This is a genomic window from Bacillus salitolerans, from assembly GCF_042680805.1.
Classification (GTDB): Bacteria; Bacillota; Bacilli; order Bacillales; family SA4; genus Bacillus_CJ; species Bacillus_CJ salitolerans.
Map to the genome: position 1 here is coordinate 56,287 of NZ_JBHUEM010000005.1, position 115,343 is coordinate 171,629.

136 protein-coding genes and 1 riboswitch (1 of these 137 running past the window's edge) are annotated in these 115,343 nt (G+C 35.5%); of the genes, 47 read left to right on the forward strand and 89 right to left on the reverse strand.

The window, feature by feature from the left end; translation table 11 throughout:
• Positions 1–11 precede the first annotated feature (11 nt).
• The 6 genes from ACFSCX_RS06170 to ACFSCX_RS06195 form a co-directional block, all read right to left on the reverse strand.
• Positions 12–215: a hypothetical protein gene (locus tag ACFSCX_RS06170; protein ID WP_377927294.1), complete on the reverse strand. Its 204-nt coding sequence runs from the start codon at positions 213–215 to the stop codon at positions 12–14.
• Positions 216–230: 15 nt separating this feature from the next.
• Positions 231–530, reverse strand: coding sequence for a hypothetical protein (locus ACFSCX_RS06175; RefSeq protein WP_377927295.1), 300 nt, complete (start codon positions 528–530; stop codon positions 231–233).
• A gap of 67 nt (positions 531–597) precedes the next feature.
• Entirely contained in the window at positions 598–1,092 is a 495-nt protein-coding gene (locus tag ACFSCX_RS06180) for a hypothetical protein (protein ID WP_377927296.1), read from the reverse strand.
• Positions 1,093–1,107: 15 nt separating this feature from the next.
• The gene (locus ACFSCX_RS06185) at positions 1,108–1,344 is read right to left on the reverse strand and encodes a hypothetical protein (RefSeq protein ID WP_377927297.1); all 237 of its coding nucleotides are present in this window, start codon (positions 1,342–1,344) and stop codon (positions 1,108–1,110) included.
• A gap of 82 nt (positions 1,345–1,426) precedes the next feature.
• Positions 1,427–1,618 (reverse strand): hypothetical protein, encoded by a 192-nt coding sequence (locus ACFSCX_RS06190; RefSeq protein ID WP_377927298.1) that lies wholly within the window; start codon positions 1,616–1,618, stop codon positions 1,427–1,429.
• 106 nt (positions 1,619–1,724) lie between these two features.
• Positions 1,725–2,330 (reverse strand): hypothetical protein, encoded by a 606-nt coding sequence (locus tag ACFSCX_RS06195; protein ID WP_377927299.1) that lies wholly within the window; start codon positions 2,328–2,330, stop codon positions 1,725–1,727.
• Between the two features lie 297 nt (positions 2,331–2,627).
• Between ACFSCX_RS06195 and ACFSCX_RS06200 the strand changes: the two genes are divergently transcribed.
• From ACFSCX_RS06200 to ACFSCX_RS06210, 3 genes are read left to right on the forward strand one after another with little or no spacing between them, the layout of a single operon-like run.
• Positions 2,628–3,782, forward strand: a complete 1,155-nt coding sequence (locus ACFSCX_RS06200) for a tyrosine-type recombinase/integrase (RefSeq protein WP_377927300.1) — start codon at positions 2,628–2,630, stop codon at positions 3,780–3,782.
• A gap of 26 nt (positions 3,783–3,808) precedes the next feature.
• Entirely contained in the window at positions 3,809–4,123 is a 315-nt protein-coding gene (locus ACFSCX_RS06205) for a hypothetical protein (protein ID WP_377927301.1), read from the forward strand.
• Positions 4,124–4,132: 9 nt separating this feature from the next.
• Positions 4,133–4,663, forward strand: coding sequence for a TraX family protein (locus tag ACFSCX_RS06210; protein ID WP_377927302.1), 531 nt, complete (start codon positions 4,133–4,135; stop codon positions 4,661–4,663).
• 144 nt (positions 4,664–4,807) lie between these two features.
• Here the strand turns inward: ACFSCX_RS06210 and ACFSCX_RS06215 are convergent, their stop codons facing one another.
• Entirely contained in the window at positions 4,808–5,023 is a 216-nt protein-coding gene (locus ACFSCX_RS06215; RefSeq protein ID WP_377927303.1) for a hypothetical protein, read from the reverse strand.
• Between the two features lie 54 nt (positions 5,024–5,077).
• Positions 5,078–5,863 carry an abortive infection family protein gene (locus ACFSCX_RS06220; protein WP_377927304.1) on the reverse strand — a complete coding sequence of 262 codons (786 nt, stop codon included), beginning with the start codon at positions 5,861–5,863 and terminating at the stop codon, positions 5,078–5,080.
• Between the two features lie 123 nt (positions 5,864–5,986).
• Between ACFSCX_RS06220 and ACFSCX_RS06225 the strand changes: the two genes are divergently transcribed.
• Positions 5,987–6,211, forward strand: coding sequence for a small, acid-soluble spore protein, alpha/beta type (locus ACFSCX_RS06225; RefSeq protein ID WP_377927305.1), 225 nt, complete (start codon positions 5,987–5,989; stop codon positions 6,209–6,211).
• Between the two features lie 47 nt (positions 6,212–6,258).
• On the opposite strand, the gene ACFSCX_RS06230 is transcribed toward ACFSCX_RS06225, so the two are convergent.
• The 13 genes from ACFSCX_RS06230 to ACFSCX_RS06290 all read right to left on the reverse strand — a co-directional run bounded on the left by ACFSCX_RS06230 (position 6,259) and on the right by ACFSCX_RS06290 (position 17,032).
• Positions 6,259–7,098, reverse strand: coding sequence for a hypothetical protein (locus ACFSCX_RS06230; protein ID WP_377927306.1), 840 nt, complete (start codon positions 7,096–7,098; stop codon positions 6,259–6,261).
• A gap of 89 nt (positions 7,099–7,187) precedes the next feature.
• A complete protein-coding gene (locus tag ACFSCX_RS06235; RefSeq protein WP_377927307.1) occupies positions 7,188–7,928 on the reverse strand; it encodes a hypothetical protein in 741 nt (246 codons plus the stop codon).
• 5 nt (positions 7,929–7,933) lie between these two features.
• Complete coding sequence (locus ACFSCX_RS06240; RefSeq protein ID WP_377927308.1) at positions 7,934–10,135, reverse strand: type IA DNA topoisomerase; 2,202 nt, start codon at positions 10,133–10,135, stop codon at positions 7,934–7,936.
• Positions 10,136–10,149: 14 nt separating this feature from the next.
• Complete coding sequence (locus ACFSCX_RS06245; protein ID WP_377927309.1) at positions 10,150–10,761, reverse strand: metal-dependent hydrolase; 612 nt, start codon at positions 10,759–10,761, stop codon at positions 10,150–10,152.
• A 337-nt stretch (positions 10,762–11,098) separates the two neighbouring features.
• Positions 11,099–11,677, reverse strand: a complete 579-nt coding sequence (locus tag ACFSCX_RS06250; RefSeq protein ID WP_377927310.1) for a hypothetical protein — start codon at positions 11,675–11,677, stop codon at positions 11,099–11,101.
• A gap of 294 nt (positions 11,678–11,971) precedes the next feature.
• Positions 11,972–12,286, reverse strand: coding sequence for a hypothetical protein (locus ACFSCX_RS06255; protein WP_377927311.1), 315 nt, complete (start codon positions 12,284–12,286; stop codon positions 11,972–11,974).
• A 6-nt stretch (positions 12,287–12,292) separates the two neighbouring features.
• Positions 12,293–12,499 (reverse strand): hypothetical protein, encoded by a 207-nt coding sequence (locus ACFSCX_RS06260; protein WP_377927312.1) that lies wholly within the window; start codon positions 12,497–12,499, stop codon positions 12,293–12,295.
• Between the two features lie 265 nt (positions 12,500–12,764).
• Positions 12,765–13,742, reverse strand: a complete 978-nt coding sequence (locus ACFSCX_RS06265) for a DNA adenine methylase (protein ID WP_377927313.1) — start codon at positions 13,740–13,742, stop codon at positions 12,765–12,767.
• A 37-nt stretch (positions 13,743–13,779) separates the two neighbouring features.
• Positions 13,780–14,094, reverse strand: coding sequence for a DUF2325 domain-containing protein (locus tag ACFSCX_RS06270; RefSeq protein ID WP_377927314.1), 315 nt, complete (start codon positions 14,092–14,094; stop codon positions 13,780–13,782).
• Positions 14,095–14,196: 102 nt separating this feature from the next.
• Positions 14,197–14,895: a response regulator transcription factor gene (locus ACFSCX_RS06275; protein ID WP_377927315.1), complete on the reverse strand. Its 699-nt coding sequence runs from the start codon at positions 14,893–14,895 to the stop codon at positions 14,197–14,199.
• Positions 14,896–15,063: 168 nt separating this feature from the next.
• Positions 15,064–15,681, reverse strand: coding sequence for a hypothetical protein (locus ACFSCX_RS06280; RefSeq protein ID WP_377927316.1), 618 nt, complete (start codon positions 15,679–15,681; stop codon positions 15,064–15,066).
• A gap of 26 nt (positions 15,682–15,707) precedes the next feature.
• Positions 15,708–16,301 carry a hypothetical protein gene (locus ACFSCX_RS06285; protein ID WP_377927317.1) on the reverse strand — a complete coding sequence of 198 codons (594 nt, stop codon included), beginning with the start codon at positions 16,299–16,301 and terminating at the stop codon, positions 15,708–15,710.
• Positions 16,298–17,032, reverse strand: coding sequence for a hypothetical protein (locus ACFSCX_RS06290; RefSeq protein ID WP_377927318.1), 735 nt, complete (start codon positions 17,030–17,032; stop codon positions 16,298–16,300). Before ACFSCX_RS06290 ends, ACFSCX_RS06285 begins: the two co-directional genes overlap by 4 nt.
• Before the next feature lie 187 nt (positions 17,033–17,219).
• Here ACFSCX_RS06290 and ACFSCX_RS06295 point away from each other — a divergent pair, with 187 nt between their 5' ends.
• Complete coding sequence (locus ACFSCX_RS06295; RefSeq protein ID WP_377927319.1) at positions 17,220–17,408, forward strand: hypothetical protein; 189 nt, start codon at positions 17,220–17,222, stop codon at positions 17,406–17,408.
• 178 nt (positions 17,409–17,586) lie between these two features.
• Here ACFSCX_RS06295 and ACFSCX_RS06300 read toward each other — a convergent pair whose 3' ends face one another.
• The 6 genes from ACFSCX_RS06300 to ACFSCX_RS06325 all read right to left on the reverse strand — a co-directional run bounded on the left by ACFSCX_RS06300 (position 17,587) and on the right by ACFSCX_RS06325 (position 24,667).
• Positions 17,587–17,778 carry a hypothetical protein gene (locus tag ACFSCX_RS06300; RefSeq protein WP_377927320.1) on the reverse strand — a complete coding sequence of 64 codons (192 nt, stop codon included), beginning with the start codon at positions 17,776–17,778 and terminating at the stop codon, positions 17,587–17,589.
• A 79-nt stretch (positions 17,779–17,857) separates the two neighbouring features.
• On the reverse strand, positions 17,858–18,985 hold the full coding sequence (locus ACFSCX_RS06305; RefSeq protein ID WP_377927321.1) for an AimR family lysis-lysogeny pheromone receptor: 1,128 nt from the start codon (positions 18,983–18,985) through the stop codon (positions 17,858–17,860).
• A 142-nt stretch (positions 18,986–19,127) separates the two neighbouring features.
• A riboswitch (cyclic di-GMP riboswitch) is annotated at positions 19,128–19,211 on the reverse strand.
• 263 nt (positions 19,212–19,474) lie between these two features.
• Complete coding sequence (locus ACFSCX_RS06310) at positions 19,475–20,059, reverse strand: hypothetical protein (RefSeq protein WP_377927322.1); 585 nt, start codon at positions 20,057–20,059, stop codon at positions 19,475–19,477.
• A gap of 86 nt (positions 20,060–20,145) precedes the next feature.
• Entirely contained in the window at positions 20,146–20,916 is a 771-nt protein-coding gene (locus ACFSCX_RS06315; RefSeq protein ID WP_377927323.1) for a hypothetical protein, read from the reverse strand.
• Positions 20,917–20,972: 56 nt separating this feature from the next.
• Complete coding sequence (locus ACFSCX_RS06320) at positions 20,973–24,308, reverse strand: helicase-related protein (RefSeq protein ID WP_377927324.1); 3,336 nt, start codon at positions 24,306–24,308, stop codon at positions 20,973–20,975.
• 110 nt (positions 24,309–24,418) lie between these two features.
• On the reverse strand, positions 24,419–24,667 hold the full coding sequence (locus tag ACFSCX_RS06325) for a hypothetical protein (protein ID WP_377927325.1): 249 nt from the start codon (positions 24,665–24,667) through the stop codon (positions 24,419–24,421).
• A 386-nt stretch (positions 24,668–25,053) separates the two neighbouring features.
• Between ACFSCX_RS06325 and ACFSCX_RS06330 the strand changes: the two genes are divergently transcribed.
• On the forward strand, positions 25,054–25,932 hold the full coding sequence (locus ACFSCX_RS06330; protein ID WP_377927326.1) for an ATP-dependent DNA ligase: 879 nt from the start codon (positions 25,054–25,056) through the stop codon (positions 25,930–25,932).
• A gap of 57 nt (positions 25,933–25,989) precedes the next feature.
• Here the strand turns inward: ACFSCX_RS06330 and ACFSCX_RS06335 are convergent, their stop codons facing one another.
• The 18 genes from ACFSCX_RS06335 to ssb form a co-directional block, all read right to left on the reverse strand.
• A complete protein-coding gene (locus ACFSCX_RS06335) occupies positions 25,990–26,139 on the reverse strand; it encodes a hypothetical protein (protein WP_377927327.1) in 150 nt (49 codons plus the stop codon).
• Positions 26,140–26,809: 670 nt separating this feature from the next.
• Positions 26,810–26,950, reverse strand: coding sequence for a hypothetical protein (locus ACFSCX_RS06340; RefSeq protein WP_377927328.1), 141 nt, complete (start codon positions 26,948–26,950; stop codon positions 26,810–26,812).
• Positions 26,951–26,975: 25 nt separating this feature from the next.
• Complete coding sequence (locus ACFSCX_RS06345; protein WP_377927329.1) at positions 26,976–27,125, reverse strand: hypothetical protein; 150 nt, start codon at positions 27,123–27,125, stop codon at positions 26,976–26,978.
• Positions 27,126–27,242: 117 nt separating this feature from the next.
• A complete protein-coding gene (locus ACFSCX_RS06350) occupies positions 27,243–27,473 on the reverse strand; it encodes a hypothetical protein (protein ID WP_377927330.1) in 231 nt (76 codons plus the stop codon).
• 71 nt (positions 27,474–27,544) lie between these two features.
• Positions 27,545–28,414 carry a type II toxin-antitoxin system SpoIISA family toxin gene (locus ACFSCX_RS06355; RefSeq protein WP_377927331.1) on the reverse strand — a complete coding sequence of 290 codons (870 nt, stop codon included), beginning with the start codon at positions 28,412–28,414 and terminating at the stop codon, positions 27,545–27,547.
• A 125-nt stretch (positions 28,415–28,539) separates the two neighbouring features.
• Entirely contained in the window at positions 28,540–28,713 is a 174-nt protein-coding gene (locus tag ACFSCX_RS06360; RefSeq protein ID WP_377927332.1) for a hypothetical protein, read from the reverse strand.
• A 60-nt stretch (positions 28,714–28,773) separates the two neighbouring features.
• A complete protein-coding gene (locus ACFSCX_RS06365; protein ID WP_377927333.1) occupies positions 28,774–29,169 on the reverse strand; it encodes a hypothetical protein in 396 nt (131 codons plus the stop codon).
• A 57-nt stretch (positions 29,170–29,226) separates the two neighbouring features.
• Positions 29,227–30,633, reverse strand: coding sequence for a DNA cytosine methyltransferase (locus ACFSCX_RS06370; protein ID WP_377927334.1), 1,407 nt, complete (start codon positions 30,631–30,633; stop codon positions 29,227–29,229).
• A 116-nt stretch (positions 30,634–30,749) separates the two neighbouring features.
• Complete coding sequence (locus tag ACFSCX_RS06375) at positions 30,750–31,025, reverse strand: hypothetical protein (RefSeq protein WP_377927335.1); 276 nt, start codon at positions 31,023–31,025, stop codon at positions 30,750–30,752.
• A 39-nt stretch (positions 31,026–31,064) separates the two neighbouring features.
• Positions 31,065–31,229, reverse strand: a complete 165-nt coding sequence (locus tag ACFSCX_RS06380; protein ID WP_377927336.1) for a hypothetical protein — start codon at positions 31,227–31,229, stop codon at positions 31,065–31,067.
• Between the two features lie 82 nt (positions 31,230–31,311).
• Positions 31,312–31,896 (reverse strand): hypothetical protein, encoded by a 585-nt coding sequence (locus ACFSCX_RS06385; RefSeq protein WP_377927337.1) that lies wholly within the window; start codon positions 31,894–31,896, stop codon positions 31,312–31,314.
• Positions 31,897–32,004: 108 nt separating this feature from the next.
• Positions 32,005–33,870 (reverse strand): LPD1 domain-containing protein, encoded by a 1,866-nt coding sequence (locus ACFSCX_RS06390; RefSeq protein ID WP_377927338.1) that lies wholly within the window; start codon positions 33,868–33,870, stop codon positions 32,005–32,007.
• A 36-nt stretch (positions 33,871–33,906) separates the two neighbouring features.
• On the reverse strand, positions 33,907–34,101 hold the full coding sequence (locus tag ACFSCX_RS06395; RefSeq protein WP_377927339.1) for a hypothetical protein: 195 nt from the start codon (positions 34,099–34,101) through the stop codon (positions 33,907–33,909).
• Between the two features lie 82 nt (positions 34,102–34,183).
• Positions 34,184–35,251: a DUF6094 domain-containing protein gene (locus ACFSCX_RS06400; protein ID WP_377927340.1), complete on the reverse strand. Its 1,068-nt coding sequence runs from the start codon at positions 35,249–35,251 to the stop codon at positions 34,184–34,186.
• Between the two features lie 59 nt (positions 35,252–35,310).
• Positions 35,311–35,694, reverse strand: a complete 384-nt coding sequence (locus ACFSCX_RS06405; RefSeq protein ID WP_377927341.1) for a hypothetical protein — start codon at positions 35,692–35,694, stop codon at positions 35,311–35,313.
• Positions 35,695–35,726: 32 nt separating this feature from the next.
• Entirely contained in the window at positions 35,727–35,897 is a 171-nt protein-coding gene (locus ACFSCX_RS06410) for a hypothetical protein (protein ID WP_377927342.1), read from the reverse strand.
• The gene (locus tag ACFSCX_RS06415) at positions 35,866–36,120 is read right to left on the reverse strand and encodes a hypothetical protein (protein ID WP_377927343.1); all 255 of its coding nucleotides are present in this window, start codon (positions 36,118–36,120) and stop codon (positions 35,866–35,868) included. Before ACFSCX_RS06415 ends, ACFSCX_RS06410 begins: the two co-directional genes overlap by 32 nt.
• Positions 36,121–36,209: 89 nt before the next feature.
• Positions 36,210–36,665, reverse strand: a complete 456-nt coding sequence (gene ssb / locus ACFSCX_RS06420) for a single-stranded DNA-binding protein (RefSeq protein WP_377927344.1) — start codon at positions 36,663–36,665, stop codon at positions 36,210–36,212.
• A 407-nt stretch (positions 36,666–37,072) separates the two neighbouring features.
• Here ssb and ACFSCX_RS06425 point away from each other — a divergent pair, with 407 nt between their 5' ends.
• Positions 37,073–38,404, forward strand: coding sequence for a hypothetical protein (locus ACFSCX_RS06425; protein ID WP_377927345.1), 1,332 nt, complete (start codon positions 37,073–37,075; stop codon positions 38,402–38,404).
• A 610-nt stretch (positions 38,405–39,014) separates the two neighbouring features.
• Here the strand turns inward: ACFSCX_RS06425 and ACFSCX_RS06430 are convergent.
• The 29 genes from ACFSCX_RS06430 to ACFSCX_RS06570 all read right to left on the reverse strand — a co-directional run bounded on the left by ACFSCX_RS06430 (position 39,015) and on the right by ACFSCX_RS06570 (position 64,614).
• The gene (locus ACFSCX_RS06430) at positions 39,015–39,329 is read right to left on the reverse strand and encodes a hypothetical protein (RefSeq protein WP_377927346.1); all 315 of its coding nucleotides are present in this window, start codon (positions 39,327–39,329) and stop codon (positions 39,015–39,017) included.
• A gap of 148 nt (positions 39,330–39,477) precedes the next feature.
• Positions 39,478–39,738 (reverse strand): hypothetical protein, encoded by a 261-nt coding sequence (locus tag ACFSCX_RS06435; RefSeq protein WP_377927347.1) that lies wholly within the window; start codon positions 39,736–39,738, stop codon positions 39,478–39,480.
• Positions 39,739–39,770: 32 nt separating this feature from the next.
• Positions 39,771–41,504, reverse strand: a complete 1,734-nt coding sequence (locus ACFSCX_RS06440) for an adenine nucleotide alpha hydrolase family protein (RefSeq protein ID WP_377927348.1) — start codon at positions 41,502–41,504, stop codon at positions 39,771–39,773.
• A gap of 116 nt (positions 41,505–41,620) precedes the next feature.
• Positions 41,621–42,274, reverse strand: a complete 654-nt coding sequence (locus ACFSCX_RS06445; protein ID WP_377927349.1) for a hypothetical protein — start codon at positions 42,272–42,274, stop codon at positions 41,621–41,623.
• A 67-nt stretch (positions 42,275–42,341) separates the two neighbouring features.
• Positions 42,342–42,524, reverse strand: a complete 183-nt coding sequence (locus ACFSCX_RS06450) for a flagellar FlbD family protein (protein ID WP_377927350.1) — start codon at positions 42,522–42,524, stop codon at positions 42,342–42,344.
• Positions 42,525–42,544: 20 nt separating this feature from the next.
• Complete coding sequence (locus ACFSCX_RS06455) at positions 42,545–43,402, reverse strand: hypothetical protein (protein WP_377927351.1); 858 nt, start codon at positions 43,400–43,402, stop codon at positions 42,545–42,547.
• A gap of 39 nt (positions 43,403–43,441) precedes the next feature.
• Positions 43,442–43,753, reverse strand: a complete 312-nt coding sequence (locus tag ACFSCX_RS06460) for a hypothetical protein (RefSeq protein ID WP_377927352.1) — start codon at positions 43,751–43,753, stop codon at positions 43,442–43,444.
• Positions 43,728–43,904 (reverse strand): hypothetical protein, encoded by a 177-nt coding sequence (locus tag ACFSCX_RS06465; RefSeq protein ID WP_377927353.1) that lies wholly within the window; start codon positions 43,902–43,904, stop codon positions 43,728–43,730. Before ACFSCX_RS06465 ends, ACFSCX_RS06460 begins: the two co-directional genes overlap by 26 nt.
• An 11-nt stretch (positions 43,905–43,915) precedes the next feature.
• A complete protein-coding gene (locus tag ACFSCX_RS06470; protein ID WP_377927354.1) occupies positions 43,916–44,068 on the reverse strand; it encodes a hypothetical protein in 153 nt (50 codons plus the stop codon).
• A gap of 101 nt (positions 44,069–44,169) precedes the next feature.
• On the reverse strand, positions 44,170–44,451 hold the full coding sequence (locus ACFSCX_RS06475; RefSeq protein ID WP_377927355.1) for a DUF5983 family protein: 282 nt from the start codon (positions 44,449–44,451) through the stop codon (positions 44,170–44,172).
• Positions 44,452–44,463: 12 nt separating this feature from the next.
• On the reverse strand, positions 44,464–44,679 hold the full coding sequence (locus tag ACFSCX_RS06480; protein WP_377927356.1) for a hypothetical protein: 216 nt from the start codon (positions 44,677–44,679) through the stop codon (positions 44,464–44,466).
• Positions 44,680–44,707: 28 nt separating this feature from the next.
• Positions 44,708–45,271: a hypothetical protein gene (locus ACFSCX_RS06485; protein WP_377927357.1), complete on the reverse strand. Its 564-nt coding sequence runs from the start codon at positions 45,269–45,271 to the stop codon at positions 44,708–44,710.
• Positions 45,272–45,574: 303 nt separating this feature from the next.
• On the reverse strand, positions 45,575–45,925 hold the full coding sequence (locus tag ACFSCX_RS06490; RefSeq protein ID WP_377927358.1) for a hypothetical protein: 351 nt from the start codon (positions 45,923–45,925) through the stop codon (positions 45,575–45,577).
• A gap of 469 nt (positions 45,926–46,394) precedes the next feature.
• Complete coding sequence (locus tag ACFSCX_RS06495) at positions 46,395–47,210, reverse strand: endonuclease domain-containing protein (RefSeq protein WP_377927359.1); 816 nt, start codon at positions 47,208–47,210, stop codon at positions 46,395–46,397.
• Between the two features lie 366 nt (positions 47,211–47,576).
• Positions 47,577–48,629 carry a GGDEF domain-containing protein gene (locus ACFSCX_RS06500; RefSeq protein ID WP_377927360.1) on the reverse strand — a complete coding sequence of 351 codons (1,053 nt, stop codon included), beginning with the start codon at positions 48,627–48,629 and terminating at the stop codon, positions 47,577–47,579.
• A 52-nt stretch (positions 48,630–48,681) separates the two neighbouring features.
• The gene (locus tag ACFSCX_RS06505; RefSeq protein ID WP_377927361.1) at positions 48,682–48,960 is read right to left on the reverse strand and encodes a hypothetical protein; all 279 of its coding nucleotides are present in this window, start codon (positions 48,958–48,960) and stop codon (positions 48,682–48,684) included.
• Positions 48,961–49,108: 148 nt separating this feature from the next.
• Positions 49,109–49,393 (reverse strand): hypothetical protein, encoded by a 285-nt coding sequence (locus tag ACFSCX_RS06510; protein ID WP_377927362.1) that lies wholly within the window; start codon positions 49,391–49,393, stop codon positions 49,109–49,111.
• Positions 49,394–49,494: 101 nt separating this feature from the next.
• Positions 49,495–52,896, reverse strand: a complete 3,402-nt coding sequence (locus tag ACFSCX_RS06515) for a DUF5704 domain-containing protein (protein WP_377927363.1) — start codon at positions 52,894–52,896, stop codon at positions 49,495–49,497.
• A 6-nt stretch (positions 52,897–52,902) separates the two neighbouring features.
• Entirely contained in the window at positions 52,903–54,372 is a 1,470-nt protein-coding gene (locus ACFSCX_RS06520; RefSeq protein WP_377927364.1) for an S-layer homology domain-containing protein, read from the reverse strand.
• 107 nt (positions 54,373–54,479) lie between these two features.
• The gene (locus tag ACFSCX_RS06525; protein WP_377927365.1) at positions 54,480–55,457 is read right to left on the reverse strand and encodes a hypothetical protein; all 978 of its coding nucleotides are present in this window, start codon (positions 55,455–55,457) and stop codon (positions 54,480–54,482) included.
• A complete protein-coding gene (locus tag ACFSCX_RS06530; protein ID WP_377927366.1) occupies positions 55,444–55,995 on the reverse strand; it encodes a hypothetical protein in 552 nt (183 codons plus the stop codon). Before ACFSCX_RS06530 ends, ACFSCX_RS06525 begins: the two co-directional genes overlap by 14 nt.
• A gap of 14 nt (positions 55,996–56,009) precedes the next feature.
• The gene (locus tag ACFSCX_RS06535; RefSeq protein ID WP_377927367.1) at positions 56,010–56,384 is read right to left on the reverse strand and encodes a hypothetical protein; all 375 of its coding nucleotides are present in this window, start codon (positions 56,382–56,384) and stop codon (positions 56,010–56,012) included.
• Positions 56,385–56,394: 10 nt separating this feature from the next.
• The gene (locus tag ACFSCX_RS06540; protein ID WP_377927368.1) at positions 56,395–56,841 is read right to left on the reverse strand and encodes an ABC transporter permease; all 447 of its coding nucleotides are present in this window, start codon (positions 56,839–56,841) and stop codon (positions 56,395–56,397) included.
• 40 nt (positions 56,842–56,881) lie between these two features.
• Entirely contained in the window at positions 56,882–58,930 is a 2,049-nt protein-coding gene (locus ACFSCX_RS06545; RefSeq protein WP_377927369.1) for a hypothetical protein, read from the reverse strand.
• Positions 58,931–58,932: 2 nt separating this feature from the next.
• Complete coding sequence (locus ACFSCX_RS06550; RefSeq protein WP_377927370.1) at positions 58,933–60,813, reverse strand: ATPase, T2SS/T4P/T4SS family; 1,881 nt, start codon at positions 60,811–60,813, stop codon at positions 58,933–58,935.
• 1 nt (position 60,814) lies between these two features.
• Entirely contained in the window at positions 60,815–61,627 is an 813-nt protein-coding gene (locus ACFSCX_RS06555; protein ID WP_377927371.1) for a hypothetical protein, read from the reverse strand.
• Positions 61,628–62,323, reverse strand: coding sequence for a hypothetical protein (locus ACFSCX_RS06560; protein ID WP_377927372.1), 696 nt, complete (start codon positions 62,321–62,323; stop codon positions 61,628–61,630). It lies immediately after the preceding gene.
• Between the two features lie 27 nt (positions 62,324–62,350).
• A complete protein-coding gene (locus tag ACFSCX_RS06565; protein WP_377927373.1) occupies positions 62,351–63,274 on the reverse strand; it encodes a CpaB family protein in 924 nt (307 codons plus the stop codon).
• An 11-nt stretch (positions 63,275–63,285) separates the two neighbouring features.
• The gene (locus ACFSCX_RS06570; RefSeq protein ID WP_377927374.1) at positions 63,286–64,614 is read right to left on the reverse strand and encodes a hypothetical protein; all 1,329 of its coding nucleotides are present in this window, start codon (positions 64,612–64,614) and stop codon (positions 63,286–63,288) included.
• Positions 64,615–65,016: 402 nt separating this feature from the next.
• On the opposite strand from ACFSCX_RS06570, the gene ACFSCX_RS06575 reads away from it, so the two are divergent.
• Positions 65,017–65,295, forward strand: coding sequence for an HU family DNA-binding protein (locus ACFSCX_RS06575; RefSeq protein WP_377927375.1), 279 nt, complete (start codon positions 65,017–65,019; stop codon positions 65,293–65,295).
• A 58-nt stretch (positions 65,296–65,353) separates the two neighbouring features.
• Here ACFSCX_RS06575 and ACFSCX_RS06580 read toward each other — a convergent pair whose 3' ends face one another.
• The 6 genes from ACFSCX_RS06580 to ACFSCX_RS06605 form a co-directional block, all read right to left on the reverse strand.
• Positions 65,354–65,845 (reverse strand): helicase HerA domain-containing protein, encoded by a 492-nt coding sequence (locus ACFSCX_RS06580; protein WP_377927376.1) that lies wholly within the window; start codon positions 65,843–65,845, stop codon positions 65,354–65,356.
• A gap of 66 nt (positions 65,846–65,911) precedes the next feature.
• Entirely contained in the window at positions 65,912–66,181 is a 270-nt protein-coding gene (locus ACFSCX_RS06585; RefSeq protein WP_377927377.1) for a hypothetical protein, read from the reverse strand.
• On the reverse strand, positions 66,174–67,163 hold the full coding sequence (locus ACFSCX_RS06590) for a hypothetical protein (RefSeq protein ID WP_377927378.1): 990 nt from the start codon (positions 67,161–67,163) through the stop codon (positions 66,174–66,176). Before ACFSCX_RS06590 ends, ACFSCX_RS06585 begins: the two co-directional genes overlap by 8 nt.
• Complete coding sequence (locus ACFSCX_RS06595) at positions 67,156–68,049, reverse strand: S1 RNA-binding domain-containing protein (protein WP_377927379.1); 894 nt, start codon at positions 68,047–68,049, stop codon at positions 67,156–67,158. Before ACFSCX_RS06595 ends, ACFSCX_RS06590 begins: the two co-directional genes overlap by 8 nt.
• Positions 68,050–68,301: 252 nt before the next feature.
• A complete protein-coding gene (locus ACFSCX_RS06600; protein WP_377927380.1) occupies positions 68,302–71,022 on the reverse strand; it encodes a type IV secretory system conjugative DNA transfer family protein in 2,721 nt (906 codons plus the stop codon).
• On the reverse strand, positions 71,006–72,355 hold the full coding sequence (locus tag ACFSCX_RS06605) for a replication-relaxation family protein (RefSeq protein ID WP_377927381.1): 1,350 nt from the start codon (positions 72,353–72,355) through the stop codon (positions 71,006–71,008). The genes ACFSCX_RS06600 and ACFSCX_RS06605 overlap by 17 nt, the downstream gene beginning before the upstream one ends.
• Positions 72,356–73,452: 1,097 nt before the next feature.
• Here ACFSCX_RS06605 and ACFSCX_RS06610 point away from each other — a divergent pair.
• Together ACFSCX_RS06610 and ACFSCX_RS06615 are read left to right on the forward strand one after the other, a co-directional pair.
• On the forward strand, positions 73,453–73,773 hold the full coding sequence (locus ACFSCX_RS06610; protein ID WP_377927382.1) for a hypothetical protein: 321 nt from the start codon (positions 73,453–73,455) through the stop codon (positions 73,771–73,773).
• Position 73,774: 1 nt separating this feature from the next.
• Positions 73,775–75,298, forward strand: a complete 1,524-nt coding sequence (locus ACFSCX_RS06615; protein WP_377927383.1) for an FtsZ/tubulin family protein — start codon at positions 73,775–73,777, stop codon at positions 75,296–75,298.
• Between the two features lie 40 nt (positions 75,299–75,338).
• On the opposite strand, the gene ACFSCX_RS06620 is transcribed toward ACFSCX_RS06615, so the two are convergent.
• Positions 75,339–76,085: a GIY-YIG nuclease family protein gene (locus ACFSCX_RS06620; RefSeq protein WP_377927384.1), complete on the reverse strand. Its 747-nt coding sequence runs from the start codon at positions 76,083–76,085 to the stop codon at positions 75,339–75,341.
• Between the two features lie 29 nt (positions 76,086–76,114).
• Positions 76,115–76,624 carry a hypothetical protein gene (locus tag ACFSCX_RS06625; protein WP_377927385.1) on the reverse strand — a complete coding sequence of 170 codons (510 nt, stop codon included), beginning with the start codon at positions 76,622–76,624 and terminating at the stop codon, positions 76,115–76,117.
• A gap of 440 nt (positions 76,625–77,064) precedes the next feature.
• Between ACFSCX_RS06625 and ACFSCX_RS06630 the strand changes: the two genes are divergently transcribed.
• The 21 genes from ACFSCX_RS06630 to ACFSCX_RS06730 all read left to right on the forward strand — a co-directional run bounded on the left by ACFSCX_RS06630 (position 77,065) and on the right by ACFSCX_RS06730 (position 93,572).
• Positions 77,065–78,225, forward strand: a complete 1,161-nt coding sequence (locus tag ACFSCX_RS06630; protein WP_377927386.1) for a hypothetical protein — start codon at positions 77,065–77,067, stop codon at positions 78,223–78,225.
• A 63-nt stretch (positions 78,226–78,288) separates the two neighbouring features.
• Positions 78,289–78,417 (forward strand): hypothetical protein, encoded by a 129-nt coding sequence (locus tag ACFSCX_RS06635; RefSeq protein WP_377927387.1) that lies wholly within the window; start codon positions 78,289–78,291, stop codon positions 78,415–78,417.
• Between the two features lie 1,361 nt (positions 78,418–79,778).
• On the forward strand, positions 79,779–81,230 hold the full coding sequence (locus tag ACFSCX_RS06640; RefSeq protein WP_377927388.1) for a hypothetical protein: 1,452 nt from the start codon (positions 79,779–79,781) through the stop codon (positions 81,228–81,230).
• Positions 81,231–81,857: 627 nt separating this feature from the next.
• Positions 81,858–82,748: a tyrosine-type recombinase/integrase gene (locus ACFSCX_RS06645; protein WP_377927389.1), complete on the forward strand. Its 891-nt coding sequence runs from the start codon at positions 81,858–81,860 to the stop codon at positions 82,746–82,748.
• Positions 82,749–82,900: 152 nt separating this feature from the next.
• Positions 82,901–83,482, forward strand: coding sequence for a hypothetical protein (locus ACFSCX_RS06650; protein WP_377927390.1), 582 nt, complete (start codon positions 82,901–82,903; stop codon positions 83,480–83,482).
• The gene (locus ACFSCX_RS06655; RefSeq protein ID WP_377927391.1) at positions 83,479–84,156 is read left to right on the forward strand and encodes a hypothetical protein; all 678 of its coding nucleotides are present in this window, start codon (positions 83,479–83,481) and stop codon (positions 84,154–84,156) included. The genes ACFSCX_RS06650 and ACFSCX_RS06655 overlap by 4 nt, the downstream gene beginning before the upstream one ends.
• Positions 84,137–85,033 carry a hypothetical protein gene (locus ACFSCX_RS06660; RefSeq protein WP_377927392.1) on the forward strand — a complete coding sequence of 299 codons (897 nt, stop codon included), beginning with the start codon at positions 84,137–84,139 and terminating at the stop codon, positions 85,031–85,033. The genes ACFSCX_RS06655 and ACFSCX_RS06660 overlap by 20 nt, the downstream gene beginning before the upstream one ends.
• Entirely contained in the window at positions 85,020–85,412 is a 393-nt protein-coding gene (locus ACFSCX_RS06665) for a hypothetical protein (protein WP_377927393.1), read from the forward strand. Before ACFSCX_RS06660 ends, ACFSCX_RS06665 begins: the two co-directional genes overlap by 14 nt.
• A 16-nt stretch (positions 85,413–85,428) precedes the next feature.
• The gene (locus ACFSCX_RS06670) at positions 85,429–85,569 is read left to right on the forward strand and encodes a hypothetical protein (RefSeq protein ID WP_377927394.1); all 141 of its coding nucleotides are present in this window, start codon (positions 85,429–85,431) and stop codon (positions 85,567–85,569) included.
• Between the two features lie 216 nt (positions 85,570–85,785).
• On the forward strand, positions 85,786–86,415 hold the full coding sequence (locus tag ACFSCX_RS06675; protein ID WP_377927395.1) for a hypothetical protein: 630 nt from the start codon (positions 85,786–85,788) through the stop codon (positions 86,413–86,415).
• A gap of 206 nt (positions 86,416–86,621) precedes the next feature.
• Positions 86,622–87,176, forward strand: coding sequence for a hypothetical protein (locus ACFSCX_RS06680; RefSeq protein ID WP_377927396.1), 555 nt, complete (start codon positions 86,622–86,624; stop codon positions 87,174–87,176).
• 16 nt (positions 87,177–87,192) lie between these two features.
• Positions 87,193–87,465 (forward strand): hypothetical protein, encoded by a 273-nt coding sequence (locus ACFSCX_RS06685; RefSeq protein ID WP_377927397.1) that lies wholly within the window; start codon positions 87,193–87,195, stop codon positions 87,463–87,465.
• Between the two features lie 57 nt (positions 87,466–87,522).
• Positions 87,523–87,732, forward strand: a complete 210-nt coding sequence (locus ACFSCX_RS06690; RefSeq protein ID WP_377927398.1) for a hypothetical protein — start codon at positions 87,523–87,525, stop codon at positions 87,730–87,732.
• 13 nt (positions 87,733–87,745) lie between these two features.
• A complete protein-coding gene (locus ACFSCX_RS06695; RefSeq protein ID WP_377927399.1) occupies positions 87,746–88,300 on the forward strand; it encodes a hypothetical protein in 555 nt (184 codons plus the stop codon).
• A gap of 20 nt (positions 88,301–88,320) precedes the next feature.
• Positions 88,321–89,100 carry a hypothetical protein gene (locus tag ACFSCX_RS06700; protein ID WP_377927401.1) on the forward strand — a complete coding sequence of 260 codons (780 nt, stop codon included), beginning with the start codon at positions 88,321–88,323 and terminating at the stop codon, positions 89,098–89,100.
• A 667-nt stretch (positions 89,101–89,767) separates the two neighbouring features.
• Complete coding sequence (locus tag ACFSCX_RS06705) at positions 89,768–90,535, forward strand: hypothetical protein (RefSeq protein ID WP_377927402.1); 768 nt, start codon at positions 89,768–89,770, stop codon at positions 90,533–90,535.
• Positions 90,536–90,545: 10 nt separating this feature from the next.
• Positions 90,546–91,412: a hypothetical protein gene (locus ACFSCX_RS06710; protein WP_377927403.1), complete on the forward strand. Its 867-nt coding sequence runs from the start codon at positions 90,546–90,548 to the stop codon at positions 91,410–91,412.
• A gap of 16 nt (positions 91,413–91,428) precedes the next feature.
• On the forward strand, positions 91,429–91,896 hold the full coding sequence (locus tag ACFSCX_RS06715; protein WP_377927404.1) for a CBM96 family carbohydrate-binding protein: 468 nt from the start codon (positions 91,429–91,431) through the stop codon (positions 91,894–91,896).
• Positions 91,878–92,219: a DNRLRE domain-containing protein gene (locus ACFSCX_RS06720; RefSeq protein WP_377927405.1), complete on the forward strand. Its 342-nt coding sequence runs from the start codon at positions 91,878–91,880 to the stop codon at positions 92,217–92,219. Before ACFSCX_RS06715 ends, ACFSCX_RS06720 begins: the two co-directional genes overlap by 19 nt.
• A gap of 13 nt (positions 92,220–92,232) precedes the next feature.
• The gene (locus tag ACFSCX_RS06725; RefSeq protein WP_377927406.1) at positions 92,233–92,814 is read left to right on the forward strand and encodes a hypothetical protein; all 582 of its coding nucleotides are present in this window, start codon (positions 92,233–92,235) and stop codon (positions 92,812–92,814) included.
• A gap of 26 nt (positions 92,815–92,840) precedes the next feature.
• Positions 92,841–93,572 carry a hypothetical protein gene (locus tag ACFSCX_RS06730; RefSeq protein WP_377927407.1) on the forward strand — a complete coding sequence of 244 codons (732 nt, stop codon included), beginning with the start codon at positions 92,841–92,843 and terminating at the stop codon, positions 93,570–93,572.
• Positions 93,573–93,706: 134 nt separating this feature from the next.
• Here the strand turns inward: ACFSCX_RS06730 and ACFSCX_RS06735 are convergent, their stop codons facing one another.
• The 7 genes from ACFSCX_RS06735 to ACFSCX_RS06765 all read right to left on the reverse strand — a co-directional run bounded on the left by ACFSCX_RS06735 (position 93,707) and on the right by ACFSCX_RS06765 (position 99,504).
• Positions 93,707–94,597: a ThiF family adenylyltransferase gene (locus tag ACFSCX_RS06735; protein ID WP_377927408.1), complete on the reverse strand. Its 891-nt coding sequence runs from the start codon at positions 94,595–94,597 to the stop codon at positions 93,707–93,709.
• A complete protein-coding gene (locus tag ACFSCX_RS06740; protein ID WP_377927409.1) occupies positions 94,590–95,579 on the reverse strand; it encodes a hypothetical protein in 990 nt (329 codons plus the stop codon). The genes ACFSCX_RS06735 and ACFSCX_RS06740 overlap by 8 nt, the downstream gene beginning before the upstream one ends.
• 48 nt (positions 95,580–95,627) lie before the next feature.
• A complete protein-coding gene (locus ACFSCX_RS06745) occupies positions 95,628–96,320 on the reverse strand; it encodes a hypothetical protein (protein ID WP_377927410.1) in 693 nt (230 codons plus the stop codon).
• Positions 96,283–96,840, reverse strand: a complete 558-nt coding sequence (locus ACFSCX_RS06750) for a hypothetical protein (protein ID WP_377927411.1) — start codon at positions 96,838–96,840, stop codon at positions 96,283–96,285. Before ACFSCX_RS06750 ends, ACFSCX_RS06745 begins: the two co-directional genes overlap by 38 nt.
• A gap of 17 nt (positions 96,841–96,857) precedes the next feature.
• Positions 96,858–97,202, reverse strand: a complete 345-nt coding sequence (locus tag ACFSCX_RS06755; protein ID WP_377927412.1) for a hypothetical protein — start codon at positions 97,200–97,202, stop codon at positions 96,858–96,860.
• 55 nt (positions 97,203–97,257) lie between these two features.
• A complete protein-coding gene (gene dnaN, locus ACFSCX_RS06760; RefSeq protein WP_377927413.1) occupies positions 97,258–98,385 on the reverse strand; it encodes a DNA polymerase III subunit beta in 1,128 nt (375 codons plus the stop codon).
• Positions 98,386–98,472: 87 nt separating this feature from the next.
• The gene (locus ACFSCX_RS06765) at positions 98,473–99,504 is read right to left on the reverse strand and encodes a Rad52/Rad22 family DNA repair protein (RefSeq protein ID WP_377927414.1); all 1,032 of its coding nucleotides are present in this window, start codon (positions 99,502–99,504) and stop codon (positions 98,473–98,475) included.
• 444 nt (positions 99,505–99,948) lie between these two features.
• On the opposite strand from ACFSCX_RS06765, the gene ACFSCX_RS06770 reads away from it, so the two are divergent.
• The 16 genes from ACFSCX_RS06770 to ACFSCX_RS06845 all read left to right on the forward strand — a co-directional run.
• Positions 99,949–100,593 (forward strand): hypothetical protein, encoded by a 645-nt coding sequence (locus tag ACFSCX_RS06770; protein ID WP_377927415.1) that lies wholly within the window; start codon positions 99,949–99,951, stop codon positions 100,591–100,593.
• Between the two features lie 281 nt (positions 100,594–100,874).
• Positions 100,875–101,123 carry a helix-turn-helix domain-containing protein gene (locus ACFSCX_RS06775; protein WP_377927416.1) on the forward strand — a complete coding sequence of 83 codons (249 nt, stop codon included), beginning with the start codon at positions 100,875–100,877 and terminating at the stop codon, positions 101,121–101,123.
• Positions 101,098–102,702, forward strand: a complete 1,605-nt coding sequence (locus ACFSCX_RS06780) for a hypothetical protein (protein WP_377927417.1) — start codon at positions 101,098–101,100, stop codon at positions 102,700–102,702. The genes ACFSCX_RS06775 and ACFSCX_RS06780 overlap by 26 nt, the downstream gene beginning before the upstream one ends.
• A gap of 222 nt (positions 102,703–102,924) precedes the next feature.
• Positions 102,925–103,272: a DUF4258 domain-containing protein gene (locus ACFSCX_RS06785; protein ID WP_377927418.1), complete on the forward strand. Its 348-nt coding sequence runs from the start codon at positions 102,925–102,927 to the stop codon at positions 103,270–103,272.
• Positions 103,273–103,302: 30 nt separating this feature from the next.
• Positions 103,303–104,574 (forward strand): hypothetical protein, encoded by a 1,272-nt coding sequence (locus ACFSCX_RS06790; protein WP_377927419.1) that lies wholly within the window; start codon positions 103,303–103,305, stop codon positions 104,572–104,574.
• A gap of 58 nt (positions 104,575–104,632) precedes the next feature.
• Entirely contained in the window at positions 104,633–104,812 is a 180-nt protein-coding gene (locus tag ACFSCX_RS06795; RefSeq protein ID WP_377927420.1) for a hypothetical protein, read from the forward strand.
• Between the two features lie 22 nt (positions 104,813–104,834).
• Positions 104,835–104,960, forward strand: a complete 126-nt coding sequence (locus ACFSCX_RS06800) for a hypothetical protein (protein WP_377927421.1) — start codon at positions 104,835–104,837, stop codon at positions 104,958–104,960.
• Positions 104,961–105,232: 272 nt separating this feature from the next.
• The gene (locus ACFSCX_RS06805; RefSeq protein ID WP_377927422.1) at positions 105,233–105,394 is read left to right on the forward strand and encodes a hypothetical protein; all 162 of its coding nucleotides are present in this window, start codon (positions 105,233–105,235) and stop codon (positions 105,392–105,394) included.
• 84 nt (positions 105,395–105,478) lie between these two features.
• Positions 105,479–105,688, forward strand: coding sequence for a hypothetical protein (locus ACFSCX_RS06810; RefSeq protein ID WP_377927423.1), 210 nt, complete (start codon positions 105,479–105,481; stop codon positions 105,686–105,688).
• 19 nt (positions 105,689–105,707) lie between these two features.
• Positions 105,708–106,133, forward strand: coding sequence for a hypothetical protein (locus ACFSCX_RS06815; protein WP_377927424.1), 426 nt, complete (start codon positions 105,708–105,710; stop codon positions 106,131–106,133).
• Between the two features lie 371 nt (positions 106,134–106,504).
• Complete coding sequence (locus tag ACFSCX_RS06820) at positions 106,505–106,882, forward strand: hypothetical protein (RefSeq protein ID WP_377927425.1); 378 nt, start codon at positions 106,505–106,507, stop codon at positions 106,880–106,882.
• An 87-nt stretch (positions 106,883–106,969) separates the two neighbouring features.
• Positions 106,970–107,305, forward strand: a complete 336-nt coding sequence (locus tag ACFSCX_RS06825) for a PrgI family mobile element protein (RefSeq protein WP_377927426.1) — start codon at positions 106,970–106,972, stop codon at positions 107,303–107,305.
• Positions 107,302–108,222 (forward strand): hypothetical protein, encoded by a 921-nt coding sequence (locus tag ACFSCX_RS06830; protein WP_377927427.1) that lies wholly within the window; start codon positions 107,302–107,304, stop codon positions 108,220–108,222. The genes ACFSCX_RS06825 and ACFSCX_RS06830 overlap by 4 nt, the downstream gene beginning before the upstream one ends.
• On the forward strand, positions 108,152–110,248 hold the full coding sequence (locus ACFSCX_RS06835) for a VirB4 family type IV secretion system protein (protein ID WP_377927428.1): 2,097 nt from the start codon (positions 108,152–108,154) through the stop codon (positions 110,246–110,248). Before ACFSCX_RS06830 ends, ACFSCX_RS06835 begins: the two co-directional genes overlap by 71 nt.
• Positions 110,249–110,264: 16 nt before the next feature.
• On the forward strand, positions 110,265–113,621 hold the full coding sequence (locus tag ACFSCX_RS06840; protein ID WP_377927429.1) for a type IV secretion system protein: 3,357 nt from the start codon (positions 110,265–110,267) through the stop codon (positions 113,619–113,621).
• 19 nt (positions 113,622–113,640) lie between these two features.
• On the forward strand, positions 113,641–115,343 hold the 5' portion of the coding sequence (locus ACFSCX_RS06845; RefSeq protein WP_377927430.1) for a peptidoglycan DD-metalloendopeptidase family protein. Its footprint extends 226 nt past the window's final position; the window shows 1,703 of its 1,929 coding nt (coding positions 1–1,703); it begins with the start codon at positions 113,641–113,643; the stop codon falls past the right edge of the window.

Sequence of the window (115,343 nt, forward strand, 5' to 3'; positions counted from 1 at the left end):
ATATATCTTTTTTATTTGTTTTCTATAATATTGGTTCTCATATTGAGTTCATTTATTTTTGTGTGGATTATCTGTTTTTGCTTCAACAATAATTTAGTAATATCTTGGTTTAATGGCCAGTATTTTTGAATATCATCATCAATTAAATACAAACATTCTTCCAGCTCATCGATATCAGTTGAGTCAAAACAGTATTTATAATAAACACCTGTCAACATGCTCACCTACATTCAATTTTGATCTCTTAGCATCGTTGTATAGCAGTCGTCGCAATACCAAGCGGTAGATAAGAAATGCTTCATTTCCCATCTAGTCTTTCGCTTTTGACAGTATTCACATGTTTCAAGCTGCTTTAGGTCCTCGCTTACTAAATGCTCGATCCTTTGTTCCACCTTAGCTTTAAGTTCCCACCATATAAATGCATTGTGTTTGTCTTTTTGGACAAGATATATTTTATCAATCATGGCTGTTGCATTTCTCCATGACTGTTTCAGAACCTCAATATCTGTTTCATGGAGATATTGCTCCATTTTGATCACCACCCTATATATAATAGGAAGAAACTCGGATTTTTTTGAAGAAAGTAATCGTTTATAATTACAAACTTTCCTCATTTAGACGTTGTAACATATATTCATCGAGTGTAATTATTTCTTCTCCATTGAATACAATATTTTTCGTAAAGTTTATTACACACAAAAGTTCTCTTTTATCATTATTTGTGTCATTGTTATATTCTCTAACAATCTCTGAAGCTTTTGAGTATGCATCCTTTATTTTTGTATTATTTGAAATTTGGACAAAATATATATCATCTCGGAACTGTCCTACTTTACGAGTTCCTACTAATTCACCTATTTTTTCAATCCAGCTATCGAACCCATCAGAATTTTTAACTTCCATGTAGTAGCCTTGATATAGGGAATCGTTCAAATCATTAATAGTTTGTTGCATTTCTTTAATTTGTTGATAATATGGTGCTAACTCATCCTCTATTGGTTTCAAGGCATTTTCTATCTCCCTGATCTGACTTTTATAATTTTCAATCTTTGCATTTATATCTCTCTTATCCTCGAAATATCGATTTAACATAGTTGTTACTCCCCTTTATGACATGCCGTATCCACTTTCAACAAACTCTATCTTATCTCCCGAGTAAAAGCATGTAACGTTATGATGTTCTTCTTCATTCCGATAGGTATATCCCGTTAAGTCCGATAAATTGGAACGGCTCAGACCTTCATTCACTCTTAGTAGCTGATATCTTCGGTTCTTTAATAAGAACTCATCCCCTAATTCACCTGTGAAATCAGCAATCTCTTGTGTATCTGAAAAATTTAGCATAATTTTATCTCCTTTTTCCTATTTGATGGTGGATAAGGGATAAGGTACCGAAAATCGGTACCTTATACATATATCCCTCTGTTCACTGATTCATTTCTTCATAGGTAATAGATTCAGCAATAAATTTCCCATATTGGATTTTCGGTTCTTCAAAAACTTTAACTATTTTAATGAAACCGAATTCTCCTCTAACCTTTTGTCCTTCTTTTACTTCTCCATAAGGGACAAATTCATCTTTTCTAATAAAACATTCTTCTTCATGTGTTGTTCCCATAAGATTCGTTTTTGTGTATATGTGTATTTTTCATCCAATTTATGTTCCTCCCTTTTTTGATTGTGAGGGATGGTTTCAAACCAGAACCTATACTCACTTTATGTAACTAATTCTTTAGAAATTTTAGAGCATCTTCTTTATTTGGAAATACTCGTGCCATATGTGGAGTCTTTAACTTATAATGGGAGTTTTTCCCTTCAAGTCCTACTGTATGAACGTAATAGTATGCTGTTGTCACTTTTCCGATTACTACAGGAATGAGTTCTTTCCCATTTACAAACCACCCTGTGCAACCTTCCGCCCATGAGTCACCATAATAAGAAGGGCGACCGATATTCATTACACTTTCGAAATCCTTCTCATTATTTGACTTCTCTAGCGTACTTGGTATGTATTTCATTTGCTTTCCATCAACATGAGTAACTTCAATAGGAAACTTACTTCTTGGCTTAACTTCTGTAATAACACCTACCTTTTGGGCATCTTTTTCCCGAATCACTTGACCAGGGTACGCATCCTGTAAGGTTAAAGACTCCCCTTTTGTAATGATGTAAGTTATTGAAGGGAATTTTTCACTTAATACCTGTAATGCTTTTTGCTTTGCTAATGTCACAATTTCTTGATCACTCGTTCCCTCTTCCGCTTGGACCAAAACTTGTATTGGCTTTAAAGTTAGTTGAACCGTAAAATCTTGTAATTTTGATTTTGTCATAAGAACATCTTCCTTTCTCTAATTGTTAATATTTTTATTTGATTAAAAATATAAAGTTATCTAAGTTGTTTAAATAAATAATACTTATATTTTAATTAGGTGTCAATATATAAATTAATTAAATATAAATATTAATACAAAGTAAGTAACTAAATATGATTATTAATAAGGTCAACAAATGTAATATTTTTTGACTATGCTTATATTTACATTGGTAAATTAGTAGATTAGTATAGAAGTAATCTTATAAAAATGGCAGCATGAGGGAAAAATGAAATAAATCGTGAGGTGATTATTTTGGAACATCATTTACAAATTTCTCCATCTTCCTTTGAACTGGATTCAAAAATTAGTAGCCAATTTCTTTCCGTATTTATGAAGAATGATAAATTTGCAGATTTGGATAAGTTAGTGGATCAATCCGAAAAAGATAATAAATCAGATTTCTACTACTTTTCCGATATGGAAGTTTTGTATTACTACATTCATGACAGTAAAAGTAGAAATGAAAAAACGAAAACGGAATATATTCGGGAGCTGTTTCAATTCATTCAAAATGTCCATGCCCATGCAGATGATATTGGGATTGATATTGAGCATGTGAAAGAAGGATCTCTTTTCAAAAGCCTTGCTCCTCGTCACTTGAAAAATTATCAACGTTGGTTGGAGAAAACACCATTTAAGTCAGATAGAAACGGCAAGGAACGATATTACTCAAAATCTTCCTTAGCTAGAAAAGTAAATATCCTTATTAGCTTCTTCAACTACCTCACCAAGAAAGGATATTTAGACCAGCTCATTACAGCTAAAATGGAATACGTCAAAATTGATAAGAAAAAAGACCTTCCCAACCGTGATATTACCGTTGAACAAGCTGAAGCTCTTTTGGAATTTGTAGAAAATCTAGAGCATCCAATTTTAAATGGATTAATCTCTACCTTTCTATTGTGTGGAATCCGGAATAATGAATTATGTACAGCAAGAGTTTGTGATCTCAGTTATGAGAGCGGAGATTATTACTTAAGTGTATTGGGGAAAGGTGATGAACGTAGAGAAGTATGGTTAAGCCCTAAGACATTTAAGAAAATTAAACAATTTCGTGAGGTTAGAGGGCAATCGACTCAGATTGATAAGAACGATGAGTCTCCTTTGTTTACTACCTTTACAGGCAAGGCTTATACTCCTTCTTATTTATCAAAGTATATAAAAAATGCCGTCGAACGTTTTAATTTAGAAGCATTCGAAGGCAGAAAAAAACCTATTAGTCCCCATCATTTCCGACATGGTTTTGCTCAGATATCAGCTGATCAAGGTGTACCATTATATTTCATTCAGGAAACACTTGGCCATAAACACCAATCTACGACGGAAGGTTATTTAGAGAAGAATATGAAGCGGGAGCATAATGCAGCAAGGCATTGGAACGGTGGTAATATTAAAAAGTTTCTATAAACGATATTGTTAAAGGAGATTTACAGATGAAAGCCAAGTCAGATACGGAAGAATTCTTATCCCATAAGAAAAAGCTATTATCAAAAGCAAAAGTGATTTCAAAAGATATTGGAATTGTAACAAAATTTAATACCTTCATTAAGGAAGAAATAAGTTATCCATACTGGATTATCATCGATGATGAAATACACGAGATAACAAAATTCTATTCAACAGTTGTAAAAAAGGCAATCATCAATATAAATAAACCCGTTCACATCCCCCGATCCAAAGCTAAAAAGAAGGTTAGAGAATTGGGTGCAGCTCACCTTGGTAAGCTGTGTAGAATAGCCCATCTTTGAAAAAATAATGTGCTACGCATTATCGGAAGGCTGGCCTTCCCTATTTACTGCTTCGCATTAACGCAAGGCTATCGATATACAGGAAACATGAAGAACTATTTTGGAAGACTTGCTTTTTTAATGGTCATATCCCAAATACCCTATGTACTTGCCTTTAATACCTGGACTTTGAATGTAATATACACGTTATTTTTTGCGGTGTTGGTATTATGGTTAATAGATAATACAAATTGGTATGTATTTTTACCTGTTGGTATGGTCTTATCATGTGCCTCTGAAATAGGTGATTATGGAATTTATGGTATTGTTCTAGTTCTACTTTATAAATACACTAAAGGATACCAGTTGTTAATCGGACACATGGCATTAAACATTATCTCATGGAGTGTGTTTGATTGGTCCTATATTCAATTATTTAGTGTACTGGGAACAATAGTTATCATGAATGTCGATAAGATTAGAACAATTAAAGTCAACAGAGTGATTTATAGAGGATTTTATCCGATACATCTATTTGTTTTGTTTCTATTTAAAATATAAAGCGATGTTTTGATTTTACCGTAGAAGAATAATAATGAGGTTTTCCGTGTAAGATGGGTATAAGAGCATGATGATGGTAAGCCAATATCCTCTCCAACAAAGTTGCCTACTCAATGATATGAAGGACATCATGCTCTCTTATGTTCAAAATGCTTCCATAGAATCAATGCTACTAAGCTGGACTGAACTAACATTCTTAGAATCATCATCATACACTAAAAAGGATTCCTCTACTTCATTTATGAGGATAACTCTCCCGCATATAGTCAAAGGCTTCTTTTTTTGCTCTACGATCACAATCCGTACTAATGAATTATCTTCTTGCCACTTCTTTAATTGGTTGTTCCAAAATGCAAACAAATAGTTCCACTCCTACTTAGAACATTGATTATGACTGGTACAATCATTCGTTTATTAGTTTGTTTTGCTGTCAATATAATACAAAATTACTCTTGCTAAATTAATTATAAACTTTGCCTCATTTTCTTCAATAATATCCTCGTTTGGATGTGAGAAACCGTGATTGTTCCTAATTTCATTCATATTTTCGAGAAACTTTCCAATGGCATTTACGGTTTGGTTAATAGGTCTGTGGTGTGCTCTTACATCAATGTTAAAACTCGGATGCTCAGTCTTCAGCTTTCCCCACATATCCTGTATCTTTACATTCTGTTCATTGAATGTAAAGTTTTGTTCATCACATAGTGCTTTTAAGTAACCATGAATAGCTGTGTGTACACGGTCAACAGCGCTGCTGTATGAGTGATTTTCAATCAAAGTAGTTGCCTGAAGGAGTACATTTTTGACAAACTCTATATCATGTTTTAAATCACTCTCTTCAATTACCTCACCTCTCAACTGATTAATCCATAAAGTTATCTTTTCATGTAATCTTTCTTTGTGCTTAAACTCTTGTTCTGTAATAATTTTGTTGTGAAGTTGTTCCTCGAAATAGTGTAAAGGATATTTTTCTAAAACACCAAGGAGTATTTTCGTTTGGTCATCTGGTTCAGACTCAGTTAAAATTTTCATAAAACGCTCTCTTGTAGTTCCGGCATATTCAACGGGGTTAATTTCTAAACCGCAAAAGCTAGGATAAAAATCAGCGTGAGTTGAATAAGAAAAATCGCCCAAATAACCACCATGTACTCCTATGTATGAAACAACACTGTTAATTTCTGTTCTTTCTAATTTTTCCATCATAGCACTCCATTCTACGAAATATATAAATGCCACTATTACAAGTTTTGTAATAAAAATAATGTATATAAAACATACTAATAATAGTACCAAAAATTACAATTATTTAGGAGGTATTTTCAAATGGCAACAAGACAAAATCAAACAAGAAACAATTCTTCTAATCAACTAGTAGCTCCTGGTGCAGCATCTGCAATTGAACAAATGAAGTATGAAATTGCAAATGAATTCGGAGTTAATTTAGGACCAGATACTTCATCTCGTGCGAATGGTTCGGTGGGTGGAGAAATTACCAAAAGACTTGTGCAAATGGCTGAACAACAACTTGGTGGAAGTTACATTCAATAATAAGAAGATGGGGCAATCCCATCTTCTTATATTTCTACTACCTCTTTCTATGCTAAAAACTCAATATATTTATTTGATTTAATAGACATCTCGGTCGTGTTCTTTTCTTTATACGTATTCTTTTGGAGAAATCCATAAGCAAGTATCCTCTTCCCCATTAGTTCTTGATCTTTATAGGTAAAATGAGAGAAATATTTCTCGAACACGACTAGAGAAAAACGTATTTGATTCAAAGGTTTAAATACAACATAAATAACCTTTTCTCTTCTAATCACAGATTCGATCTCTCCATATACAAAATAGCCCATTTTATCAATCTGCTCTGAACCCCATAACAAACGATGTGCTTGTTCTTGGTTTAACACAATGGAAGATAGCGGGATTTTCTTACCCTTGACCTGAACCAATATTGTAGATAATACATCAAGTTCATAGCTGCTCAAGAGATTAACCACACTTTTCAAACTACTTAAGGATTGTGGCGTATCACTTTCCTGTTTCACCTTAACTTTCGAATCATCTACTTCTTTAGGCTTTGTGTTCGTTTCATCTCTTTCTATGACCTTTGGTACATAATCGGGATCTAGTTTGCTTAAATTTAATTTCAATACTTGTTCTTTAATGCCCTTATCCAACAATTCATCCTGGTATTCACGTATCTTTTGAATCGATTCTTCAAATGATAGTGGCTTGAAAAATCCGCACGTAGTAGAGTGCTTACTTTCGTGTTTTCCTGTTGTTTTAAAATGTCCTTTCACTAGATCAGTTGCGGACACAAAAACAACGGGTACTTTACAGTCAATACATGATAAACGGTGACCGTGGGTATCGGGGTTATATTCAGAAGATGTTATTACCTTACCATTTGATAATAATGCTGATATCATAAATTTCCCCTCCTTTATTAAAGGAACTACCTTACATCTGTTTCCATTAACTCCTATCTTTTAACATCAATTAAAGTGGCTCGTACTAGTTATCGTATAACTTTGTTAGAATGTTCTACGAGCCCTTCAATTGAATACTTCACTAGCACCAGGTCTCCTGCATCATTGTCCTTAATGAATCCATCAATATCAAGAGTGTTATTCCCGCTAACCTCAGATAAGATTTGTTCGTCCGAGGTTGATAGAGTTAATTCAGGAATCTGATTTGCGGGTACTAAGAGTTGTTCAAGTGATTGTGAATGACTTTGATCAGCATAAGCTGACGTTGAGAAAGATACACGTATTGCATAAGGGGTTTTTCCGCTTGTTGCAGCTGAGAATGTTCCACCTGAAGACATCGTTGACGTTGCACTATACCCATCAGGTCCACTGTTCCTACCGACACTTCGAAGGGTTTTTGTTGTTCCGTCTGTAAACACAACATAGACGGTAAGGTTAACACCATAATCAACAATGCCACTTCTACTTGCTCCAGAACCAGAAAATCCATACATACTAGTAACAAACGTCACATAGAAAGAAAGGCCATTGTCCCTAATATTTCCTAAAGTCCCCCCTGAAAAGGTAGGAACAATTCCAGAGGGATTTGTGTAACCGTTATAACTATAATTGGAAAAAACTACATCATTGTAAATTTCATTTGTGGATGCATTGACTAAGTGAATATGGCTAGTTAGAGATGATGCTGCAACAATGCTCCCTCCTAAAAGTAATACAATAAGTGCTGTCTTATATCGGATAAAACTGTTATAAATAATGTTCTTATCCATATGCATTACCTCCCCCAAGATCTAAATTTAACTTTTGAACTAGCGTCATTCCACACTAGAAATGCATCAAAGGGGTTACCAGAACTACTCGAGATAAAACCTTTAATCAAACTTGTAGAATCTTCATTAAGTAGCTTCTTAATCTCATCTAGTGGGATTTCTTTTTTAGCCACTACTTTATTTACAGTAAAGTTACAGGAGGTTTTAGAATAAGCACTACATCCATAAAATTTCCCTTTATCTACAACGGGTTCACCACAGAGTTTACATGCTCCAATGGAGGATTCTTGATTGTGGTTCATTTGATTATTAGATGAGAGAGACTGTTTCATCTCAACCGGAATGGACCATTCTTTCGATTGTTCCATAAGTTCATGAATAAGCTCTTTGACACGGACGTTAATTCTATTCAAAAATGGCTCATGCGGTTGTGTTCCTGCTCCAATCTCAGCAAGTACCTGTTCAATGGCACCTGTTGTGAGAGGACTCGCAAGCCAGTTTTTCTCACCTAACAATTCGATAAGTAATTGACCTTTCGGCTCGCAATAGACTAAATTCTTTCGCACACTGATAAATTTACGTTTCATGAGCTGTGTGATGACATTAGATCGTGTTGCTACCGTACCCAAACGAAGCTCCTCCGTTTTGAAGCCTTGTTTCTCGTCAGCCGTCAAATAGGCGTAAGCATTTTTCATAATCGTAGGCAACTGACCATGTGGAAAACGTTTAGGCGGGCTTGTCTTCCCTTCTTTTATCTCTAATGACTGAATGGCTACCAGTTCTGATTCCTTTAAAGATGGGATGACAGCCTCTCCCTCATCTGTCTCGTTTTCCTCACTATTCGAATCGCTTTCCATACCGAAGACCTTTCTCCATCCATCTGCCACCAACTTTCTACCTTTGGTTTTAAAGGTGAAATGGTTATCTACGGTTGTTATGACCTCTGATACATCTTCTTCTGCTGGTGGATAATGAGCAGCAATCAGAGACTTTGCAATTAATTCATATATCCGTTTTTCATCTGCCGATAGCTCATCTAAATTTGGTACCAACTCTGTTGGAATAATCGCATAGTGGTCGTCGACTTTTGTGTCGTCCACGAACCGTTTATTGCTACTAATATCTTGAATAGGTACAGGTAACAGATGTTTAAACGCTTCTACCTCTCCAAGATTCTTTAAGATCGATGGAAACTCTTTTGCTTCCTCTTTTGAAACATGTCTTGGTTCACTTCGAGGATAACTGATTATTTTTTTCTCATACAATTCTTGCGCGACACTTAACACACGGTCTGGTGCCATTTTATATAAGCTGTTGGCTACTGCTGTCAAATGAGTGAGGTTGAATAGCTGAGGTGCAGGAATGAACTTACGGTCCTCTACCACACTTGTTACCACCGCTTCTTTCTCCTTACAATACTCTCCAAGGGCTTTCGCTTTCGCTTCATTAAAAACATGTTCTTCGCCTTGTTTAAACCATTTACCACGGTAAGTGTCACCCTTTGGAGTAGAAAAATCTAAAAAGACATCCCAAAAAGGTTCTGATTGAAAGCTTTTTATTTCCATTTCACGTCTATATATAATGGATAAGGTTCCGGTCTGAACACGTCCAATACTGAATAGGTCTGAAAGTCCCTTTTCGCCTAATAAGCAGGTCATCGCTCTTGAAGCGTTAATTCCAATAACCCAATCCGCACGCTGTCTTGAGACAGCTTCATAATAGATAGATTGATAGTGTTTATTGTCCTTTAATTGTTTCATTGCCTTGTGTACAGCTGAAGGAGTAAGTGAGGTCGTCCATAAACGTTCTACCGGTTTTCGATTGTTGCTAAAGAGCAATACCTCATCTACTAATAAGCACCCCTCTCGTCCTGGATCACCGCAATGAATAATGATAGATACAGTTGCGTCATTCACCCACTTACGAATGATTGTATAGGCAGCCTTTTTATCGGGGGAAACTTTCAACTTAAACTCTTCTGGAATAATAGGAAGATGCTCCAATTTCCATTGTTTATACTTTACATCGTATTCTTCGGGCATCACTGGTTCTAAAATATGTCCTATGCACCACACGGCAATAGCCCCTTCTTTCCAATATTCGTGTGGTGGTAACTCATGATATTGCTTACCGTATTTCACCCCTGTAAAAGCAGAGCACACGGCCTTCGCTTGTGAGGGTTTCTCAAAAATCAAAAGCTTCTTCATTACTTTCTCTCCTTTTAAATGATATAAAGTGAAATATAAACGATATTAAAGCCAACTAGCAGTAATGTTATGATATGTTCAATTGGAGAACCCACATCAAAGACTAGAGGAGCACGAAAATACTTCTTAGAGAACGGATAAAGGAGCGGGATTCCCTTTGTAGTAGGAAAGTCTCCTAGAAAATGAGCTACATTCCCTATTAAAAATCCAACTAAATAGAACATTGGAATTGAATAGACAGTATGTAAAATGGATCCGTAGATGACCAGTAATCCTAAGAATGGAAGAGAATGAGTAAACTTCCGATGTCCTAAAAACACTAATAACATCGGCAATAACATGCTACCGATGCCTGAAACGTGTTCATCTATGATGTCCCATAGCTTAGGAAACTCTGTTGCTATCGTAATAATTGCTGCAAACAACATGATTGCCAATAACCAAAATTTCCGACCTAGTTTCGTAGTGGGAGAATCGATATCTGGAAACAACGAACCTATTAAGACCGTTCCCATGAAAATAATAGAGGAAAAAAAGTGTGCAGGTACTATATTGAAGGACTGACATAGAGGGACTGCTAACATACCGCAAGTAAACCCTAAAACTTGATGAGACCTAGCAAGCATTTATACTCACTCCTTTGTTTTGTGACGTAGTAAAAATGTTAGACATACTATGTATATCTTGAATCATCCTATTCGCACTCTTGTAATCTACTACCTTATAAAAGGTCCATATAGGGAAAATAAAGTAATGAAAAGAATGAAAATAAGATTTATTGAAAGTCTTTGTAATATCAATTTGCGTAAATATATCTTGTCGTAACTTTTGAGTATTTTATTACCCGCATATGTTGTAAAGCCTAATGAGAATAACCCAAAAACACCCGAGAGAGCAGTCAAAATTAGAGCCATTTGCTATTATACCTTTCCTCTCCATTTATAACTTGATATCACGAAGTAACTAAGGTAATACATTGTTCTGATGCCCAGGAATATTGTCTATGGAATAGAAGATTAGTATAGAGTTTCCTACATCTTGATCACTAACACTTCCGTTTAAACCTAAGTTATTATTTCCTTCTATTTCTGATTTCACTTGATTATCTAATGATAATAATTCTATTTTTGGTTTATTATTTAGTAGCCGTTTTGTAACACGACTATATGCATTTATTGTTCCAGTACTTGCACTAGCTTGAAAAGTAACAGTCTGTCCATCGTAATTTTGTAGAATAGAATCTAAACTACCATTGTAATGGTTACCTGCATAATCTTGAGAACGCCATATTACAGATCCCCCTACCAATAGTGCAGTCATAGAACCATAAACATTATTTGATGTGGAATATGTATACTGTGATAGGTTAATTGTTTCTGTTCTAGATACTCTATTGGGAGTCGAATGCATAGTCTGACCTGAGAGTGCTACAATAGTAGTTACACTCGAAGCCTCTACTGTATTTAATTGTTCGTACATAGACGTTATTAGAATTAGCCCTACAAACACTAATCCACACATAATGTTTATAACTTTCCTCAAATTTACTCCCACCTTTAAGAGACTCAAGACAACCTCGAATAGTATCGCTCCACAAAACATATGCCCTTCAAGTCATCGATTCGATTAATAATATAATTCTTCCCTGTGCCTGGATTAATAATGGTCATTCCAAGAGTTGGGTTTAGATGCATTTCCATTATCAAAGTCTTTGTGTATTGTTCTAAGATTCTATAAATCATTTCGCTCGCTCTCTTTTTGCAATATTTTTATTGGTTGCTCTTTATTTATGTAGCTTCATTTTCCAAAGAGATGAAATTAGTTTTGACGACAATATCACTTGGTTCTTAATTCATTTAAAATTTCACGTTCTTGTTCTTTTTCCCACTCAATTTCACTATTTGTATAACGTTCGTGATTATCGATTAAGCGACTATATTCTTCTGACGTAATTTCTATTTTTTCAATTTCCCCACCACATTTCTCAGAAATATGATTAGCTATATCTTCATCAATAAATAAAAAAGCTACTTCTTTATCTTTAACGAATTCAAGGCTAAATGAATTTTCATTGTTGGGTAATCTTTTTAAACCACCTGCATAATACAGCTTTCCAAGTTTAACAAGCCAAAAATTCAATATTTTTTCCACTTTAATTCATCCTTTCGTTATGTGCATCATAAGTCTGTTCCCAAGCGTACTGCGAAGTAACTCGGCCTTTTCATCCTCTAATATCTTTAATACGTCATACCCTTCATACTCGTATGTTGTTGTTTCCAGTTTTAAAGTATAAATAATGTTATGACAAGGTGATTCTTCCTGTCTTATATCAACAATTAGTGACTGCTCAGAAAGGCTTTTCATTTGTATAACTTTCTCCATTCTTTTGTATAGTTTGGTTTATCCTCTAAGCTGGTTACGTGATTTAACATTGTTACTCCATGTAGTTCGTTGTTTTTAGGAACCCCTTCATTCAAAAAAAAATATTATCGTAAAGGACTTAATGGTATTTCTATTTCTGGCACTTGGCTTACGGTAATAATTCCTACAATTATCATTAAAATAACGAAATAGGTCCATTCAGATTTAAATAACTTTTCCATACAACATGTCTCCTTATATAAAAATGTCAACAACTATACGTTCTTCCAATTACTTCCCGAACAGGATAGTCATAGAGTTGATTAATCCATTCGTTATAGTCATACGTAACAATTAGATCTGCACCAGGCATTCCCATATGTAACAAATTGAGAAGTTGTGAGAGTTCTCTGTGGTCCTTCTCTGAATAATAACAATGATATAGTTCCTTCCCTTTTTTAACATATGGCGGATCAATGAATAGAGTAGATTCACTGTCCCAATATGCTTCCTCAATGAGTTCACATGCATTGAGTTGGGTAATAGTCATCCGGTCACTAAGAGAATGAAGGTGATCAATCCTTTTCACTAAGGTTTTGGGGTTCCATCTCGACAGCAAGTTCTTGTTTGTCCCATTCTTACCGCCCAATGGATTTGCTTTATAAATCCCACTGTACGCTAAACGATTTACGATTAGAGATGCCCACGCTGCATCTACTACGTCAATGCCTTTATAATCTTGCTTGATGATTGACTGAGCTCTAAAAAACTCTTTATGTGTTGGTTCTTTAGACTGTATGCGGTCAATCAAAGCGAATGGCATATATTTGATCAGCCACCATAAGGAGTAGACACCTGTATCAAGGTCATTCAGATGTAGGTGCTCGACAATACCTGCATCTAACATAGCAAGTTCAAAACTTCCTCCACCTGTGAAGGGTGATACAAGCTTCTTATTCTTGGCTTGCTGAAGGTGAGAATATAGATATTCGATTAACTTAGATTTCCCGCCTGGATACCTGTAAGGTGATAATTGTTTAGACAGCTTAATCGTGGGAGGAACAGTTCTCCGTTCGTTCATGTCTTTATCCTCCAAGATCAAAGTAAATTTATGGCGAGTTGTTTGGTCATTTAGATAGGTATAGCCATCACAGTCTTCACACCAGAATCCTGCATTGAACTGATCAACTTGAAAGCTCCCATCTTCGGCAGTACCCATCAAGTTACAAAATTGACAAGTTAACATTGATGTGACCTCCTCGTCAGAAATTTCCTGTACAGGCTTACGCAGCAACATCCGAACTTAAACCCAATCCTAATTTAATGGCACCCGAAGCACCCATACCTTGATTAAAGTAAAGTGGTTTATTTAGCTCTTTCGCAACCTCTTTAATAAGGTCCATAGAAACATGTCCGATAGCCCCTAACTGCACCACAATGGAATCAGCCTTCTTAATAAGAGTCTTAAACTCGTTTTTATTGCCTCCGTTACGGCTCTTACCACAATGGAATAATACGTTACACTTATACTTTCCTGCTAATTTCTTTAACGTAGCTTCTTGTGAACCTCCAAATACTGCAATCGTTGGCTTTTTCATATCAATACATCTCCCTTTGAATTTGTTTGGTTAATTTGTGTAACAAATATAACACGTATTTCCAGGATTGATTTTGATTCCAAAGGGGGAAAAAGCCAAAATTTACGAAATTTGACTCACTTTTTCAGTCTTTTCGAATACAATCCAATTATTTTTTAGAGCTAATAATACCGCTGCAATCGTTGTATTGACCTCTAGTTTTTTCACGACATTTTTTATATGTGTAGATGCCGTCGCATCAGTAATATAAAGGGTTTGAGCGATTTCCGAATTAGACAAACCTCTTGCTGAAAGCTCAAGAACCTCCCACTCTCTTTTGGTTAAAAGACCTTTTGGTCGAGTAGGTATTACTAATTCAGATGTAAAAACTAAACTTTTTACCATTTGGAGCATCTTTTGGTATCCTTCTAACACAGTACAGGACAATTTGTTGTCCAAATAGATGCGATTCTCGATCACATTTAAAACTGCATTGACCAAAATTTGACCTGAACTGGACTTAAGGACAAACCCTTTCACTTTCCTAGAAAGAATATCAAGTGTCTGTTCGTTGTCTTTGACCATAGACAGGACAATTACTTTTGCACCAAGAGAAATTACCTTTTCTAGAAGTTTCAAACCTTTATTATCTGGATAGGAAAAGACATCGATGATTACGATACTTTCATCAAACTTTGATGGTTGTTCCTCTATCCATGATTCGTCGCAAATAGTAATATCTAAATCTGTCAGATGAAGAGAAAGAATTCGTTTCATTCCTTCCCTGTACTCTCTTTGTTCGTCCAAAATAAAAATGTTCAACCTACCAGCTCCCTTAAACACAAAAAAGGAACTCCTCTCTAAAAACTACTCGTTCGCTGGAGTAGTATGGTTTAGAGGGGAATTCCCTTTTAATATATCGTTCAATTTAATTTGTTATTTGAATGCAGAATAAATCTATATTTATTATAGTATGCTTTCCAGTGAGAATCAATGACCTTTCACCCAATTTTGCGGACGTGGTGCAGAAATCATTTTAATTTCACCTTTCTGGCTCAGCAATACATATTGTCCAAATCCATCACTTGATACATACCAACACATTTTAGAAGCTAGAGATAGCGCTGACTTATGATTATGCACTGGATATGGTGATTTGTAAACATGTTTACTCCACCCAACTTCTACCCCTTTATTTGTAACACCAACAAGTTTCCTTTCGCTTTGGTTTACAATCCAACAACCGTACGTTTTTGTAGGGTCAATATACCAGGTCGCGTCATCTCGTGGAGAGTCAATATCTGGTTTGAACGGGTATGTTGATTGCTCCTCATCAAAAGCGTGACCAGCAAACTCATAAAAAGTCTCTTCATCATCTTGTATAGAATCTTCATAATAGATATCCATTTCAACATCATCCTCAATTGGACACTTCCGAAGACATCTTGCATAAACATTAGGGCTTTCTATGTCAGCTGAAGGATAATAGCCACACTTATTTGTAAAAGGATCGAATAACGAGCATCCGGTTTTACATGTTGGCCTCTCCTTTCGTGAGTCCCTAGTTTGTTTAGTTTTTGTATTATCGATGATTAGTTGTAGTGACATAGGGAAACCCTCCTAACGTTAATGATTTATGCTGCTCCGAGAAATATAAAAGGCATGATGGTTGATAATAATAGAATGATAGTTGAGCCTATGAATAAGCGTTTAGACCATCGATTATAATCTGGATGCGTAATTAATTTATAAATGTACCGTAAGGCTAACCCCACTAGGATCATTCCAACGGAAGAATAGATTCCGACCTTTGTGAGCACCTTCAAAAAATCACCTGCTAATACCGATACTCCCATTGCATTTGTCGTTAAGATAATAAGTGGCACGCCTCGGAATAAGATGAGAACAAGAAGCGAACTAATCATAACGCCAGTGCTCCATTTAGTCCATTGTCCGATTTTCATCATCATACTAAAAGCCATCACTACCACAGCTGCTAAAAAAATAACCGTAATAAACTTAATACCTGTCGAATATACAACGGGCAACAATTCATTAGCTCTTTCCCCTAGTAGAGAGAATGTAGTTAAATCTCCAGAACCCTCTTTATGTTCAAAAGGCATTCTATTTATATCCTTCTGTGAGTCAAACGGTGATGCCGAAGCTAGTATTGTAGTTGCAGACATAAGAAAAAACACTGCTAACATAAAACTTACTACTTTTTTCATCGTCTTCCTCTTCCACTCTTAGCAAGCTGAGGTCTATCACTTCCCTGAAAGAAGCGCATATTTACCTTTCGTAAATTCCAATGCATAATGCCTTTTACGACAGGAAGTTTCTCATAAAACATTTTACCTTGCTCGTTATCTCTTGTTACTTCCATGAACTTATGCATCATAGATACCCAGTTTCCTAAAATTTGCATATTAACACCTGTATCTACATTTTGTAGTAGAGACGCTAATTCATTTGTATTTACACGTAAGTCTACAAAGACATTTTCAATATTATTTCCTTTCCCTTTGAACTCCATTGCTACTACATACTTATGCAATCTTACTAAGGCTTTGAACTTTTTTGTCAAAATAACCTGTGTTTCAAGAGCATTCATTTTAGTAAGGGTATGAATGTTGATACGAATCTCTATGTTTTCACCATTAATCACGCCAGTAGATGAAATGGGTAAATTAATATCGAACCTACACTTACGATCAGGAATGCTCTTTTCACTCGCAATGGAAGTAAAAAATGGGACCATCCACTTTGTCCAAGAATCGATGATATCAGTACGGAGATTTTGAAAATAAACGTTTTCGGAGTTAACCCCCGGTGTAAAATCTCCATCCATTAAAACCTGATCTTGATCAGCAGAATATCTTACAGCTAATACATCACATGAACATTTATGTTCGATTAATTCTGATATAAATGAGTCAAATCTAGTTTCACTTAATTGCATTTTGCGACACCTCTCCATACCACTGTTAATTGAATATTCTTGATGGAACAAAGTAGGTAGTTATTTTTATTGTCACATATTATCACATTATGTGACAATAAATTAATTTATATTATACATAAACTACCACTTTGCTACAATACTTTGATAAAATAAACACAAGTTTACTATTGGGGGAATGAAACGTATGTCTGAACAGAACACTTCTAAGAAGAATTCCTATAAAACCATACGCATCGATTATAATAGCTTCGAAAAACTCGAAAAGATAGCAGAAACATTAACACAAGAACTTCAAATAAATGTTTCAAAAGCTGCTGCTGTAAAATATTTAGTCAATAACTTTGCTGGCCTTAATAAAAAAGAACATAAATAGTCTGATTGGTAGCCAGTCAATAAACCATTGAAAATTTAAAATTGACTGGCTTTTTTGTACCCTTTAGAAAAAAATTAAGTAAATTTACCATTTTAGACAATTACTTAATTTGCCCTTAAACTACAAGAGACAACATCCATTAAGTTGTAAAAAACTTAATGAATGTTGTCTCTAATTTTTAATGTCCGCCCGTTCCAGGATCTTGGACACTTTGGCTAATCACTATGTCGTCTGTATTAAAAACTATTTCATCTTTGAAGAGCTTAAACTTCTCTTCTTTCTTTGCATTAACTTCATCACTAGCGAATACTCCTAGTCCAAGAGTTAAAGTCAATGATGCTCCTAAACAAACCTTAACAAACTTATTCATATTGTCACCTCATATATCATTTAACTGACATATTCCTAAATTTATTATAATCTTCCATATTTGGAGAATCAACACTTTTTTACAAATCACTGGCTAAACTTCTGATTAAGCTTGCATAGAATAGATTTCCACCTGTTTGGAATCCCTCAATAGCAACCTTTAAAAGGGCTTGATTTCTAAGACATATACCTTTGTAATACAATTGGAAGGAAGTTAACTCGCCCCTTTTCCTTTCAATTTCATTCAAAATTGATAAGCACTTATCTTGGTTTTCTTTCCCTTCCAATCTAGCATGATAATGGCAGACTTCTGCTCGATCTGATAAAAAGAGTTCATTAAAATCATTGTGTATTAGACGAATAAAATCATGCGTAGCTTCTAATTGTACTCTTTTTATAGTGAAATCCTTATTTACTACTTCTAATAAGGATAATGATTTTTTAATATATTGGATGCTCTGTTCATAATCATGTTCTGCATGTAACTGAGCGAGTAACGCATAGGCAGAAATTATAGGAAAATGATAAATGTTTCCAGAATTAATGATAGTCCAAGCCATTTCCCGTGCCTTTTCCTTTTCATTTCGAGCCATGAACACAGTTGATTTCATTTCCCATACCCTAATCAGCATAGAATGTTTGAAATAACTATCTTCAAGTTGCAATACTAACTCTGTAACATCATCTACTAAATCTAACATGACGTTCCAAGCATTAAGGTCATAAAAGCTATATAAAGTTAGGATCTCCATCATGACCTTAGATGTTTCTTTTGTAAAGTTCGTATTTAATTTTATTTGCTCAGTTCGCCTATACATTTCCTGTTTTTTATTAACAAAAGCACCACGATTTCTTTGCATTAACAATAGATATAGAGGAGAAAATTCTGGATTGTCAAATTTGTATGCCAATTCTTCGGCTAATTCGAAATATCCATTGTTCATTAAATATTCTAATATCATTGGCTCATTATCTGGACGATCGGAAAGTATACAAAATTCCCTCATTACTCGATTAAAGATATCTGGCTCGCCTTCGTATAATAATTCTGCCAATTTATAAAAATTTGAAAAATGAAATGCAGCTTTTCCTTTAAATATAAGAGTAACGTTAGCTGGTGTACATTCGAATAAAATAGAAATGTCTTTCTTTTTAATTCTTTTCTTTTTTAAATCAGCCTCTAGTCGGCACAAAAACTTAGTATACATATTATCACTTCACTTTCAAGTTTAATATCTATTTGCACGAATAGTCTAGAAGATTTGGAGTCGTATAAGCTGTATACTGTATATTTATCCTCTAGGCGTAGATAATAAAAAAGTATCCTACATAGGATACCTCATGGATTATCCCGATAGCTGGCTAGCATAGTTTATCACTTTAGCCCCTTAAGCTTTGCGTCACCACTTTTCAATGGTTTTGCCTTTAACGGATGTATATAGATATAAATTAGTACTTTTGTAATATATTATATTGAAACGAGAATGCTTATCAGTACAAAAGTAGTATATCTATTTATTTACCTCTTGACAATGCTATTTGGCAAAGTTGTTCTATATTTCCAATAGTATGAAACTTCTCTTAACTTACTCAACTTCCACTTGTTAATCTTATCCAGATATACCAACTCTCCTTTCTTACCTAATAACAATAGTAAAAAGGACTAAAATAAAGCATTAATCCTTTTTATCTTGCTACTAAGCGTTTTGGTTCATATTAGATAGTTCTATTACTCTCATTTGAATGGCTCCTTTAGTCCTTCGGAGAAGCTCTCCTGCTTCTTCATAAACTAAACCTTGTCGAAGCAAGTTCATTAGTTTTCGATCTTCCTCATCAGACCATCTTTCGTAAGCTCGTTTAGCTTGTGTTTGACGTTTACAAGCATCTTCTACCCAAGTTGGCTCAGGTAAGATGGAATACCTTTCATATTTCGTGAAATCAATCTTGTCTTGGTTCTTCTTTGCCCAATTCCAGAAGTCTTTCGGAGCAATCATTTGATAAGTACATTTCTTCCTAGTAACCTTCTCTTTTACAGGAAGTCCCTCATTTTTTTTCAGTTTTCCTAATTGGTAAGGTGTTGTTTTTAATAGCCTAGCTAATTCCTTAAGTGTCAATTCACCCTCATGATCTTTAGTACTAAGACCCATTCGTTTTAATTTAGCTTCCACTGAACCAATATCCCTATCTAAGGTAGTTGCAATTGTCTCCAAATCGAATTTTCCTACTATTTCATAGAGATATTCTTCTTCTTTGGTTGTCCAAATTCTATATGTTCGGACCATAATATATACTCCTCTCAACGTTAAAATGAAAAAAGGAGCAAGCACATGGTATCTGTACTTACTCCCTCTCTTTGTTTACTTTTTTATTAACAAACGGCTGCCATGTACTCATCCGGTATGAGATAATCCTGAGAAATGGTTCGTTCAATGGCATCAATATGTTGGACAGTGATATCCTTTTCCGTACGATTCACAACTACGGATAAGATTTCTCCAACACCAACCATCGAACTTGCGTCACCCATGTTTAACCAAATACGGTTCCCATCGGACACATGAACGTACTCATTCTCAATCCCGACAACTTGAACAGTCCATTTTTGCTCTCCCATTAAACCGTCTCTTATACGAGCTGTTGCCAGTTCAGAATATGATCCATCCAGTTCAATGTTTTCATCATCTTCAGATAAGTCTTCCATTGTTAGACAATCCTCAATTGGTTGTTGTTCCATCATCATATCTAACTGGTTTAACTCATCATCCATTGATACCGTTACGTAATTGTCGGGTTCCATACAATCAATATAGGAATCCTGAGACATAGGCTCTTCGTATTGCTCCGCTTGAGGCCCATTCACTTCTTGTTCAATCATTGAAAGAAATTGTAAGGTATCATCATTTAATACTGCTCTTTTAACCTCTGGTACTTGCGTAGTTTCAACTGGAGCAGATTCAACGACTGTTTCAGTGACCAACTCCATCTCCATTTGCTTTTCTTCTTGATAACTCATTACAAAATCATATGTTACCATTCGAGAAACACGGATAATGTCTGCTTTGATCATACAATATTGCTCCAATACATGAATCACTACTAGTTGAATGATAGATAATGCATCTACTACTGCAATTGTCATATTTAATATCTTCCTCTCATTTTTAATTAAAGAGAACATCCATAAGGATGTTCCATTTATGCAAACAACTCAAAGACTAACTGACCATCTGCCGGTTCAGCTTTCTTTTTACTTTTCTTCATTTGCTCCTCTTCTCGCGTGTATACCATAAGAGAAATTTCTTCACCATATACAGCTTTAGTTGGACGTTCTAATTGTGCGAAGTAATCCAAAATGACATGACCTTCAGGATTCAAATCAATACCAAAGGCTTCAATAAGATCCACTTCTAGCACGCCACCTTTGAATAAGAATCCTGGCACTCGGTCATTTTCGATAAACTTACAATACGTTGCTGTTTTTCGAAGAAGCACATTTCGAGTAGATTCTTCCTCCACACTACTTCGAACCCAAGCCATAAACTGGTCTGATAAGGATTTTGGTTTCTTCTTCCCGATATTCGCCATTAATTCTCTAGCTCGTTCAGAAGTTGAAGCAACCCAATCCTCTAAGCTACTCTGTACTTTCGTACCTTTCTTAATCTGCTCAATCAACATAGATTGGAGATCCCCTTCGTCTCCTAACATCGCTGCAAGTCCGTCGCTGGACATTTCCCCACTAATAGCGGCAGCCGCTTTGTTCTTACGTGCAATAAGCTCAGCCATGCTTTCTTGGAAGGTATCCTTATATGCCAAAAAGAATATTCTGACTTCTTCCGTTTGGCCAATTCTCCAAGATCTTCTCATACTCTGGTTCAAAGTATAGAGTGACCATGGGAACTGGTAATAGATACACGTTGGAGTTGATAGAAGGTCCAAACCAACCTTTACTAATTCCATGTTGGTGATAATAACATTAACTCCCTCTTTTTCTACCTTGTCCTTCAACCAATCCGAGCGTTTATAAGGTTTCGTTGTGTTGGTTCTTAAAATTGCAACCTTTGCACCAATTTGTTCGAGGACTTTTTGCAATCGAGGTTGAACGTCTCTTCCTTCGTTAGACGTACCTGTATCACGGATGTATACGATACAAGGGCGACCTTCAGCCATCTCCATTTCAACGAGCTCTTGAAGTTTTTTCTCCTTCGGCAATAAACGATTTTCGTCTAAATACTTTGGCACCCAGATAACTTCGCGCTCCCCACTCATGTTTAGATAATCAACCGTAGGATAAGTAAAAGGATTATCAGGGTAAGCAACCCCATTCATCGTTAATGGAAGATACAGCTTAAATCCGTCTTCTCTTTCATCTATTTCCCTCTCGAAAGTAGAAATCATATCCTGATATGCTTCGCGTTGGTCACTCTCCATATCTACTAAAATAGTAGGCGTTTCGGTATATGGAACTGCATCCACCCAAACGTCTTTTAGTTTCACCATGATCACATTCTGAATGATGAATCTACTAAAGATAAATGGACTATAACCTGGTAGAATTTTTTCTTTGGAAGAGTTATTGCCTCCTCTAGATTGAGAGTTAGACATCTCTCCATTTGGATCTTCACGACGATACGTTGTTTTCTCGATATTTCCATATTCCTCTATAAATTTTCGTACTCCCGAATATTCATAACCTGCTTCCACCATTAAACTAGGAAACAATCTAAATAACAGATAGAATATATCGTCTGCACGTCCTCCGAAAAGTGTTCCAGTCCCAGCTACTACTTTCTTGGAAACCGAAGCAAGCGCCCCAAGAGAATTACCTTGAGCGGAATTGGAAGATTTTAGTTCATGAACCTCGTCGATTATTGACATGTCAAAGAAATTTTTCATTCTTCTACGAATATATTCAATCACCGCAACTTTTCGAGGCTTCCCTACTACTTTAGGAATCTCAGGTTGAGAGGATTGAACTTGAGCTACTAATCTTTTATTCCCATCCTTCACCGCATGAATGAGTTCTTTCTCGTGCTTGCTCCAATCTTTAAAAGAGCTATATCGAGTTGGAACTTTCTTCGTCCAAAGCGAATCTCCGCAATGATAACAAAAGGCATTCTGCGGTTTAGATGCATTTTTAATACGACGACTATTCCCGAACTCATCATCACTCATGCTGTGAGTTGAATGCTGTTCTTCCTCGATCCCCTCTTCGTTAAGTACCACCCGGGTATCCTCAATAACTTGGTGAGGCTTCCCGCAGCTTGTACAATAAAAGCCATACCTATAAGGTAGTTTATTTTCTTCACGTTGGGACTTTGTTTTTTCGTACTGGAATTCCACAGCAGGAACAGTAGCACAATCATTTCTCATTGTTGTAAAAGAAATAACAAAGAATGTGGGTACACTAGGTTTTGGACGACCGTTACTTGTCCACTCATTGTGATAGTCAATGATATCCTTAGCATCCCTTACGACAATAACCTTTGCATTCGGCACAATATATCGAATTTCTTCGGGCCATTTCGCTGTTAAGGTAGGTGGAACCATCATTGCCACATGATATCCTTTTTTGTTTCTCAGCTTAAAGTGAGTATCTGCTACTGCTGTCATCATCGTTGATTTACCGGTACTCATTTCTCCGTTTATGATAACCGCCTTTTGTTTGTCTAATCGTTTAACAGTTGCCGTTACCGAATGAGATTGTACAGGGAACAATTGACGAGGATAAGTATCCAGCGATTCAAAGTGGGAATCGACCATTGGATTATGACCTGGTTGTACTTCTTCATTAAGTTTTTCAACCATATCATCCGAATAGTCCACCATATACTTTGTTAGATCCTCTACCTCTTGTAAGCTGCTACCACTACCTTCCTTTGGAAAGAGAAGTTTTTTCGTTTTTACCAACTCACTAATGAGAGTATCCGCTTCGGGTTCTTCTAACCGTAAACGGTATAAGTGAATTCCGTCAGGGAATAGCTTGGTATCCACGTACATCTTCACTTCTTCAAGATAGTTTCGCTCCACAAGAACGTCATAAAGGGGTTGTCTCCATTCAGGTAAAATGTGAAGACCATATTTACCATTACCAAGCGTTCGTGCAACTGCTTCAGCCGGATCACCATCGAAACACATAATATAATCATGGTTTCCCAAGAGTTCTTCGTGAACAATCGCTAAGGCTTTTCGGTTTTGGTTAATCGTCATACTGAATTTTTCATACTTCCCTCGTTCCGAGATAAGAGGATATTCCTTAACAAACTCATACTGTGTATTGGTTTTCTTCCCATGACCAAATGAAACAGGAATTCCTAAATCAATCGCTGCTTTAATCGATTGCATAGTAGAGTCACTACCCGCAATAATCGTCAGCATAATCTTATGATTTTGATAGGTCTTCTCTGACTCTTCTAGGGCTAATGCAAAACAAAATGCATTTTGCCACGATTGTTCATGATACAGCTCCAACATCTTCGGATTATCTTCATGCTCTACTTTCTTTAGCTCTTCCCAATTAATTGTCTTACCCATAAATATTGCCTAACCATCTATGAAAAGTAGGGGAAAACCCCTACCCATCATTTTCAATGGCTAGGGGTACACCTCCCTATTGTCTGCTAGTTATTTTGCTACAAGTAGCTCTACGCCTTTAAGCTATTGAGCCATACCTCTTCTGGCAAGCTCTTGAAATGTGCAATACATTCATCAACAGCTTGTTTCACAGAATCTGCATACCCGCATGTAACGCTTTTTCTACAATCTGATTGTACAAACACACGAAATTGCTCCCCATATGGAGTATAGCCAGCTTTCTGAACATAAAAAGTAACCCCTTTAAAAGGTTCTTCATGCAAGATCGGAAAGACAGCATTCACCACATTCTGTTTCATACCAACACCCTCTCTACTGTTTTATTTATATAAAAACGAGACTTTCTGTAAGGAACATTCCTACAAAAAATCTCGTTATTACCCATCCATCAAAAAGTTGCGAACACAAAAAAAGCAGCTCTATGACGTTTAATTGAAAAGACAGGATACATCCGTCTTTCTTTCAATCAACCTCATAGGCTGCATATTGTTTAGTAAGTACCCGCTAATCCTATTCCAAGGATTGCAAAGAAAAATTAAAAAGAAAAAGTAATATAGGGATATTATACCTTTTTTCAAGTAATACGTAAAGACTAGGATTCTTCTGGATGAAAGTTCCCTCCACCATAAATAAAAGTCCTCTGTCTACATATGCTACATATAAATTGATATAAGGACTGAACATGATGGACTTTCAATATCCGATGTTACTGGAGAAGGCAGATGAACACATTATCCAAAAGCCTCATATGATTATAGAGCCCAAAATTGATGGGATTAGAGGAATCCTTTCAACTTATCCCACTTTCCCTCTTTTACATACAAGACATAAAACGAATATTACAAAGCGATTTCCTGAGATTATCTCTTCGATTCAAACGAAAGAACCCTGTTTATTAGATGGAGAAATTTATTGTGTGGATCCAAGTACTGGACTAGATGACTGGGAATTAACCATGGACCGATTCCATTTGCATTCGAATGAATTCAAAATACAATATGCCGTAAGGGAAAATCCCGCTTACTTTGTAATTTTTGATATCTTGTACTATGGAAAAAATGAGACAAATGCTATGAAGTTACCTTTGTGGCAACGGAAAGAGTTACTGCAAGAAATGGTTGTCACAAATGCACATATTCAATTGATGTTCTTTAGCGAAGTAGGAAAACAAGTACATGATGTCCTTAAATCAAGGGGACATGAAGGATTGGTTGTTAAGAACAAAAATAGCCTGTACTACCCTGCAGCAAGAAGAGAATGGGGGAAATTTGTATTTTATAAGGAGTATAAGGTGGTTCTAACAGGATTTCGCCATAAGGGAGAGTTTGGAGTATTATGCGCTTTTGCACAAGGTGATAAGTTAAAACCAGCGGGTGTTATCGAATTTATGGCTCCAGAACACCGCAAAACTTTCTTTCGATATGCTTACCAAAACAAAATTAAAGAAGATCAGATGAATGTATATGTACACCCGACATTAAATGGAATTGTTAAGACAAGAGGATTAACACGAAATGGTTATCTACGTACCCCCGTTTTTGTTGAGTACAGTATCTCCAATTAAAGAAAGGTCTCCCCTTAGTATTTGGAGAGACCTTCTTTTCACTCATAATAACACCCCTTACTTCTTCTTCCACTTACCCTTAACCTTTGCTATGAACCGACTTGTTCTTTCCTTCACCTTTCTGTGTATTTTTTGTCCTTTTTCCATAATGACAGGACCGTACACAATAAAAATAAATCCAATAACAATTTCCATGATAATATCCATTTATTTTTACCCCCTAGGCTTTATTAGCCCTTAAAAACTTTTAAGGACAAGTAACATATTTTTGGATCAAACAACAACTCTTGAATGCGAAAAAATATTGGTAAACAATAATTGAATTGAGTAACAACTGCAAGGTTCACTAAAAGCACCACTATATCGAGGTATTTATTTTCTTCTCTAGAAAAGGTTTGAAAAAACAATATTTAATCACTTGTAATCTATATCTGTACCTCCCTAACTCTGCTAAGAGTCCAAATTTATAATCGACTCTAATATCTCTTTTAAAAATTTTTCTTTTATCCTTCATAAATAAAAGTGTTTTTTACTGCATTAGTTACACTCCTTCGGTTGAAAAATAAACTTCGTATAACCTATTGGCGCCAACTGCTGTAAAACTTCAAAATAAAATCCATATCGGAGAAAAGGTAAGGTAAGGAATACCAACTGTAGTTAAACTGTAGTAAAACTCCCTATACATTGAAGATTGAAAAAATAGATGTTTCTATACACATCAATATGAGGAGATTTTGGGGGAAAATAAAAAAGCCCTTACCTAGTGGTAAAGGGCTTTTATGAATATAATTTTTATCGTTCCGCATACATACGAGTAACTAAAATACCTCGTAAGGTTGACCCTGTAACAAGCAACATATTATTAATCTCATGTAACTTATGACAAACGACCGTTCCTTTTCACGGATTCTATTTTTTCTCTAGGCTTCTTTCTTCTTTCCTCAATGATCTCACTTTGACTCTTTACCTCTACTGGTCTTGATTTAGTACGTAAGTCTATAACTTTTTTGGGGGTCATTAGGGTCCATCCCTTTCTACTGTTTTCAGCTACCACGTTCCATTTGTTTTTTTAGCTTTTTCACTTTACTATCAAGTTGTTGGCTCAATTTATACATGTGGTCGTCTTCTAAATTATATTTAGGAAGTTTAGTTAGCGGTTTATCATTGAACAATGATTCTCTATTCTTCTTCACTTTTATTCCTCCCATACAAACCAATAATAGTAATACGTACTATCTGTATGGACAAATTATGAAACTTTTAAACATGCAAATAGAGACAAAAAAAGACAAGAGATTATCTCTTGTCTTCTACGAACCTGATACTTCTTTTTTATATTTTAGTTGTCTAATAGCCTTGTCAGCCTTAACAAATAAATCTTCCATATAATTAAGAGTAGGAATACTTGGCAGTTTAGAGATAGGTTCGTCTTCAAAAAGGGATTCAGTTTTTCTTCTTACTAACCGTCCTTTTCTTTGAATTCCACTATAACTTTTAATTTCTTCATTATCAAAAACTTCTTTAATAGCTTCTCTTACCAATTAAACCTCCTCCTTCCTTATATATATTTTACCAAATTTCATAAGCTTGTACACTATGAATATATTAATCTTCATATTTTCTTTCTCCATGAATTAATAACTGAAAGACTAATAATATTTGATACGTCTATATTTGTAATAGGTTGCCTTGGTGATGTTACAGCAATGATAACTGGATATAGCTCTTGAGTGAAAGGAATGAGGATTAGCTGGTTATTAACCTGAACAATATCCCCATTAACAATTTTTTTCTCCATTTCCTCATCTACATCAACACCTAAAACTGTCTTAAATTGGGTCGGAGTCTTTACTTCCGATTCAGGAAAAACAAGGATTTCTAACATACACGCTTCCCCATAATGAGATAATGATTCTTCTAAGTCGATACAGTAATCACTGACATTATCCCAGTCTTTTCGGAGAAAACGTTCACGAGGCAGCCTTGATAACAAATCCTTAAATACTTCTGCTTTCCCATACTCTAGTTTAATTTGCTTCCTTATTGCTGTATTAACGTTATCAATGTCTTGAACGTTTTCCACCTCAGCACCACCAAACTTCTTGATAAGTGGTGTAAGAAAGAGAGCTAAATCCACAAAGATAAACATTCCTGCTAAGTACAAATACCTCTGCCAATTGGCCGTATCAAATCCTGTCTCATTTATAAGGATGATCATCCCAACGAAAAAGAAAAAATACCATGAGCGTCTTAAGTTTTGTTTGTACTCTCTAAAAAATACCGGTTCTGTCCAACTTAGATAAACAATAAGAGTTGTGATAAGAAGCAACATTAGATATTTATTATCTTGTATGAAACTAAGGGTGCTTGTTCCCCAACCGGTTCTAACAAAGAGAATACTCAATATAAAGCCTATCACGGCTATCCCATGACGGATATTCTTTTTTCGTCTCTCAGCTTTTTCTTGTTCTTTCGTTTTCAAATTCATTCCCCCTCGTAACAAACAAATGTTTCATTTGTATGTACTTTTCATCTTTATACTCTTAATTTAATGCACTATGACAAGGGCAAATAGCCCTTGTCATAGTGACTTATTCCACAGTAAGTTTATAAATTATTATATACTTCTTCAAATTCAGGAGCATCTAAAACCTCCGAGTTAAACACGATTTGGTAAGCTTCATCTTCACTACCTAGTCGTTTTGTTAGATCTGTCACCTGGAATTTAATAAGAGCATCAACCTCTGCTAACTTCTTCATTTTTTTTAAGTCAAATTTCATTACACATCTCCCACTCTCACCGAGATTTTCATACTATTACATATTTATTAAAAAAACACTTTATCTTGTCTTTCCTAACAGATAAACACTACTAACTTTATGTTCAGGAAAGTCAGTTAAATATTTGTTACTTGCTTCTTCTTCTGATGTAGCTTCAATATGGCACCCAAAACCTTGGCCTAATTTATCAAAAGAATAAACAAAGTACATATACCATTTGACTGGGTTACAAAAACGTTCAATTTCTCTATTGAGTTGTTTATCCCACAAGTCGTCAAAACACTCATCACAAATTTTGCTTATTGCAGGTTCAACTGTTTGTGATTTACATTTTATACACAAACTTTCTTCTCTCGGCATTGATGTTGTTTTACTTTTGTTAAAACATACATCACATACGAATTCACTTTCCACTTGCTTGCAGCATACGCATAGAGATTTATTTATTACTGTCATATCTCTTCCCCTACCTCTTTTTTAAAGTATGAAACAACTACATCCCTCACATTTTGATTAAATAACGAGTTGAAGTTGCCCATTATCATTTTCTTGAACAGCTTCACTAATTTTATCTTTAACAGTAGCAACCAACTCTGACACCTTTTGAAACGACTTCCTCACAAAACACTCGGCTATTTTATTGCCAATTGCTGAAATGACCTGACAAGAAACAGATTGACCTAACATTTCATAGATTCTTGTCATTGGCGTATGCTCTGGAAACTCAAACCAGGAAGGTACACCTAGAATTCGTCGTATTTCATCAATGGAAAGGAATCTCCAAGATGTTTTATCCTCGCTTAAAATATATGTCGAAGAGGCGGACTGCCCTCTGTAGCGCCGCGGGATGCATTGAATCTCCTTCACTTCTTCATCTACAAATGTCTTATCAAGAGATCGATCCTTCCAAGATGAACCTCTATCTTGAAAATTCGTCATCCACGTTTCAAGAGACTTCCATTCATGTTGTACATGCTTACCATCTAAGAAGTCTTTTAATTTACGTCGACGAAGATTCGGTACTTTCGGCCACTGAAAGTTTGCGAACATCTCTTCTTCCTTAAACGCTATACAATACGTGCGTTTTCTAGTAGCAACACTCCCGAAATCCCATGCTTCAAGCTGCTTTTGAGTAAAGAAAGGATAATCGTCTTTCAATAAATCCTTTAATAATAACCATTCATCCGTCTTATACCACTGTGGGACATTCTCGAAAAACACGACATCCGCTTGTGACGATCGAATGATCTTTGCCGTAGCAATCGCTAAAGAATTTATCACGTTACCAGCTTGAAATCCCAAAGAACTCGATTCATTGCAAGGTGCCGTAACTAGACAAACATCCGCTTTCATCACCCCATGACAATCTTTTGCATCACCGTTGTATAAAAGTGAGTGAGGATAGTTATGCTTCAAAACCTCAGCTGAATCGTCCTCATACTCTATCTCCATAACAGGTGTGAAAAATCCGGTAGACATTAATGCACTCGTCCCTACTCCACATCCTGCAAAGGCAGAAACCACACGAATTCTTTCATCATTTAATGATTCAAGCGTTTCGGTCTCCATTAGACGAAACTGTAAAGGACGGACAATAATTTGAGATAAATCCCCCTGTTTTTGGACAATAATCTCCACTTTGTCTGTTAAGGATAAAATGGATTCATATCGGTCACCAGCTGTATCAATCAAAGGGCGAACTTTTTTACTCGTCTTACTCTCCCTACCCACTACATGAATAATATGATCATGTTCATCAATAGGATTATTTTGTAAAACGATTTCATTTTCTCTAACCGATACATAAACAGGCTGCTTCTCCACTAATCCCGCAGTTTCACAAACAAGATGGTGCAACCATATACCGCTCTTTCCATTTTTCATTCTCTTCGCATATGTCTTTCGTAATAATGGTTTCATCCTATTATCCTCCTAGTATTTAATAAAATCTTCTTCCGCTAAACTGGATCTCTTGTAAAAAAGAGGAACAGGTTTGCCTAATGAAGCAAAACCTGTTCCTCTCATTGTTTATTTTATTAATCTCCTATTGAATAAGAATGGTACACAAAAATCGATCCATCTTGTCTACGATTTTTATATCGATAGTTGTGTTCCTTCTTTAGCATATCCGCTAAAGAATCAGCCAGTTTATCATAACGAGGCTTTTCCTCTTCACGTCTTTTTTCTTCATAGGAGCTTTCATCCTCTTTCTTCGGCAACTCTACCACAACTAGACGGTGGCCAGAATAATCGTAGTATGCATTTTCCTGACTGTGCCATTCTTGTACCTCTACTTTGAAAAATTCTCTCATGGTTTCTTCTCCCTCTCTATTGTTTATTTAGATAGTTAATTACATTTCCCATACACTTAAAGAAGAATTCCAAGAATAACCGTTGTTTACAGCTTCTTGTGAAAAACTAAGTCCATTAATTTCACCGTTTTCATTGGTGAAATCGTATCCCAGTTCTTCCAGTAAGGTTTGTAATTCACCGTCTGTCCATGTATTTTTTTGCATGGTTCTCTCTCCTTTTGACTTAATCTAAGTCATAAATAAAGAGGATAAGATCAAGTAAAAACTGAACTCATCCTCTCGTATTTTATTGTAAAGTTCCACTGGCAAGAAGGTACGCAATACAAATGGCTAAAGCTTTTGTATCGGCTTCAGCACAGTACCATGTTCCATCGTAACCTTTAATTCTAATTTCATGCGTCAAGGTAGGGATATTTTCGTAATACTGATATTCTTTTCCTATCAACAGGTCAAGCGAATGCTCTACTTCTGTTGAATAAGGAGGAAGATATGGTGAAACTTTCCCATCCTCATGAGAAAATTCTTTCGTAAGCATTTCCCCATTCATCGCATAAAAATTGGACCTCCGTACGTAAGCATCTAGTTCTCTAGAAGCCACATACGCTTTAGTGGGTGCATAGATATACTTCACTTTCTTTTTATTCTCTATTTCTAACTCTAATTCTTTTTGTTTATCATTCTCTCTTTTTAGGAGGTCAATAATTAAATAGACCAGAGCAACCATGGTTGCAAAATTAGGTAATGCTAAGATAGGCTTTAAAACCTCTTTATATGGATCTAGCAAACCTATACCATCAAGTAGAACAATAAATGTAATAAATATATAACTGTACATCGCATACTTTAATATAATCGTAAAATGTTTTCTCAAACGAATTACCTCATTTCTTAATTTTAATACTCTACCACATTGGTCAGTTCATTCAAACCCTATTAAAAAAAACAGTTAGAGTCCGAATGAAACTAGTATACCAATCTTTCAATCTTCCAATAAGCTTGCGACAAGTTTCATGAGAGTATCCATTCTGGCATGAATACGTTCACGTTCTTCTCCGATAGGATAAGCAATACTGTCCTTTGTTCCACAAACAAGATAGTCATTCATACGTTGATCATTCTCAAGTTTGTCTTGAACCCAGGATTCAAAGGCTCTAGCAGTTAATTCAACCGCAGAACTCCAATATTTACCATATTTTCCCTTATCAAGAAAAATGGCTTGCTCCAAAAATTGAGAACGGTTAGCGGGATAAGGTATTTCCTCTACTCGATTCCCCGTTTCTTGTTCATGAAGCCAAGCGATAGCTTGTCCAAACTTCTTTAACTCTCTCAGTTTTCGTTTATTTAACTTTTCCTTCTCGTCTTCACGATTTGCATAAAAGCTCATGGATAAGTGATAACTATACTGTTTATCAAGCTTTTCCTTGTAGTCCTTCATCATTTGTAACAGATCACCATTCGCTGCCTTGTAAGCATTTTTAGTGATGGAGCCAATACGCCATGAAGCACCTTCCTTATTATCATTAGGAAAGGTAGCAATTGAATTACCTTCATTAATTTCATGTAAAAGGTCGTTCATTGCACATACAATTAATGGATCAATTGAAGCTCCAATCGCATCCTCTTCAGAAAGATATCCACGCTTGCCATTTTTGAAATCATGTGAAAGGTTGAATAAGAAATGATCAAGTGAATGAAACCATTCATGAGCCGTTACACCTAAAACTCCTTTATTCTTGGTAAAGTTAATGACCTTCGATAGAGGTTCATAGTGTGCCAATGCTCGACCACCTTTTCCTCGGCTTCCAAATGCAAGAGCAAGCTCCCCACGTAACGATAAGGCTCTATCTGATACGTTTAATACGTCTGATAAATCCTGTAAAGCTTCGCTACAACGGAATAGATGTTCTTTCCCTTTAATATCCTCGACATAATGGCCAAACTCGACTGCTCGCAAGTTGAAGACTGTCATTAAATCTTCAGGTGATTCCACAAATGAATATCTTCCACCCTTACGATCTGGTCGGTCCGGTAACTTTCTCTCCCAAGCTGGTTTTGAACTAGCTTTCTTTTTCTCTGATTTCTTAGGTGCAAGCAAATCATCCCACGATTTAATCTTTTGTGCATTTTTTAAAAGAGAATCTGCGGATTTGGAATCACTGAAGAACTTGCAGAAACTCTTCCCAAGACAATCAAATCGATACGTTTGTCCTTCGGTAATACCAAACAATGCATTTCTACTTCGACGTAAACGGACTGCTGCTATTTGATACTCTTTGCTATCGATATCTACGGAACCTATTTCTTTTTCTAACTCATGAATCCGTTTAAGTACATAAGTACTATCACTATCCCAATAGCGAATAGCAAGTCCTACATCCTTAATAAAGGTTTGAACATCATCCCAACTTTTAATAGTATCCAAACGCTTTAGCAATTCTTTGGATGCCGTAAAATAAATACGACGTGCTTCCATTGAATCTTCTGTTGGAGCACCATCTATACGTTGAATCAGAAGTTGCTTAAACCTTGCTACGTCAGGTAACGTACCATTCTCTTTTTCTTTTTCTAAGTTGAAACTGCTGAATAATTCATTTTTAGTTACTAAGTCGGCTGCTATGGACTGATCAAGTTGTTCAATCTCACTTAAGGTATCCATATTATTTTCGTTCTGAAATTGTTTGCGAAGTTGGTGAATGTCTTTTTGTGCCATACCTATCTTTTCGCCAACATCATACGAATATTTTTTATTCGCCTGTTTCTCAGTACGAATATCAACCGACTGTTCATTATCTAATCCATAAATGGAATCCGTTTCATTGAAAAAGCTAATTTGCTGTTCTAACATCTATTTTTTCCTCCTCGTATTTGCTCATTGATTTGATTAGTCATTAAGAATGTGCCAAGCATATATCTTATTGAAATCGATAATATGAGTGGTGATATCGCCTGTTAAAGTGAACCAGGTATCATGTACCTTCTCTACCGTCCCCATATACTTATGAGGAATGGTATAGACAGAAAGATAGTCTCCTGCCTTAACGGTTTCTTTAAATGACTTTACTCCTAATGCATTCATGTGAACCTCTCCCTTTGTTTGATAAATATAAAAGAGGAAGCAAGCATCCTTACAGCTCACTTCCTCTCGAATTCGAGTTCTCTTAGACTAATTTACGTACCAGACCTTGTGGCGTGATGAATTTTATGGAAATTTCACGTTTTGTCCTGGTAACCTCTTTAATCGTAGTAGAACCATCATCGTTTATATGTTTTTCTTCCTCTGTCACTTTACTAACCATTTCTAACCCTTGAACAGCATGGTAATTATCACCTTTACCCATCAGTCCATTAATTGCACCACTTGCAAGAAGCAAGGCAATTTGGCCATTGGCTAAGTTAATGATAGGATCTCCGCCCAGTTCAAGTGTTCTAGGCTTGGAACGTTCCATAAATGCTTGAAAGCCTTTGCTATTTTGAATACCTGTATAATAGCTGTCTTTTCCCTCTAACTTTGTATAAAAGGTTTTAACCTCTGTACGTCCAGTAGGAACTTTCCATTTATGCCGACCAACTAAATGGTTAATAGGTGTCACATTCTTTTTTACAAATTCCTCTGACTCCATCTGCGTTAAGAATTCAAATATCTTCGGATTGTACTCCTTAAATTTACCGCCTTTTTTAGTACCAATGAAATAGCATTGCTTGAAATCATCGTAGTCCTCATCTGAGAAACGTAGAATCCCTACATTATCAAAATGAGTAGCCAAGAATCTAGCAATCTTTTCATCAGAAAAACGGTAGGAAGGAATGACATAGACCATTACCCCGTTAGGAGCAAGATATCGTGTATTCCGAACTAACTCGATATATTCTTTTCTATCAGCTCGTTCATCCTCATTTTTCATCGCAAAGTCGTAAGGTGGGTTTAACCACACCATCGAAAAGACATCATTTGAAATCACCATTGACTCAATAGGAGCGTGTAAGGCATGAGTAAGGAATTCCTTTGCTTTCAAGGCACGTCCTTTATCAATTTCCACTCCATACGTTGAAATGGTGATATCCTCTCGCTGTCCTTTTGTGAGTTGATGAAGAATGGCACCTTCTCCGCACGTCGGATCAAACACACTACAATCCCCTTGGAAATCTAGTAATTGTTTGATGTATTCGCCTTGTGCTTCAGGTGTAGCAAAAAAGCCCATTCTGAGCTTGTTACCGATTTGAGACATTTCAATTCCTCCTAGTATTTAATCATAGAAAAAGAGAATGACTATTCATTCTCTTGGTTTCAGTATTCCTTCAATATCGACCCGTCAAAGTGGCAGTTCATACATCCACCACCAAAACACTTCGGACACGTCTCAAAAATAGGTTCACTCTTTGTTGGAAGTTCCTCTTTAAACCCCAGTTGTTCTAAGTTATACCATTGCCCACAATAATTAAGGCCCTCCTGGTATTCAACTTGCTTGTAGAAAGTATCACGAAAATGTCTCTTCAAGTATTCTAAGAGATTTTCACGGTTCACTTCCCTTTTCACATCACCAAATGAAGATGAAAGGAACACTAACCTTTCTTCGTGTTCATTACAAATGTGAAAAGCAAAATATGATTCTACAACAACTCCAGATTCATTTAAATCCTCTTTTTTTACATACAGACAATCAACTGTCATTCTTTATCTCTCCCTCAAGGTTTTATTACTGGTTAGAGCTTGTTTACTTCAGCGTAAAACTCTTCTGACGTCATGCCATTAAACTCACGCATCTTTTCAAAGATTTTCGCTAATCCCTTTGTGTACTCGTCTAAAGTGACAGTACCCTTTTTCAATTCCTCTTTACTATTTTTAATAAAGATCGCCATCATAGGATCTAACATAATTTCTCCCCCGTTCTTCGGTTTGCTTAGCAGCCCAAAAGTCAAAATACAACTCTTGGTTCATGGACTCCTGAATAAAGTTCTCTGCTTTTTGTACTAGTTCTATCTTTCGTTGCTTTTGCTTAGGTGTGATATCGGTATCCCTTAAAAACACACTGGATTCTTCTAAATCAGCCTTAAGCACCTCGATAAGTCTAAGCGCATTGAATAAATTAACTTGCATACGGACCTCCTAAACAAATAAGAGTGTCCCGAAAACAGGAACACCCTCATAACTTTTTACTTTTAAAGAGCAATTATTGCACTCTAGAATTAGAACGGCCAGTCATCATCTGGAATATCAACAGGTTCACTGCCCGCAAATGGATCATCCCCATTAAAGGTATGTGTCTCTTGTTGATTTCTGTTACTGTTGTCATTCGACTGTCCAGTACCTTCTCCTTTAGGTTCTAAGAACTGCACACTGTCAGCCTTAACCTCTGTTACAAAAACTCTCTTTCCATCGTTCCCTTCGTAATTTCTGGATTGTAATCTTCCATCAATACTACATAAGCTTCCTTTACGAAGGTAGTTAGCACAATTTTCTCCCGATTTACCCCAAACAACAATGTTAAAGAAATCAACTTTATGCTTTCCATCTTCTTGCCCTGGCTTCTCCCAGACGCGATTTACAGCAACTGTGAACGTCGCAACTGGATCACCAGCTGGCGTATAGCGTAAATTTACGTCTTTTGTTAATCTTCCAATTAGTCCAACACGATTGTACATTCGAAAACACTCTCCCTATTATAAAAATAATTTTTATAATTCTCTTCTTCAAATTCCACTTTGCTGCTAAAAGGTCAATAAACGCAAAAAAGCACCCTTTAGAGCAATCTCCTGCAATATACAAAAATGTATATTTGAGATCACCCCAAAGAGTGCATACGTTTATTAAGTAACCCGCTAATCCATCATAAAAATGAGGATTGCAAAGAAAAATTAAAAAGAAAAAGAATATAGTTATAGTCTACTATGATTTGCCAAAACATGCAATATTGACATCTTAAGTTTTATATTAATCATCTATGGTTCTATTTGAGTAATATGGTAAAATCAAAGTGATGTAATGTTAATTTTTGGAATACGCCTAAATCGAAAGAGTTACAAATAAATATATTAAAAGGAGTGTAGATTTGAATTTGAAATTTGAAGATTACATACAGTCACAAAACTTCTCTCCAGAAGCAGTTAGTTTAATAAAAGAAGCGATAAAATGTTACAAAATCGGTGCTTATCGTGCTTCATTTCTAATGTCATATTACTTTGTTTTAAAGGTGTTAAAACATCGTTTAGAGCAAGCGAAGAATTCTAGACCTGATACAATATCAGAGGGCACATGGCAGGGTCTTTTAAACAAAATTCAGGATGATAGTGTGTGGGATCAAACAGTGTTTGATACTACCCAGTGGAAAATTGCAGATGGTAGAAGTAAAGTGTACCTAATAAATAATGATCTTAGAGAGGACATGGTATATTGGCGTAGGAAAAGAAATGACTGCGCTCATTCGAAGGATAATATTATTAGTTATCCTCATGTTGAATCATTTTGGTTATTTATCCAATCCAATCTAAGTAAATTTATAGTCAATGGTGGGAGAGAAGGATTATTAAATAAAATTGAAAAACACTTCGACTCAAACTTAACCCAACCTGGACAAGATTATTCATATCTTATTGAACAAATACCCTTTGTTGTCAAAACTAGTGAGATAAGTGATTTATTAAGAAATATCAATGACCTTCTAAAAAATATAAGCTATCTCTATATTGAAGATAAAGAAGATGATTTTTATAAGTTTTGGAAAGATATTGCGTTCTCAACAAATGAAGCTGTGAATGAAGGATTTATTCAATTTATCACCTCTGACCATGATATTTTCAAAGATTTTATTACTGTCTATCCTGAAAAGTTGTTAATGTGTACAAAAGATGGCGAATTGATTAGGTTATTATGGAACGATTACTTCTTTAAGCGAGGTATTATAAATAGCGATGGATTCTGGGACTTAGCTATCATTTTACTAGAAAACAACTTAATAGATCCTAGTGAGAAGGGTTCATTCGTGGAAAAATTAGCATTGAATGGTTCTATACAAAAAATAAAAACTGAACAGATTGCTACATTGCGAAAACACGGATTCTTTCAACCAATAAGAGAATATTTATTCGAGGATCAAAAATTAATAAAACCGCATACGGGGTATAATACAGCAAATTCTTTAGTTCCATTAATTATGTTTTACATAAAGAATGAAGAACTATTAGATGATTTGGTTATATCTCATTTAAACTCCCTCTTAGAAAAAATGACATTTGGTTCATTTTTTGATGCCTTTTCAAAATATTTGGAGGAGAATCCCTCTGTAACCGAAGTATATGTCAAGAATATCGAACGGCAAGGCTTAAAACCAGCACCTATCTTTACTGGTGATAATGAAGAAGAAACAAATGATACTGAAGAATAAAATATATTTTTCAATAATTTCACATAACTTTTTTTGTGTAATGTATGTTTAAATGTTATAATTTAGATAATTATCACATAAGTTAAAAAAGAGGACTGAAAGTGTTCCAGCACTCTCAGCCCTTCTGATAGTACAACCGCAGTAACTACGGTCACTGTGGGCGTGAAGATGAAAGATAATCCACCTAGCCGGACAGCTAACGGGTGGATTATTTTTTGTTCATCTTATCAATTAGTACAATAATGACATTGAATAAAGCAATGAAGAGTAGCCCTGTACTTATAAAGATTTGAACATGATCCATACACGCAGCCCCCTTTCTCCACAGAAAGAGTTGACCGCATTACCCGTTTTACTATCCTCTTTATTATAGCATTTTTTTCCTCATAATCATACCTAAAAAAGAACGTGTGTTCTGTTTGTTCACCTGAAATCAAAAAACTCCTTACAAAGTCTCAAGTGACTGTAAGGAGTTTTTTCATGTAGCCATGTTGTGGATTCGTGTTGTTTTTTAAAGGAAGTGATAAGTATTTCACCACTTCCTAGTATTGTTATGAATCTCTCGGTCATTGCTGAGAATAGCCTAAAAGCCTAAAATGGCGATTACTCATCATTGATTCTTCACTATGCGTTTGAAGTCTTTTATTTCACTCTCTTGCTTAATAGAACGTGCAGAAAGAGTATCAATAACTCTCTGTTGATCTTCTAATGTATCCTTGAGTTCGTCTGTTTTTGCATCGATATGTTTCTCGATTTGTTCGAAGTATGGTCCAAGTCCATTAATAAGGTTTTCTTTTAACTGGTCTTGTCCTGATTTAAGGTCAGATACATCTAATTTTAATTCTTTCTGACCTTTTTCTAAACTATCAAGTCGATTATTAACCTTTTGAAGTTCGCCAAGTATTTGCTTTAAAGTTTCTTCCATTCGGTTTCCCTCCAATTTCTTTTTATATTATAACACGGCTCAAGAGAATATTTTCATCCTCTTTAACTTTTATCATCTATCTAACCTAAGCATCTTCAAAGCCAATTGTCTTAATTGCTTCTTGAACAGATTCCTGAAGTAGGCCGAATTATTTAAATAACTTTGACGAATTAAAATAAACTATTTGACCTTTTTCATTTTCTCTACAAGACGACCAATGAAAAGCACTTCTTGAAATACCACTTAAATATGTTTCTCTTCCTAATATTTCCAATGCTTCTTTTGCTGATATTTTCTTATCATCCAATTCGTATGTTGTCTTTCTTGTTGCCACTTCAATTTGATAAAAGTCCTTCTCTGGAAATCCCCATTTTAGTAGTAACTCTTTATCTTCGCTTGTCAATTTCATTTTTACATTCCTCCTTATTTGTTTAGGTTAACTTAAGCAATATCCAGAACAAGTTGTTTAACGTTATACTCTATTGGAACTGGCGTCTTGCCCAATGTAACTAAAACACGATTAATCTGTTCCAATTCTTTATAATCCACAATCGATTGAGACTTAATATGATATGCAGCCTGGTAATAACGCTCTGCAAAAAGATCCCAATCCATTTCTTCCACTACTGGTTTTTTATAAAGCCAATCTTGAATTAAACGAAAGGCATCTCTCTCCTCTTGAATGGACTCATCACAAACAAGGAAGTAACCAATATTCCAAGCAAAAGCCTCTTTCTCACCAAGATCGCAACAATCTATGTAATAAAAGAAGGATTGACCTGTTTCTTTCACTCGATCTTCGATGTATTGAACCATTTCATCTCGTCCCATTGAGAAGTCTTGATGTACCCAAAATTGAGGATGAGGATTCGTAGTGTCCTTTGTTTTTAACACACCGTTTTCGTCAAATACCACCGGACCATCGTATTGCCAATCTAAAGGGGTTACATCGCTTAATGAGATGTGATATCCCTCTTCTATCCAGCAATCCACAATGGCTTCAATAATGTCCTTTTCAATCAATTCATAGCCTGTCTGCTGTTCAATATAGAGTAATTTACGAAGCAGCAATAGGCGGGCCGTAATCGTAAGGGAACCTGGGTTGTATTCTGTATCATTTGCTCGATCATATAACTCATACTCAGACCTTCTTTGTGATTCAACACTATAATCAATGATTGAGTCACGTAAGAAGTCTAGCTGATTTTTGGTTCGATTCTCTTCGTTTATTCGCTTATTTGTATGCTTCAGATTGACACGCTTTACGGGCATACGATACCTGGCATCGTTTCGGATGGTGGCAAGCACCTGTTTGTACTCATAAAGAGGTTGTAAGCTAAAATCTTTTGAAACAAGATCTTTTAGCATTTTATCTTCTACCACCGCAGTACACACCCAACATCCATTTCGACCATTTCCACAAGAGGTTCCCTGTCCATCCGTCTTGATACTACATTCAAAAATTTCTTCAGGATAAAAACTTCTCAGTTCCTCAACTGGTGTACCCCATGGAAACGTATCAAAATCCGCAAAATAGCCCCATAACTGACTTCCATCCAGATATTTTATTGGATGGTATACCAAGACATTTTCGTACTTGTTGTGTTTCGCAAACTTGGTTTCATCAATACTATGCTTAGATATGGAATTCTTCCTACGAATAGATTCATTATCTCTAACTCCAAGACCTAAGATCGCATCGTGTTCTTCCCCGAAAGTAACAGGACAATCTCTTAATATTTCTTCTGTGATTTTCTCGACAGCATTGATTTTGAGCTTTTGAGAACACCAACGGAATCTACCGATTGGACTGACAGGTGGATTTCCCTTCCCTAGCACTTGAAGCCAGTAATTATCCCTTTTAGCTGGAGTGGCGATATGTGCAGTAATGGGTAGACCCTGTTCTCTAGCTGCCTTGTTCACACGTTGAACAGACCTTCTTAAATAGGCTTCCATATCTGGTGTTTCTACTGAGGTTGCTGATGTTATGACGTGTACTTGATTCGTTCTCATTTCAGCGGGTAAATTCGAAAGCATTTCCCATATCAATAAGAGCATTGCCGTACTGTCTTTCCCATAGCTGACCGCTAGTAACCAGTTTTTTTCTTGATTGAGATATAGTTGAGCCATTTCCTCTTTAATTTCATTAAATGGTTGATAAAAATCAAAACTCATTTCACACCCTCCTCCTTACATAAAAAAAAAAAGAGGACACTCGTATCTCGAATGTCCTCTCCCTATCAAATAGTTTTATTAAGTGCTTTTTTATAAGCTTTAGTTGAAAAATCTCATTAATCATTGTTTCTTTCATTTATCACTTCTAGAAAATCCGGCCACACGGGTTCATCTTCGTAAACGCGAGTAAACATTGGTCCAGTTTCACCGTCCCACCCATACTCTAAGATTAATCCGTTTTCTTTATGGCAATAGCAATAGATATGGTAATAAATTTCATCCTCGTCCTCATCAACTTTTGGAAGATTCAATAGCTTAATTAATTCATCTTGCCAAGTAGAATTAATAATATCAGTTACAAGCTTAGGACCTTCTAGCTCTAAAAGATGAATAATGTGAGTGTAAGGGATTTCCGTCACCACAACATCAAACTTTGCACCATTCATCTCTATACCTTTTTGTTGCGCTATTACAGAGACTTCCTCATTTAGCTGATAAGGTACAAATTCCGGTACTTCTACCTCTCCTCTTTGTATTGGAACGAACACTGGAAGTAATTCTTCTTTTAGATATGTTTGATCCGCTACGTAATCTATGAATCCTCCAATCGTTGTAATGAGAGGGATATCCAATACCGATACAATCCTCACATTTTTGAATCGATTTTTTAGAATGAATGCTGAAATTTGTTGAGGATTATTTTCAACGTTGTATCGTTCTCCCTCAACATATCCATACAAATAAGGTCCATTAAATTCCATTTTATTCATAATCTTGTCTCCTCCATTTTGGGTTTGAAGCATGTAAAGGTAGCATTCTACTGGCTACTTCTCATGCTCACTTTTCAAATTTTTCGTTAATCTTTTTCAGCACCTCGGTATAACTTTCTACTGTCCACAAATCATGACCGTCTATTGTCCTTATAATCGTTTTATCTCCTGCATCAAACATGGTACAAATATGATTAGGATTTACGGATACCCTTGCGCCTGTTTGACTATCTGTTACTTCAATGAACAACGTTCATTTCCTCATCCAGCCTAAGCTCGTTTCTTTTCTAGGTTTAGCGAAGTTAGAATTCGTCTTTTTTGTTGTTGAGCCAAAATCTTTTGCTCGACATCTAGTGCCATCACAACGAAATCTAGCCGAACATCATGTAAGGTTCTAAACTGTTCAATTTCACTAGATTTAATGGTTCCTTGAAACACATACGAATCTAACAAACTGTTATCCACTTTGGAGTACTTTAACAAAAAATCAGAACCAAAATGTTGATAAATCTCCATCATGTCATATTCCTGTGTATTCTCAATTAAGGAAACCGAACCATATTCATGCTCGACTTTTTTCTCAGATTGAAGAATGTCACACTGCATCATGCCTGATTTGAGATCTTCATATATTTGAGTTTGACGTTCATAAAGTACTTTCAAATTTTTAATGGTCTTAAGTAACTCTCCTTCACCTAAACTGCGGAATTCAGCAGCTGAAACCTCAACGACTGCTTTCCCCAATTTATTAAGGGAAGGTTTAATATAGTAGGTGGATGGGAGTCTGAAATCTTCTAGCATATCCATGGTTGCTAGGTCATCCTTTAGGGCTTTGTTATCGATTTTGGCCACTAAAGGAAATAAACCTAAATCGTCCAGGTATTCATGTAAAGATTCATAGTCCCAATTGTATACTCTCTTCGTAACGAATTTGGCGACAAGGTTCAGGTCTACATACTCGAATCGCTTGGAATCGTGATCCTTTAGACAATGACGAAGCTGGTCTTGTGCTCCTAAAATCCCTTTTTTCTTATCTCCTTTTAGGTGTAATTCAACTTGCTTTTTTTCTCTGTATCCTCCACTAGTAATGTAGTTTTCCATCAAACTAGCTGCACTTTCAGTTTTCATGTTACGTTCCCCTTTCTCTTACATGTTGTAAGATGAAATTTATTGATAGATATAACGGAACTCGCTAGCCTGTAACAAACCTGTATGAAAGGCATGTAAAATCATAGGCAGTTGGCATAGGTACTGTTGGTCACGAAAATAGTGAAGGAAACCATTTCGGATTTCCACTTCAACCGTATCCATGGGACCAATCACTTCGAGTTTAGGATGGTTCGAGTACTTCGCAATAAAATTAGGTATCTCTGAAGCTTGAAATAAAACTTCTTTGACTTCCTCATTCATGCTGTTGTAAACCATCCCGACCACCGCCGTATCGTCCGTTAATTCAATGAATTCGTCCGTTAGAATCATTTTCTTTTTTCTCTCCTTGTTTCATGACCACGGTCATTAATACTCTCTTTGCAGTATTCGGGTCCATTTGTTCAACCAATTCGAATCTTTTATACGGATCTGACTCACAAACGAGCTTCCGATATGCTTTAGCTGATTGACGGTCTAACATAAATGGCCCTCCTATTGATCAATGGCATAAGAAGATTCCATTTCCATCTTCTTCGCATTATTTCTTTCAATTGTTTGATACCCTTCTACCACGCACATGATGACGGCAACAATCATCGCTACACAAAATGCTTTCTCTACCAATTTGTCTAATTTCTTTAACATAATGAGTCCTCCCGAATTTTAATAAAAAAAGCGGCACCAATCCCTGATTTGGAATTAATACCGCTACCTCAACCTGCATGTTTTTGTTTTATGTTCTGTCATTACCACTGATATATTGGCAAGTGACTAACTAAATCACAATCTCTGTCCAACATTACCCACTCTATACCCTCACCCTCAGCAAATTCGATAATAGTAACGAGGTCGTCAGGTATATGTAGAACATCGTCTTTCCAACCTTTAATAATAGGAATAAACCACCCATATTCAGCTTTGGAATAAACAATTAGAGGCAAACTATACCTTTGGTGTTCCTCTAACCATATTGACGTACTTTCTTTTATATGAAATGTAGAAAGTTGTAACATTTTTACTATATTCATACATTGCCTCCCTTATAAAGTTACTTCAGCAAGAAGTGACGACTTGCTATGCAAAAAAGCTTTACGTACTCCTTCTACTAATTTCACTTCCATACATTCTAATGCGTTTGCAATGGTTTCCTTATTCGGTAATGTATTAAGAGCATTTGTAATCTCTGAATCTTGATAAAAACAATCTCTGACTACATTGACCTGCTTAGTACCAATATAAAATAATCCGAAACTCATTGTCGTTTCCTCCCTGTGTTTGTTTTGGTTATACCGCTACTTCATTTCCCATAAAAGAAAAGAGATCGATTTTGTTCGGCATTAAATCATCACGAACCTTATCAATCTCTTTCATACACTCAATGACTTGATGAATTTTTCTTGTTTTCTTCCGTAAAGAGAGAATCAATGCATGATCGATTACCACACAATTCAACTCCCCTTTTTGAAATAATCCCTTTGTTTCCTTCATAAGAAATGAAGGTCGTTTCCTCATTTCTCTTATCCAATCCTCAAATTTCATAGATTCATCGAACAACGTATATTCAATCGCTTTGATAGAAGGTTTAAAGCATCCCACGGATAAATCTAGTAGGTACATGCCCCCATCTATACTTCCATTGAAAGAAATGCGATATGCCCATTCGACTTGGAAATCACCATACTTTTTAAAAGGAGTAATACGAAATTCGTGATGATCCACTTTCCAAAGAAGACTATCTCCCTGGTGGACGAAATTCATTCCTCTTAAGTATTCTTGTAATTTCTTAGGATGAACGTTGAGAAATACTGTAAGTCGATAAGAATTCAGTGGTTTAAACATATCAAACACACTGAATCACCACCTCGCATAGACGATGACAATCTGACATGCCTACATTACCTTTGTTCATAGAAAACACCCTTTCAAAAGTTTTAATTCATTAACCCCCCATTTGTTCTAGAAACGCAAAAAAGCCCCTAGACTAATGTTTTCATAAAGCACAAAAAAAGTGCTGAAAATCATTAGCCCAGAGGCTACGTGCGTTTCATAGATACCCGCTAATCCCGTTAGGATTGCTAAAAAAAAAAAAGAAAAGGTTAATAATTTTATTATACAGGATAGTAGTGATGTAAGACAATAAAAAATCCCCTATTATAGGGGAAAAGAACAGTCCTCAGAAACTTTATAAAGCGTTTCGGATGTATAGTTATTAAGAATTTCTTGAAACTCACCTTCAGATAATGGATAACTACTATCTAATGCCTGGTCCTGCATTGTTTCAATGGTTTCTTTTGAAAGAGTATTTAAGGGTAGTTCACGATAAGAGCTTAGTACACTTACATAAGAGTCTTCTTCAGCAGTTGATACTTCTTTCATTACATATATTAATTCCACATATACTTGATCATCTAATATATATCTGGACTTTTTTATAAAGTATTTTAATTCTTCTATATGTTGGCTCATAAATTCCAACTCCATTTCTATAGCAATCATTTTCATTGGCTATACCTCCATTACGAAACTAGGAATATGTCTAAACTTTATAGTACAAAACAAGTTCGTCCATACTGTGTTTTTCCCTAGTTAGGCGGTATAAATCGAAAAATTCTAGTATTTTTCTTCAAAAATATGGTAGTTTTTTTCAATATATATAATTTATATTACCTTAAATGAGAATAAAATAAAAAGGAAAAACTTTAAAAATTTCTCATAAATATAAAAAGATTTTTAAACTTATGAGGAATTTCCTTTTTGTAAAAAAGATGCTTTGATCCTAATCATAAAATATATCCTCTAAAAATTATGTCATAATTTACCTGTGAAAAGGGAATTACTTCGACTTTTTTTGTAGATTTTTGTCGAATATTCTAGTTTTATTTCAAATTAACATGTAGAAAATAAAAAAACAAGAGTTTAGCACTCTTGATAAGTTATTATCTTATATTTTTTAAAATGATAGTTACTATAGTTAGTCACCAAAACTAATGTTTGTATACATTTTTTTAACTGGTCTCTGTTCAGAGGGAGTATGATTTATATCCATTTTCTCAATTGGTTTCTGCTCAAATTGTGTATGTTCCTCATTGTCTTCAAAACTAATATTTGTATATTTATTTTCAACCGGTTTTAACTCTAAAATAGTTTGATCCTCACTTACTTCTAATTTTTCATTTAAGCAATACACAACACTCACAATAGTATTGATAACTTTCTCCATTTTAAAGTTTATTTGATACTCATCAAACCGTAATACTGTCCAATCTAATGATTGTAAATAGTCATCTCTCTCCTTATCTTTATTCTTTCTATAAATGTGCCAATATCCATCTACCTCTATATTAATTTTCCGATTATCACTTGTAAAAATGGAAAAGTCATTTTTAAACCCTCTCTTAGGACAGGGAATTACTTGTGTAAAAAAAATTATCCCTATGGAATTTAACTCTAAACCTAAAATCTTTTCTAATTCCGAACCATATGTATGCTTGCACTCTATAAATTCCCATCCTATTCTTTCGTCAATAACTTCATAGTTTATAATCTCCTCTAGTTCCTGGAGTGAAAAAAACTTAAAGTCACTAGTTTCCTTTACCCTTATGCTTCCACTTGGGAATATTTCAAGAAATGCTTCTAATTGATTTGCACTAAATAGTGTAATTTCTACAGCTTCGTTTGAAAACGGAGTTCCTATCTCCAATATGTATGTTCTCACTTTCTTGTTTATTTCTGTTCTATCAAGAGTTTTAATATTATTTTCATAAACGCTTTTATTTATCACTCTCATCCACTGCCTCTATATAAATATATAAATCTGACATCTATTTATTTAATAAGGAACAACATACTTTTAAAGATTTCGCATAATTTGTTGCTGTCATCATGTGCGATGAAATTATTCATATGAACTACTAATTAGTCACAAAAACTCATATTTGTATTTTTATACTTAAGATCACAACAATTACAGACTAATCTAAATTTATTATTAAAAGTTTATTTTCCTGCGTGTTATTTAAGTGAAATATTATTACCACTATGAATGAAAAGAAAAACAGAATAAGAAAGAGTATGAGAATAAAATCCCAGATTAGCCACTAAAGTCCTGTTTTTATTATACTTTAAGGGATGTTATTAATAAGTTTCTGTAACATTATTGTACTCCACACACTTTATTTTTTCCTGTGGTCTTCGCCTCGTACATATATTCATCTGCTTTTTTAACAACTTCTTGTAAACTCTCGACTTCTAAACTCGTGGAGATTCCAACTGAAATGGTAACAACCGTTTCATGCTCTATTCGGGATCTTAATTCTTCGGCAATTCGTTTAATCGAACCTTTTTCTAGTTCCACTAACAATACAATTTCTTCTCCACCATATCGCCCAGCAATCCCCTTCCCTTCAATAACTTCTTGGGCAATTCTAGCAACATGCTTTAATGCTTCATCCCCTGCTTCATGACCTTGTGTATCATTCAACTTTTTAAAATTATCAATATCGCAAAAGATAATCCCAATTTCTCCTTCATTCCCTTTTACCTCGGTTTGTTTCGTAAAGAATCTTCGATTATATAAACCAGTTAAGGCATCAGTAATAGAGGAATAGGCAGCTGCTTCCATCACATCTACGACTCTTACAAAGAACAGGAGAAAGAAGGTCGCAAAAGTTAATAATAAGAAGGAACTGAATAGAAATATAAATGCTAGATTAGATGGGACTAAGAAGGATAACGTTCCCGCTATACCTGTTAAAGTCATGAATAACACAGATACCGCATAAAGAGTTGGTGTTGCTGTTTCTTCTCGCTTTTGCCAAAACAAATAAGGGGGGAACCCTATCATTACTAGATAAGAGACTAGTTTCCCGAAAGTCGGTGATATGGCAAAAATAAGCGTTATAAGGAGCAACACTCCGAATGGTATCAACTGTTTTCTATCATTCTGTCTATACAGATAATGAATACCCGTTAGGATCACTAAGAGTGATAGAATGGATAATGCCATAACAGTCGATCTCATCGCAAGAGTAGAAGAATAAAATTCGATTGTAATGAATATAAAAGGAATGATAGACATTACGAGTATGGAAGACAGAATAAGGTACACTTTCTTATAGGTACGGATGAATAAATTGACTCCCATACATATCATCAATAAGATCACAATGGCCACAAAGGAAATTGGAAAAAAGAATAACTGATTCATCTATCTCTCACCTTCTTTATTAAAATCACATGAACAATAATTAATGTTAATCTTAGGCTCTTACTCCAATATTCAATAATCCTTCAGAAATCACACTCGCTAATGAAGGTGACTCTCTTTTAAATTTCTTCCACTTTACCTGTTTAGGTAACTCGCTATTAATTATTTGATGGATATCTGCAGGAATACTATTATTAATTACTCTAAAATATGAGAAACAAATTTCTCCATCACCCGCTTGGAAGTTCTGTTCCGATATAAGGCTTTTCCCTAAAGGAAGTTCAATTACTAATCGAATTGGCTCGTAAATCAAGACATATCTCGGACTCATTAATATAGCTCCTTTCTAAGTATATTTATTACTATGTTATATCCAATAGTTTAAAGATGGTTTTTAATTCCACTGTTGCAGTCTTCCAGTCAACTCTCTTGAGATTGCATAAACATTATTACAGTAAATATATCTTCAACATTTTCGGCTATTCGGATAGTGTATCTACCCAGTCTCCATCTTTTATTATTACTGCAAAAAAACAACCATCAGTGTCTTGAATGACATGCGTATACCGGATTTCTTTATTAGAAATCACTTTAATTATTTTTAATTTGCCACTTTCTAGTTCATTATTAAGCTGGGCTAATTCACTTCTATCTGCCCACTGTTCCATACTAGAAAATTCATCAATGATAAAATCATATTCCATAAAAGAGGGTAACGATAAATTTACTTTTTCAAGCCATAATGCTGTATGAATAGACTTCATTGTACATCTCTCCTTTCAATCTCCCACGATAAAATCCGATTAGAACTTTATTACTTCAATCTATTAACAAATGCCCCAGCAATGCTGAGGCATTAAGCACGTTAATGTGTAACTCTCGATTCAAAATCATCATAAGAGCTCTTATCACCGTGGTAGAACATGATATCTCCATCACGTAAAGTAAATACATGACCTGTCGAACTCGTTACTTGATTCGGAAACCCTTCTCGATCCCACTGATTCGTTAAAGGTGCATGGATATATTGAAGATGTGGGCTTGCTAGATTTCCGTTTCGAATGGTTTCGATATTGAAATTAACAATGATATATCCATTCTTTAAAAAGATTGGAGACTTATCGGATAATCGATTCATCCGGCCGTATTCAGCTATGTTGGTTCCCATTGGCACCGCATATACAGAAGGTGGTATCGAATACTCACCGTACCATTGTTGAATAGATGCATTGGCTCTCTGCGTATTTACACTTGCACCAGCGGGTACTGATAAAGGACCGATATGTGTTTTTACCTCATAAGGTAGGATCATCCAATCATACTTTCCAACCCACGTTTTCTTTAGTGTTTTTTCTAAGTAGTCTTGAATGAAGTACGTTTTAGAACTAGTGGAGATACCGGAATAATGATCGAATATATAATCCGCTGTATTCACAATCTGAGCATGTGGCACATTTCTTAAACGGTCTCCTAAGATGACATATCTTCTTTCGGTATCTTCTGGACTTCCAATTTTAATAAACTTCTTATCATTCTTATGATAGTAAAGGTCAATTTGTTGCCTTCCTGTACCATCCTTATTAACGAAATAGAAAGTTGGTGTAATACGTATACCATCGTTCTCGGAAAACATATTCCCCTTTGTTTTTAAATCAAACTTAAAGTGATACCCTGTTTTTACAGAAACATTTGGATAGCTTGGGTGACTACCAGGTAAAATAGGTAACGTGTAAGGAAGTGCATTCCCACGTAAATTCCCATCAATGTCCTTTCGTTCAACCCAATAATGATTCCCTTTATGAGATGGGCTTCTTGGTGTTGCTCGGAACACATTCTCCCAATTGTAATCTGCAATATCAGTCACACGGAAATCAAAGACGCGGCCTATGACATCAAGAGGAATCGTTTTAGTTGCGACATGGTTGGATACGATCGTATTTGCATTTGTTTCTGTCGTAAATCCACTCGAAGGACTATTTTCAGCAAACACTCTAAAATATCCATCATAGGATCCTTCGTTTACCCAAACAGGTAAGAAAAATTCCTTTGATGTTTGAGCGACTGGAACCTCTATCCACGAATTAGCTCGGTGGAACGTTCCTCTCACTCCCCCACTTGATTCATATACATCAAACGGGAATAACACTTGCTTTCGTTCGATGTACTTAGCATAGTCTCTATTACCATAACCAGGTATGCTTCGGTGCTGCCCACTCGTCGGCATACTAATCGTAAATGGACGATCTAAGATAACAGCTCGCCTTGAGTAATCCGGTGTTGTTCTCTGATTATGCGTTGAATCGTCGGATACATTCGTATAGCTTACCGTTGGGGTATGAACCGTAACTGTATTTATCCCCGATATTGGGAAGGACTTAGGCGAACCTCCCTTAATTCCTTTAATTAAGTTATAGTTAACCGTTCCATTACTAGGTGTATTCGCAGCATTCTGCTTTGAACTACTGATCATGAGTCCCGACTGATAGAGAACATTTGAACCTATTGTAGTAGGAGCGGGTATTGAAGTTGGATTCGGTCCATTTTCTACTACTCTTGCATCACTCATAATCGTAGAACCTTTGAAAATCACTTTATCGTTCTTTACTTCATTTTGTCCGACAGCTCCCTCCGCATCACCTTGCCAATCTTCACTAGGAACAGATGGTTGAGAAGTCCCTCCATCGATTGTTTCGCTCCCTAAGTCAATATTGTCACAATCCGAAGGAAATACGTGTTGATTAACATCATCACTATTTACTGCGTCGACCGTAGGTGCTGTATAGCCATTTGGTGATAACGTAACACTTCCACCTGGTAACGCATAATTATTTAAGACAGCATTCTGCAAACCATAGACTTCTAGATTATTAATTTGCCAGTATGAATATGGTCTCTCTACTGTATAAGTTTGTTCTACTACTTCCGTTGAATTCTTAGGTGTTTCGGTTGTTGTTGGTTCAGTAGCGGGTGGTACAGGTGGCGTCGTCTTAACTTCTTTCCATGTTAGGTTATACGTTTTTTTCACTTTTACCGTATACGTAACTGTACCCGTCATTTGTGCAAAATCGTGTTTGTATAGATAATCTTTCGTAAGTGCATTCGCATATAAGCTTTCACTCGTAGGAATCCCTTGTGAAACATCGAATCGTTCGCTACCTCTTGAATCTGCTCTGATTGACCCTGTTGCCGAAGGTAGTAACATAGTGCCTGTTATACTTGTTCCAGCTGAAGGACTTGAAATAACAGGTGAACATGCCCCTCCAGATCCTCCCCCTGGTGGTGGTGTTGAACCCCCACTTCCAATGGTGAAGGTTGCAGTTTTCTCAGTAGCTGGTCGTTCTACACCATCCCAAGCTAAAACTTTTACTGTATACGTACCATCTTGGCTATAAGTTTTGGATGCAGAAATTGAATGTTTCGTGCTTGTGGAACTACCGTTATATGGTCGTCCATTATCTGCACCACTTGATGATGTTCCTGAAACTGTATCTGTTGAACCATCAGGCTTCGTAATTTTAATTTCATATCGAATATTTTGAGTCGGTATAGAGTATTCTTCGGCTTCTGCTTGGATGTTTACAGGAGATCCCGCTGTTACTGTGGCTGGAACGGTTACTGAATTGATAAAAGGGAATTCTGAGACAGTTGCATGAACAATACCAATATAATGTGAAATCTCTCCGTTGGGTTTATATACAGGGTCCTCCCTTATAAATTTAATTGCTGATCCACTTAGCTTTGCTATATCACCAAGATAAGTCATTGGGATTCTTTTGTTGTCACATCCTCCATATGTTGGACGGTCATCCTCACAACTAATTGTAGGTTTTGTAATGTTCCCTATAACATGAGGTTCACTCCCATTAAAAACGTATGTCCATGCTTGAATTGTTGAAGAATTACTATCAACTATGGAATAACCTGCAACTGAAACAACTTGTCCTGTTAGATGCATAGTTTCGCCAATCACTGTCTCAGGTGCATATGGACCAATTTGAAGAGGAGTCTTCCAACTCGAAGCTCCTCCTAGGTATTCACTGACTTTAATATGGTTATTTCTCATATAATAATATCCAGCACTGTCCCCAGGTAGATAGTCTGTATATAAAAATGAACCAAATACCCCGGTACGCTCTTTGTCACTAGCGACTGCTCCTTCAAAAACCCTCACACCTATATATGCTTGAGTGTGTGAAGGTTTAAATAAGGGAACAATTAATATAATCATTAAAACAAAAAATATTAGTTTTTTCTTATAAATTTTCACTCATAATCACCTTATGATTTGATTTGAAACTTCAATTCTAAAAAATTCATTAATACTACGAGTGTACAGTCCTAACTTATTACTAACCTCAAGAACTGGCACATACATTGTTCCATTCTGAATTTCAGGAGATACGGAAAGTTGAATCGTGTTTCCATCCAGAGTTGCTTGTTTATCTCCGTTTGTTAGTGATAAGGTATGTCCATTCACTTCAATAACTAACCTTGAAGCTTCTAATTCAACATTTCCAAAGTTCTTATACAAAGAATAACCATCTATCATATCTATTTGATTTACTTTATAAGATTTAGTAGCAAATTCATCTGTTGTAATATTAGCCTTAGTATAGATAGGAAAATGCTTTGATTTTAATTGAATATCAATTAATACACCGTCTTCACTATTAGGTCTTGTTGGAAGAATGTTGTTTACAAAGTTTTGATAATCAAATGTTAGATAGTAATACTTATCAGGGAATAATTTTAATTGCCTTATAGGAGTTGTTCCATAATTGGTTTTTAACCATTGTGTTTCAGGATGATCTGCAAATGTATCTTCCCCTATTACAAAAACATCATAATAAGGATACTTATCATCCATGAACTGACCCATTTCGGATAGAGAACCTTGATTATGCTGTTTTAAATATTCTTCTGGTGTAGTTTCTGTGTTTGGACGTGAGAGTAAATAGTTATATAATCTCTCGACCATATCAATTTTTACAATTTCATCTATTCCCTTTTCTTCATCAATCTTTCTATACAGGATTTTATAATCACCATATGTTTCACGTAATTGTTCTAAAGACATTTTTTTGTAATCAGTCGTTGGAATTACATCCACCTGTTCATTTGTTAAGGCACGATAGATAAATGCTGATAATTGAGCTCTTGAATTGGGGTTATTTGGTTTAAATGTATTATCTTCATAGCCTGTTGTTACCCCACTATGTCGTAAAATACTTGTGAAGGAGTAAGCCCAATCACTTTTTGGTATATCTTTAAAATCCTTATTTGAATATCCTTGTAAATTAAAAGCATTGACAATTACCTTTGCCATTTGTGCTCTTGTTAATGGATCATCTGCTCCAAATGTTCCATCATCTTTCCCACTGAAAATATTTGCTTTTACAGCAGTCTGAATGTAATCAAAATCAGGATGTGTTGACTTTAAATCATCAAATTTACGAACCTCTCCAACGTTTGTATCTAGCTTTAATGCTTTAACTAGCATCCTTGCAGTCTTACCACGAGTTGCTACTTCATTTGGCATGAAGTTATTCCCCTCTAACGCCTCTACAATTCCGTTGTCCTTCAAGTACTGAATCTCTTTAAATGCCCAATACGACTCTGGAATATCACTAAATGACAGTACTTGTTCTTGCTGTTGTGCAAAAGCATTTTCGCTTAATACATTCGTGTAAGTTGCACTTAATAATCCTAGACTTAATGTGATTGCTGTTAATTGTTTTTTCATACCGTCCACTCCTATTCGTTTTTATCTAATTAGATATACGTCTAATTAGATTATACTATATACAGCGCGGTTTGTAAATGTTTTCCATCATATAAATACAGCTTTTTTTAGTCGCATTTTAATGGAAAATAACCTTTTGATGCAGCTTCTTTTCGGCTATATAAGATCTCTTCGACAGGGTGAGATAGACCGCAATCTTCTCGGTAGTAATATTTCACACCACCGATGGTTGTTCCAATAATGACAGGCTTTTTCGCGATACGACTTCCACCTAATGCAAAGTTATTGAATTCATATCCTCCACCAAGCGGGTACCCTTGAATAAATGAAATAATGCCAATATCATCAATCGTATTCTCCCAATCTTCTTGACTTAAGACCGGAAGTGTAAATGTGTAGGTAATCCCATATCTTTTCGCGTAGGTGTTATGTCTATTAATGTAGTATTCTAGTTGCTCTTGAATCTTAGAAAGAATCACCTGTCGTCTTTCTCGTTCAAACTCGGCTGGATTCTGTAATAGAGAAATAGAAGGAAGTTCTACCGCTACTTCACTTCTCATCCCTTCTCGCCATTTTTGAGTAGATGCTTCATAGGCAACTACCCACTCATCTAAAGTAAAGGAGATGATATTGCCTTGTCCGTCAGTATATTCAAATGGTATTTTCGGTCTTGGTAGATGCTTCGTTTCAATCATTCCGTTACTATTGGTGTAATCATCAAATGCATAAATAAAAAATCCGTCATAATCAACAATGGAGATAACGGGAATATAGGTTTGTAAGACCCCCTGGGCAACCGGATTCTGGTCAATTCCGAAATTCATATAAAGGGAATGAAAAAAGGTTTTAAGGGCTTCATCATTATTCGTCTTTGCAAACTTTTGGGAAAAATAATAGCTCTCTCCCTCTTGCTCGACATTCTGAAGTAGAGAAAATGAAGCATCCTGTACAGCTGCTGTTAATGCCATTTTATATTGAGTGGTTAATTGCTGAGCTTTAGCCACTCTTGATTCCTTTAAGTTTAAACCAAAAATAACAGGAGATAACATCATGACGAACACAATCGAGAGGTTAATGATCTTCATTATGTATCATTCCTCCATATGGTATATAAATAACGGTAGGATCTCCAGTCATTCCAAAGGTTAGGAAGTCTTTAACAACGGTGGCATTTGTACGATTTTTGTTTTTTATCACGACTTTAAAAAAATCTCCAACATGCATTTTATAGAGTCGGCTTGGGTCATCATCTGGAAGCGTGTTGTTCGGAAACAGGACTTCTAGTATTTGCTTTGTATAGTATTCTTCGTAGTCTACATTATACGTTCCTTGAAACGTTAAGGGATTGGTCGGGTCCGTATAAACGGGGTTGTACACTTTTGATTGATGGAGTAGTTGAACATCGTAAACATATGTACCATGATTGATTTCATCCACAAACTCATTGTACATTTGAGGACTCACATATCCTTTGTTTCTCACTGAATCTACAAATGTCGTAACTGCAGGATAGGAGATTTTCTCTGATAATTCGTCTTGGTTTAAGTAGGAGAATAAAGAGGGAACAATGTAAAGTAATAAAACGGCTATAATAAATGCAAACATCTTTTGTAATGTATTCAAAACGATTTCCCCCTTTACCTATTATAGTGAACCTCTGTTATATTCCCTTGTGTATCTCTAATTATGACCTGTTTATATTCATGGTTTAAATCAATCATCGAAAAACTGGTAGATGTAATATCTACATGGCTAGGAAATGTGGTCGATTCAATGATAATGGGAACACCAATATCATGGATTTGATACAATTGATCAACGACTTCTGCCCCTGTGTAGGTAATCTCTTCTTTTGGAATCATTGTATTTTGTGTAAGACCTTTTCGGCTGTCTAAATCTAACAAATTGTCATAAGCCCTATCCAACGTGGAAAATGTAGTGATAGCTTGGGTAGCAGCCACAAGAAAAAATGTGACCGCCACCGCAAATAACATCGTTTTATTGATGGTCATAACTACCTACTTACTGCTGCACGAACTTAATTGCTTTAATAACATCATTGCTATCACGAACAATCGTTGCGTTGAACTTTCCAGATGGATTGATATAATACGTTGAACCTTGTATTTTAGTATTGATAGTTGAAGCGGTTGCTGCTGTTAATGAGTTCGGGTTAGACGCATTTGCATAATACCAGGCTGTGCTTAGTCCTGTTTGAACCATAACTCCAAACTCGGTATGTCCATCAAACTTATTTAAAGCGCTCAATACTTGTGATCCTGTTACAACCGTCCCATCATATACTAGAAAGGTTTGTTCAGCTAATTCCGTTTGTAAACCAGTAAATTCATTCTGTGCTGCTTTTCCTGCGTTTGAAGCTGTACCAAAAATCGTGACCATTAGTGTGATTAAAGCGATGGTTAAAAATAAACCAGCTCCTAATAATAATGCTTGTTTTGCACTATCCATGTTTTTAAACACTCCTTTTCATGTTACTAGTTGAGACTAGTTAGTTAGTAATCTGAGACATAAGACTTCCCGTGTTGGAAAGACTGATATAAATCATTGGTATGACGAGGTAGAGGAAAATGAGTATGTACAAAGGTGCCATTCCTAATAGATTCCCCCACCACTCTTTTTCCTTAATAATTCGGTCATTGTTTTCTTTTCGTTGTTCGATATAGAATTGTTTTTCAATTTCCAAATCATCGAAAGCATCTTTTATGGTTATTCTGGTAACCGAAAGTTGTAAGCGGTCCACTATCCGAGTAAATGGTGCAAATGAAACTTCCTCTTTAAGTTGCTCAAGTGTTTCTTCTGCTCCGCTATCATAATTCAGCAATGCATGTCGTAGTGGTTCCTTAAACACAACACTAAAACGTTCCATCCATTCTAATAACTCCTCAACCGAAACAGATTTAAATTCCGATAGGATCTGTATAATGGTGTAGAACTGATTGACCTCTTCCTCCATGTCTTTTTTCCTCATATAAGCCTGGAATTTAAGTACAAGAACTGGAGCATGGTAGCTTAAGAATCCAATAAATGCAGAAAGTAATAGTTCCCACCACCGAAGATAAGAAGAATCTAAGATATGCATCTTGTCATAGATACGTTTAGCTGTATGAATCACTACTTGATCCGTTGTTTCTCTCTTTAACTGCTCTGAAACTACCAAAGCGACTTCTTGATATGCTTTTTCTTTCACCCCCTTAAAATGATTCATGACTTGAATATCAAACTCACGCTCATTCTCAAGAGCTATAACCTCATCTGGTGTTAATTTTCCCATCATGATAGTTGTATCTGTAATTCCATGTACATTGATTTTGGCATTGATATGGCTATACATGAAAAACATTAAAACTGAAAGAAATGAAATCAGTACCAGCAGTAGTCTTCTTAAAAATAACCACTCCAATTTAAGAGGCGCATTTGCTTCCTTCAACAACAACTTATAATGTAGGTATTGTCGCTTATAATACTTGGGTGTAAATGCAAGAACTAGGACACGTAGTGGTGTGAATTGAAGGAACCACTCTTCCCACAGCTTTTTTTTCAACCTAGCATTGTATTTAAGCTCATTTACTTCTCGCATTTTCCGAATTAATGAATAGGCAAGCAATACACCTGCATATAACAAAATCTGCGAAATCAACCCAAATCGACTATTATAAAACGGTTCCATCACTGGAAAGTAAGTGATTGCCCATTTTCGTAAGGGAAGAGTAAAGAAAACAGGAAGTAATGAGATCATACTCAATCCCTTTAGCACATAACTTAATTTATTTCTTCGTAAAACTTCATAATTAATTTCTTTTGTAAGATTCGATAGAGCGTTTAGAAATACTGACCCTCTTGAAGTTATGATATCGCCTTGCTCCATTACCAATACACTAATTCCCGCAATGGCTTTTAAGAAACGATTAGGTGCAACTTCTTCATATGCACGCAACATCAATCGTGGTTCAGCCGAGATAAGGATGTCGTATATTTTCTCCGTTTGTATCTTTACTTCATGTTGAGCTACTAACGTCGCTTCATAAATAGCCTGGTCAACCATCTTTGTTTGCTGAAAGTGATGGCGAACTTCTGCAATGTAATCCTTTAATTGTCTTAACAGTCGATCTTCTAGCCGATGAATGAAAACATCTTCTAGTACATCTGTTAAAAACATAACGGCCAGAATAATCAAAAAGACGAATAGAAGATTACGACTTAAGAGTGAACTAAGTAGGATGATGAATCCTGAGCTCCCTAAAATCACAAATACGATTTTCATTGTTTCCTGACGAAGCTTATATTCATCAAAAGCACTTACCGTTTCTAGACGTAGGCGTATTTTTCGAATATACCCTCGTAGAATGGGGATTCGGATTAATCCTATGTAGGATTTTTGAGTGACTTTTGAATATTGTTGTTTAAATTTCTTTTCTCTTGGGATTAAAGTAGATGCGTCTTTGCTTTTAGGAGGACTCTTTCTATCTAGTAATAGATACAGAAAATAAAACAATAAAGCTCCTAAAATTCCAGCTGCCGTTATGAGTTCATATGTCACTTCTACTCACCCCAATATCTTTTCATAAATTCATCAAACTCTTTTCTGTGTCGGTCAGTAAATGAATGGTACATTTCTTTAATTTGTTCTTCACTTATCGGATGAACCGCCACATATTCCCCGTTACGAAATTCAATAATGTTTCGAGATACATAGGTACGCTTATCTGTTTTTCTTCGAAAATACTCCGTTGCAGTTTCCATAAAAGCATCTATCTTATCGGATAAAGAGTCTTTTCCTACCCAATTTGTAGGATAGTCTGTTACTTCTTTCTCAAGCGGGATACATTCCGTAACACGTTCGATATATCGTTCTCCTCTATGATCTTTTCGCAAATGAATATTAAAGTGAATGGCGTTCACGACTTCTTCTTCTGCAAGGATTTCATTAGAAAACATACTTGTTTTAATTAAAGAGTTTCGTAAGGATGAAATCAGTTTATTAAATGTCTTTCCATGGTGAGTAAACAATGTAAAAGCGGATGCCACTTGAGATACTTGAATCATCCAAGCAGCAACAGGATCAGTGGCAACCTCCCCCAGAATATTTACAGTACCATCCGTTTTCTTTGATACATCCAATCCCTCTTGTCCACTTACACTATGTGTTTCTTGGAATGAAACGATATTTCGCCTTGGATATAAATTACGCAAGTTCAACTCAAACGCCATTTCCTGAATACGCAATTCATAATCATGGTGAATATACTTAATTAATGCCATTAATAAGGTTGTTTTACCCGCTCCTGTTTGACCAGTTACTGCCGTAGTGCGTGAACCAGCCATAAGAAACTTTAGTAATGAAATCGGTAGGTTACTGTTTCTATGTTCAATCAATTGAGGTAGTGAAGCTTTAGGTAAATCAAACTTTCTGATAAAGAATGCCCATGACTCTGCAAATGGCGGACGTAGAACAACAACACGGGATCCATCTGCCATGGTATTCACAATGTAAGGACGTGCTTCGGAAAGTTGTCCAGGTCTATTGTGTTTATACACGGTTTGAACGACTCTTCGTAACTCTGCTTCCGTTCCGAAAGATAAAAAGGATAAATAAATGGTTTTCCCCCGTAGCATAATCCATACAGAATCGACATTACTTGGATTTTTCTTTAAACAGTGAACCAGATCCATTTCATCGTCATACGAGTTATACGTAGAAGGCAATCCGTTTACTCCACCGCTTATTCCATCAATGTCCATATCTCTTATCTCATCAATTGGTCCAAACCCTAGATACTGAGAGTACACTCGTTGAGTGATAATTTTTAGTTTATCTTCTGTTGATAAGGTAGTTGGTGCGATTTCCCTATCATAGATGTCCTCTATCTCTTTTGGTGTGATGATGTACACGCCTTCTTCGTCATCAATGACTTTAGGAAGATTGAGATTGTATTTTAGGATAAGCTTCAAAAGTGCTTCATAGCCATATTGCTTTTTATATAGATGCAGCAATATATCAAATTTATCTTGATGTGTTAATTTACTTGGTTGATGAAAAGGAATGGATAAGTTAGCCGTCTGCTCATTGAACGAGAAACTTCGTGCTAATAAATCAAAAATAAACTCTGTAACGTACAGCTTGGCACTTACACTCCCTGTATTACATTCTTGCAAAGCTGCAAGCAATTCTTTTCGCTTTTTCTGTCTTCGATTAAATTCATCTTCTGATAAGCCTAAGTCATATAAGTTCGAATTGGTGATTTGATTTAACGATGTCTTTACAAAATCAATGAGGGCCGGAATGGTGTATTGGCTCTCATCAATCTTGTTCTTTTTTTTCTTCCTATCTCTGTCTTTCGTACCCACTAACCTTAAGGACATAAATAGTAGGAAAAACAGAAGAAGAATAAAAATGATTGTTAGATTAAGAGTAAACGACATATTAAGAGACTCCTCTGATCTCATCGTTCATCTCAATATCAGAAAGCTTAAGGATTTCCTTTGCTAGTTTTCGAACTTCATTGACAAAGAAATGGTTATTGGCAGCCTTTTGTTTTCTGGCACGTAAGAAATATTCCAGCACTTTCTTATCATTGAAAGCATCTCGGTAGTCGGTATTGTATGGAACCGTAAGAATAGGTGACTTGCAATGATAACGTCTACGAATGTTCTTTTCTGAATAGCGGGAATCTACATCATAGTTAGATAAGACCAGTAACATCTTCTTATCTTGTAATTGTTCGATATCCTTCGAGAAAAACTGGTCAAGGACGTTCACATTTTGAGTAAGATTCACAATCACTAAGTCTGATTTTTGTAGGACTTTACTTGCAAGCTCGTGATCAGTTCCGTTATTAACATCGATTAGGAGTAAATCATAGTAACGTTTTGCCGCTTCAATGATTGTTTCCAGTACATCATGTATACTTTCTGACTTCACAAAATTAGGTTTTGATGTTCCCGCTAATAAATCAAGGCGATTTGTTAAGACCGATTTAGTGTAGTTAGCTACCTTATCATGTGTTAAACGATTGCTTCGTGCTAAACGCTCGAGTGCATCAATCCCACTATCCGAAAAATCTACCATGCTTCCTTGTGAAGAAGTTAGGAATGCTGATTCTAGCGTTGATTGTGCATGAGTTTGAGTCATCATTGTTTTCAACTCATACTCTGCCGATAGTAAAGATGCGACTAAGATTAAATTCGATGTTGTAGCTTGTCCGTTTGTTGGTGACCAAAATGAAACAGTACTCATTTACTTTCCCTCCTTATTTAATCGTTTCATAGCTTTCAATGAATCTCTTTCGTGAAAACCGATTAGAGCCGTAATTAGACGACTTAATAGTTTTTTATAATTTCTCGATAATTTCTTGAAGGTGGGCCTCATGGCGTATTGCATTTGAATTCGGTTAATTTGGTCAAATTCGTTATACTCCACTTCATAGTCCCAGGCACCCCACTTTACCGACTCATGTATGAGTTGATCAAAGTAAGTCTTTTCAATTTGATTATCAAGAGTGAACACGATTCGGTTAAGTTGAGATTGGTCTGGATAGTGCTTAACAAATTTCATAAGTAGTTCTGCATCTTCCATCAATGAAATTTTTTCTTGATTCCCTACATAAAATCGTTCATCAAACTCATGCCAACCCTTACTTTCTGAAACCTCATACATATCAACCAGCAAGACGTCGTAGGGTTTTTCAGGCTCTTGCTCGTATGTAGCAAGTACTTGGTTTAACTCATCTTCACTGGTAGCGCTAATGATATCGACTCCAAAAAAATCATATAAGGATGGATTGTGTTCCATATTGGTGTAGGTCCTGAAATATTTTTTTCGTATGGATGAATCCACAATTAGCGTTTTAAAACCGAGTTCTCGAAGAATGAGACCTATATAGACAACTAAATCACTTTTATCCTTCGTTCCTAAGAACAACACTCTCTTCATAAATTCGCTCCTTTCTATGTTGTGCGCTTATTCTAATGGACTTGAAAATACTTCTTCTTGTGTTAGCGGCTCAGATGTTTCATCAGATGCAGGTCCTGTAAATGAGTTTTCTAATTTCATTTCCTCCACGTTAGCCGAATATTTCATTTTTTCTTCTTCTGACATTGCCTGTAAGTTACCCTCTAAAATAGAACGTCCTCTACTTCGTAGTTCTGATTCAGCAACGTTGATAATGTTTGGACTAGATGTAATGAGTTGCAACACATTTTCTTTTAATGGATAGGTCACGATGGATGGTTCTTGAATATATGGATCTACATAAGCTAATGCGTAAATGATGGCATTTTCTAAGTAAGCGTCCACAATGGCTGACGACATGGTTAAAATTTCACTTTCTTTCATCTCAACGTGTACCACATCTTCATTTAAGTCTTTTACTTTCTTTTTACTTAACAACACATAGTCATTACCGTTTGGAAATTGAATACGGATATCTATAAATTCATCTTTTTTTAACTTGGAAGGTAAGATGATGAAATTATATTCCGCACTTCTTAAGTCTTTAGGTGTGACTTCCTCTTCAAAAACAACACTTCCGGTTACAAGGGTCTTTGGTGTTAAATGTACTTTCGCATATTTCCCAATCGCATCCTCAAACGTTAAAATGTTTTCAGCTGTTGTCTTTTCTGGAAGTAATACTTCTTCTAGCATTTCTGCTGTAAGTTGTGTACCAGGAGGAACCTCCACATTTACAACGTATCCTCGCTCCTGTTCTTTGGCCCAAGCCTTTAATTCACCAAGTTCCTTTTCATACTGCTTGATTTGTTCTTCTTCTGATTTTTCTAAATGCTGATACATGAAGAAAAGAATACCTGTTGCAATCAGTCCGACCACAACGGCCCCAATTCCCCCAGCTAAAAGTAGATTTTTTGTTCGTTGGCGTAATTTCATATGTTCTCCTCTCACCTAAAAAAGAATAATGATGATGTGATTAAACTAATAACCAATACTGCAACACCTGCATAGATCCATTTGCTACTGGTTGCTACCTGTCGTTTCTTCTTAGGTATATAACCCTGTAACATCTCTTCTAAAAGGTGGTCTGTATCAGCTTGACCTTGATAAGGGTCTGGATGACTTGGCAAAGAATAGATGGACAATCCTGTTTCTTTCTTCAAATCATGTAGGGTCAATGAGTCCGCAAAAGGGACAACAATTTTCCACGATTGATGCTCTTTTTCGTGATGCTTTTGCAAAAACTTTAGTAAGCTCTTTCTTCGCCATTCACTTCCATGAGCGGTTACGATTGAAATATGTGAACGATAAAACTCTTCAAAAAAAACGGTCTTTTCAATACTGCCAATATCTAAAATGATAAAGTCGTATAGGTGAACAATATCGGCTATGTTCATTCCTTTTACTGATTTGTAATGAGTAATGCCCTCTATCACAAATTTACTTTCCTCGGAGGTATACCCTCTACCACCTTCATATGCGTATTCAATTTCAAAGAAGTCTTCCGATTTATTTGCTTCTAAGACTGCTACTCGAAGTCCCTTTTTTGAAAGGAAGTTAGCCAATAAGAGAGATAAATGTGTTGAGCCTGTTGCACTTTCAACACCCGCTACACCGATAAAGATTGCGCCTATCAATCGTTCTTGGATGATGACCTTTTCTTTAATGGGGACATTAAACTCATCCTCATTGATGACGGAGAAGGCTTCTTTAGATACCTGTTTTGTAGGCTTATCGTTCACATGTTCGATTGAACCCGTGTCAGTATCTTCTTCATCGCTTAATTCCTCTATTAATTCCTCTTGAGACAGTCGAACATTTCGAGTTTTCATGTCCTTTCTATCTACAAACTTAGACACATTGGAATACCGTGGTTTTTCTAAGAGCTGGTCTACCAATTGCTGTTTATCAATCGCATTGGAGTTGAAGATGTCTAGAACATTCCGACTTACCAATTCACTTAAGAACGGATCTTGTGTCTCTCGTTCACACAAAAAGACAAAACGTATATCATTGTCGTAGGTTTCACGGAGTCTTGAGAAGATGGATAGCCAACTTTTTTCTCGTTCTTCCGTTGTTTCCTTGTTGGAAGAAAGGTAATAGTCATGCAGCAATAAGATATCCGGCTGTTCTTCTTCCGTTATGTCTAAAATAAAGTCTTGATGGAAAATTTCTTTTTCTACTACCAGAAAGCGGTCAGGGTGTTCTTTTAAAGCGTTTCGTATGATCAAACTCAATTCCTTATTCCCGACAGATAATAAAACACGTTGTCTCATGTACCTGGAATACCTCCTTTGCAAAAATGCATAAAAAAAAGAATTCCCCAAAGTTGCACGAAAATAAAGACACAATTCCTAATGGATTGTTCTTCATGCAAATTTGGGGAATTCCCAATTAGTGTTATTAAATTTAAGGGTCTTTCTAAAGCAAGAAGCTTAACAAGGTTCAAAACTTTAGAAAGAGTGTTTTCTAATGACAATAATAACAAACAACCTTATGACTTGCAATAGTTTTCTTACACTCTATCTCCCCTTATTTTCTATGAGTATCAAAAGATAATGCACTATTAAATAGTAGGATTAAACGAATACGTGTTGCGAACTGGTGTGCGTGTGTGGTAAAACTAGGGTACAACAATCCTTCAGGGTTGTGGATTTTATGAGAGGTGGATACATAACATGAATAAAACAGAACTAATAAGCAGCGTAGCAGAGAAAACAGAACTATCGAAAGCGAACTCGACTAAAGCGGTGGATGCTGTATTCGATACCATTTTAGATGCTTTAAAGAATGGTGATAAAGTTAGTTTAATTGGCTTTGGTAACTTCGAAGTGCGTGAAAGATCGGCAAGAAAAGGACGCAACCCACAAACAGGTGAAGAGATTGAAATCCCGGCAGGTAAAGTACCAGCCTTCGCTCCTGGCAAAAACTTGAAGGAAGCAATCAAGCAAGGTTAATATACGGTTCGAATGTAAAAACCTCTGATGCATGTTCTATGCAACAGAGGTTTCTCATTTATATATTAGATACGACTGAACTTTTATACCGCCCGTCAATCAATTGATATTCCTTAACTATCATTTTATTAGGTTTAATTGATACAGATACATAGTCACCTAATATCATTAACTCCTTTTGATTCACTTCTTGAAAAATCGCAATAATATTCGTATTGTGTTCTTGGAGATACTTTAAATAACTTACTTCATATTTCATGGCTTCATCAATCACAACAAGATCATAACCAGTTAGAGATGGTTTTTCTGGACCTTTAGATAATACAGAACCATTAAATAGTGATATGTTGTTTATTTGTCCTAACATATCATTATATTCATTGTCAGGATCAACAATAGCTATTTTCGGCTCCTTAGCTTTCTTAGTCAGAAGAGCTTTCACAAAATAAGTCTTCCCACTACCTGCTCCTCCCTCAACAATAATTGTACTCCTTTTTTCCAATGCTGATTCAGCTACAGTATTAATAGTATTTTTAGTAAATCTTTTCATCTATATGTACCTCCTTTTCACTTGTTTTATTGATTTTCTCCCACACATAAAACATGTGTCTTTCTCTTACCAATTTTGGATTAGTACAATGATTGAAAATACTAGTAGTACTAACTTGGAAACCAAAAGAGTGCGTTCATAATACCATAGCCTTTCCATCATAACTGTTGAAGCTAGATAAAGTACGTTAGGAATGGCAGAAAGTATGGTATAAATGGGCCAAATTATGGCTAATGGGCGTGCAAACTCATCGTAAGAATGAATCGACACTATAAACAAAAGAGGAATACCTATTTCAAACAAAGTACGGACGGTCAGCATAATAATTTTATTCATGCGCCACCCCCGCTGCAATCTCTTGTTCTTCAAGATTCAACGTAGGTGCTACAAAGGATAACTGAACACGTTTTAATTCAGGGCCATTGGCTACAAAGAAAGCCCGCTCAAATCCTTCATCAAAATACTCATCAATACAAAGCATCACTTGGAAATCTTTATACTGGTCTAACAATAACTGTTCATGTAAGTACTCCGCTACCGTCTTGGTACTAACGGATATAACGACCATACTTGTGTGTTCATCAAATTCAGACAGCGGGAGCTTACCAAACACCTCATTGACTCGTCTCCAGTTATCGAGCTTCTTACGAAGGAATCCAACAAAGTTTTGAGATTGCTGAGCTCGTTCAAAGAGAATATTGACATACCCCTTTGGTGTTTCCATTTTAGCCACACCGAACGGCTTATCATTACGTGGGTTCCCACCAAGTAAGACATTCCACTTCCAATCTCGGATATTCCCACTTTCCACTAACCTAGTACGAACTTCATTCATCGCTACATAACGTTGAACTTCCATAATGCCCTGCCAATTATCAGGATTCTTAAAGAACTGGTCACCATATAAATGTCGCATTAGGATAAACCCCGCTACTCCGAGTGAAAAAGGAGCAGGAGGTTTCCGTTGGTTTGCCTCTCGTTCTATTCGGCAAGACCACCTTTCTACTAACGCAAATTTACGGAACTGGTCTAACCGTTTAGATACCTCAGAGCGGGACATTTCTGTTTTTGCGGTAAATAATCGTCTTATTTGGTCTTCATTTGCACAAATACAATCACCAAGGACTTTTAATAAAACTAAATCTTCTTCGGTAAAATATTGTCTTTTGTAAATACTTAACACTTGGGCAAGTGATGTATATGGATAATAATGATCTTTCGGAACTTTTCGATATCCCCTTAAGAGAGGATGGTCCCATACAGGAACATCCCCTTCTCGATTAGGATACGTAACTAAAAGAACATCTTGATTAGGCAAAAAGAAAATCTCCTAAATCTTTCTTCTTCTTCTTTCCTTGAGGATATCCGATAATTACAACCTTTGCCCGTTCATTCTTACGATCCACAGAACGCACTTTACACGTAACCAGTTCATTCGGTAGTGGTTCTGGAAGTTGATGTGGCTTCATCCCTTTAACTTCAAGTCCTTCATCCAGCTGAACGAAAATCCCGTGAATAGGATCTACCGTTGTAACACGTCCTACAATGGATTCGAACTCCGCAAGCTCTAATAAACGGTCGAATGGATTGACCATTGCTGCTTTACGGCTGACTTGAACGATTTCTCTTTCTTCATCAAAACGAAGGACTTTTACATGAATCGTTTCCCCTCGTTGAATGGCTACGGATAAATCAATTCTCTTGGAATAATCCCAATCATGCTTCATCATAAAGCAATCTTGTCCATTGATTCGAACGAAAATGCGTCCACTCTTTTCATTGTAACCCCATACAGTAGCTTCATAGTGCCTATCTTTAAGTTGCTTATTCTGTTCAAGTAACTTAATTTCTTCCCAGAATGATGTAGATGTTTTTTTGTCTGCTTCTTTAACCGAACCAATCGCAATCTGATTCTCTAAGTCTAGTCTCGTAATGATAATATTTTGAGTCGAACCTACAAACCCATTTAAGCTTTTATAACGGTGTTCCGCAAATTCATCAATCGGACAAAACGCACGTACTCCACCCTGTACCTGAATGATAGCTACTTCAACGTCTTTTGTTGAAACTCTACCATTTTCATCACGAACAGGCATCTTTCTGATGGCAGCAGCTCGGACGATTCCCTTCACCACTTCTTGTTTACGCTGATACGTTGCTAATAAATCTCTTTCTTCCTGTGTCCAAGTAAATAAATTTTCCACTATATGAACCTCCTAAAATTGTTTTCTTTTGTTTGCACAACGTCAAAGACAAATAAAAAACCCCACACCTAGCAAGAGACAGTAACACATGACAATGTGTTCTCTCTTAAATAAGTGTGGGGTATTCCCAGTCAATTTTATGAAGTTGTGATAAATTTGAATATCTTGATTGTACCTTATGACCTATAAACCTTCAATGAAAATTTTGGGAAAAGGAAAGATTCCTTTGATTTTGTTCATTAAACACGAGTATTACTGGTCTGTTTCTTCAAATAGATCTTCAATATTTACCCCTTTATTCTCGGGTTCATCTTTCTGTTTCTCCGTTTCTACCTGATTCAGTTCTTTCTCTAAATCTGCAACAAACTTTTTCGTATCCTCTGTTAACACCGTTCGCCTTACTACTAATCTTGGTTGTTCTTCTATAACGGCTACTTCTTTTTCGGCAGTCTTTATTTCTCGTTCAAACCCATCGACTTGTCTTCTCTGTTCAGATGTCCTTTCAAAGTCTGTCTGACTAATTGATTGTGGGTTTGTTAAAGTACGGTCTGACGATTGTGTTGGAGTCTGACTTTGCTTTTCTACTCTATGAGAATCTAATGAAATGACTTTTGATTCGTCTGACGTACCCCCATCCATTCCACTTTCACCATCAAAGGAGATGCTATCATTTGGTTGGTCGACTGGCACGTGCAATACACTAGCTTCTACTTCCTGTTGGTCTACACGTAGAGATGTATCACTTGAATAGTCTATGCTATCTTTCTCTAGGATTAGTTCAGAGACAAAGTATTCACCAGAAACTATCTTTGAACGTTCTTCAAGCCAAATTTGTGAAGGTTTCTCTTTTACTAATACTTTGGCCTTCTTAAACTCTGCCTTTGGTACGAAATTCGCATTGAGTTGAACAGGTGGCATACTCCGATTATCCTTCACAAGTTTCACCATACATTGGAATTCCTTCTGGAACATGATGTCACCTGGCGTAAAAGCCATATCCCGCTTTTTGCTATATGATGTTCCGCTTCTCGTAACAGGATTATCTTGAAGTGGTGATACGGATTGTTCCGTGTCCGATTCTTCATAACGAGTTTTCTCACCGAATAATTTCGAAAAATAATTTGCATCATACTCAGGAACATCAGCATAAACCATACGGTGACGTAACGTACCAATGAGTGTGTTCATATAGTATTCTCCATATCGGTCTGCTAACTGAGTAATGGTTTGCATGATCACCGTTAAGATACACTTATATTTACGTGATTGTGCTGGGAACTCGCGTAGGCTTTTATAAAAGAAGTCCGGTGCTTCATCCACAATGATTGATGCATGAGGGCTAACATCAGGCTCTCGTCTAAACACTGCATTTTGAAGTGAAAGCAATACCATCTTCCCAAACACATTTGATAGACCAAACAACTGCCCCTTTGCAGTGTTACATAAGAGGACACCACCCATTAATAAATGACGGTCGAAGTCGAAGTCCGACTTATCGAATAATACTCTACGAATAAGTGGATTGGCAGCTATGTCATTTAGAATATTTCGTAATCCTTGGACATGCTCTTCTTTTTTATCCATGTATCTGACTTCTCCACGATACTTACCAGAAGAAATCATCTCATCAACTTCCGCTCCGCCAACTCGAGTCTTCTTTGGAACATGGTTCAATTCAAACCAATCATCAATCCCTTTTACAATGCTCCAGTGGTGATATTCTTCTCGATTTGTAATCTCTTGAAAATTATCAGGTATCGTCTCTTTTAACACGACATGCATTTTTCTAACAAGTTGAGGATCATTATACATATCGATTAACTCACCAAACGTAACGTCATTCCCTCTTTCAGGGTCATGAAGCTTTAGAAGGTATATATAATACTTCAAATGGGAACGCTGCGCCTGTTCGAAATAAAAATTACCTCCTCCATCTTCGTTTAACCCGTCAATGACCAAAGCCATTTGCTCGGCTACTTTATCAGCGGGACCTTGCATTACATTAATTGATGGTGTATCCGGATTTGTAGGATCTATATAAGTTATCACTGAATCGGGTATATTATGTGCCTTGCAGAGCTTATAGGCTTTCTTACATAAATCATTAGAAGGTTCAATGATACTAATTGAATTCAAATACCTTCCCACTACATCCTCTGACCAGTAATTAGGTAGTTGACTAATTTTGGGATAATCATTAATGAATCTTGCCAGATGATGAAGGTCACCATTAATCATAGGTAAAGCAAGAGCTGCCGTTTTCCCGGTTCCAATTGAACCTACTATGATGTTATTTAATGTTCGGTCTCTACCTAATTGATGAACCATTTCTCCCGTTTCGGAATCAGGACCAAGCTCCAAATCTGGCCAATCCTCTGTTGCTTCCATCGATGTGAATTTTTGCAAAAATTTAGATTTAACCTCAAACTCTTTGAATGCTTCTGATAACTCCTCCCAATATTTGTTTACATGCCCTAATAACCATAGGAGGATGAGTCCGACAATCAGAATTGGTAGTGACATCATGATAAGCAAAAACTGTTCCGTGTTTTGCGTTAGAACTGCTGTAAATGCCGATGCTTCTCTATCAATCATATCGGATCGTATTTGTAAGTACGGTATTAGGGAACGGTACATTGCTGCTGTAACATGCCAAACATAATAAAACGTGATTCCACAAAACATGACGAGAAAAAAGGTCACTCTCCATACCAATTTACGGTACGTTTTTACTTTGGTTGCTAACAACCATGTACCGATAAAGACAGTTCCCGAAAGGAATAATCCAAAAAAAGTAGGATGGAGCGGGTCTCCAAAAAACGGATACATTTTAAAAGTTTGTGTCACTTGAGATTGAAACAATGCAACGGTATTAACCAATCCTTTCATAACGATATAAACCGACCATATGAACAATACGGTTGTTAGGAGAAAAGGAATCTTTCCTCTTACGTCATCAAGACCAATCTTCATACATGATCGCCTCCATTCTATACGGACTTATCGGTTTATAGAATATAGGTGACTCCGTAAAGTTCTCACTCCATTGCTGTGTATCGATAATCAATAGTTTGCGATAGTCTTTTCCTAGTACATCCATTCTTTGTTCTTCTGAATCATGATAGTAGCCAATCACTAAATCGATAGGGATTTTCGTTTTTTGCTCCAATACGAGTGAATGAAGGTAATCTAATCGGTCTAAAGATTGAATATGCCCTGCTTCCAACGAAACAAAGAATACATTTCGCGTCAGACTTCCAGATATGTTTTTGATGTTATATACCCCATCAGCATAATAATGAGACTCCGTTTCTTTCAGGTATACCTTCGAGTTTTTAATAGACGTAAAGCTAAATTCAAAGGTGTCGTTATAGTCTTCTAAGATCTTCAATGTTGCTTGAAGGTGTTGTACCATTTTTTCTTTCGTAAAAGGACGGTTCCCAAGCAACAATTCAAATGTAAGTCCATAGCATTCTTGTAAAGGTAAAGTATAGATTTCTAAATTTTCTTGATGCAGTTCCCTTAAGTTGATAATGGAATGCTTAACGTTACCTATACGCCTTGTACGGTCCCCATATTTAAATCGTGTACGAAAACTATCGTCCAATTCTGCAATTAAGACCACATGATGAACCCATGGTTCTTGTTTTGCTAACTGAATATACTTTTCGATTTTCTCACGCAACCTTGCCTGTTTTTCCGTACCTGTATCCAATTCAATATTAAGAGTTCGGTTCTTTCTTCTTAGTATCCAATCAGGAATGACAAGTGGCGAATCTGACATAGGATCTTCATCAACATAAGGATTCATCCCTGGACTTATAGAGTGTACATCTTCTCCCCTTTGAGCTACTTTCCCTAGGGTATGAATCACTAACTCTTGTAGGCCAAGATAATGGTCGACGTTTTTTATAGCAGAATAAGAACCTATCCTCTTATGGATTTTTTGAATCTGTTCTGGGCTATCAGCTTCAGGAATAAGCCCCTCATTGATTAAGATATCTACCCCTTGTTTCCCAATACGGTAGTAATAGAAACGAAAACCTAAATTCCCTAGTTCATATTCATGATGCTTGATAATGTCATACTGGACAAACTTCCTCATGCGGTTCGTAAATGCTCTACGGTTGTAGGATTTCTTAGATGAGGCATACAGGAATAGCTGCTGAGTTGTTAATAATCTTTGGTTAAACAGAAGTAGTAACAATTCATAATCTAATTCAGTTAGAATGATACCTTGTCGGTTTGACCCAAACTCAATCCACTTCCTCTTGGGTAGAGCTTGACTCAAAATGTTATGCTCCACCATTCCACTCCTTTCTCCTGAAAAAACAAAAAATCCCCAAGCTCAAGAGAGAATACATATCCATGATTGTTCATGATAGATAAGTATCTACTCTTTCTGCTTAGGGAATTCCTATTTATGCAGTATGTAATTAGGCAATAGACTTGCTGAAAGTTATTATAGCATGCAGCTTATGACCTGAGAAGTCAAAAATAATTATACTTTTGAGTTTTCAGAAGGAAAACTCCCCACAATCCTTGTGATACATTGATTGATAATGATTTTCCTAGAGTATATTGATTGATGATGATTGATATAGAAAAACAGAGGAAATGGAATTGGGGATTTTGCGTAAGTATGTGATGGGAAGATAGGGTTTTCCTAGTTCGGGGAACCCATAATAGTCGGGATTCTGAGGAGGTCTCAAAATACTGTTCTATCAATCTACAAGGTTATGACTCCAGTAATAAGGTTCAATTCATAATGTCATCCTATGACTTACACCCTATGACTTTCAAGTTGTGACTCCAACAACTTGATAAGAATGTTTACAGTTAAACTCCCCCATCTATATGTTTTAGAGACACTAAGACACCAAGACACTAGTATAACTGGAAAAGTATTCGTCTCATTGATCAATAGAGAGGTAGTTAGTGACTACTAAAATATCCACCATGATAAAGTTCTTCATTTCTGTACTTCCCCAATTTGAAGTTGTTGGGTACACAACAAAGTTGACACAATATCGTGTACACTAATAAAAACAGTATTCTTAATAATTAAGCGGATCCCTTCATTTTCAGTAATGATGCTCCTGCCTGAATTTATCACTCCAATCTCTTGCGAATAAAGAGATAGTAACATTTATAAGCTCCATTCTACATATAGTACATTATATTAAACTCTAAGAATATGATTCTTTGAAATGTGTACCTATTAATGTGTACACGATAATGTGTAGTCGATTTGTATATTTCTTTAAAATTTATGAACAAACGTTGTTATATCGGTGTTTTATATCATGTACACAATATAGGGGACACAATTATGTATACCCTATAAAGAATATATGATACAATATTGGATAAATAGGAAAATCCTACTTATGGAGGTGAATTATGACTCTTGAAGATTATATTGAAAATGTTGGTGATAGACTGAAAGAATCATTCTATCTAATAAAGGTTTTTAGTGTTATCGCAGATTTTGATGGTATTCATAAATCAAAAATTGCTGAGATGTTGTCTTTACCTCGTAAAGAAGTCCATATATCAGTAGATGCCCTATTTACCTTTGGTGTTGTACAGTTTGAAGAAGTTGGCAGAATGAAGTTTTATAGACTAACAGACATTGGCGCTGAGATCGCAAGTAGACTTACCGAGACTTTACATAATGAACAAACATTACATAAGGAAGAAAATTTAGAGGAGGTAAAATAGTATGACTCTTGCAAACAGTAAAGAATTAGAAAGAATGTTTATTGGTGAATCCGCTGAATTAAAAGGTAAATTTAATGAAGTGAGTATTCGATTTGGAGTTATTGGAGCTGGTCAAAAAGGAAATAAGGATGCCGATATTCTTGCCGGATACACATTCTCAAACGGTGAACAGTGCTATCCTTCCTTAGCTATTAATCTTTCCGAATCAGATATGACACATTTAAAGAATATCCCTCAAGTTGACCGTATCCATTTTGAAGGAATGAAAGGTGCAGCTCGTACACCACAAGTTGTCGTTGACATGTTCGATCCACAGCATCAAAACGGTCAAGCACATCAAGAAAGACTCACTGGAGAAATTGGCCGTAAATTTTATGACGAAAATGGCAACCCTCTTATTGACCAGTTTTTAATTTGCTTAGGTGCTGGTGGTGGTGTTGGTACAGGTTGGGGTTCATTAGTGTTAAATCTAATAAGAAATGATTATTTTGCAGGTGTTCCTGTCACGTTACTAATCTCCCTTCCTCACGGTAATCCAGAAGAGATAACAAACGCCCTTGTGCTACTTAAAGAATTAGAAGACTTTTTTAAAGAACAAGAAACACAGTACGAATCCAACGAAACTAAGCCTCTTGCAAGCGTAATTCTTGTAGATAATAAACGACTTTATGAGTCATTTAATGAAAGAAAAGACCAACATGCAAATAAAGGTAAAGTAATCAACTGGAAAGAAGAAAGCAATAATGCAATTCTAAGTACACTACATGAAGTTAATTTAATTCCACAAAACTTTGGTTCTGACAGCGTTACTTATGATCCATCAGATTTAATTAAGCTATTCAGTGTTCCAGGTAGATTTTTAACTCTAGGTAAAGCTCGCCTTCAACCAGAGGATTTTACCTTAAACGGATTGAGTTCAAAAGTTGAAGGTAGTCTTAATAGAGGTTACTTTGCTTGTGACCATAAGTTTGGTACTGCTACAATGTACGGTGGTTTTGTACTTCGTCCTCATGATTCTGAATTCTTTGCAGATATGAAAACCGAAGAAAAGCTAAAAGATACCTTAAGTAAGTATAAGAGACTCGACGAAATCGGTGGAAAGTTCGGAGATCCTATTTGGAATCAAAATTATTCAGTAGTATACTCCATCTTTGCAGGTATGCGAATTCCTAATCGATATGTACAACTAGCAAATGAATTAAATGAATTAGTTGAAAAACAGCAAAGAGAACAACAAGAGGAAGAAGAAGTAGATGTTTCAATCGCTTTAAATCGGATTCAAAATAATTCATTTAATCCCTATGCAAATACAACGGGTAGTCGCTTTAATGGGCCGAAGCAATCAGCTTTCACTAAACAAGTTGCTGCAACTGTTGAGAAGAAAGGATTTGGCTCAAATGCCTTTGGATCTTTCGGTAATAAAACATCTAACACTGAACAGCAATCAAGTGGAAATAAATTTGGTCAGCAAAAAACGTTTAATCTATCCCAGCACTTTGTAAGTAAAGATAACCAAAATAAATAGAAAAAAAAGAGGAATGCATTTTAAATGTTATTCCTCTTTTTTATATATCCTTGTTGTTACTAAATACTCGATTAATCAAATTGGGTTTAACTTTAATGAGATTGTTTCTTTTATCATTAATTTTTAAGATTTCTAATATATCATCTTTGCCATTTAGAATGCGATTAATGGTTTCAATACTTCTTTTAGAGCTATATTCCACAGATTTTATCTTTATATCTAATTCTCGGTTCTTTAGTTCCAGTGTATAAATCTTTTCAAGTAATATATTCAAAGTTTCCATAATTGATTTTTCAGATATAAGAATGTGCTTAATGGTTTCATTTTTCCTATATTCTAAAGACTCTATTTTCAAATTCAATTCTCGATTCTTTAGTTGCTGTAATTCATTTTTCTTAAACAATATATCGAAACAGGTTCTAATACTCTTCAGTATAGGTAAAAGAGTCTTAACTATTTCCAGTGATGAATTTTCTATTGAGTCCGTATTAATTAAAGAATCCCTTATCTCATCTGAAAATGCCAATTTTCTAATATCTTCTATGTCTTGTTTAGATAAATTAAATTTTTCACGTTCCACCATTTTATCTTGGTAGTATGAATGAAGTAATCTTTCTGTCTTTGAACAATTAACAGAATAAATAACTTGAACCAATTCGTAATTAAAATCTCGACTATGTTCATACAAACGTTTATCTAGTTTCCTTGAAGTTTTACCTATTTTGATTAGGTCATTGTCGGTATCCTTTAGAAAATAGACGTATCCAACTTTATAAAACTTCTTCATATACTTCCCTCCCTTTATTTAAGGTAGTGCTATGAAAGTTTTTTAGACTCTTCATCGTTAAAAAGTGTTTGTTGAATACCCTGGGAGCGAAGTAACTTTTTCATACCTTCAAGCAGGTCCGCTTCTTCTCTTAATCTATGGATTTTTTTTTCTTGATTAGTTATTACTTCGTTTAAATTGCAGATTAATTGGTCTTTTTCCTCTATTACTAACTTGAACTGTTTTTCCTGCTCCATCTTCTCTAACAATTGATTATTTATAACATTAAACTGAACCTTACATTCTACTTGTTCAGTTTGAATAGCCTTTTCACATTTATCCACTAGTTCAATATAATATCCACCTGGTTCCATTAACAAGTTATATACTGGTACCGTTAAGTTATCTACTTTACTAACTTTTTTCATATTTAAAAGTTCATATGCATGTACTAACGCCTCATAGACATCGGCTTTATTTTCATGATCAGCTGCAATCTCCTGTATTCTTTTTATTGTATCTGGATAAACACGATCTGAAACCCTTTCTTTTTCTGCCATTATTACATTCTCCCTTCAATCTCACCTAAATTTGATTTATTTGCCACTATTATTGACTAATAATTATCAAATTATTCAAAGGGCAAAGGGATGTTCTTGTTTGTCTGACTGTCAGACATGTCTGACAACCTATATTTTTTATATTTTTCGGTTTTTTTGCTGATTGTACTGATTGATGTTGATTGCAAAAACATTACCACGAATCAGTATCAATCAATATCAATCATTATTGTGTTTATCAATCTATATTGCTATTAATTGCATGATTTATATTTATCAATCGTGATTAATCAGATTTAAACATCAATCAGTATCAATCAAACAAGTGATTGATGGCTGAAATTCCGGAAAACTCTTGATTTCCCAAGTTTTTTGAGGTTAATATAAAGGTATTGTTATTACATATTTAGTATGATTGAACCTGATTGGAGGTGTAGAGCGTGGAATTTGAACATCTTAAAGAAAAGATACGAGAAGAATTCGAAGGAGATGTGCTCCATGAACGAGTTCGAAAAGAATTCAGGGGCCGGGAGGATCTAGAAGAGATTCTTTACCCTAGAAATATATTAGAAAAGATAGATATTGAATCTATGTATTCGTTAACACAAGCAGCAGAATTTTTTAAAGATAAACAATTATATGACCTTCGAAATCTAATAAACCGACACTCTCTTAACGAATATTTAGAAGTCGAAAAAAACGGAAAAATGCACCGTTTGGATTTTAGAGCAATATATCGGTTTCACTTAGTATTTATTCTTAAAGACCAGGCTAATATGCAACCGTATGATATAGCGGAATTAGTGGGGTCCCGTCAACTTGATCCAAAACAAGTTACAACTTCATTTACTCGAAATAGTAACAATGTCATTAATGAATCGAATTTACCTGCAATGAATCACGGAGAAAGACAAGAGCATATTGAGGCCCAACTCCTAAACATACAAAAAGTTTTATTTCTTCAACAACAAGAATTATTGCTTCAAAAGAAGAAGAGTGAATATCAAGAAATGAGTAAAAAGCTTATTGATATTGACAGAGAAATTGAAAGTTTAGGCTATCAAGCTGAAAACTTAGAATTAAAAATCGAAATTCAAAAATCTGAAGAAGGTAGTAAGAAGTGGGCGGTAGAAACTAGTAAGAAGATCGCGATCGAGGCAAGCTCAGCTTCCTTAAAATACAGTATGGGAAAACAGAAGAAGAAAGGCTTTTTTCAAAAGCTATTTGCTGGTAATGATGATGAAATATCACAAGAAGCAGCATACGCTGAATTAATGAAGTCCATAAATGAAGTTGCTACAAAAAATGAGACGGAATTCTCTGCTCCAACTAGCTTAAAAGCTCAATTAGAAAAGACGCTTTCGGAGAAGGAAGGGAAAGTCAAAGAAAGAGAAACCGTCATAAAGGAAGTACAAGAATTAAAGGGATTTGTTCAAAAACTTGAAACTAAATTAGAGGTTACCCAGGAAAATATCCATATGTTAGAGTTTACTGGTTTTGATGTTCTTGAGTTTGTAACTGGCAAAAATACTAATCCTCAAATAGGCAATAAGCCAGATCAAAGTTTAATTGATATCCTACCTGGTTCTGATGAAAAATAACTATGGTAAAAAAAATGCTATAATGTAAGTAGATAATAAATTAAGACTAAGAGGTGATTGCAAATGAACAAAGTTCTAGTGAAAATGATGGATGGTAATACTCAACGGAAAATGGATAAAACCATGGCTGGTATTGCTATTTTCGGTGTTTTCAATGCAATTGCGATTACAGTTTTAAACTACTTTATCTAATCAATATCAATCTCTATCAATCATATACATGTTGGCGTCGGATCTAAGGGTCTGACGCTCTTTTTTTGTAGTTTTTCATCTGGAGATGCTCCAAATAGAAAAATTCTTAGTTTTTTGTTAGAGCAATAATTTTACTTTCTAATGTGGTGAATACAAGGGTAGGTACTCAACAGTTATGAGAGTAGCTGCACTCATTATAAGTTTAAATAAATAAAATACATTTGAATAAATTGTTGAGTAAAATGCAAAAAGTCCTTCACGAATGAAGGACCTTTGCAGACGAAGTAACGGATTTTACCCCTATTACTTATTATTTTATTTAGTTAATAATAATATACCAAAGTCATATAGTGAATGCAACAAAAAATTAACTAATATTTCGTAGAATAATAAATAAGTAAACTATGATTTTTCCTAATTTGGTAAGTATCGACAAAAAAATGTATCTTTCGTATTCCCATACTTAAGGATTTATGTTAATATTTTAAACAGACGAAGAACGGAATGAAATGGTGACATATTTCTATCTTTCTTACCATAAGTGTATCCACTTTTAGGAGCTTATGAATGTAAGGTAAAGATAGGCATATGTGGTCAATTCATGACCTCTATTTTTTTGTACATAAATTTAGAATCATGAAAGGATCATAAAAAAAGGCAAAAAAAAAATCTCTAGCAACAATCCAGTCGAACGGAAAGTACTAGAGCTCAGCAATATGTTTCACATACTTCACAAAACCCCACTATGCGAAACTACCGAAAGCGCAAAAAGATATGAATGAAGTTACGATACAATAATCGTAAACTTGCATTTGAAGTTATTACTAAGTAATTGTACCACTAACCGTTGAATATATCAATATTTAGTGGTCATAATGTGTAATAATTTCAAGATAAATAGATAAAAAGAAAAATAGAGAAAATATAGAGATAAAAACGGTAGAAGCAATAGGGGTTTTGTGGAAAGTAGATGGAACATTAAGCTGGGTGAAGGATCTTTCTTAAGTGTGGATTCTTTAGGTAAGCTTATAGTCCAAAAATAGGGGAGAGCTTTGTACTCTGTCTTATTCGTTCACAACTCATTAGAGTTCTTCTATCGTTTTTTGTTGTGCAAAAAAAAAATGAATTTTCATTGCAAAAGATGTTGAGAACTTTTAAAATTTTGGACTTGCTAACCTTGTTTAGAATAGGGATTTCCCTTGGGTATCTATGTACTCAAGGGGTTTTGCTAAAAAAACAGGAGGTCAGCAAGACGTGATGGTAAACCAACGCAGAAGGTTTGTTCAAGTTTTATTTATCAAATCAAACAGCCCAATATTAACTCAAGTTGCAAAACGTATTGCCTTCTTAGGAGGGGTAGTATGCTAGCTGTTGAGTATCTGAAGTATGAAAGAGTTAAAGATCTAACTGCTATTGAAAAGAGATTATTACCGACATTGGCCAGATTGTGTGATTATGATAAAACAATCTATTTAACCATGTCTCAAATCAGGGATGAAATAAAAAAATTAAAGGTATGTACCACTAAACTGTTCGGTAATGCTATTGATAAACTTATTGAAAGAGGCTATATCTCTAAAAACGATGATGGACAGTTGGTATGCCATTTCTACCATCCTAATACAGGTACAGAGTCGAGTTATAAATATATAAAACATTATAAGTTTTTTACAGAAGCTGCTTTTTTAAACCTACATAAAAGAAGTTTAGAATTACTCTATTATTTCATGACTGTGAAACTTCCAGGGAAGCCACATTTGATATCTGTTGAAAAATTATATAAAAATAAGACGTTAAATGTAGATTCATGTGTTGGTAACTTTGCAAGTTTTGAAGAGTTTTCTACCCATTTCTTAGAATTAATTGAAACTGGGGTTATTAGTGTTGTACTTAAAACAAAAGGAAAAGGCGATAAAATCTTAACAAAAGATACCGCTAGATTTAGAGAAACCTTTAAAGATTTTTGTGATAAAAAAGATGGAAAACGAAAGTCTAGGATGGGGAAATCATTTCATGTTATTGAAGTGAGAATTAGTGAATCAGTTGTAAAAGAAACAGAAGATATATATGATAGACGGTCTTCTTTACGGGATTTAGAAAGCATTGCAATTCCATACGGATATGATCTTCAGCTAATCGCAAAAGAGGATTTAGTTGACCTACATTCTCCGAAGAAGGAACTAATAGACCAATTCGGTTTATTTGGTTTGAAAATATGGAGAAAAGCACTAGAAAAGTTCTTTATGGATGGTGGAAATCTCTATGAACAGGTGCAAGACCGGACATTTTCTAACTATCTAAAGAACTGGTATATAGTACCTGAGTTTGCGAATGAAATTAAAACCACTATCAAAACATTTGCAGATCAAATAGAAGAGGAATTTGGTTTTACTAAAAAGATGAATTTGGATATGGATGCCTACAATTCTATTAAACTTCACGTATCCCTAAACCCTATTCAACTTGACAAAAATATCCTTTCCTACATTTCAAACAAGTCAATTGTAGATGAAATGCTTACGATGGCGCATGATATTAAAGCTCATTCAAGAACGTCCGAGTTCCTTTTCGATGTATTAACAACTAACTACACCGAATTGAAAGAAATCAATAAAAAGTGCTTTACTTACATGATGTCAAAAATAAAAGAGTTAAATATAACCTCTGAAGAAATCATAAAAATGGCTTATGAGCAAAGGGGGCAGCGTAAACAAAATAAAATAATGAATGACTCTGTGCAATCAGATATAGAGGATAAGATAGAAGATCAGTGCCAGCAACAAGATAACACTGAATTTCAGCTACCTTTCTAATTTAAAAAAAAATGAAAAATAGATTAAATTCGGTCAGTCTGCCTATAAAAGGAGTGGCCTATTTGTCATGAAATCCAAACTATTACTCTATCAATGTTATAAAGTTGGATAATAGAAAACTACAAATTTGAAATTCTGGAGCTGTATGCTCCTTATTTTTTTTGTTGAATTCCCGTAGAAATGAAAAAAATAATGGATTTTCCTCAAGTATCTATAATTAAATATTAATTAGTCTTGATTATAGGTAAATTATATTAGACCTAATATTCAAGTTATAAAGGTATAGGATTCAAGTAGTAGTCGCTGTTTTTAAAGATTATATTTCCTAAAATAAAGTAGACACTAAAAATGAAAAAATGCTTAATTCCATATATATCAAAGGTTTTGAGCTCTATAGGGGACTAAATATAGTTTTGCTAATGTTCTTTAAGATCTTCTTTAAAAGGTCTTTAAACGCTCTTTAAATCCCCTTTACTATTATATTTTTAGAAACCAATAATAATCACCTTTTTGTTTCATAAATGATTAATTGGAAATATTTTTCACTCTAAAGATAATATACAAGTTTATTAATCCCTATCATGGTATTATAGATATAGTAAATTTCTTTGGATAGGAGGAACATGAATGCCCTATGGATTTAGTAATTATTTAAACAGTGCAACCAATGAGGACGGAGATAAACACTACAAAGAACTTACTATAACCACATATTTAAAAACGGTTGAAATGTTTAAAGCCTATCTACTCGCTAATGAAGAGTTTTCTCACATAGAACTAAAAGATGCTAAAACGAAACACATCAATAGCTTTCTGAAATCAAAACTAGAAGAAAACAGCTTAACCACGATTAATAAGTTGCTATCTTCTCTTAAGGTTTTTTACGATTATTTAGAGAAAAGTCAACAAATAATCATTGATCCAGCCTGTAAAATCAAGAGTTTTAAGGTGAAAGAGTTAAAACCAAAGAACTTAGATTATGAAGTACTTCTCACTATTCGAGATAGTATGTTAAATAAACATCATATTTCATTACAAGCTAAGGTACTTTTTATTCTTGGGATACGAGGATTACGTTTTTCGGATTTCTCAATTAAACACTCGGATGTATCTCATATAGACAACAGAATAGAGATTCAAATAGGTAAGAGAAAAGTTATTCTTAAAAATGCAGAAGCTGAGTTGTTTGCAGAATACTATTACGAGTCGTTGCTTAACGGAAGTGAGTATCTGTTTGCTGCTAGGAATGAAAACTCAAGATCACCAATCATAGACCAGTCAACCTTGTATTACCAATTACAAAAAGTGTTTGATGAATATGAAGAAATAGAAACACGCCCTAATTTAACGGATATCCGTCATGCATATGTATATTATTTGAGAATGAAAAAGAAATACGTTATCGACCAGCTATCCGCTGAATTAGGAATTCATAAAAACCGAACCAGTGACCTAGTGAAAGAAACCATTGAACGATACAATGGGAAAGAGTATAATGAAGACAATATCGCTATATAATTAACAAAATTAGCAAACCTTGAATCTACTACAATAATTAATTGAATAATAGAAATGGGAATACCCCAACAAGCTTAAACCTAGAATAGCCACTAGCTATTTTAGGTTCTAGTTTGTTGGGGTTTTTTCTTTTTTTAGAAAGAGAGGTATACATGAAGCCAATCGATTATTTTATTATTGGTTGCTTAATAGGTAATGGTGATATTCAAAAAATAGAAGGAGAGGATCATTTATATTTTTCATTTGAAAAACACAAAACAACATATTTACAAAACTTCATGCTTCATCATAGTCTGTTCTCGTCTATAACAGCGGATTTTCAAAAAGGTGAAGGGTTTATATTACCTAACCTGTTTATGAATGAAGTGATAAAAAAGTGGTACTCAGAAGGGGTGAAAATTTTTAGTAAAGGACCAGATCCATTCCTGGTACCATTTGAATCAATCGTGATTGCGATTAATTTATTTGGAAAGAGACAAATAGAAAACATAATTTTATACAGTAGTGTAAAAAAAGAATACCTAAATATACTTTCATATTCTATTAGTAAACAATTAGACTTACCTTCTGTTATATCTTCGTCGAATAGCATTAAGATTTATGATGCACCTGCCTTGTTTTTAAAGGCCTTTCATAAAGTAAGTCTTATAGATAGTACTGAATTAGCTAATTACATTAATGATAATGAAAGACGCGACATTGAACCGTTCTTAGAAAGAGATGCCATATTATGATTAAACGAATAACTTTGTTCATTCTATTACTTTTAGTTACTGGTTGTAATCAGAAAATTATTGAAGATGTAAATCGTGTAGAAAAACAAGAAAAAACAAAACAAGAAAAAACACTTACGATTGAAGAAGAACAAAAAGAAATATTGAAAAATGTAGAGAAACCGTTGGAAGAAGTTGTACAAGAAAATGAATTAGAAAGTAAAAAGACCATAGAAACAGAGTTTCAAACTGTGGAACAATATTTAGACCCAACCGATTTTTCAAAGCGAATCTCATACGAGTTATTTATGTTTTCGAATGGGAAAAAGAGTACAACAGACTTTGTAGACATCCTCATGACGTTTAGTTCCAAATCATTTCACGATGAATGGTTACAGGATAAAAATGCTGCAATTCAGATGTTCAATAATGTACAGGGGATGATGATGGAAGAGAATGTGTTCCCTGTGTCATATGAAATAACTGAAATTACGTTAAGTCAAAGTAGAAACGAAGCTTATTTTTATCGAAAAGTTATTTCCAGGAGTCAAGGTGAATTGTATTACATAACAACGATCGTCAAAGAAAATGGTGAATGGAAACTAGCTGATGACAGTCCTTCACCACCTTATCAAGAATTTGAAAGTCAACCAATATCGCAAGGAGGAACTGGCAATGAACACAACGGAAAATAATGTATTAAAAGAGACAGAGGCAATTCTAAAAGAAAAATTCGAACAAAATGATGACTTTAAAACGGAGTTATTCCTTCTCTATAATGTATACGCACCAAAGTATTTACGATTTGTAAAGGATGAAATGGGGCAAAAACGCCTTCAAGATATGTTTTTTGAAGCCATTAAAGGTCAGATTTTTCATGGATATTATTTAATACGTGAGTTGCTTGCAGATGAAAATACACATATTTCTAATGAGTTTTTAGGTCAACCCATTGGCTATCTCACAAATGAGGTTCCTCTATTATTGGGCCAAGCCCTAGGGGACAATTCTAGAGAATTAATAAAAACAGAAGTAGGGCATAAATTCTTGATGTGGTTGATTACGAATTATGAAGGGACATTTGACTTAGCGAAGCAGGTTCTTTGGGATCTAACATGTCTTGGGGCACGTCAAGCGTTATTAGATGAAAAGGAATCCAAAAACATTGGCTCTAATATTGAAAAAGTAGAGGGATTATTGTCAGTATTAAATGATTTGGAATTTCTCACACCACAATTATATCTTTCTGCAGCAGTTGTGACGGATAGTGTAGAAATGTGGGAAATCAACTATTGGAATTCTTATCGAAATCATCATAAGGCTGGAGACGTTTCGGTCATTAAAGTGGAAAATCAAGATGAAACAGGATATCTTGTAGCAATTAACTTACATGTTTCTATTTTTAAAGAAGAGCGTGAAAGTATTGTCACACACTTGGTTGGGAAATTAGTGGAAAGAAACAATATCAATCCATCTGCTCTTTCTATAAGTGTTGGTATAGTAGAGGAATATTCGGCATTCGTCATTAATCAAAATCACGATACTGGAGTGAATACTTATGGGAGCAATTAGAAATAAGGTATCAGTGAGTGAAAGCCTAGAAGGATTAATGAATATCATGATTATTGAACAAGTAGCAAAAGATGATAAACCGACCTCTATCGTGGATAAAGATAAGTTTTATTCTGTCATAGAGAATCTATTGAGTGTGGCGAAAATTGAACCATTCTACAAATTTTATCAACTAGATGTGATTAGACACTACCTAGAGAACGACCAATCTCTTACACTAGATGAAATCTTAAATAATTTAAGCAAAGTCGAATTTTATGGTGCTAAGTACCAATTCGCATATGGCTTAGTCAATATTGTAACGGATCTCAAAAATAGTCCTGAGGCTATGCGGAAACTAAACTTTTTGGTGGCTATCGATGAAAACCATTCCAGTTAATAGGAGGCATTAGAAAATGAAGGTTAAAGTGATGCTTTGCTTCACGCTCCTATGTGGGATATTAATTATTGTAAGTTCAAATAATCATTCAATAATGGAAGTAACAGATAGAATATTTTGTATGCGGATATCAAAAGTTGGGTCAATTATTAACTAGATCACCATATCCATATGTGAACTATGTGAAAAACTATATTTTCAATGCAAACCTTCTGTAACGATAATGACACCTTAACAATCTTGTTTTATCTGACCTCGATGGAAAAAATGTACTATCACTAGAGGGTACGATTCTGCGATAGTATTTCAATTTTTTACAATATTGATGGGGGAACTGGACACCAAAATAAGTTATTACGTAGGACGTGAAAGTATGAAAAAACAAATTTTAAAACAAACGATAATAATTCTTTGTATCGGAATTGTGTTGATAACCACGTATATTAAAAATCAAAAATCTGTAAAAGCACAGTCGTTTTCCATAGAGATTCCAAGCGGCTATTCATATTATATGCAAAGTTCCTTTATAAGATATATAGATGTTGGAATGGGGCAATTGAGTCCTAGTTTTCCCATTAGGAGAGCAACAACAAATATATGGGAAACAGCTAACACCTCATGGGCATATTGGAGTATGAATCTATCAGACTCCGATATGAATAACTATACGTACTTTATTCGTGCATATACTGGTCAGGAGGTTCATGGGACCATATTTGATCCGGTTGAGATTCCAGTTGGGGGAAGTATTTATATCATGGGTCCTAATACTCATGGTTCAGCGTACAACGGTGGTTATACCTATCAGATTTATAGAAAATTAAAAAACAGAGCGCCATCTCTTTCTCTGGATACACCTAACAACCAAATATTATCTGAAGAAGAAAATCAAAATATTTTAAATCTGACAGGAACAGTAATAGACCAAAATAGTTCAGACCAGATAACAATTAAGTTTACTGTTGATGGATTGTCTGGATATCAGAACAAGACATTGCCATAGGAGTAGATGAAAAGGTTATTTTAGATTACACCATCAGAATAAGGGGATGGGCTAGCAAACTATCAAAATAAAATTTTACGAAACTCCATTCAAACCAATGGAAGTGAATTTGATCGAAACGTAGGTGATAATCTATTAATCAAGTATTCTATCGACGGACAAAGTGGCCATCAGAATAAAATTTTACCGTAGGTAGGAGTGAGCAAATGAAGAAATTCATTAAAATAACGTGTTTATTTTTGTTAGTAATAGGGTGTTTTACTATAACTTCAAATAACGACCACATAGAGAAGGCGGAAGCTAGTGGAACATGGACTACTATTGGTAATCTTCAATTAGGGAGCCAAACTCCGATTTATGTCAATAATGCGACTCATATTTACAGAGCTGTGGTAGATGTAAGAGTATCTAGTTTATCATTTTACGCTGACTATCACGAAACTGTAAATATTCGTATTCTTAGTGATACCAAGCCAATGGGTGTTTATTATTATCCTTTATATTCATTACCTGATGGAACATATATATATTCTGGTTCACAGGGACCAGAATATGTAGACATAGCTATTCAAGCACAAGCTAGGAATCAATCACCAACTATCAATTTCACAACCACAAACAATCAAGTCTTATCGAATGTGAGTGGACAAAATATCCTTCAATTAAACGGAAGTGTAACTGACTCAAACGTAGGCGATTCTATACTAATCAAGTACTCTATCAAAGGTTTGAGTGGACATCAGAATAAAGTATTACCATAGAAAGGAGGTTGATAAGATGAAGAAGGCTAGTCTTTCATGTATTTTGTTTCTAAGTATATGTATCTTGACTTTTGTTTCATATAAAGGTGTTATAGGAAAAGCATATGCGCAATTAACAACCATTATCGTGACAATAATAATACACATGACACGTATGTCAACGGAGAGCCATCTTCGACAGGAAATATATATGGAAATTTTAGATACATACAGAGGTTGGATAGAACTTGATGTAAAGAATATAGTAAATAAATATTTATCAGGTTCTCCCAATTATGGTTTGCAGTAATGAGCCAAGAACAATCTAACTATTTCTATCTAACAGCGTACAGCTCTGAGTATTCAAATGCAATATCGTCCTCAATTAGTTGTTTCATATAACAATGCTCCTGAAATATCACTGACAACTTCTAACGGTCAAGTATTATCAGAACTTAGTGGTAATAACAATCTTCAAATAAAAGGTAATGTAATGGACGTTGACACAGGTGACAGTCTATTAATCAAGTACACTATAGATAACTTGAGTGGGCATCAAAACAAGATCTTGCCATAGAAGGAGGGAAGGAATGAAAAGAGCTATTAAAATTGTATGTATCATAGTGGTTCTAATTGGAATTTTTATGATCACTTCGAATATCGACCACTTAGAAAAGGTCAAGGCTAATACTAATCCTCAAGTAATCGAAGCTCAACGTGGAACATACATGAGTGGTGCCAATTATCTTGTTGGAAAACACTCTAGCGGAGACAATAGTATTTATTGCGGTAGTATGATAGCAGTAACAATAGACCCTAGTAAGACTTATTATTGCCAATTAAAAGTTGATGGGTCTTCAGTTAGAGGTAGTGCTGCTATCGAAAATCTTTCTGGATACTATGAATCCTACAATACTCCTTATGGGGATAGTCAATGGTTTGAGTGGACACTATACTCACAACTAAAAAATGCAAACCCAACACTGACTACAACTACAATAAATAATCAGGTATTCTCAGAAGTTAGTGGAGAAAATGTACTCCAATTGAATGGTAGTGTACTAGATTTGGATAATGGCGATTTACTTCAAATCAAATATTCAATCGATTCGCTAAACGATCATCAGAAAAAAGTCATTCCTTAGTGAAACGAGGGAGAGAATAAATGAATAAAAGGACAAAATCTATTATTTTAATAATGTTATTTTCTTGTTTAGTAGTTTTTATTAATACCTATCATTTCGAAAAAATTTATGCAACAACTGATCAATTAATTGGTAAACATGAAGGAGTATCATCCTCTTTTAATATGTATGACACGAAAACTGATTATGGTTCTACAAATACTCAATCCGGAAATATTTCAGTGGGTTCAGTAAAAATTTATAAAAGACCCGATAATTCTTACTATGGCACATTTGATATAACTAGTAATTACTATGCATATACATCTCGTACTGGTACAGGACAAACCAAAAGCTTTCAAGCATATGTAAATGTGGAGGTCTACATAAACGGTTACTGGAACACTGTAATAAGTAAATATTCATCCTTAAGCGGAATGACTCAATCTTCATTCAGTTTCCCATCTGGAACGTATAGTTCAAATATATCTACTAGTACAGTAGATTTGCTTAAGGATTATCCTAGTGCGCCTGTAAGGTATGTTGTGCATGGAAGTACTTATTCTGGCTCAAATGATGTCGGTCACTATCCGATTTCAACTTCCAAAAACTATACAGAAAATAGTAATAAATTTTTTACATTTAACAATCCTCCGAGCATTAATTTAACAACTTCTAGCAATCTATACTTATCTGAAGTCTTGGATAGAAATGTCTTTCCACTAAACGGTTCGGTAGTAGACCTTGATCTAGGGAATGAGTTAATTATCCAATATACTATCGACGGGCTAGCAGGTCACCAAAATAAGATAGTACCTTAAGGATGTGAATTATGATTAAACAAATGTTTTTACAAGCGATTCTTTTTTATTTTTGATAACAGGAACTTCTTTTCTCTTACAGTACAATACGGGTATTAGTAACGCTAATGCATCAACTTCATGGGAGCATCATTTTACATTATCTGCAAATGGACAAAGTGTAACATTTGAACAGTCGAATTATATTTACAGAGTATCTAGACTTGAATCACATTCACCATATACACTGTATTTTTATACAACGGATGGTTCATATTCTTCTGACGGTGTTTATTTTATCCCAAGTACGCTAACGGTTCAACCCATTTACCCTATAACACGATTCACTTAAATGGGACCTATTCCTTTAATATTGATCCAAATACTATTCTCCTTTTCGAAAGGTTAAGAAAATCTACGAATTGGGAACCTATTTTAGCTATACATCAGATTTTCTGAAGTTTCAGGATATAATACTCTGTTCTTACATGGGACTGTGAACAATGGAAACTCTGGTGAAAAATTGATTATTAAATACACTGTTGTTGGGATAAGTGGACATCAAAACAAAATATTACCATAGAGTTAGATTTGTATATTTGTAGTTTGAAAGAATCAGGTTTTAGAATTATCAAGTTCTGTATTTATTATATTCATTAAAATAGTAATAGTGAAAGGAGTGCATAAAATGAGAAGAACAATTATAGTTGCTTTTACACTATTTTTATTGGGTGGATTACTTGTGACTACAATTTTTTACGAACATATTCCAAAAGCAAATGCTTCTATTAATGTAGGAGATACATTGTTTGAAGATGAGTTCGTCAAGATATTTGTTAATTCATCATCAAATATTCAAGTAGCCATAAAAAAAACATGGAATTGGGAAAGTGTACCATATAACCGCAGCACGCATATGAGTTCAACACCTTCACCACAAGAATCAACCGATGATTTATGGGTTGACGTGTACGATCAAGAGGGAAACTATATAACTGGAACTAGCGATATCTCATTTGAAGTCTTCTATGACTCGCGATTAATTTATGGGAATATTACCTATACTTACAATCCAAGTATATATAGGTATGAAGCAAACGGAAGTTATATTCAAGGGAACAACGTAATTCCGGATTCACCAGGAAACATTACATTTAGTAGATCTTCATTTGACACCAGTAAGAGTTATAGAGTTGAGATTCAACTATCGAGTAGTACCATAGGTGGAGGAGTTTGGATAGTACAAGGTAGAGCATTAAAAAGTGTAAGTTTATCTTTTAATCAGAAACCAACTTTAACCCTTAGTACACCAAACAATCAAACACTTTCAGCCAAAAGTGGCAAGAACAGTTTACATATAAACGGTACTGTTAATGACCAAGACACAGGTAACCATCTATTAATTAAGTATTCTATCGATGGATTGTCTGGATATCAGAATAAGGTTTTGCCATAGGGGGAAAGAAATGGGAAAGGCTATAAATTTATTAAGTTTAATTCTATTACTGTTCGGAGTAGTGATAGTCACTTCAAGTACCTCAAAGATTGATAGAGTATTTGCGAATTCACCATTATATGAACAATCGCTTGCAGGTACTTATACAACTTCAAAAAACTACAAGTATGTTCCAAGTTCTTACGGATACTGTGACAATCCAGATTCTTCTTCAACAACCGTAAGTTTATCAAGTGATACAAAATTTCAGATATTGGATTTTATTGAGGATTACAGTGGTACTTCATCAAAACTGACAGTTAAATTTATTAATGGAAGTTCCTCAACAATCTATACATCAGCTCCTATCATAAATTACGGAGAATATGAACCAAGAATTAGGCTGTTAGATAATAGCGGAAATGTTATCTATACAGAAGCTTGGAAATATGGAATAAGGCTTTCCATTGATTTCAGTAGAAATGTATCAAAGTCTACAACAAATCAATATGACATTTACTTTGACAAAACGAAGAAGATTAAGGATATCTATATTGATCATTACATTCATATGGCTGGAGACTATGAGGGTTATACTGGTCCTTGGACGTTTTGTAATGGCTCAACGGGTACTCATTCAGGCAGCATCATCCGAATTAATACCTCTTATAATAGTGGAGTGATTACACCTTCTTCTAAGATTAATGTGGGAAATCTTTATAATCAAGTTCCGACATTGACATTAACAACTCCAAACAAACAGGTGTTATCCAATCTAAATGGAAATAATACACTTCAATTAAACGGAAGTGTAACTGACTCAAACGTAGACGATTCTATACTAATCAAGTACTCTATCGAAGGTTTGAGTGGACATCAGAATAAAGTATTACCATAGAAAGGAGGTTGAGAAGATGAAGAAGGCTAGTCTTTCATGTATTTTGTTACTAATTATAGGCATCTTGATTTTTGTTTCATATAAAGGTGTTATAGGAAAAGCATATGCTCAATCAACAACCATTATCGCAGACAATAATAATACACATGACACGTATGTCAACGGAGAGCCATCTTCGACAGGAAATATATATGGAAACCAAACACAACTAGTATTCGGACCCGAACCAGGGGGCAGATGGATGACCTTTATTAAGATTGATCTTAGTTCTATTCCTGTATCTCAAGTGGATGATGCAAAATTAAGACTCTATGTCTATGGAGGTACAAATCTTAACTCAACAATTACTTTATATGCAAGGGAAGTTACACAAGCATGGGATGAAGCGACCGAAGATGCATATGCTGGACCATCTTTCTTATGGACTACAACTCCTAGCAAAACATTTTTAGATACATACAGAGGATGGATAAACTTGATGTAAAGAATATTGTAAATAAATATTTATCAGGTTCTCCCAATTATGGATTTGCAGTAATGAGCCAAGAACAATCTAACTATTTCTATCTAACAGCGTACAGCTCTGAGTATTCGAATGTAGCATATCGTCCTCAATTAGTTGTTTCATATAATAATGCTCCTGAAATATCACTAACAACTGCTAACGGTCAAGTATTATCAGAGCTTAGTGGTAATAATAATCTTCAAATAAACGGGAATGTAATGGACGTTGACACAGGTGACAATCTATTAATCAAGTACTCTATTGATAACTTGAGTGGGCATCAAAACAAGATCTTGCCATAGAAGGAGGGAAGGAATGAAGAAAGTTTTCAATCTCGTATGTATCATAGTGGCTCTAATTGGAATTTTTATGATAACTTCGAATAACGACCATGTTGATAAGGTAAGTGCCAATACAAATCCTTGGATTTTGCAAGAAGTATTTACATCCGAGACACAAGGGTTTTACTTGGATAACCATATTTATGAATACGAAGCAAGAGTAAATATATATAACGCGTCATGGTCATCTTATACTATTAATGCAATTAAATATACGGATAATACTTATTCGGGTGTTACCTCAAATTCAACTTTTATTAATGATTCAATCAGCATGAATGAGACGGATATTCATACGGTTTTTGGACTTAATAATGGTTATTACAAATTCAGGGTAACTACGGGTTCCATAAAGGTAGAGTTACATAAAAGATTAAAAAACTCTAGTCCTTCTATTAATCTTTCAACCACTAATTATCAAGTATTATCAGAAGTTAGCAGCAACAATGTTCTTGTTTTAAATGGTAGTGTCCTAGATTCAGATATTGGTAACGTTATAAATGTGAAATATTCAGTTGATGGGTTAAGTGGTCATCAGAATAAGGTCATACCATAGTAGAAATGACATAAAAGGAGGAGAAAATGAATAAAAGAGTATATGTAACGGCATTGCTTCTGTGTATTGTTGTTGTATTCGTAATTTCTTCAAAGAGTGTATTTCTAAGTAGGGTACAGGCATTTTCCCATACTCCCGTAAATACACTCCCGATAAGTATTGATGCCACAAAATCACAAAATGGAAAATGGGATGTTTCAAATACCAGTAATCATGCTGCACAGGTTTATACTAGTAACTTAATGATTACTAATATGAGAATTAACAATGGTATAACTGAAGTTCAATTTTCTGGTTATGTTAGATTAAACTATAATGCTTATGGGGCTGGTTCACAATCATACACAACTGCGACGTTTATAGCAAAATTAAATGGTAATAACTTACCTTTAGAGTATGAGAATAATGGTAATAGTTACAATACAATCAGTAAATCAGCTCAGTGGACTCCGGATCTCAATACATGGTATCCAACATCTAACGGGAGTTTAAGTTTTTATTTTGAAAGTAGAGGTTATTGTACTCAATATAGTTCAAATGGTAGTCAGATGGTCGTTCAAGAACAAGGAACAATTAATTTAAACCAAGCACCTAGTCTGGCGTTATCAACAGCTAACAACCAGTTCCTTTCACAACAGACAAATAAGGACTTCCTTAGAGTATATGGAACAGTTTCCGACCAAAATAGTGGTGACGTATTAAATGTAAAATTCTCAATTGATGGTCTAGCAAACTATCAAAATAAGATTTTACCATAATTGTGTACTCGATATTGTGTACTCAATTCAAAACACTATAAATAAAGGATTCTCTGTAAATGTCTTTTAAAAGTATTCTAATTCCTTTGTATTAGGTACACAATATTGTATACACAAAAAACTCCTGACCTAAGCTAATAGGTAGGAGTTTCTTCAGGTAGTGGAACACTCTGCATGTAGCCTTTCTTAGCATGAAAGACGGTTTTATGCTTTGAGATTGTACCACATTCCATTAATTCATATAAATAATTGAGAACAGCTAAAGCCGCTGTTTTATTTGTTAAGAGTCTTTGTGGATCGGATGATACGATTTGTTCGCATGATACTGTACTTGGCTTTATTGTATCTTGATCTTCCAAGATATCGGGATAAAGTGAAGCAACAGGTTCTAATATCGTCTTGCCGTTTCGCTTCAATCCCGCTACAACCTGTCCAGTCCATCCACTTTCGTTATAAGCCTCGATTTCCTCTTTAGTCCATTTATCCTTCGGACGTTGCATAAAGTCCTTTGGTACGACCGCAGATTCATTTCCAACATCAATATATAGAAGGGTAGGAACTGATTCAAAAAATTCATGAAAGAGTTGACGTGAAAAATTATTGTCGACACATGATATTAGTATCGGAAGAATCACGACATGCTCACGATAGGTTCCACCTATATTTACATAGTCTGTACTGAATAAATTCCGTAAAGTCCTTAAATCTTCAATATATTCGTTGAAACATCCAATATTGATATTATAAGCAGCACGATAACGTTTTGCTAAAATATCGGCTTTGCTTTTACCTATATTAGTAGAGACATAGAGTTGGTTTTTAAGATTTTTCTCCTCGACTTGGTCTCCATCTGCAAGAACATACATAGCCTTATCCCCAAAAGAGGTAAGCATTTGTGCAATTTGAGGAACGAGGTTTGATCCTGTTCCGCCAACTCCGGCCTGTACGATGACAGGGAACAAAGTCTTACGTACATAAGGATAGTAATTGTAATTCGGTGTGAGTAGGTCAATCACTTTAGACATGATTATCCACCTCCACTACCGTAAGGTCATATTCAGTAGGAACGTCTTTAAATGGGTCCTCAAAGATTAGAAAAGGGGAGAGGTTAATATGCTGCTCGCTGGAAGGGTCAAAAACCCTAACCGTGATAGATGGAAAAAATGATTCCACTTTCCCAACGATTGCATAAAACACGCCACCTTGTCTTTCGCTTTCATCATCGAGTGAAGAAGGAACAGGCTTCATACGGTGATGCGAATGAATTTCACCAACTTTCATGAATTGTCGGTCCATTAATTTCATCGCTGTCACCATTGGTTCTTCTGTTCGTTCTACCCAATAGGTGTGAGCTACTTGCTGAGGAATATCCATAAAAAACTCTTTTGTTGCTCGATCATAATAAATATCAGCATGAACCTCACTTGGGAAATGTTCAAAATGCTTTGAAATCGCAATAAATTCCCGCAACAGTGAAAATGGAACACGTTCTGACGGAAAAGAGCCTTCCTGTAAGGAAGAGGAAGACTCTATGTTTATACAATCTATTGAAAGACCTTTCTTTTTCGCTTTAGGTACAGGCATTATCATGTTTTTTTGCTTGATATATACCATATCGGTATAGGCAGGCAATAAATCAGGATAATCCTTCTCTAAACGCTTACGAACTTCATTACCATCGATTTTCTTGAATTCCACATCTTCACTATCTTTCTTTTTAGATGGAAGTCCCTGTTCAATTTCTTCCGTTGAGAAGTAGTCTTGTATAGGGATTTGTTGGCCAAGATGAAAAATAAAGGTTTCATGATTGACTTCAAACGGTTCTTCCTTCTTTACTTCTTGTTTTTTCTTGGTGGATGAAAGATGTTCCGGTGTAGATTCCGCATTTTTCTTTTTATATTCCTCTAATTTCTTCTTGCGTTCTTCTTCTTCACGCTTCTTTTTAATAGCAACCTCATCTTCAATATTAAATAGGGAAAAAATATCGGTTTGTTGTGCGTTTTTCATTATAAATTCCTCCTGGTATTTGTTATCGTTATTACTCTCAATGTCTTATTAATCTTCTATGATATTAAATCTCGTACCAAACGATTTGTTGATGCTTACGAGCACCTCATCGTTAAAGTCTTTTTGATTAAATTCCGTGCTAAATAGTTCCCAACACGGTTTCTTTAAAGTCGTTTTAGCTCCATAGTCATGACTAAAAGGGGAGAGTAGAAAAATAGAATGTAAGGTTTCTAACCCTGATAGACAATCGATCTCAGGAAACTGATTTCCACCCATACAAACGTTACCGCTGTCATTCACATGCGAGTAAGGAAAGTGGAAGAGAGGTGTATCCTTATCAATACGTCTAGTACCTTTTACTGCATAAATGGAATTTAGTCTGACTTGCCATTTATTTTTATTATCCATTGAATTCTTAGTTGCTCCCCATTGAAAGATCATACGAGGAAAACCTACTGTAAATGGATTGTTGTTAAAGGAAATATTCCATTGTTGTTTTGGTATATCAACAAAGACCTCGTAGGATAGACCGCCTGACCCTCTAAGAAATTTAAAACAATTACGAGGTAGGTATGGACTTGGTGCCATTCCTATTTCCACTTGTGCGGACTCTAATAGTCTAATAATTTCAGTCAAGGTCATTTCATATTCCGATTCTTCTCCACTATCTTTTCTTTGGATGATAGATACATAATTATTGAAATTACGCGCTTTGTCGGTGATTGTAATCTGTAATTCCATTTCGTTCGTCCTCTCCGCGTTTAGTATATTTCTTGATTTCCTCTAGTAATATGAGCAAAGCCTCAAGAATCTCTGAGTAAACAAAAGCCCAATTTAACGAGATGACAACACCTGTTTGTTCAGGCAAAACATCAAAGTCTGGAAAGATTTCAGTAAAGTCCATCAACTTACTATCTTTACCTAGAAACTTTCCAACAAACTCTGCCCCTAGTGGTCCCTTTAATAAGGTTTCTAGTTCCTTATCCTTAATCAGGATAAAGGGTCCATCACCAGATACAATATCTTCGTAGTTCTCTCCTATCTCTGATTTAAGGTCTTCAGTATCAAAACTAAAGTAACTAAAAAGTTGAGTAAGTCCCTTTGTAAGGATCTCAATTCCCGCATCGTTTTCTTCATGGCTACTGACTCTTGGATCAGGAAAGGATTGTACATTTACTCCTTTATCATGAAAAATTTTCAACATGAGCAAATTATCGATAGAATATCGAAGGGCCTCATGTTCATAGACATCCATCATCATTTTTTTACCTCCCACTTCTAAATAAAGAAATCATCTTTATCTGGAAGATATCTCTTTTGTTCAGTATTCAACATTGTCCATAGCACTTCTGAAATTAGGTGATATTGCATATAAGCGTTCGTTGGGTCACATGTGAAATTTTCCCCACCATCATCCCATTGAAGGGGGATAGCTGCCAGCTCATAACTAGCTTTATTCACATCTTCAATTGTAAAGGAGTCGAAATCTATGTTTGTTGTAGACGTATCTTCCCAAACATACTTTACGACTTGTGGAAAGCCCAACTGCTCAGTCTCTAAGGATTCTTCCTTTTTTTTATACTTTTGTAATTCTTCACATAACTTCTCTATACTAAAATTCATTGTGACCTCCTAAATAGAGAAGAGGGGAGCATTATCAGCTCTCCTCTCAAATTTACTAATATGTTCGAACTGGCAAAATTAACTGTAATTCATCCAACACCTGTTCTGTCGAAGTTGGAGCAATCAGAAATGGTCTCATATCCCCGCTAAAAAGGAAATCAACCTCTGCCGCTTCCATTGACTTTAAAGCTTCCAATGCGTATTTCACACTAAAAGAGATGGTGAAGTCTTCTTCTCCTTCGTATGAACTATACTCAATATCGTTCTTACCCTTCCCACGTTGGTCTTGATAAGAGGATAGAGAGCAAACGCCATTGATATGCATTTTAACGACTCCAGATGTAGTACTTTCAATTGAATTACTCAGTTCTTTTAGGATCTCCAAACCATCTAGTAGTTCTTTACGATTAATGGTCATTTTTGATTTATGTTCAGTGGGAATTAAACGTGCTGTATCGGGATAATTTCCCTCTAGCAACCTAGAAAGGAAGAGGATATTACCACACTTTAAAAGAATTTGCGTTTCCGTACCATATAGCTTCACGTCATTCTCCATATTAAATACCTTTTGAGCATTATTTAAACTCTTAGCAGGTATGACAATTTTAAATTTCTCATCAGAATCACATGTTTGAGAAATCCTTGCTAAACGGTGTGAATCGGTGCAAACTAGTGTGCTTTTCCCATCTTCGACATTCAGTAGAATTCCTGTAAGGATAGGACGTGTTTCACTTGTACTTGCAGCAAACGCCGTCTTCCTTACAAAATCACTAAATTCCTCACCCTTTAAGGTAATATTTGGATTTCTCAAGTCAATGACAGGGAATTTGGGGTATTCTTCACCATCTAAACAATTCAAGTCAAAGTCTGACCGAGCAAACTTAACATTTAATGATAGTTCATTGGTGGTAAAGTGAATCACCTTTTTCGCTTTCTTAAGGATTTCAACGGTCTGTTTCGTAATGACAATTTTACCTGGTTCTACAACGTCGACAGCTTCACCATCGACCGGAATACAATATTGAACCGTTTCGGTTCCATCAGAACCCGTTAATACGATTTCCTCATTCGAAACATCCAATAAAATTCCTTGTAAAATTGGGATAGTTACCTTAGCAGAAACCACCTTTGATACCTTTTGTAAGCCCTCATTTATCACATGTGGATCGATTGTAAATTTCATATAAAAAAGCCTCCTCGTTTTTCTTAGATATTAATAAAAAAGGCACAAAGGGGAGTAAATCCTCTTTTATGCCTACCTCTCATCAACCTATGCTGATTTTACTTTTGATTCTGAACCAATCATCTCGATCACTTGAGCTACTTTTCCATCATCTAATCTAAAATAGAGATTCTCGACTTGGGAGATTTCATCATTTGGTAAGACAATCTGGCAATACTCTAATGCTTTGTCGATACTGATTCCGTTCTTTCTTGCGGTTGCAACAATATCCGAAACAGGTTTAATGGATTTGAAGTAAGCGCGTAATTCCTCTTGCGTTCCTTTACTAATTTCTTTAGCTCTAGTATTAGGATTCGCCTTAGTAAAAATAGCAGTTTTGTACTTCTGGTTTTTGTGTAATCCTACTATTTTCTCATGAGTGTCGATAATCTTTAATACTTCTTCTCGATTAAACTCTTTCGCTTTCGGTGGTTGTTTCCCCGAATGTTGCTGAGAATTGCCTCTTTGCCCTTGATTAGAACTCTGTTTCGAGCCCTTTTGGGATGTCTCTTGGTGCTGGTCATTCTTCTGTGATTGTTTCTCTCCAATTGGTAATGCCCAGGATGGTAGTTGAGGATTATCCCAATACTTAGGTTGACCATTTACCTTCTGGTAGTTTTGACCACTATCTTTTAGAGGAACCCACTGTTCATTAAGGTTATATAGATACCTACCAATTCCCAAATGAACGGCACATCTTTTCATAGAGTTTGAGTATGCTGTTTTAATAGGATCAACCTTATCATTGTTGTCACTAACCTTAAACTCACACCCATCTTCCTTGAAAATCCACTCATCATTAATTTTCACCCATAAACGACATTTCACACCGTAGTTTTCACCAAAACCACTCAATTGATAGAATTCATTCTTCCAATTGCTAAAGCCAAATACCTGATCTAACCGATTCATGATGGCTCGGTTGCTAATATAAGGTGCTACGGCTGCTTTTTTCTTGTCATTCGATGTGCGTTGAACTCTCCATTCTACATCCTTTGCCTCAAACGGAGCTTGTAATAACTCCATAACCCCGTTTAGATTTCCAGCAACATTTGTACAATTTTCCTGCATGTTCGTCATAGAAAACACTCTCCCTTAAGTTTGATAAATAAAAAAGAGTAGTATTCAGCTAGTCACTAGCTAAAAACTACTCTTCAACCACTCAATCCGATTCCTTTTTTTTGTTTGTTTATGAAAAACAAAAAGAGCCCTTGGACTGTTTAATTCGATAACAAATATTCCAGTGTCAGAAAGACAGAATATAAGTATCTAATAAACAAGCCCAAAGGCTCCGTATGTTTACTCATTAACCCGCTAACCTATACAAATAGGTTGCTAACAAAAAGAAAAAAGAAAAAGTAATTACTTTATATTATAGTAGACTTAGCAAATAATAACAATATTTTATTAACAGGACGGTGCTTAGATGAAAAGATATGTGTTGATGACTGATAGCTTTGACTTTAGAGTAAATAATTTAACTAAGAAAATAGAGGATCATTTTGGAATAATGAAGCTAAGGAAATGTGGAAACAAACTAAGAGGACGATAGTAGATGGTTTAGTAGCAACCTATGGAGTTGTAAATATTGGAGAAAAAGTAGATAACTTCATCGAATTAGGTATTCAACCGCTATCTATTATCGCCTACCATAATGTCTATTTTCAACAAGTTAAAGATTCTTATATTATGGGAAGCTATTATCCCGCCCTTACAGGTGCTTGTTCGTTAGGAGAACGGATCTTAAACCACTTAATCCTCACACTTAGAGATCATCATAAAGGTACTCCTGAATATCAAAAGGTTTTTAGGAAAAAGTCCTTTGACAATTGGGATATAGTAATAAGTACATTAGAAGCATGGGGAATTTTTACTCCTGACGTTGTTAGCGCATTTAATAAACTCAAGTTAATTAGAAATAAATCGATTCACTTTAATTTGGAAACAGAGAACAGTGAACAAGTGAAAAAGGATGCTCTTGAAGCAATTCATTTACTGACTGATATTATTAGTTTTCAATTTAGTGCATTTTATAAGGGACAGCCTTGGTTAATACCAGGAATGTATCAGAATAGAGGGATAATAAAGAAAGGTGCAGAAAATTTACCGTTCGTAAAAGAGATACTAGTACCAAATAGTGAAAAATTAGGATATGCATACATATGGTAGACATCAAGATGGAACTTTAATTCCACAAGATAATCACACCTATGCAAACAATGAAATAACAGATGAAGAGTACCGACGACTATACAACATCCATCATAAATAATTAAATCTTGATGATAAATTAGTTTATTTTATACTAAAAAGAAGGTATGATTAACTTATTCAACTCATATAATTAAATAACCTTAATAGCGAATACCGCTCATATTTTTCCTGTACCAACAGGTGAAGTATGGGCTTTTTTATTTGTCTACAACCGAATATAGAAAGGAGATACCCAAATGATGATAGATAATTTTAAAGATATATCCGTAATTGATGATGTTGAACGAATGATTATTCTTCGAAAAAGATTACGGATTAAACAATATGAACTTGCTCGTGCAATCGGTGTAACTGCTAATTACTTAGGAGATGTTGAAAATTATAAATTAGCCTTTACACCCAAGTTAGTAAAAAGACTAAATGAATACCTAAAAAGAGTAGAATTGGAGCAGCTGGAAGATGGACAAGATTCTCATAGCATTTAACGAAAAGAAAACGATTGATAAAATCGGCCAGTTTTTCCAAACTCATTATGAGAAAATGGAAGGTCTGGAAGTAGAGATTGAAGGAATCTCTTCTTTGGATCTACTGCGTGAGAAGTTTAATCAAGGCTATTTCATCATTGTGACGGGGAATGAATTTCTACATGATGATGTGAATTTATTAACCCAAATGAAAAATCATAGTCTTGTTATCTTCTTATCAGACCAGGAGGACAAATTAATTGAAAGTCCTCATTTTCTACAATATAAAAACTTTCAAGATATACAGCAATGGATTGTGATCCATAACTTTCGTAACATCAAAGAAGAATCTCTGGAGGATGAAGGGAACGAACAACAGGATTCTGATTCTGCTTCACCGAACAAAAATCCATTTCTCCAAGACGGAGACAGTGACAATCAAAATTCGGTTCATGTTGAGAATAAAGGATTATCTGAACCTCCAGCGCCCCCCAATGAGGAACTTAAGGAAAGGAACCAAACTCAACCTACTAAGGAGTCAGCTGAGGACGCGGTAACGGAACAGGAAGATAATCAGGAAGATGAATCCTCTGATAAAGATGAAAAACCAGGGAAAGAAGATGAACGGTCTCCGGTAGATAACAAAGAGCAAGAGGATAAAGGTGAACCAAGTGAAAAAATTCCACGGGTATCCGCAAAAGAACTGAAAAACAAGGAGGCAGAACAAGCTTCTAAACAAGATAAAGTTCCCATCGAGAGCGTAGACTTTGATGGACGTGCATTAGAAATACGAAAATCATCCTTCCTAAAAGCGAAATGGGACCGAAACAAAACGATTGCCATATGGTCGCCACTACATCGTGTAGGTATTACCACTCTTGCGATTAACTTTGGAATCTTTCTTGGTAGAGAACGTGTTCTAACGGCTGTACTGGAAGGGTTAAATGAACAGCATATCATGAAATCTATGTTAAGTAGATACAGTCATGCACCTAAGAATTGGGTTTCATATTCGAATGCCTTGCATGATAAACACGCACCTGTTGATCGTGTCGTATGGAACTATCAAGGTGTCAACTGGCTCCCGCTTGATGATAAAGACACGAAATACAAATGGACTAAAGAAGGACTCTTTCATTTTTTCAATGGGGTAAATTACTTTGATGTGGTTTTAGTGGATCTGCCGAGTGGAAAAATGGCCAATTATACAGAATTAGCCTTAGAGCATGTAGACGAACTTTGGATTGTGGTAGATGATAGCTTTCAACAAATCATGGCATGGAAGAAATATATACATTCTCTTATCGAACATTATTCAGTAGAGGCAAAGCTTATCTTTAATAAAAAGTATGAGTTTTCACAAGAGAAGAAACTTTCGGCAGACTTGGATATTCCCTTGTTATCGTCTATCCCTCAGCTGTCACCATATGTGATGAGAAATTATTATGAGAAAACACCTATTGTTCTACATAGAGATGTATATCAACAAGTCAAAAGTCCGTTTACCAATATGGGGAAACATTTACTAGGTGACTCTTTTATAGTGAAAGATGAAAAGCCATCTTTCGTAAGAAAAGTAGCTTCTTTGTTTAAGAGATAATTGAAAGGTAGAAAAGAAATTGGTATAGTGAACGTATAACACTTTTCTTTTTTTTCTTTTCTAGGCAATCCAAATGGATGGATTAGCGGGTATCTTAACAAACAATAAGCGGACTATGTGTTCGAGTAGATAACTTCTCTTTGTTATGTAGAAGTTAAGTAAAACTATTCGCACATAGACCGCTTTTTTTGTTGTCAAAAAACAATAAAGGAGGTCTAACGAATGGGCAATCCAATGTATCAAATGAAAATGAGGAGTATTCGTAAAATCTTAATGGGTGGTTCTGATTTTGGTGTGATCAAGATTGGCAACCACTCAAAAAAGCGGCTTGCCAAAAGAGGGTATACTCGGAGAGATATTGTTTGTTGTCTAATGAACGGTACAGTTCATGAAGTACAAACAGGCTTTCACAATGAGGCCCAGAAAACCTGTTTCAATTATGTTATTACAGGTGCAGATTATGATAACAATCCGGTGGTCGTGGTATTAGCAGAAGTAACAGAGAAGCTTTTTCACGTTGTAACGGTGATGCCACCTACGGATCACAGTCGCTTTGATTGTTGTATTTAGGACATTAGTAAACGTTGAGGGGTGTTTTCTATGACAGTAAGAAATACGTTACGACGAACTAGAATACCAAATTGGTATGAGTTGTATCGTGAGGCGTGTCCTGTTTGTGGCAAGGTAGGAGGATGCATGATAAACAATGAAGGTGCTGCTGTTGCGTGTATTCGTACAGAAAGTGATACAACCTTCAGTAAAAATTCAAGTGCTCCTTCTTGGTTACATTTTCTAAAAGGCAAGAAAAAACGAGAGAAAATTGATGCAGTAGCGGTTGAGAAAATGGGAGAAGAGAAGAGAGAGAATTCCTTCCTTCATACTGTTTTCAGAGGATTAATTGATTGTACAACCTTGTCAGATGCACATTATGAACATCTGACAAGTCCATCAAGACAGTTAACCGATGAACAAATATACGTACGAGAATATCGAAGCTTTCCAGAAAAACCGTGGGCCACTGCAAAAGAGATTCAATCTTTAACAGGAATTCAAGACTTTACTGGTGTTCCTGGCTTTTTTGAAGCTAAAGGAAAATATGGTCCTTTGTGGAACATTGCTGGTGGAGAAGGTATTCTGATTCCGTTTCGTAATCACTACAACGAAATTGTAGGATTCCAGTACCGAGTTGATAATCCACCGAATGTGGCGACTCTTAGTAGAGGAGAAAAAGGGTTACAGGCTACCGTGAAGGAGCAGCCGAATCTTGTACAAGTTTCTTACGAAGGTGAAATCATCTTTGAAGAATACCTTGAACTCAAGAAACCCGCTAATCTCTTTCAAGGAACGAAACATTTTGGAACAGTTGAGTTAAAGAAAGGAAATCGCTACTTTTGGGTCTCTAGTGGTAAAAAGCCGAAAGGGACAGGAGCGGGCGATCCAACACCTGTTCATATTGCTGTTCCTTCAGAAAGACTACGAAACTGGAAGACAGGAACACTTATGAAAGCAAACACGGCTTGGATATCTGAAGGACCATTAAAATGTGATATTGCTAGTGAGCTAACGTCACAATTATTTGATCCTTTGGAATTAGACGATGTGGGAACGACTTTTTTAGCGTTACCAGGAGCCGGAGGATGGAGATTAGCGATCCCAATCTTACAAGAGATGGGAGTAAAGAAAGTGAATTTTGCTTTTGATGCTGACTCTATGAGTAATCCCTTTGTAAAAGTCCACTTACTTGAATGTTTAAAAGAGTGCAAGAAGTTAGGCTTTGAAGGGAACCTCGTAATATGGAATGAAAATGAATATAAAGGAATCGATGATGCTCTAATTTCTAGGGTACTTCCACAATTCAAGAGGCTTTTTTAATCCGCTAGCAATCATTTGTTAGTGGATTTTTATTAAAAAAATTTAAGGAGTGGATACAATGGCATTTAAGCTGATTTGTGAAGTATGCAATAAAGAAAGCAAACTTGACATTGAACATGAAGGTATATCAAAAGGTGGTATCTACGAGAATGGAGAAGTCCTTTTATCTCTTGGAGACTTTGAAATAGACTCTGTTTCTTGCGTATGTGGAAACAGTATTGAAAAGGACAGTAAATAGCTAGATAAAGGAGTTTGTAAAAATGTTTGAAAAAGAAATTTGTCCAGTTTGTAATGGGTTAGGATATTTCGAGTATGAAACTGGCGTTGAACATAGTGGAGTTGTAGAAATCGCTAAAGAAAAATGCGGTTGTCAGGAAGAAAAGTAGAAGAAGGCGTTTTTATATGGATAAGACAAATACTGCGAGGAGGAAAAGATATGAGATATCCAACATATGAAGAAATAAAAGCCGAACAAGAAATGATTGAAAAGGCAGAATTAGAAAATTGGCACTTAGCAAATAAGATTGATTCTTACGAGGGTGAAGATTAATGTTCAGTTTTTAATGGTTAAATATCAGCTGAATAATGCCTAAAATGTTTGTGTTTTACGTTTCTAATACGGATAAGACACATATAACCCAATAAGGAGGTTTTTATATTGAAAGAAAAATTTATTGTTAAAAGTTATTGGTGCAAGGCAGATAAACTTCAAGAAAGTATGAACGAACACTATAAAAATGGCTATTATCCCAAAGAAATAAAAATGAATCCTTATCAAGATGAGGTGGAAGGATTTATCATTTACGAGTTAAAGGATTGATACACAGCACGAAGAATTAGTGACTTTAAAGAGAGTGTGAGTACCTAGAGAAATAAGTAAATCAAACTTAGGAGGAAAGTAACAATGTCAAAAGATACCGCAACAAATATCCAAAGAAGAGTAATAGAAGCTGCAAAGAGTTGGGATGAAGAAAGATTACATATCGAATTAGGGTTCTTAATTTTAACTCAAGCCGATGAGAAACTAGAGGAACTGTTCTTTGATGATATTGCGACTGAAGAAGAACACAAGGAAAGTAAATTATTTGTTCAGTACGAGGGCGAAACAGATTAACTAAACAAAGGGTGAGAGTATGAATGTTATCAAAATGCACAATAAAACGGAGGATCAACGTACAAAAGCTATTCGTATCTTAGAACTGAAAGATTCTTTTCTTTCATTCAAAGAAAGCGGAGAAGTGAGTTATGCGTTTAATGTCTTGAAAAACTGCTTGTCACTTGTAAATGATGTTATGGCATATTCTAATCCTATTAAGCTGTGTGAGTTCTATCAAAATTATGCAGACTCATTCATAGAAAGCAGCTTAGACCGTAAAGAAGGAAGATTTAACTACTTCAATACGTTTGACTATGATCATGCTGAATTTTACAAGTGGGGACAGAGCAATGACCTTGCGCCAAGGTTCTATGGCAAACAATGGTTTAGTAGGTGTCTTGGAAAGGCTAGGAATGACATTAGAGGAAATAGAAAAGAGATACTATTCATATCTAGGACATGAAGTTACACATCAAACTACCATATTTGATTTCTAGAGCGTATCTTGAAAAGATATAGTAAATGACCTTGAATCTAGGGGATTTGAGTAATCAATAAGATTTTTGAATAGGGAAGGGGTAAAACCTTCCCTATCTCTAACTCTAGTATGGCAGTAAAATATTTCATTGATTTTTCCATCCATTTCTACTAATATAGAAATTGTTAAGTCATAGAATCATACATTTACAACTTTATATAAAACAATGGGAATTCCCCAATAAAAACATGAAGAGACACAAGCAAAGTCTTGTGCGCTATCTTTCATCGTGTTTTTATTGGGGAATTTTTTTGTTTGTAAAAAATTGTACCCACAATTAACGGAGGTGTAAAAAATTGAAAAACGCAAAAAAGTTTCTATCCCTATTAGCTGTCCTAGCTGTTGCTGTCCTGGTAATGAACTTTGCACCAGTTGATGCTGCAGCAAAAGTAGACATCAGTGACGCTCTTAGTAAATCAGGTATTAGTAGTGGTAACTCACTAGAAACAGCTGGACTATTCAAAGATCTGAACACAATTGTAGGGATTATTATTGCGATCGGTGGATTTTGGATTATCGGATGCTTAGTATGGGGTGGAATGACATTAGCTGGTGCTGGTGGAAACCCACAAAAAAGAACAGAGGGATTCATAAAACTTTCCATGGTGTTAGTCGGAGCCTACATTATTGTTAAAGCTTACGACATAGCGGGATACATCACGAATATAGGTTAATCGTCTTTGTAGAGAATCCCTTCTTCAACATAGAAGAGGGGATAATTTTTACCTCTGTTAAAAATTATAGAAAGGTGTGTGTGGTAAATGAGGAACGTAACCGTTCCAGTAGATATGTCATCTGAACAAAAAGAAATATTAGGTGTGCTGTCCAAACGGCAATTAATCTATATTGCGGTTGTGGGTGCTATTGTTTACTCTTATGTACCTTTTGTCTTTTCATTATTCTCCAACATGATTGTGTCATTAATACTTTCAGCAATTAGTGTTGTTCCCGCAGCAATCATTGTACTGGTTTTCGGTTTTTCTAAGAAACGAAAATACAATATGAACTACGATTACTATTTTTATATTAAATTCCAACGATTCACTCAATACGGTAAATGGCGTAGAGGAAGAGAGGATGAGGTGAACATGAAATGAGAGATGTTCTAATACTGGGAGTCCTCGCAATAGGCTTATATGTTTTTGCACGCATGATGTTAAAAGAGCCTATACTCCCGTGGAAAGAAAAGAAATCAACTGGCTCGAACAACGTTTCCTTTAAGAAATTCAAAAAGAAACAAAACAATATAGATAATTTGGAAATTGATGTTGTGAAAAACTTTTTTCATGATGTTGAAACGATAACTCACCATATGCTGCGTCTTCATAATAATCGTTTTGTCTTGATGGCCGAAGTCACACCCGTAAACTATTTCCTCTTATCTCAGGATGAACAAGAAGCAATAGACATCGAATTTGAGAAATGGTTAGCCCAAATTAACTACGATGTCATACCGTATTTAACCAATCGATTTATCGACTTGTCAGAAGCTATTGAAAACATGAAGAAAGAAATGTATTCACAAGATGACTTATCTAGTAATGCACTCGAATATGGCAAGTCCTTCATTTCAGATTTAGAGTATTGGCAACAATCGAATCCTCGTTTTGAAACAAAGCGTTTTATTCTTATCCCTTATCAAGTTTCATTAGAGGGTATCGAAGCAGATGATAAGGAGGAACTAGAAGAAAGGATTTTGGATAAAGCCTTCTCTGAATTATACAGAAGATTTAATACGGCTAGATCCGCTTTATCAAAAGGGAAAATGTATGTGGAATTACTGACAAATGAGGGGATTGTAGAAACTTTCTACTATGCCCTGAATCGGAGAAAAGCGGTAAAAAATAAATTTAAGGATATTGCATTAAGAGAACAGCTCTCTCTTTTTGTGACCGCTGACCAAGACCCAACAAGAATTGAAGCGATAAAGGAGGCGATAGATCTTGAATTTACTCAAAGCGAAAAAGAAAACGACGTCGAAAGTAGCGAAGAAACCACAGAAAAGGCAAGCTAAGAAATCTAATACTACATCACAAGAAACACCTACACAAGTAGAGATGACGGGAAACTTTTGGGACATTATATCTCCAGATGGAATCAGTATTACCAATGATGATTTCGGAAAAATAAAACAGTCACTAGGTACTGAAACGTACTTCCGACCATTTTATCTTTCAAGAGATGGGTATCCAAGAAAAATGCGAACCAATTGGCTCTATTCTTTAACGAGCTCAGGGGAAATTGATGTGATGCTTCATTTATCTAAAATCCCTAAAAATGAAGCCATACGTATGTTGCAAAAACAAATTACAATGTTGAAGTCAAACTTAACCTTCCAAGTGAAGAGGGGAAACATCGATCAAATTCAAGATTTACAAAATAAAATAGCCGATTCAGAAGTTCTTATGGGGGAACTGCAGTTTTCGGAGAATGACCTATACCATGTTGGGACACTAGGTACTTTATATGGACAATCTGAAAAAGAAATCAATCGATATGCAGAAGCTATTGAAGATGAGATGTCAGGAATGTTTTTTAAAGTTGTTAGTACATGGGGGAGAGTTAAGAAAGGCTTCAGAAGTGTTCTTCCTTTAGGACTAAACGAAATACCTGATTCCTATCGAAATATTGACCGCCGTGCTTTAAGCACCTTTGCCCCATTTATAAGTGGATCTAAGCCTTTTCACGGTGGTATTCCAATAGGAATAAATAAAATCACAGGACAAAAAGAATTCATCCAGGCATTCGAAACAGATGAACATAAACCTAAAAATATGAATATGACAATCTTGGGAGTTACAGGTTCTGGGAAATCGGTAGCTATGAAGCTACTAATTGCAAGAGAAATGACGGGTAATAACGTTTATTCAAGAATCATAGATGTTGAGAATGAATTTTCGAGAGTAACGAAACGGTTAGGTGGAATCAATCTAAATATTTCAGAGGAATCCGATATCCGAATCAACCCGCTAGCCATCAATTTTACAGATGTTGCTATTGACGACGAAGATGAAGATGAACTGCAGTGGTTAGAAGAAAGCGATGATAAAGAAATCATTGAAAAAGATGGAAAAAAATATTACCGATTTGTTCCTTTACGAGAAAAGCGAAATGATGCCTTAAACTTCTTTGATATTCTCATGAGAGGAAAAAATCAAGAAGAGGAAGGGTTAAATGTATTTGAACGCAACTTTTTAGAAGAAGCGTTAAAGTATGTCTATGAAGAAGATAAAAAGATCACCGTACATCCTTCATCTTTATTTGAGAGTATTCCAAAAGAGATCGATGGAAAAATCATTCAAAGTCAAGTGAAAAAACCAGAACCTACTATTTCTGACGTATATAAATATCTTATTGACCGTTATAGCAATGAGTATAAGTGCGAGAGATTAATAGCTGCCATAAGACCTTTCTTACACGATGGAAGTAAGCCTATCTTTGATGGTCAGACCTATCTTGGTAAAGGTGTCACTCAATCATTAAATCAATCTAGGATAGTTAATTTTAATATAAGTGGAATGGAAGAGGGCTTCTTACGTCCGCTGGCCTATCACGTAATTCTAAACTATCTATTTGAGGACTTTGTTAAGGATCCAAGTATGGGTACTAAGCGAAAGATAGTGTATTGTGATGAGGCTTGGACACTAGTAGACAATGATCAAACGGTTTCATTTTTGGAGAAGATGGCTCGTCGCAGTCGTAAAAGACAAGCTGGCTTACGAATTGCTTCTCAGGACTTTGTTCGATTAATCGAGAACCCGAAATCTAGGGGGATTATACAAAACTGTTATTCCTTCATGTTCTTTCAGCAAAACTCTATTGATAGACAGTTGATAAAAGACAATTTTCCTTTATCTGATGGAGAACTTCAAATTTTATTTTCTAGCAACCTTGATAAAGGAGAAGGAATTTTACGTGAAGGTGGTTCATCTGTTTGGTTTAGAACAGACCCTAGTGAAGATGAGATGGTGTTTATTGAAAGTAATACAGCAGTTTTAGAAGAGATGTTGAAAAAACGGAAAATGATGGCACGCAGATAGAATAGGTGGTGAATTAATGGGATTAGGCGATAAGTTATTAGAGTTACTTGCCAATATATTCATCTGGATGTGGCGTTCGTTTATAGCGCCATTCGTTAATATCCCTTCCATTCAAAAGTATGTGTTTGGATACGATGGTCAAGAAAATGAATTAGCTCTATCCACATTTAAACCTTCTGAATTAGTTGAGGTTTATGTCCCAGTCTTTAATATCTTTATGGTACTTGCAGGATTTATGATAATTCTTTCTCTAGTTAATGCTGGTATGAGAATAAGTGGTACAGTAATAAATCCCGCTAGTAGAATCTCTTTAGTTGAGTACATGAAAGATTTAGTTCTTATTGCGTTATTGCTTGCAAATCTCGGGACTTTCTATGCAATCTTGTTTGAAATCAATTCGTCTATTATCGGATTGTTTAAAGACGCATATAATCAACAAATTGATTTGTTTATGATGGATCCACTTGATAACAAAAGTGAACTCTTAGGAAAAATTGCATTAGGACTCGTATTATTAGGATTAACAATATGGGCATCTTTTTATTACACAATGCGAAAAGTTACCTTATTAATCTTAATGGGAATGGGACCGCTATTTCTTGCATTCTTCCTATTTCCACAAACTAAAGGAATAACAGGAGCTTGGCTACGTGAATTGACTGGAACCATCTTTGTTCAATCGGTTCATGCAGCGTTATTTTTTATCATTGCTACCATGAGTACATCCTCAGAGGCTGGAATCATTGAATCTCTTCTATTATTCATCATATTCATACCAATTGGAGAAGCAGTTAAAGGTTTGTTGGGGTTAGGTACACCTATGACAAATGGTATGCAGAAGGCTGGAGCAGCATTTGGCTTATCTGCCCTTGCGGGAATGTACGGTGCAGCAAAAGGTGCTTGGGGAGACAAGCCTCTAATGCAAGCATTGAAAGACTCATATAATGGAGCAAAAGACAAAATAAAAGATAGACAGAATAGAAACAATGAAGGTGAAACTTCTAATTCCTCTATTGCATCCAACACTGGAACAGATAAAGGTTCGACTTCTTTAGCTGAAAAAATGTTAAAGGCCGGACAAATTTCTTCGAAAGCAGGGAAAGCTGTATTTGGTATGGCGGGTTCGCTTGTTGGTTCTCCAATGGGACCAGCGGGGGCAATTGCTTTAGCAACAGTTGGAGCAGAAATTGGAGACAAAGCGGGGGGATTTACAGGGCGTACGTTAGCTGCAACTACTCATGGAGTAGGTAATCGATTAAAAAAAGGTTTAGAAGAAGGAAAAAAGGGATTTAATGACGTTCACAAGGGTAATGAAGATAGATTAATTGATGAAATGGCGAAAGCTGAAACCAATATGTGGGCCAATCAAAATAGAGAGCAATTTGAAAAAGACTTTATGGAACGGTTTCCCGATGCTCATAAATCGGATCTTTCAAAAGCGTGGAATCAAGAGCTTTCCAATAAAAAACCAGAATTTAAAAAGAAAGCAGAGCAACAATTAGGGAAATTAAAAGAGCTTGGAAATGAACACGCAAGAGGAACAGACCTTTCTAATATGTATGGAAAAGAGATGGGATTAGACTGGGAAGCAAACGGTGATAACCGAGATACATTTAATCGTAATTGGAGACAAAACAACCCACCTAGTAAGCCTATCGAACAAATGTCTGAAAAGGAGAAAGGGGAATATTTTAAAAAGCAAGATGATGCTTGGAAATCTCATGTGGATTCAGCCAAAGGACAAATTCAAGGTATTGCTGACTCCGTGACAGATCGCTTAACAGGTGGAGATACGGGTAAACTCATCAACAAAAAAGAATATGCAAAAATTATGGCTGAAGAAGTCTTAGAATTTGAAAAGAAGATGGGACAGAGTTTAGGTGCTCCTTTAAGCAGTGATTTACAGGACAAAAGATTACAAGAGCTTAAAAATGATACGAATTACTATGCAAATGAAACGAGTGGACCTTCTGTTATCGGTAATGGAAAAGCAAACCGTGACTTCATGGTATCTGGTTTAGCAAAGGCGAAAACTGATCAAGACCGTGAAACTTTTATGAACGAAGCAAAGAATAATGGTACACCTAAAGAAGAAGCACAAGCTCAATGGCAATCACAACAAAATAATGTGTACCAAAAAAATAGGGAAATGTTTGATAGTAACTTATCATCGAGAATTCCTCTATCACGTCTAAGTAATATTTCGAATGGAACCTTAAAAGATATTGCAGCAGCTGGAAGTTTTGCTACTAACTTTGCATTAGGAACAACTGGATTATCTGCTTTAGCAAACTCCGATCTTGTTCAGAGAACAGGACAGGCTATTACGATAGGAACAGCTGGCTTTTTAGATGGTGCTAGTACAGGGTTTAATTCAAATGGAAATCTTATAACTAAAGGTGTGGAAACTGTGACAGGTGCCTTTAGTGGTGGCGGAGCTGGTTTAGGAACTGGTTGGTCGTTATATTCTTCGGAAAATGCAAACCCAGTTGCTAGTCAGGCTTCATTTAGAGATAGTGTTGCCTATGTTGGTGGGGTACTCGGAGGCGTTAGAGGTTACGAAATTGGTTCAAATCTAGGAACGAAAATAAACCCTCATAACTCGAAAGTAGAACAACAACTTTATCAACCATCCGAACTACAACATCTAGCTCACACGTATATTGATCCAAGTGGAAGTGAAGTACTTTCCCCAGGAGCGATTAGAATGGTGACAACATCCGATGGTACACATATTGAAGTTCGTTCAAAGTCGGGACAATCCCATCAAGTATCAAGAATAGGCAGTGGGCATAGTGGATTGAAGAGTGGTCAAACCGTTTATCAAGATTTAATGTTTGGTGAGGATGGACAACTTCAGATGAATTCAACTCCTTACCAATTAGATAGTTCGGGTGGAAGGTACACATTTAGTGAAAGTATCAATGTAAACCCAAACAAGCTATTGGCAAAGCCTAGTGGAGTCCAAACACAGAATCACTCTAACTTCCAACCTTTTAACCAAGCGATTGATTCGGGTCATTTCACATCTTCTGATATTAGAAAACAAATGAGAAATGTTGAGTTAATTACGGAAAGCGATAAGAGTTATGTGGTAGGAACATCCCTTTCAGACGGGAAACAATATCGTGTATCAGTTGTAGGACCAGGAGATCCACGACTCCAGCAAGGGCAAGTTGTCAAACAGAAAGTTATATACCGAAATAATCGAATGGTACTAGATAAGATCTCTCATAGTGTAAATGGAAATGATGTACACACGTCTTATTTCTCTTCACTAAATGTAGATGATTTAGTGCCAACTAAAGTAAACCCACGACTTGAAAAACGTAAAGTATATGAGCAAAAAAGAAGACCAACTGGAATTGTGTAGGTAAAGAAGGTGAGTTTAAGTGGCACAACCTGAACATGACGATAATCGTTCGGCCGTTAAAAGTTTTGCTGAGCAACAAGCTAAAAAGGCGGGAAAGAAAGCACTAAAAAAACTCGCTAAAAAAGGTGCACAAGCTGCGGCTAAACTAGCTCTAAAAGTCGGAGCGGGCGTACTGAAAGCTTTACTAGGGATTCTAGCTGGTCTTGGACTTCCTGCTGTACTTGTTATAGCAGGATCTATCTTACTTGTTCTAATAATCATGATCATTTCATCATTTATGTTTAGTAGTGGAGAAGGCTTGGATACAGAATCCAAAGCTTTATATGAATACATGGTTCAGCAATCCAACAATACAGTAGACATGAATAGACCAGAACAACGAAAATATCGTGTACCTGTTGAGTTACTAGCTGCAGCTATTCAAGTAGATGTATATACAAAGGAATATGAAAATGAAGAAAAAAAATTAATACGTTTAATGGCAACTACATTAAAACCGACCTTCGAGTATGAAGAATATGAGGAATGGACTGAAACCAAATCTAAGGTATGTACAGACGGAGTTTGTACCCCTGTGAGTGAACCGATAAAGGAAGATCAGTATGTAGAAAAGATAACTTTCGTGAATGCTTGGAACCTCAATGCTACTTATGATTACAAGGAGGTCATTTCTGATTGGAAAGAAGTTGTCATTACACGTTATGAGACAGATACTGTCACCGAGAAGAAACAAGTAACAGGATTAGATGATAAAGGTAACAAAACAACAATAGAAATAGACATAGAAACAGAGATAGAGAGAAAAATAGAGACATACACATACACGCGCACAAAAAGATATGAAATAGAAGCAAGTACGGAAAAAGAGGATTACTCTTTATTTGATCAAATGCTGAATTCTATTGGTTACGGTTATAAAGATAAACAATTAATAGAAAGTCTATATGATCTAAATGGAGGACCTATCAACTATACAAACTGGTTAAATTCAATGGGGTTAGGAGATAGTTTTATAGACTTCAATGGGACAATTATTCCTGGGGGAAATGTACCCGCTCAGTATATGCCATATTATTTAGATGCTGCAAAAACATATAACGTAGATTGGTATGTATTGGCTTCACTACATTTTGTAGAGACGGGATTTTCTACTCATCCTTCAATGATTTCATCCGTAGGAGCCGTTGGCCACTTTCAATTCATGAAAAAAACATGGGTTGGTTGGAACATTGGAGGGGGGACTAGATTAGGAGATTTAGATATACCTGACCATATCCTAATGGACCCGTCAATGATTGCTAGATATGGCGGATACGGTACGGATGCGAATAATGATGGGAAGGCAGATCCTTGGGATATAGCAGATAGCGTTCATACTGCTGCAAAAATGCTTTCAGCAAATGGATATGCAACGGATAAACGAAAAGCTATTTGGCATTATAATCGTGCAGAATGGTATGTAGATAAGGTATTGAAGTATGCAGAGCAATTCCACATGGCTGCAACCTATATGCCAGGAGGAGATGTCCCCCCAATGACTGCCGGAGCATTCATGCGCCCAACAACAGGTGAAATTACTTCTCTATACGGCAAACGTGGTGGAGGACACCACAATGGGGTAGATATTGGAAAGGGTGGACGTACACAGGATGTTCCAATTGTGTCCGTGGCAGATGGCAAGGTTAGTAGATCGTACTATTCTGATACTTATGGGAATGTGGT

Excerpts from the sequence above, each read along its gene's own strand:
- ACFSCX_RS06645 (WP_377927389.1), top strand. The coding sequence starts at position 81,858 with ATGCCCTATGGATTTAGTAATTATTTAAACAGTGCAACCAATGAGGAC.
- ACFSCX_RS06340 (WP_377927328.1), bottom strand. The coding sequence starts at position 26,950 with ATGACCCCCAAAAAAGTTATAGACTTACGTACTAAATCAAGACCAGTA.
- ACFSCX_RS06640 (WP_377927388.1), top strand. The coding sequence starts at position 79,779 with ATGCTAGCTGTTGAGTATCTGAAGTATGAAAGAGTTAAAGATCTAACT.
- ACFSCX_RS06555 (WP_377927371.1), bottom strand. The coding sequence starts at position 61,627 with ATGAGTACTGTTTCATTTTGGTCACCAACAAACGGACAAGCTACAACA.
- ACFSCX_RS06815 (WP_377927424.1), top strand. The coding sequence starts at position 105,708 with ATGAATGTTATCAAAATGCACAATAAAACGGAGGATCAACGTACAAAA.
- ACFSCX_RS06240 (WP_377927308.1), bottom strand. The coding sequence starts at position 10,135 with ATGAAGAAGCTTTTGATTTTTGAGAAACCCTCACAAGCGAAGGCCGTG.
- ACFSCX_RS06735 (WP_377927408.1), bottom strand. The coding sequence starts at position 94,597 with ATGTCTAAAGTGATTGACCTACTCACACCGAATTACAATTACTATCCT.
- ACFSCX_RS06500 (WP_377927360.1), bottom strand. The coding sequence starts at position 48,629 with ATGAATCAGTTATTCTTTTTTCCAATTTCCTTTGTGGCCATTGTGATC.
- ACFSCX_RS06740 (WP_377927409.1), bottom strand. The coding sequence starts at position 95,579 with ATGAAAAACGCACAACAAACCGATATTTTTTCCCTATTTAATATTGAA.
- ACFSCX_RS06430 (WP_377927346.1), bottom strand. The coding sequence starts at position 39,329 with ATGGAAGAAACTTTAAAGCAAATACTTGGCGAACTTCAAAAGGTTAAT.
- ACFSCX_RS06685 (WP_377927397.1), top strand. The coding sequence starts at position 87,193 with ATGAAGAAGGCTAGTCTTTCATGTATTTTGTTTCTAAGTATATGTATC.
- ACFSCX_RS06325 (WP_377927325.1), bottom strand. The coding sequence starts at position 24,667 with ATGAAACAGAATGTGGTGAATGCTGTCTTTCCGATCTTGCATGAAGAA.
- ACFSCX_RS06435 (WP_377927347.1), bottom strand. The coding sequence starts at position 39,738 with ATGAAATTGACAAGCGAAGATAAAGAGTTACTACTAAAATGGGGATTT.
- ACFSCX_RS06360 (WP_377927332.1), bottom strand. The coding sequence starts at position 28,713 with ATGAAATTTGACTTAAAAAAAATGAAGAAGTTAGCAGAGGTTGATGCT.
- ACFSCX_RS06505 (WP_377927361.1), bottom strand. The coding sequence starts at position 48,960 with ATGAGTCCGAGATATGTCTTGATTTACGAGCCAATTCGATTAGTAATT.
- ACFSCX_RS06810 (WP_377927423.1), top strand. The coding sequence starts at position 105,479 with ATGTCAAAAGATACCGCAACAAATATCCAAAGAAGAGTAATAGAAGCT.
- ACFSCX_RS06280 (WP_377927316.1), bottom strand. The coding sequence starts at position 15,681 with ATGTCACTACAACTAATCATCGATAATACAAAAACTAAACAAACTAGG.
- ACFSCX_RS06235 (WP_377927307.1), bottom strand. The coding sequence starts at position 7,928 with ATGGATAAGAACATTATTTATAACAGTTTTATCCGATATAAGACAGCA.
- ACFSCX_RS06610 (WP_377927382.1), top strand. The coding sequence starts at position 73,453 with ATGACTCTTGAAGATTATATTGAAAATGTTGGTGATAGACTGAAAGAA.
- ACFSCX_RS06185 (WP_377927297.1), bottom strand. The coding sequence starts at position 1,344 with ATGCTAAATTTTTCAGATACACAAGAGATTGCTGATTTCACAGGTGAA.
- ACFSCX_RS06710 (WP_377927403.1), top strand. The coding sequence starts at position 90,546 with ATGGGAAAGGCTATAAATTTATTAAGTTTAATTCTATTACTGTTCGGA.
- ACFSCX_RS06525 (WP_377927365.1), bottom strand. The coding sequence starts at position 55,457 with ATGAAGATCATTAACCTCTCGATTGTGTTCGTCATGATGTTATCTCCT.
- ACFSCX_RS06405 (WP_377927341.1), bottom strand. The coding sequence starts at position 35,694 with ATGACAGTTGATTGTCTGTATGTAAAAAAAGAGGATTTAAATGAATCT.
- ACFSCX_RS06440 (WP_377927348.1), bottom strand. The coding sequence starts at position 41,504 with ATGAGTTTTGATTTTTATCAACCATTTAATGAAATTAAAGAGGAAATG.
- ACFSCX_RS06720 (WP_377927405.1), top strand. The coding sequence starts at position 91,878 with ATGGATAAACTTGATGTAAAGAATATTGTAAATAAATATTTATCAGGT.
- ACFSCX_RS06705 (WP_377927402.1), top strand. The coding sequence starts at position 89,768 with ATGAGAAGAACAATTATAGTTGCTTTTACACTATTTTTATTGGGTGGA.
- ACFSCX_RS06745 (WP_377927410.1), bottom strand. The coding sequence starts at position 96,320 with ATGGAATTACAGATTACAATCACCGACAAAGCGCGTAATTTCAATAAT.
- ACFSCX_RS06410 (WP_377927342.1), bottom strand. The coding sequence starts at position 35,897 with ATGTTAGATCCTATGATGGCGATCTTTATTAAAAATAGTAAAGAGGAA.
- ACFSCX_RS06445 (WP_377927349.1), bottom strand. The coding sequence starts at position 42,274 with ATGAATAAAATGGAATTTAATGGACCTTATTTGTATGGATATGTTGAG.
- ssb (WP_377927344.1), bottom strand. The coding sequence starts at position 36,665 with ATGTACAATCGTGTTGGACTAATTGGAAGATTAACAAAAGACGTAAAT.
- ACFSCX_RS06195 (WP_377927299.1), bottom strand. The coding sequence starts at position 2,330 with ATGACAAAATCAAAATTACAAGATTTTACGGTTCAACTAACTTTAAAG.
- ACFSCX_RS06315 (WP_377927323.1), bottom strand. The coding sequence starts at position 20,916 with ATGACAATTGCAGTAGTAGATGCATTATCTATCATTCAACTAGTAGTG.
- ACFSCX_RS06375 (WP_377927335.1), bottom strand. The coding sequence starts at position 31,025 with ATGAGAGAATTTTTCAAAGTAGAGGTACAAGAATGGCACAGTCAGGAA.
- ACFSCX_RS06260 (WP_377927312.1), bottom strand. The coding sequence starts at position 12,499 with ATGAAAAGCCTTTCTGAGCAGTCACTAATTGTTGATATAAGACAGGAA.
- ACFSCX_RS06320 (WP_377927324.1), bottom strand. The coding sequence starts at position 24,308 with ATGGGTAAGACAATTAATTGGGAAGAGCTAAAGAAAGTAGAGCATGAA.
- ACFSCX_RS06365 (WP_377927333.1), bottom strand. The coding sequence starts at position 29,169 with ATGACAGTAATAAATAAATCTCTATGCGTATGCTGCAAGCAAGTGGAA.
- ACFSCX_RS06800 (WP_377927421.1), top strand. The coding sequence starts at position 104,835 with ATGTTTGAAAAAGAAATTTGTCCAGTTTGTAATGGGTTAGGATATTTC.
- ACFSCX_RS06535 (WP_377927367.1), bottom strand. The coding sequence starts at position 56,384 with ATGACCATCAATAAAACGATGTTATTTGCGGTGGCGGTCACATTTTTT.
- ACFSCX_RS06560 (WP_377927372.1), bottom strand. The coding sequence starts at position 62,323 with ATGAAGAGAGTGTTGTTCTTAGGAACGAAGGATAAAAGTGATTTAGTT.
- ACFSCX_RS06475 (WP_377927355.1), bottom strand. The coding sequence starts at position 44,451 with ATGAATATAGTAAAAATGTTACAACTTTCTACATTTCATATAAAAGAA.
- ACFSCX_RS06625 (WP_377927385.1), bottom strand. The coding sequence starts at position 76,624 with ATGGCAGAAAAAGAAAGGGTTTCAGATCGTGTTTATCCAGATACAATA.
- ACFSCX_RS06825 (WP_377927426.1), top strand. The coding sequence starts at position 106,970 with ATGAGGAACGTAACCGTTCCAGTAGATATGTCATCTGAACAAAAAGAA.
- ACFSCX_RS06285 (WP_377927317.1), bottom strand. The coding sequence starts at position 16,301 with ATGAAAAAAGTAGTAAGTTTTATGTTAGCAGTGTTTTTTCTTATGTCT.
- ACFSCX_RS06600 (WP_377927380.1), bottom strand. The coding sequence starts at position 71,022 with ATGAAGATTGGTCTTGATGACGTAAGAGGAAAGATTCCTTTTCTCCTA.
- ACFSCX_RS06370 (WP_377927334.1), bottom strand. The coding sequence starts at position 30,633 with ATGAAACCATTATTACGAAAGACATATGCGAAGAGAATGAAAAATGGA.
- ACFSCX_RS06715 (WP_377927404.1), top strand. The coding sequence starts at position 91,429 with ATGAAGAAGGCTAGTCTTTCATGTATTTTGTTACTAATTATAGGCATC.
- ACFSCX_RS06765 (WP_377927414.1), bottom strand. The coding sequence starts at position 99,504 with ATGACGAACATGCAGGAAAATTGTACAAATGTTGCTGGAAATCTAAAC.
- ACFSCX_RS06490 (WP_377927358.1), bottom strand. The coding sequence starts at position 45,925 with ATGAAAATGATTGCTATAGAAATGGAGTTGGAATTTATGAGCCAACAT.
- ACFSCX_RS06175 (WP_377927295.1), bottom strand. The coding sequence starts at position 530 with ATGGAGCAATATCTCCATGAAACAGATATTGAGGTTCTGAAACAGTCA.
- ACFSCX_RS06635 (WP_377927387.1), top strand. The coding sequence starts at position 78,289 with ATGAACAAAGTTCTAGTGAAAATGATGGATGGTAATACTCAACGGAAA.
- ACFSCX_RS06510 (WP_377927362.1), bottom strand. The coding sequence starts at position 49,393 with ATGAAGTCTATTCATACAGCATTATGGCTTGAAAAAGTAAATTTATCG.
- ACFSCX_RS06725 (WP_377927406.1), top strand. The coding sequence starts at position 92,233 with ATGAAGAAAGTTTTCAATCTCGTATGTATCATAGTGGCTCTAATTGGA.
- ACFSCX_RS06400 (WP_377927340.1), bottom strand. The coding sequence starts at position 35,251 with ATGTCTCAAATCGGTAACAAGCTCAGAATGGGCTTTTTTGCTACACCT.
- ACFSCX_RS06670 (WP_377927394.1), top strand. The coding sequence starts at position 85,429 with ATGAAGGTTAAAGTGATGCTTTGCTTCACGCTCCTATGTGGGATATTA.
- ACFSCX_RS06540 (WP_377927368.1), bottom strand. The coding sequence starts at position 56,841 with ATGGATAGTGCAAAACAAGCATTATTATTAGGAGCTGGTTTATTTTTA.
- ACFSCX_RS06380 (WP_377927336.1), bottom strand. The coding sequence starts at position 31,229 with ATGCAAAAAAATACATGGACAGACGGTGAATTACAAACCTTACTGGAA.
- ACFSCX_RS06790 (WP_377927419.1), top strand. The coding sequence starts at position 103,303 with ATGACAGTAAGAAATACGTTACGACGAACTAGAATACCAAATTGGTAT.
- ACFSCX_RS06300 (WP_377927320.1), bottom strand. The coding sequence starts at position 17,778 with ATGAATAAGTTTGTTAAGGTTTGTTTAGGAGCATCATTGACTTTAACT.
- ACFSCX_RS06180 (WP_377927296.1), bottom strand. The coding sequence starts at position 1,092 with ATGTTAAATCGATATTTCGAGGATAAGAGAGATATAAATGCAAAGATT.
- ACFSCX_RS06580 (WP_377927376.1), bottom strand. The coding sequence starts at position 65,845 with ATGAAAAGATTTACTAAAAATACTATTAATACTGTAGCTGAATCAGCA.
- ACFSCX_RS06460 (WP_377927352.1), bottom strand. The coding sequence starts at position 43,753 with ATGATTCTAACGGACGAATTCATTGAATTAACGGACGATACGGCGGTG.
- ACFSCX_RS06570 (WP_377927374.1), bottom strand. The coding sequence starts at position 64,614 with ATGAGACAACGTGTTTTATTATCTGTCGGGAATAAGGAATTGAGTTTG.
- ACFSCX_RS06650 (WP_377927390.1), top strand. The coding sequence starts at position 82,901 with ATGAAGCCAATCGATTATTTTATTATTGGTTGCTTAATAGGTAATGGT.
- ACFSCX_RS06520 (WP_377927364.1), bottom strand. The coding sequence starts at position 54,372 with ATGAAAAAACAATTAACAGCAATCACATTAAGTCTAGGATTATTAAGT.
- ACFSCX_RS06675 (WP_377927395.1), top strand. The coding sequence starts at position 85,786 with ATGAAAAAACAAATTTTAAAACAAACGATAATAATTCTTTGTATCGGA.
- ACFSCX_RS06395 (WP_377927339.1), bottom strand. The coding sequence starts at position 34,101 with ATGAATGCATTAGGAGTAAAGTCATTTAAAGAAACCGTTAAGGCAGGA.
- ACFSCX_RS06330 (WP_377927326.1), top strand. The coding sequence starts at position 25,054 with ATGGACTTTCAATATCCGATGTTACTGGAGAAGGCAGATGAACACATT.
- ACFSCX_RS06795 (WP_377927420.1), top strand. The coding sequence starts at position 104,633 with ATGGCATTTAAGCTGATTTGTGAAGTATGCAATAAAGAAAGCAAACTT.
- ACFSCX_RS06225 (WP_377927305.1), top strand. The coding sequence starts at position 5,987 with ATGGCAACAAGACAAAATCAAACAAGAAACAATTCTTCTAATCAACTA.
- ACFSCX_RS06615 (WP_377927383.1), top strand. The coding sequence starts at position 73,775 with ATGACTCTTGCAAACAGTAAAGAATTAGAAAGAATGTTTATTGGTGAA.
- ACFSCX_RS06415 (WP_377927343.1), bottom strand. The coding sequence starts at position 36,120 with ATGCAAGTTAATTTATTCAATGCGCTTAGACTTATCGAGGTGCTTAAG.
- ACFSCX_RS06310 (WP_377927322.1), bottom strand. The coding sequence starts at position 20,059 with ATGGTCCGAACATATAGAATTTGGACAACCAAAGAAGAAGAATATCTC.
- ACFSCX_RS06755 (WP_377927412.1), bottom strand. The coding sequence starts at position 97,202 with ATGAATTTTAGTATAGAGAAGTTATGTGAAGAATTACAAAAGTATAAA.
- ACFSCX_RS06750 (WP_377927411.1), bottom strand. The coding sequence starts at position 96,840 with ATGATGATGGATGTCTATGAACATGAGGCCCTTCGATATTCTATCGAT.
- ACFSCX_RS06220 (WP_377927304.1), bottom strand. The coding sequence starts at position 5,863 with ATGGAAAAATTAGAAAGAACAGAAATTAACAGTGTTGTTTCATACATA.
- ACFSCX_RS06655 (WP_377927391.1), top strand. The coding sequence starts at position 83,479 with ATGATTAAACGAATAACTTTGTTCATTCTATTACTTTTAGTTACTGGT.
- ACFSCX_RS06695 (WP_377927399.1), top strand. The coding sequence starts at position 87,746 with ATGAAAAGAGCTATTAAAATTGTATGTATCATAGTGGTTCTAATTGGA.
- ACFSCX_RS06840 (WP_377927429.1), top strand. The coding sequence starts at position 110,265 with ATGGGATTAGGCGATAAGTTATTAGAGTTACTTGCCAATATATTCATC.
- ACFSCX_RS06660 (WP_377927392.1), top strand. The coding sequence starts at position 84,137 with ATGAACACAACGGAAAATAATGTATTAAAAGAGACAGAGGCAATTCTA.
- ACFSCX_RS06455 (WP_377927351.1), bottom strand. The coding sequence starts at position 43,402 with ATGAAAACTGAAAGTGCAGCTAGTTTGATGGAAAACTACATTACTAGT.
- ACFSCX_RS06245 (WP_377927309.1), bottom strand. The coding sequence starts at position 10,761 with ATGCTTGCTAGGTCTCATCAAGTTTTAGGGTTTACTTGCGGTATGTTA.
- ACFSCX_RS06780 (WP_377927417.1), top strand. The coding sequence starts at position 101,098 with ATGGACAAGATTCTCATAGCATTTAACGAAAAGAAAACGATTGATAAA.
- ACFSCX_RS06700 (WP_377927401.1), top strand. The coding sequence starts at position 88,321 with ATGAATAAAAGGACAAAATCTATTATTTTAATAATGTTATTTTCTTGT.
- ACFSCX_RS06290 (WP_377927318.1), bottom strand. The coding sequence starts at position 17,032 with ATGCAATTAAGTGAAACTAGATTTGACTCATTTATATCAGAATTAATC.
- ACFSCX_RS06785 (WP_377927418.1), top strand. The coding sequence starts at position 102,925 with ATGGGCAATCCAATGTATCAAATGAAAATGAGGAGTATTCGTAAAATC.
- ACFSCX_RS06575 (WP_377927375.1), top strand. The coding sequence starts at position 65,017 with ATGAATAAAACAGAACTAATAAGCAGCGTAGCAGAGAAAACAGAACTA.
- ACFSCX_RS06620 (WP_377927384.1), bottom strand. The coding sequence starts at position 76,085 with ATGAAGAAGTTTTATAAAGTTGGATACGTCTATTTTCTAAAGGATACC.
- ACFSCX_RS06270 (WP_377927314.1), bottom strand. The coding sequence starts at position 14,094 with ATGAAAAAGCCAACGATTGCAGTATTTGGAGGTTCACAAGAAGCTACG.
- ACFSCX_RS06230 (WP_377927306.1), bottom strand. The coding sequence starts at position 7,098 with ATGATATCAGCATTATTATCAAATGGTAAGGTAATAACATCTTCTGAA.
- dnaN (WP_377927413.1), bottom strand. The coding sequence starts at position 98,385 with ATGAAATTTACAATCGATCCACATGTGATAAATGAGGGCTTACAAAAG.
- ACFSCX_RS06690 (WP_377927398.1), top strand. The coding sequence starts at position 87,523 with ATGCAATATCGTCCTCAATTAGTTGTTTCATATAACAATGCTCCTGAA.
- ACFSCX_RS06565 (WP_377927373.1), bottom strand. The coding sequence starts at position 63,274 with ATGAAATTACGCCAACGAACAAAAAATCTACTTTTAGCTGGGGGAATT.
- ACFSCX_RS06205 (WP_377927301.1), top strand. The coding sequence starts at position 3,809 with ATGAAAGCCAAGTCAGATACGGAAGAATTCTTATCCCATAAGAAAAAG.
- ACFSCX_RS06585 (WP_377927377.1), bottom strand. The coding sequence starts at position 66,181 with ATGAATAAAATTATTATGCTGACCGTCCGTACTTTGTTTGAAATAGGT.
- ACFSCX_RS06190 (WP_377927298.1), bottom strand. The coding sequence starts at position 1,618 with ATGGGAACAACACATGAAGAAGAATGTTTTATTAGAAAAGATGAATTT.
- ACFSCX_RS06770 (WP_377927415.1), top strand. The coding sequence starts at position 99,949 with ATGTGGAAACAAACTAAGAGGACGATAGTAGATGGTTTAGTAGCAACC.
- ACFSCX_RS06265 (WP_377927313.1), bottom strand. The coding sequence starts at position 13,742 with ATGTTAACTTGTCAATTTTGTAACTTGATGGGTACTGCCGAAGATGGG.
- ACFSCX_RS06665 (WP_377927393.1), top strand. The coding sequence starts at position 85,020 with ATGGGAGCAATTAGAAATAAGGTATCAGTGAGTGAAAGCCTAGAAGGA.
- ACFSCX_RS06295 (WP_377927319.1), top strand. The coding sequence starts at position 17,220 with ATGTCTGAACAGAACACTTCTAAGAAGAATTCCTATAAAACCATACGC.
- ACFSCX_RS06335 (WP_377927327.1), bottom strand. The coding sequence starts at position 26,139 with ATGGATATTATCATGGAAATTGTTATTGGATTTATTTTTATTGTGTAC.
- ACFSCX_RS06465 (WP_377927353.1), bottom strand. The coding sequence starts at position 43,904 with ATGTTAGACCGTCAATCAGCTAAAGCATATCGGAAGCTCGTTTGTGAG.
- ACFSCX_RS06305 (WP_377927321.1), bottom strand. The coding sequence starts at position 18,985 with ATGTATACTAAGTTTTTGTGCCGACTAGAGGCTGATTTAAAAAAGAAA.
- ACFSCX_RS06470 (WP_377927354.1), bottom strand. The coding sequence starts at position 44,068 with ATGTTAAAGAAATTAGACAAATTGGTAGAGAAAGCATTTTGTGTAGCG.
- ACFSCX_RS06390 (WP_377927338.1), bottom strand. The coding sequence starts at position 33,870 with ATGTTAGAACAGCAAATTAGCTTTTTCAATGAAACGGATTCCATTTAT.
- ACFSCX_RS06680 (WP_377927396.1), top strand. The coding sequence starts at position 86,622 with ATGAAGAAATTCATTAAAATAACGTGTTTATTTTTGTTAGTAATAGGG.
- ACFSCX_RS06730 (WP_377927407.1), top strand. The coding sequence starts at position 92,841 with ATGAATAAAAGAGTATATGTAACGGCATTGCTTCTGTGTATTGTTGTT.
- ACFSCX_RS06480 (WP_377927356.1), bottom strand. The coding sequence starts at position 44,679 with ATGAGTTTCGGATTATTTTATATTGGTACTAAGCAGGTCAATGTAGTC.
- ACFSCX_RS06550 (WP_377927370.1), bottom strand. The coding sequence starts at position 60,813 with ATGTCGTTTACTCTTAATCTAACAATCATTTTTATTCTTCTTCTGTTT.
- ACFSCX_RS06775 (WP_377927416.1), top strand. The coding sequence starts at position 100,875 with ATGATGATAGATAATTTTAAAGATATATCCGTAATTGATGATGTTGAA.
- ACFSCX_RS06830 (WP_377927427.1), top strand. The coding sequence starts at position 107,302 with ATGAGAGATGTTCTAATACTGGGAGTCCTCGCAATAGGCTTATATGTT.
- ACFSCX_RS06495 (WP_377927359.1), bottom strand. The coding sequence starts at position 47,210 with ATGAGAGTGATAAATAAAAGCGTTTATGAAAATAATATTAAAACTCTT.